Raw genomic sequence first — 115,343 nt, 5'->3', positions numbered from 1 at the left:
TAGAAAAAACCAATAGCATTATCGAAAACAGCGTTTCTCTTAAAGGGCTTGTTTGGCGTTATAAGGCTTGGCGAGCCGGTATACCTTTTGCCCAGTATCTGGTAGCGCAAACCCATCTATTTAAAGTAGAACAAGTGCTTTTGATTCATAACGAAACTGGCATGCTGCTTAATTCGGCCAACATCAAAGGTGAACAGGCGCATCAGGGAGATCTAATCTCGGCCATGCTTACCGCTATAAGTGATTTTGTCTCCGATTCTTTCAGTAATTCAGAACATCAACAGCAGCTTGATGAAATAAAAACCGACCGCTTCACTCTTCATGTTTTCAGAGGGCCGCTTGCAACACTTGCAGTTGCGGTAATCGGAAATATTTCCTCAAAGGCCAGGCGCGACATTCAATCTAGTCTTGAGCAAATACATATACGCTATCAAAACGCGCTGAACGATTTCAGTGGTGATGCCGACACTCTTTCTGCTTCCAAAGCAGAACTTGATGATTGCTTACTCGCTGAGCAAAAACCTGATTACAAAAAGAAAAAACGTCCCATCTTTGCACTCGCTTTAATTATTGCAGTTATTGGACTGCTCGCATATTACGTGTTCTTACGCTGGGAAACACAAAAAGCGTATACTGAAATTGTTGCCATACCTGACACACAAGGGGTCATTCCGGTAAACGTGGAATTGATGGGGATAAGACATTTACAGGTAACTCTTTTACGTTCGCCAGACGCAATAAGCCCAGCACAATGGCTCGCTCAATCGGGGGGTAAACAAAAATTGGGTAGAGATTAGCAGTCATGTTCTAGACAGTTCGGATAATAGCAAGGAAGAGCCAATTGAGCAGATTTCTCAGGTTCCGCAAGAAGTATCCATGCGTGCCTTACAACTTGCCTTTGAACAATTGGCTTCACAAATATCACAGTTTCAAGTGGATTTTGACATTGCATCCTCAGATTTAGTGCCCTCACAGCTCGGAAAAATAGAGCTTATTGCTCAGCGATTCGCTAAAATCAAGCAATTGGCAGAAACTTTGAATGAAAACGCATACTTATTGGTGATTGGGAGTAGCGACAATATCGGCGCAGATAGTGCAAATATAATACTGAGTAACGATCGCGCTGCGTCAGTTGCACAAGCATTAATCGAGCTTGGCGTTGCCTCTGACGATATTTTGCAAACTGGCGTGTTACCCATCGATACCAGAGATACCCAAGCGAATGCAAGAAAAGTAATTGTTACTGTTATTCACTCTGGTAAAACGCCCACAGAAAGCGAGGAATTCTTGCCTTACAATAACAATAATCGCGAAGAGAATTAAAACAGGATGTTGCAGAAAAAAGTTTGTATTTTAGGACCAAGCGGTGTGGGTAAAACCAGCCTCGTCAAACAATTTGTGGAGGGTATTTTTTCTGAAAAATACCTTACGTCGATTGGTGTCAAGATTGACAAAAAAATTGTTAACGAAGGCTTCACCCCCGTACAACTGCTTCTTTGGGACCTAGAGGGCGTCGACAAATATTGCGGGTTCAATCCTCGTTACTTGCGAGGCAGTTCTGCATTTATTTTTGTGGCAGATCGCACAAGAATGTCATCAATTGCAGAAACCATGGAAATATTTTCGCTGGCAAAGCAGCATTTAAACGTACCCGCAGTGCTGGCAATCAACAAACAAGACTTACCTCTTTCGATAAAGTGGGAAGATAATCTATTGGACAAGCATCGTGATTCGTTTGACTCGCTCTTTTTGACCAGCGCAAAAACAGGTCAGTCTGTAGAACAAATGTTTCGGCGCATTGCAGAACTTGTGACGGCTTAGCTTATGCACCTTTCTCTTATTCAATCTTTAGGCATCTTGGATTGCGTCGTATTAAAACGCAGCCATGATGAAGAATTTGCTATTGTGCAGCATAACAGCGCATGGTTCACAGCCATTTTCGGTGCAGAAACAAATGCTCGATTTATTCACTTACATGACCAATCGTTATTTTTGTCTGACTTTTTGCTCGATGCGCAAGATTTTTGGGACATGCACAGCACCGGGCAAATACAAAGCGGAGTATGGACGGAAATTATCAGTGGTGAAGAATATTATTTGGAAGCTATCGCAGCAAGCAGTGAACATGAGCAATATCTTGTCATAAAGAACGTTGAGCAGCAGTTCAAACAACAGCGGCAAACGCTGCAAGTTGCCCGAGAGTTGTTAATATCTAATGATGAAATTGTTGAACGCCACGATTATCTGAACGAGCGTCTGCGATCTATATTAATTAATAATGCGAGCGAAGAGTCTGGGCTTCCACTTTATGAGGCAATACAGTTTGCTGATATCGGCGTCATCATTTTGGATGAAAAAAAAGAAGTCATGGAAACCAATCCTGCTGCCTATCGTCTTTTTGAAATGCGTCCCGGAAAAGACAAAGCAGAAGTGTTTAACATTTTGTATGGCTTGCTGAATCGCCAATACCCTGAAAAACCGAATCTTTTCACAAGTAGCGGTAGCTTTTCAGGCGAGCTATATTGGCATCAGCCACCAATTACTCATAAATGGCTTAAGATTGATATTTTATGTGTTGAGTCGGGTTCTGGTGAACACAATTATTGGGTGCTTACGCTTAGCGACATAACGCGCGTTAAGTATTTAATGCAAACCAATGAAGAACTTGTTTTACACGATTCGCTCACAGGTTTACCCAATCGCCAGTATTTCTGGAAAGAAATCAGTCAACTAGTGGATAAGAATCAGCCTTTTTTCATATTGAATATAGATATCGTTAATTTTAAACATATTAACGAGCTACTAGGCTATATTGAGGGCGATGAGATTCTTAAACAAGCATGCGACCGAATGAATAGTGTCTTGGGAAGAGACTTTTTCATGACACGCATCGGCGCTGATGAATTCATGATCATTCAAACACTGGATAACAACGCTAACGCTGCAAGGCCCGGTAATGCAGAAACAATTGAAAAGGATTTCGAGACAAAAGCTAGCAATTTGGGAACCAAATTAGTTGATCTGATGGCTGCTCCTTTTTATTCAAATGAAGGCAAACAGTGTGAACTGGGCATTAAGGTTGGCATTTCACAATTTCCGAGGGACGCATCAACGGCTGAAGGCTTGCTAAGTTGTGCAGATATCGCCTTAAATGCGGCGAAAAATGACTTTAGTAAATCAATTAAAATTTATTCTGATAAGCTCAAAGTCGAAGCGAATCGCCGCCTTAAGTTGGAAGCGGCATTAAAACGCGCAATTGAAAAGGAAGAGTTTGCGCTTCATTTACAGCCTATTTTCGATTTAGAAAGCGGTAAAATCATGAAAGCAGAAGCGCTTTTACGTTGGCAACTTGATGGTGAGAACATTTCTCCCGACGAATTTATTCCGATTGCAGAGCGAAGTGCATTGATTAATACCATTGGGAGATGGGTAATTCAGCAAGCTTGCACTATACAAGCGCACCTTAATTCCATAAATATCAATATTCCGCTTTCTTTAAATTTTTCGCCCAAGCAGATACACGATATCAAGCTCATAAATTTTATCAGAGAATGTATAGATAAAACGAAAATAGACGCCACATTTTTGGAGCTTGAAATGACAGAAGGCGTGTTAGTGCATAACTACGATAAAGTTCGCTCGTTTTTAAATGATATTAAACAAACCGGACTTGGCGTTTCTGTTGATGACTTTGGAACTGGCTACAGTTCACTTTCATATCTCAAACATCTGCCGATTGATTCACTAAAGATAGACCGCTCGTTTATAGATGAGGTGGCATTAGATGAGGATGATCAAGCAATCGTTGGTGCGATTTTAGCAATGGCATCTGCGTTGAAGCTAAACGTGGTGGCTGAGGGTGTAGAAACTGATGAACAAAAATCCTATCTTCTAGCCAATCGCTGTCTTATGGCACAAGGTTTCATATTCAGTAAAGCCCTTCCCCTGGACGAATTTATTTCATTTTTAAAAAAGCAGAAGGCATAAAAAAGGCTGCGAGTTTAACTCGCAGCCTTTTTAAACAGATTCAAAGTATAAGGTTTATCTTACGCCTGTTTGACTGTTCAGGTAACGGAAGAAGTCACTATCCGGTTCTACAACGATGATATCCTGCTTGCTGTTAAAGCTCGCTCGATAAGCATCCATACTGCGAATAAAGCTAAAAAACTCTGGATCTTTTGAGTATGCCTGCGCATAAATCTGAGCTGCTTGTGCATCACCTTCACCACGCAGCTGACGGGCATTACGCTCTGCGTCTGCCAGCATTACTGTAACTTTCGCATCAACGTTTGCACGAATAATCTCGGCTTGCTCCTGACCCTCTGAACGATATTCTCTTGCTGCAGCAGCACGCTCCGCACGCATACGATCGAAAATTGAATTACTGATTTCCTGAGGAAGGTTAATTTGCTTTACTCGCACATCAACAATTTTGACCCCGAGTTCATCAGAGCTGTCTGATGCCTGAATCATCGCTTCATCCATCAATTCGCTGCGCTCTCCCGATACGATTTGCTGAATAGTTCGCATACCAAACTCCGAACGAAGCCCGTTATTGACCTTTTGCTTAAGAAGCACTTCTGCGTTTTCTTTGATTCCGCTCGTAGATAGCCAGTAACGACCGAAGTCTTCAATTTTCCACTTCACGTAAGAATCTACAATCAGGTCTTCCTTGTCCACTGTGACAAATCGATCTGCTCGTTCATCAAGGGTTTGAATACGTGCATCTAATCGCTCAACACGATCAAAAACCGGTATTTTAAAATGTAAACCGGGTTCATAAACGCGTGTAGTACCGTCACTGTTTTGTGCGACCTTACCGAAAGTAATTACAATTGCACGCGTTCCTTCCGCCACAACAAACACCGAGTTGTATGCAAAAATAGCAAGGATAACGACTAAAATAATCGAGATGTTTTTCATTTAATTTCTCCCTTGTCTACCGTCATTGCTTCGCGGTGAATTATTAAGTACTGGCGAGGCATTAGGACTGTTATTTACGCGGTCGCGGATTTCTTCAAAACTCGTTGAATTCAGACTGTTAGAATTTCTGTTTGAACTAGCGCTTTGGTTCATAATTTTATCCAAAGGAAGATACATCAAATTACCGCTTCCATCTGTGTCCACCATGATTTTGCTGGTATTGCTAAACACATTCTCAAGCGTTTCAAGATAGATCCGTTGACGCGTTACTTCTGGCGCTGCTTCATATTGCGGCAAAAGTTCTTCGAATCTGGCAACTTCACCCTGCGCTTCTAAAATTGAGCGTTCTTTATACGCTTGTGCCTCTTCGTTCATTCGATTTACACGACCACGCGCTTCAGGCTCGATGGCGCGTTGATAGGCCTCGGCTTCGCGAATAAAGCGCTGCTGGTCTTCCTGCGCTGCGATAGCATCGTCAAACGCCGCTCTGACTTGTTCAGGCGGACGGGCGTTAGTAAAGTTAAGGTCGATAATGTCTACGCCCATGTTGTATGGTGCGATAATACCCTGTAGCTCCTCAAGTACACGTTGACGAGCAACTTCACGACCTTCGGTAAGTACTTCATCCATTTTTGAATGACCCACTACGTAACGAATTGCCGAATCAAAGGCTTGTGACAGACTTTGCTCAGGATTAACTACGGCAAATACCCACTGCTGAGCATCAAAGACGCGATACTGCACTTCCATTTCAACGCTGACCATGTTCTCGTCTTCCGTCAGCATTGAGCCTGAGGAGGATTGGTTGCGAATAGACTGGACATTGACAGGGATAACATCATCTATAAATGTAAACTTCCACTGCAAACCGGGTTGAGCAAGCGAGTGAAATTCACCAAAACGCAAGACAACGCCACGCTCGGCTTCTTTAATTGTGTAAAAACCACTTAGCAAGTAAACCACTACAGCAAGAATTACGGCAATTCCAATACCCTTTCCGCCGATGCTGGCACCGCCGCCAGAACCACCGCCTTTTTTACCAAACTTGCCAAAAATGTTTTTCAATACATCATCTAAATCTGGTGGCCCTTGATCTTTGCCACTACGATTTTTCCACGGGTCGTTGTTATTACCATTTCCACCCGGCTCATTCCAAGCCATAAATACACTCCGAAATTACAAACACTAGTTAATATACTGGTTCGGCCATCTTATAGATTTGCCAGCAAGAAAATAACTGGACAAATTACCTTACACACGAAACTTCGCTGAGCAAGCTAACAATGGCGTTTTTAACAGGCGCCCCTGCCGTTTCCTTAATGGATAATAAATTCACTTAATTTATGGTCAACTTTTTTATCAATACGATGCCAATCGGCACTTAGCATTTTGATATCAACCAGCCAATCCCCCTGCTTCGAATAGCTCTGATCCAGTATGCAGTTCAGCTCATATAGCAAACCTCGCAGTTTGCCTTCATTGGGTGGGATACGCAAAGTATAGCTTACCATCGATTTTCTTAAACACTCAGTGAGGGCTTTTTTCAATAAATCAATGCCCAGACCATTCTGTGCCGAGACCCAAACGCGTATCGGCTTTCCTTCCTGGTCCCTGTCAATGCGAGGTTCAATGTCTTCCAGGCGGTCTATTTTATTGCAGATAATAAGCTGTTGGACTTCGTCTGCGCCAATTTCGTTCAACACTTCGTTTACCTGGTCAATGTTTTCTCGATATTGCGCATCGGAATAATCAACAACATGTAACAGTAAATCAGCTTCTTGGGTTTCTTGTAAGGTCGCTTTAAATGCGGCCACAAGGTCATGAGGCAAATGTCGAATAAAACCGACGGTATCGGCAAGAATCGCTGAACCTACTTCAGAGAGTTCTACTTTTCGTAAAGTTGGGTCAAGGGTAGCGAATAATTGATCGGCGGCGTACACACCTGCTTCTGTTATTGTATTAAATAAAGTTGACTTGCCTGCGTTGGTATAGCCCACTAATGAAACCGTTGGTATTTCAGCTCGTTTTCTGGATCGTCTACCTTGTTCACGTTGTCTTTGTACGCGTTCCAGGCGTTTAAGAATGGCCTTAATTCGACCGCGAAGTAATCGTCTGTCTGTTTCAAGTTGTGTTTCACCCGGCCCTCGTAGTCCGATACCGCCTTTTTGTCGTTCCAAATGCGTCCAACCGCGGATCAGGCGGGTTGAGATGTGACGAAGCTGAGCAAGCTCTACTTGCAGCTTACCTTCATGCGTACGCGCGCGCTGAGCAAAGATGTCAAGAATCAGACTCGTTCTGTCAAGCACCCTACATTTCACTAACGCTTCTAAGTTACGTTCTTGCGATGGAGAAAGTGAGTGATTGAAAATGACCACATCGGCACTCAATGCTTTAACCGTTTCGGCAATTTCTTCGGCTTTACCTGAACCTATGAAATATTTAGCTTGTGGGGCGTTACGTGAGGCTGTGACGATGCCCACCTGATTTACACCGGCAGAGGACACCAACATTTGTAATTCTTGTAAGTCTTCTTTGTTCTGTTCGTCTGAAAAATCTATGTGCACCAAGATGGCATTTTCGCCAGCTTCAAACCGGTCAAACAAATATACACTCCAATTTAGTCTTGCGATTCACCGTCGCTGTGATTCGTCGGCATTGTGAAAGCGCGCGAAGGCACAACCGTTGAAATCGCATGTTTATACACCATTTGGCTAACTGTGTTTTTCAGCAACACAACAAACTGATCAAAGGACTCAACCTGACCTTGCAGTTTGATCCCGTTAACCAAGTAAATGGATACAGGAATACGTTCTTTTCTAAGTGCGTTTAAAAATGGGTCCTGTAAAGATTGACCTTTAGCCATTAGACATCCTTAATTATTATTATTTAAATGTTTACCCATGTCTGGTTAACCAGTGTACAACAAACATTATTCAGTTACACATATTTTTTGCAACAACAATTCCAAATTATTCGTAGACTCAATATCCAGTATTTGAGTATTTTCCCAGCCTCTCAGCCATGTAATTTGTCGCTTTGCCAGTTGCCGGGTTGCAATGATGCCTCTTTCAATCATCAATGATTCATCAAATTCGCCAGCCAAGTGTTGAATCACTTGTCTGTAACCTACACTACGCATGCTCGGCAAATCTGGATTGACTTTATACGTCTTAAGTATGTGCTTTACTTCACTTATCAAGCCTTTTTCTACCATTTGCTGAAATCTGAGCGCAATTCGCTGATGCAGATACGCTCGGTTCTCGGTCATCAGCGCAACATTAATGAACTGATAGGGCAAACTTGGTCGCTTTTGATTCTGCCAACTTGTTAGCGATTTACCGGTGCTCAGATACACTTCCATCGCTCGCGTAATTCTTTGAGGATCATTTGGATGGATTCGTGCAGCGCTTTGCGGGTCGACTTGCGCAAGTTTGCTATGAACCTGCTCCAATCCCTCGTTTTCTATCATCTGCTGTACATTTTGCCGAACCTCATAATTGCTGCCGGGAATATCAGAAATACCATGATGCAAAGCATTAAAATACATCATTGTGCCACCCGCCAATATTGGCGTTTTTCCTTTGTTGTGTATCTTTTCTATACACTCCACGGCGTCTTTGTAAAAGTCGGCAACTGAGTATGGCAAATCGGGTGTGAGAATATCAATCAGATGATGCTCAATACCCTGCATTTCATCTGCGTCGGGTTTAGCGGTACCAATATCCATATCTTTATAAATGAGCGCAGAATCAACGCTGATCACCTCGCCATCGATTTGTTTGGCCAGTTCTATGGCTAAAGCAGTTTTACCGCTTGCCGTTGGCCCCATAATACACACAACTTTTGGATGCGCGTGTGTTGCTGATGAAGCGCCTTGATTATGTTGAGAAGAGTGTGGATTCATAGAGCAATATGTTTGTTAGGTGCTTTTGTTTGTTAAGTGATTATATTTCTTAAGTGATTATGCATCTTTAGCGCTGTGCTTTGGCGTGTTTCTGCATTGCTGGATAATCTGTGAAATCGCCGGCGCATCCAGGCATACTGAATGCTGATTCAACACATCTAAAAGTTGATCGTTTGATAAACCATACAAACAGTGCCTAAGCTCACTTTCACTTATCAAATGGTGCTTAAGATAAATATGATAAAGCTCACGTAAGGCACTATGAGTACCTTCCTCACCATGGGAAGTGCTTGCAAACTCAGGAAGAAGCGTCGCCCACGGTAGGGCTCTTAAACAACTTGGTACCTGTTTTAAAATCCATTTATTCGGTGTTTCAGAAAATTCACAACCTAATGCGCTTAGCTTATCTAGTCTTTTTCTAACTGATGAGTTTATTTGCTGGTTCCGATTATCTATATCTTTTGGTACCGAGACCGGCATCAAAAGTGGCTGTTGTACAGCGCTAGTATTTAGTTTACTCAGGCAGGATGCAGCGAGCAAATCAGGCAGCTCTAAAAGACTCAGGGCATTCTCATTTTGGATAAGCAACACATTTTCAACGCGTAAATATGCTGCGATTTGCCAAAGCTCAGTTTGGGGTTCTTTATCTGTGCTTTGGGATTGTTGGCAATTCGCAGCCTCACGGGCTTGCATAAGATTTTGATAGGCAGCCGATGCAACACTTAAATCTGCCTGCAATACCTTTGCTGATGCCTGAGAAAAACTGCCGCGACTCGCTGAAGCAGACGAAGTCTTGGCCCCAGGATATTGGCTAAGGTGTTGCCTGGATTTGTCATTAACTACAGCAGATGGTCTGAGTGACTGAATGTAATCATGGCTTGGCTCACGTGTTTGCAGCGATTGATAATCGGCTTGAAACCCGCCGTTTACTTTAGTATTTGAGGGTGTAGCATCTGAGGATGTAGTATCTGAAAATGTGCCGCCTGACCCTCCATTATTATCTTCGTTGCTTTCTTGATTACTTTCTCTATGGCTTTCTCTATGGCTTTCTCTGTGGCTCTCTCTGTGGCTTTCTCTGTGGCTTTCTGGCGTCGACATCTTATTTTGTGATCTTGTATCAGCGTTTGACAATAAAGCCTGACTAATTGCCTGATAAATTAGATCGTGCACCATTCGGGCGTGGTGAAATCTCACCTCATGCTTTGCTGGATGCACATTAATATCGATATCCTCTGGTGCGACGGTCAAAAAGAGGACAAAACCTGCATGAAGATTGTCAGGTAACATTCCCTCATACGCCTGACGAATGGCATGAAGCACAAGCTTATCTTTTATCATGCGTTGATTAACGAAAATAAACTGCTGGTCGTTGGTCAAAAAACCTTCGCCAATGTTAGAACACCATCCCGCCAAGCTAATATCGTCCAAACTGTATTTAAGCTCAGAACACATACTTAGCATTTTGTGACCACAAACCGCCTCTATCCGACTTTTCTGGTCGCCCGCTTGCCATTTGAAAATTAACTTACCGTTATGTTTAAGCGTAAAACTCAGCGCCGGGTTTGCAAGTGCAATACGTTTGATGATTTGTTCGATATGCTGAAATTCAGTTTTTGGCGCTCTTAAAAATTTGCGTCTGGCAGGTGTATTGAAAAATAAATCCACCACCTCAATACTCGTGCCATCGGGATGTGCAGCAGGCTCTAACTGCACCTTCATATCCAAGCCTGCAGCATGTGCCTGCCAGGCAGCTTTCTGAGCCTTGGGTTTGGATGTGAGCGTTAATCGACTTACAGAACTGATACTGGCGAGTGCTTCTCCACGAAACCCCATGCTTTGAATATGCGATAAATCATCAATGTCGCTTATTTTGCTTGTGGCATGGCGCGAAAGTGCAAGCTCAAGTTGCTCTTTAACTATCCCTACACCCGTATCTCGAATAAGAATGCGTTTGTGACCGCCTTGTTCAATTTCGATATAAATACTGTCAGCTTTCGCATCTATACTATTTTCAACAAGCTCTTTAACGACAGAGGCTGGACGTTCGACCACCTCGCCCGCCGCAATTTGGTTGGCAAGCTGAGGAGGTAAAATTTGAATAGGCCGATCAGGCTTGGCGTTTTCAGGTTTAGCTGAGCTTTTTTTTATAATGGTCATGTCAGGAACTGGGGATAGTGAGTACTTGCCCCACTCTTACCAAATCGGAACGCAGGTTGTTTTCAGATTTTATACTACTGACCGTCACGCCATAGCGCTGTGCTAAAAGCGAGAGCGATTCACCGCTTGCCACTCTGTGTTGCTGCGGCGCGCTTTGCTTCCATTGAGCCCACAAGGTTCCATCAGGCGGTGTTTTTTTGAAGAATGATTTTATCGATTCAAACATGGCATCGGCCAAACGCTCTCTGAACTCTTTCCAATTCAGGTTCTTCTCTTCCTGCGGATTAGAAATAAAGCCCACTTCCACTAATATTGATGGCATTTCAGGTGCGGTGAGCACAGCAAAACTGGCACTTTGCGGCGTGCGTTTATGCATTTTTGTCACCTCTTTCATCTCATCGATAACTTTATTACTTAGCTCATAGCTACTGGAACGAAATAAATCCATCGACATATTAAGGATTGTTTCAGCAAAATATCGTTCGGTATCTCTATCTTCGATAACATCGGCAGCAGGCCCCAGAAGCTCCGAACTACGCTCTGTTTGCTCAAGTAAGCGACCCAATTCACTGTCTGCCCGCCCTTTTGAAAGTACCCATACCGAACCACCTCTTGGTTGAGGCGTCGTAAACGCATCGGCATGTATTGAAATTAACAAATCAGCATTGTTTTTTGCCGCCAACTTGGGGCGATCATTTGGCGAAATATAGTAATCACCGTTGCGTGTTAAAATGGCTTTTAATCCCGGTTCTGCGTTGACCCTGCTTGCCAACATTTTTGCGATCGAGAGTGTAATGTGCTTTTCGTAGGTTCCCGCAGGTCCCACAGAGCCCGGATCAACACCACCATGCCCTGGATCAATGACAATAATGATATCTTTATCCCGGTTGGGTTGCGAACTGTTTACCACCTGAGCGGGCGCTGTATAGTTCGGGTCAATCAGTTCAATCACCAATCGATGAGCAAAGCCGTCTGCTGCATCAAGCGTAAATATGTTGGGTTCCAATTTTTTCCGCGTTTCGATGACTAAACGCGTATCACTTTTTGTTTTAGGCGTAGAGTGGCGCACTTTAGAAATATTACTGGCGGCCCCAGCCGATGGACTGTTTAACTGAAGATTTTTAAATGAGTAACTATTATCCACACCCTGAAGGTCAATCACCAATCGATGCGGATTGGTCAAAGTAAAGTAAGTAAATTGCGGGGGCTTACTCAGTTCTAGAACAAGTCTGCTAGTATCATCGACCTGCGCAAATCGCACTTCCTCAATTCTATCAGCTTGAGCGTTGAAGCTGGCCATAAGGCCTAAAAAAAACAGTACAGAAAATAAGACGTTTGCAGTCAGTCTTAGCGCAATTGTAATGGTCACTGAGGCTATCGCTCTTTGAGTGACATTAAGCTCAACTGGTCTTGCGTTGCAATTCATCTTAATTTACTAACTCCGCGTTGGCGTGTATGTTAAAGCGTAGACCTAGATTGCACTTGGGTTATGTGCAATGTCTCAGGCAAAAACTCAAGCCATTTTTGCGCTACAGTGCTGCATGCATGCAGTGTAAAAACACGACCATTTTCTGCTATTGCTATCTTAATGACTAGGTCAGGGCTTGGCAATAGAACAGAGGCCTTTTCTGGCCACTCTATTAAACACAGGGTTGACGCACTGAAATAATCCCTTATCCCCATAAACTCCAGCTCTTCCGGGTCAGCCAAGCGGTACAAATCGAAATGAAAGATATCAACATCTCCGATTTTGTATGGTTCAACCAAGGTGTAGGTAGGACTTTTAACACTCCCTTGATGACCCATTGCCTGCAAAAACGAGCGGCTGAAGGTTGTTTTACCCGCCCCTAAATCGCCTTCCAGAAAAAAGACAAGCCCACCCAAACCATTTGCTTTTGCTTGCCCGGCAAAATGTTCAGCAAGAATTTGCGTATCTGCTTCGCTGTTGCAAATTACTTTGTTTGTCACAAAAGTTTTATCAGCAGCGGTGTCTGATAGGGACATATTTTCCAATTCACTTGTCATTCGTTTACTAATACTCTGATGGTTTCGAACAGGTCACTAGGTAGCAAACCTCGTTGACCATACTTTTCAGCAATGATATCACCTGCTTTTGCATGAATGGAAACGCCAAATTGACAGGCCATATCGGTCGTTAAACCCTGCGCCAAAAGGGAACTAAGTACACCGGTAAGCACATCTCCCATTCCGGCTGTAGCCATGCCGGGATTGCCGTGTCGACACACCCAGGAATGCTGCTGATTATCGACAATACTACCGGCTCCCTTTAGTACACAAGTTGCGTCATACCGCTCGGCGCACTGACGGGCAAAGTTAAAGCGATTGGACTCTACATCTTCAATAGACACATTTAACAATCGAGCGGCTTCTCCGCTATGTGGCGTTATTATGCAGTCACTCAAGGAAACAAAACGTGTATTCACCGCTTTTAAGTTAAGTGCATCAGCGTCAACCACTATCGGTTTGGGATGATGCTGACAGTAATCCATGACTTTATCAAAGACCCCTTTTGCCCACGCATCTGTTCCCAATCCAGGCCCGATGGCGATGCAACTGGCCCACTCAAGCGCCTCATCTAGACCGTCACTTATGACCATAAGTTCCGGTCTGCCCGCACTAATTTGTACAAGTGAGTTCTGATGAGCAAACACTTTTACCATACCTGCCCCAGTGCGCAGTGCAGACTCGCTTGCAAGACGAATTGCGCCCGACATACCTGCATTCCCGCCAATGCATAGTAAACGGCCATGATTTCCTTTGTGAGTATTAACCGGCCTTGGCGCCAAACCTTTAAAGTGCTTAATATCAAGCGCAGTTGCATCACTTCTCGCAATTTTCGCAAATGCCTTGCCAATACCCAGATCTTCAAACACAAGCTTTCCGCAAAACTGTTTTCCAGCCCCTGTGGTCAAGCCAAGTTTGATGCCTACGAAGGTCACCGTCACGTCAGCCTGGATGCATCTGCCCAGCGACTCGCCAGTATCTCCACAGAGTCCGCTTGGAATATCCACGCTGACAACAGGCAATTTTGAATCGTTTATCGTATCGATGACTTCAGCAAATTCTGCTCGTATGACACCATTGATACCTGTCCCTAAAAGTGCATCGATAACCACTTCAGCTTTATCTAATAATTCGCTGGAAAAATGTTCAACTTTGCCGCCATTTTGCTCGAATGCCTCACGAGCTTTAGCAACATCTCCCTGCACTTCCCTATCAGGCTCAACTGCGCAAAGCACGACGTTTTTTCCAGCTTTTACAGCGTGAAGTGCCGCAACATAACCGTCGCCTGCATTATGTCCAACGCCTACCAGCACCAGATAGTTATCAATATTGGGCAATAGCTGAACCGATTGTTCAAAAACCGCTTTACCGGCGCGTTGCATCAGCGCATATAAATCCAGCCCCATTGCTTCTGCGGCTTGTTTTTCATGCTGACGAACCTGGTCAGCCCGGTAAAGTTTTTGTGTTAAACTCAAGCTGGCGTTTTTTTCTAACATGAAATAATTTTCCTTTTGTGAGCTTAAAGCCAATGCAGTCAATAGATTACGTACAATTAGCAAACAATATCAAGGCTTGGGCTAAATCGCTAGGCTTTCAGGGCATTGGCATCGCTGATATTGACGTGAGTCAACACGAACAAGCCTTGAAAAACTGGCTTGAAAACGACTATCACGGCAGTATGTCTTTTTTTGAACGTAATATGGACAAACGCTTATCGCCCGATTTGCTCCTGCCAGGCACACTTCGGATTATTAGTGTGAGAATGAATTATCTGCCCAAAAAACCTGATTTTGCGAAGGACTTAGGCGACCCTAACACCGCCTACATCTCGCGATATGCCCTTGGTCGAGACTATCATAAAGTGATGCGTAAACGCCTCAAGCAACTTGCTGAGAAAATTAAGTTCTATTGCGAAAATTTAAATTACCGTCCTTTTGTGGATTCAGCCCCTGTATTGGAACATGCTGTGGCTGAAAAAGCCGGAATTGGCTGGACAGGCAAGCATACACTTACCATAGATGATAAGGACGGCTCCTGGTTTTTTTTAGGAGAGCTTTTTGTCAACATTCCCTTGCCTGTTGATTCGCCAATTGAAACAAAAGGCTGTGGTTCGTGCACTGCCTGTATTTCGATATGTCCTACAGATGCTATTGTTGCTCCCTATCAGATTGACGCAAAACGCTGCATCTCTTATCTCACTATCGAGCATGATGGCCCAATTGATGAGCAATTCAGAGAAGCAATGGGGAATCGTATTTACGGCTGCGATGATTGTCAGTTAGTGTGTCCTTACAATCGATACGCCCCCTATACGGAAGAAGATGACTTCACGCCAAGATCGGCGCTTGAAGGCGCCAGTCTGATTGAATTATTTTCATGGACTGAAGCGCAATTTTTAAAAGAAACAGAAGGCAGCCCTATTCGTCGCATTGGCTATAAAAAATGGCTCAGGAATCTTTCCGTTGCATTGGGTAACGCACCTTACAGCGAGAAGATTATTTCACTTCTTCTAAAGCGTTTGGACGAAACGGACGATGCCACATTAACTGAGCACTTTGCCTGGGCTCTTTCCCGCCAGAAAAAAAAGCAGAGCCCGTCAATTCAACCAAATCTGCTTACGCGCCAACAGGCACGCTTGGTAAGAATTATAAAAAAAGCCAATAATGCAAATGCTTAACATTTTCTGCAAAAGTCATTGTTGTTGTGCTTACCCTTCGCTTAACAAGCCATGAAGTAAATTCTGCCTAATACCGGTTTATTGCTCAATATGACAACTTCTGGGCAAGCCCCAACCAGAAGCCGGCATCAGTAGGCTTTTTTCTGCGTCAAAAGCTAAAAAAGGGTCAATCAGATTATTAATCCAAAAAACCATTTGTACACAGGGCGCTTCTTCCATCTCAAATAGCACGACTGCTTCGATACTCCCATCTGCTCCCAAGTCAACGTTTTGTTGAGCTATTCTGTCTGTATCATCATAGGTATAAATAAAGTCGTAGCGCGTAAAAGTCCTGCCTGGTAAAGGAATAATTTCGTGCGCTTCCTGAACCAAAAGTCCCTCTTCATAGCGATATTCGACCATGCCCAGGAATTCACCATCATCCGATGTTGTCTCCTGTTTTGCGATCCTGTTTTCACCCGTCCAGCTTAGTTCAGTAATATCTCCATCACCGTTAAGCATCGAACCTAGCCGTCCATCAGCTAAATAGGTAAAAGAAAGACTATCGAAAACTGTCCCATCGGCATTATCGGTTTGTTCCCATCCATCAAGCCTGCCTGAAGTATAATCAAAACTGGTGCTCAAATTGAGTACGATCGCAGGCGAGATGCCAGTGTTGCTGAAAGAGGTATCCGCACTATCTAAAATAAAATCAGCAGAATAGCTTGCGGCAAAAACAGAAACAGGATTCCCGCCTTCAGATACGATTCGGTATTCTGTTACTCTGTTTTCATCATCAACTTCGTAAAACTCTTCATGTTCAGTTGACTCATCACCAGGAGTGAAAGACGCTAGAGAAAATGATTCAAATTTCGCATCCTCTGTACCATCATCGGTGTAAGTATAAATAGCCCCTGCAATGCGGCCTGAGTCGTCGTATTCCAGAGTAAGTAAGCCTTCAAACACGCCGTTATTGTCAAAATCATATTCTATGTTTTTCAAGCGTGAACTTGTTGGCGCAGGAGAGGGCGGCGGATCGGGTGGAGGCGCAGGTGGGGGAGGACTTGATTCTTCAGGAGGAACTACTTCTGTCTCTGAATCACTTCCGCTACAGCCATACAGACCAGTTGAAATTATTAGCATAGTCCCAACAAGCATTTTATTAGATAACGAGACGCGCGGGTAAAGATTCTTAAAAGTATGCATGAAAAGCTCGATATTCGGTAACGATAGTTAGATGTCGCTCAAGCTTATGATTTTAGTTTCAGAAATACACGGCAATCATTGATTGCACAAATTCAAACTAAAGCTAATTACCGCTAAGTGCCACTAATTGACAATTTGAGGGGGGGGGGGGTTGATAGCGTATTTACGTTGAAGTCGAATTAAGTAAGTGATTGTTGAAAACAATAATTCCGTTGCAAGGACTTCAACACAAGTTGTTATTTGTAAAAATAAAGATAGGATATTTAATATGGAATTAAGATTAATTTTGACTGCAGCGTTTCTTTTTACTTTTTCGTTTGCGTTTGATAGTAGCGCAAGCATTCTTGGTGATGAAAGAGCTGAGGTATGTTCAAGTAAGCTTGGAAATGCTTTTAGCCCTTGCCCGCAAAACTTCAAAAATAAAGCCCTGGCTGCCAGCGCCATCCATAGTGAATATTCAAGCTGCGACCATGGACCCACATGTATTGGTGGAGATTTCGATGTTCAGACAAGGCGTGATTACTTTACCTTTTTTGATGTTGATAACGAGCAAACCATAAAATATGAAATTACAATTTCGCCAAACGTATATAATTCCTTCGGCAGCCTGATTCTTCCAGGAAGTAAATCGGCGAGAGAAATTGAACCCAGTGATGCAGAGCGTGACGTCACTGAAGAGTTTGCCAATGTTGCTCGACTTAGAAACGACGTTCAGAAAATGTATAATTTAAGCATTAGTTCAACCGGAACGATGACCAACGCCCATGGTGAACGCAGCTCAATTGTGCCTCGTTCCGCAAGCACTTGTTTGACCGCGCTTGATTATCGAGAAACAGAAAGAAATTGCGCAGGTGATCTGGTTCGAGACATAAGAGAAGGTGTTCAAGACAATGCTACATTTTTCGGATTGATCTCATCTTTAACTAAACTTGAGTCGGTCATAGATATAGTAGTACCGCTTGACATAGATTTGACAAATTTAAACGAACTAGCTTCGTTCAATGTGGTTATGAATTTTGCTGATGGTTCGGTATTAGCATTAAATGTAGAGGTAGATGAAGGTGCGGTAAGTGTAGTATTAAATGAAGACGCATCAATTACATCTGAAGGCCGTACATTTGCTGACGCAAAACAAACAGGCGTCTCTCAACACGGGAGTTTAATTGAAGCGAAGTTGGTTGCTGGAGGTAGTTTCGTGCCTGTAAGATGTGAACCAGCAAACTTTAAAAATAGTAGTTATGTAGCGGTTGCCGTAATCATTATTCGCCATCCCGATGGCTCGGAAACGGTCAGAACAGTCTATCAAAAACAAGACACCTACGTAACTTACCAGAGTTGCTAAAAAAGAGCGCTTAGTAAGGGCAACAAATTTTATCGCTTTACAACATGTAATACGGCCAGTGCATAGATTACACTGGTCTTTTTATTTAATGTGGCGAACTTATTTATGATAGGGTTTTGAAAGCTTATGAACCGCCTCAACAAAATATCCTGCGTGCTCAGGGGGCACATCAAGGTGAATGCCATGGCCTAAATTAAACACATGCCCTTCACCTTCACCAAAGCCTGCCAGTATATCGGCAACTTCTTGTTCAATACGTTCTTTAGGCGCGTATAGAATGCTGGGATCCATGTTGCCTTGAAGCGCAACCTTATCGCCGACTCGTGCTTTTGCATCGGCAATATCAATGGTCCAATCCAGTCCTACAGCATCACAACCGGTTGCCGCAATCGATTCAAGCCACATTCCCCCGTTTTTTGTAAATAAAGTAACGGGGATGCGCGCTCCTTCATATTCACGCGTCAGGCCAGCAACAATTTTTTCCATATACTGCAACGAAAATAATTTATAGTCACGAGGACAAAGCACACCGCCCCAAGTATCAAAAATCATAACGGACTGCGCGCCAGCAGCGATTTGCGCGTTGAGATAGAGGATGACGGAATCTGCCAGTTTATCAAGCAACAGATGCAGCGTTTTAGGCTCTGCAAAGGCCATTTTTTTGATTTTGGTGAAGGCTTTGCTTGAGCCCCCTTCTACCATGTAGGTGGCCAAGGTCCAGGGACTGCCTGAAAAGCCGATTAGGGGCACTTCGCCCTCAAGGTTTTTACGAATGGTGCGAACTGCATCCATCACATAACCCAAGCCAAGTTCAGGATCGGGAATAGGTAAATTCTCTACATCCCGATGAGAAGCAACAGGGTGTTGAAACTTGGGCCCTTCTCCCGTTTCAAAGTATAGACCTAAGCCCATGGCATCAGGAATAGTAAGAATATCTGAAAACAAAATGGCAGCGTCCAGCTTGAAACGACGTAAAGGTTGGAGTGTTACTTCGCAGGCCAGCTCGGGATTAGTGCAAAGCGCCATAAAATCACCCGCTTGGGCTCTTGTGGCTTTATACTCTGGCAAATATCGCCCGGCTTGTCTCATCATCCAAACAGGGGTGACATCAACTGGTTGTTTTAAAAGGGCGCGTAAATAACGGTCGTTTTTCAATGGCTTCATTTAATACTCGAATATTTTACTTTCTAAAAGTTGGGCATTTGGGAAATTTCGCAAAGGATACGTCAATTTTGATGCATTTTCTCGATTCTTTTGACAGTTTCTTCAATCAGGCGCCCTGCGATGGAAAGTTTTGGCGGCACCTTTGGTAAGGCGTCAATATCGAAATAATCGGCAGCAAGTATTTCTTTTTCTTCAAGCACCAGCTCACCCCCTGCGTATTCTGCTAAAAAGCCAACCATTAGCGAATGTGGAAACGGCCATGCCTGACTGCCAAAGTACTCTAGGTTTTTTACCTCGATACCCACTTCTTCCTTAATTTCGCGATGCACAGCGTGCTCCAATGATTCACCGCTTTCGACAAATCCCGCCAAGGTAGAAAAAAAGCCTGTGCTTTGATGACGAACGCCTTGTGCTAACAGGATTTTATTATCGCGACGTACAGCAACAATTATGCAGGGAGAGACTCTTGGATATACACGGTGATGACACTTATGACAATGCATCGCCATTTCCCATTGAACTTGCTGCATCCGCGCACCGCACTGGCCGCAAAACTGATGATGTCTTAAAAATTGTGCGTACTGCCAGGCTTTTGCAAGATATTTGAAGTTCGCTTCGTCTATTAGGTATAGCGCCTCACGAATAGATGTTTTTACATATTTCGCGCTGTCCACCGGATTATTGTGCAAGTCAACAAAATGATGATGAAAGCCATTGTCTTTTTCAAAGGCAATATGATCGCTGTCGCTTGCGTCGATGTCTGTAAATTCATCAGGTTTTAACGCATTAAAAAGATTTTGAAAATTCAAATTCGCCGGAACGAGCCAGTGATTTTCAGAAAAAACAAACAAAGTTTTTTGCATAACACACTCTTAAACTGCCAGAAAAAAGCCATTTATAAATAGCTGTGCGCACTTTACGCGTTTTGCGTCTTGTTCACAAATGAAGCGATGGTATACTTCAGGGAACTAAATTTGTACTTTAACAGGATGCTTGAGCTTGTCAGTTGCACTCTCTAAAGAAAAACAAGGAATCTTTGAAAAAGCAAAAGATTATTGTGAACAAAAAGGCGTAAGGTTTACTCCTTTGCGGGCGAGAGTTTATGAGATCCTGTTAAAGGAAGATTCTTCAATAGGCGCTTATGATTTGCTCGATAAATTAAAGGCGGTTGAAGATAATGCTAAACCTCCCACAGTTTATCGCGCACTCGACTTCTTTTTGGAACTAGGCTTAGTCCATAAAGTTGAATCGAATAACACGTTTATGGCGTGTCATCACTTTGGTTGCTCACATCCCGTTCAGTTTTTAATCTGCGACGATTGCGGCGACGTACAAGAAATACAGTCTCAAGGTGTTAAAGAGACGCTTGAGGCTCAGGCGGAACAAAATTCCTTTGAAATTATGACCCAAACCATCGAAGCTCACGGTCGCTGCAAACTTTGTCGAGACAAAATCGCCTAAATGAATGTTGCTTTTATTAATCCGTTCATCGTCTCAATGAAGCAAGTGATGGCGATGATGGCGAGTATCGATTTAGATGTGTTGCAGCCAGCACTGAAAAAAGATGCTGTATCGCGTGGCGAAGTATCTGGTATAATTGGAATGGTGGGCCCCCAGGTTAGAGGCTCTATGGCAATAAGTTTAGAAAAGGACCTATCGTTTGCCATGATGAAAAATATGCTGGCAGAAGATGTTCAAGAGCTAAATGACAGCGTCTGCGATATGGTAGGTGAAATCACCAACATGATCTGTGGAAGCGCTAAAGGTCATTTATCTGAACAGGGTTATGAATTTGAAATGGCCACGCCTGTGATTGTTTCAGGAGTAGAACACCTGATTCAACATAAAGTAGAAGGGCCAAAAATAATATTACCGTTTTCCAGCTCGCAGGGAAATGCATACTTAGAAATATGCTTTGATGGCTGATTAAAGTGACAAACGCCTGTGCGCTCATAAAGCTTTTAATTAGTTAAAATTCACAAAAATATAAATCTGCAAAAAAAGGATGTTATTACCATGAAGAAATTAGCGCTAGCTGTTGCACTTGCGACTGCAGGTGTATCCAATCTCTCAATTGCTCAAGAATCTACCGATGGGCCAGCGTATGAAAGCTGGGTTGGTGGTTTTGCGCAATATTATAATGCTGACTCAGAAAAACCTGAACCTGTAGGCGGTCTAGAAGACGGTAGAGGTTTTGGTGCTGAAGTTGGATTTAGATTTGACCCCTCCTGGGCCATTCGTTTCGAGTTGTCACGCGTGTTAATTGATAAAGATGACAACAATCGAAGTGCGCTTGCCGACGACGGCACCATGCTTGGAGCTGACATGATGTACTTCCTTGAAGATGATGTTGCTTACCTGTTTGGTGGTGTGCGTGAGCAGTCTTTGACAGACAGCTATCGTATGGCTAGCTTAGGTGTGGGTAAGCACTGGAACACGAGCGAAAACTGGCGAGTTATCACCGAAGCGGCTACGTATTATGATTTTGGTCAAGGTTACAACGAGTTTAGTTTGAAACTTGGTCTTGCGTACGTTTTTGGTGCTTCAAGTGCACCAAGAAGTCAGCCTGATACAGACGGTGATGGTGTTTATGATGCCGTTGATCGTTGCCCAGACACCGCTCCAGGAGCAACCGTTGATGCCACAGGCTGTAATATTGACCTTGACGGTGATGGCGTTATTAATAGTCTTGATCAATGTCCGCGCACACCAGCTGGTGTTGAAGTTGATGCGCGTGGTTGCGAATTTAAAGACGCTGATGGTGATGGAGTGGTTGATGCAAACGACGAATGCCCTGACACACCAAGTACCGATCAGGTCGATGACAAAGGCTGTACGCTTTACGCTGAAGAAGAAATCTTTGTTGAACTGGACATCTTGTTCGCCAATAACTCAAGCGTAATTGAAGACCATGAAACTGAAATGGTGAAAGAGTTTGTTGAGTTTATGCGTGAATACCCTAACACTAACGCTGTTATTGAAGGTCACACTTCAGCGGTGGGCACAACAGAATACAATCAAATGCTTTCTGAAAAACGTGCTCAGGCAGCGCTTAAAATGCTGGTAGAAGAATACGGTATTGATCCAAGCCGACTAAGTGCGATTGGCTACGGTGAAACACGATTAAAATTCACAGAAAATACCGCTGAAGCACATCGTTTGAACCGTCGTATTGAAGCGAAAGTTGAAGCAACAATACAAGAAAAAGTTACTCGTTAATCGGGTAATTTAATTAACAAAAACCGCCGCTCAATTTCATTGTCCGGCGGTTTTTTATTGCTTTTCATTTACTTTAAGGCAATGGACATTAATTGATCGTGCGCAGTCATGTACAGGTGTTTCTCATCTGCTGACAGAGTGACATTAGCGGTCGCCTTTCCTGTTCTGTATTTAGCCAATAGTTCACCATCTTCCGTGAATAGATATACCCCACCTGGACCAGTCGCAAAGATATGACCGCTTGAGTGAACAACCATCCCATCTGGTAATCCTTGTTCTCCCGGTTTACCAGCCAAGTCAGAAACATCATAAAACACCCGTTTATTAAGCAGGCTTCCATCGTCTGCAACATCGTATTGATACCAACTAGCATTCTCCCTATCGGATGCAGCCACTATCATTCGCTGTTCATCGTTGGTAAGTACAATTCCGTTAGGATAGCGGACTGAATCATCTTCTAATATCACGGTACCGTCAGCTGTTACACGAAAAATTCCGTCAAAATCTAGTTGACGATCTTTTTCTCTGTCTTTTAAGCCATAAGGCGGATCGGTAAAATATAAATCGCCGTTACTATGAAAAATTGCATCATTTGGGCTGTTAAATCGCTTTCCATCAAAAGTGGATGCAAGAGAAATAAACTTATCTGCAGGTGCATCAAGGCCACTATCCATTATTGCTACCCGACGGTCGCCATGCTGCATAATTACCAGTTGCCCCTTATCGTTTATTAAAAGCCCATTAGCACCCTGTGACGAATCGTTTTCATCGATACCTGTCGCGCCAGAAGGTGTTAAATACGGCGTAACCTCCTGACCTGGGCGATATTGATAAATAGTGTTTTCAGGCACATCGGAAAAAAGCAGATAGCCACCGTCTTCGACCCACACAGGTCCTTCTGACCACGAATAGCCGCTACCCAATACCTTAAACTCAGCATTTGCATCCACAATCTTTAAGGCTTTGTCGTCAAGAATTTCAATATAGGGCGGGTCTTTGGCCTGGCTGGCAAACGCAAAGCCTAAAACGAAAAAAAGTGAAAAGGCGGATAGGGTGCGTAATGCTACTGCAAGAGAACTTGAAATATTAACCATAGTCAGAGCTTCCTTTTAAAAGAAGCCTATAAGCTAAACTATGTGCAGCATAAGGTCTACTTCAATTGTAGGAGATCTAACAAAATGCTATAAGTAGTTTTGGCTACTAACATTTATTCCGATTCATTAATATTCGTCGGCAAAATCTGGTCCGGCATAGTTATCAAAGCGTGAAAACTGACCTTGGAAAGTCAAGCGAGATGTACCAATAGGACCATTACGCTGCTTACCAATGATAATTTCTGCAATGCCTTTGTATTCGCTATTCTCATGATATACCTCATCGCGATAGATAAACATGATAAGGTCAGCATCCTGCTCAATAGAGCCAGATTCACGAAGGTCTGAGTTGATCGGACGTTTATCGCTACGCTGCTCAAGACCACGATTTAACTGAGATAAGGCAACAACAGGCACTTCAAGCTCTTTGGCAAGCGCTTTTAATGAGCGCGATATCTCTGCAATCTCCAAGGTCCGGTTATCAGATAAACTCGGCACTCGCATCAATTGAAGATAATCCACCATAATGAGTGATATACCGCCACGCTCCCGAGCAAGTTTTCGCGCCCGCGTCCGAAGCTCCATTGGCGTCAGGCCAGAACTATCGTCGATAAACAAATTATCTTTTTCATGCAGGCTTTGCATGGTTTGCTGTAGCTTTACCCAGTCAGTATCATCAAGTTTTGCAGTACGAATTTTTGTTTGATTTACCCGACTAAGCGAGGCCAGCATCCTCATCATTATTTGTTCAGCCGGCATTTCCAGACTAAACACAAGCACCGGCTTGTCTTGCATCATCATTGCGTTTTCGCAGAGGTTCATTGCAAAGGTTGTGTTGTGCACACAAATATCTTGCGCGATAAAATTGTGCTCTCCCGGTACTGTTAAATCATAAACTTGCTTATAACCAACATATTCAATCTTTTTGATTGTATCCCAATATACATCAGACTCAGCCAAAGCTCTTAAATACTCATCCTTGAATAATTCGGCAAAGAGTTTGACTCGTTCTCGAGATATACGGCGCCTTGTTTTGTCTGAAAAGTGCGGATTGAAGCCTTTTGGAAATGCAATTCCAGCATGAGCGAAAATCGATGACCAGCTTTTTGTACCTTTTAGAGTCAGGATGTAATCCACGACGGAATCTGGCAGGCTATCTACATTCGAGTGATGTTTTTTATTGCTGAGCAATTCTCGACATTCGTTAATTCTTGCCTCTTTACCGTGCATACCAATTTCTTGAATAAATATATGCAAACTGGGGGAATGAAGAATTTCTACCTCATATTGAGCATGAGATACGTAAAGATCACATTCGTTACTTGTCGATAGTACCGTTTGTGAATGCAGAGAAAGCGCCCCGTCTGTATTAGCTTTATCTTCGCGTAGCGTTTTTTTAAATGGCTTTTTTTTACGAAGCTTACTTAATATGCCAAACCGCAAAAGAAGATGCTGCACCTGATAAGCGAGTGTTTCACTTGCTGTCGCATAACTTGCTCTCACTTGACCAGTTTTACTTAAATAAATGCCACCGTCGCATGCGAACATTCGGTTCAGACAAAGCGCAACTAATTCCTTTTTCAGGGTAAAAAGGCAATCAGGTAACACTTTTTGATGTGCGTGTTTACCCCACAAACCCACTTCTTTTAAATAACTGGTAAGGGAGTTGAAACGTTGCGTACTTTGATAAAAGCAGCCACGCGTTCTTTGCTCAAAGTCCGCTCCCAAATGAGCACTGAGTGCCTCATAGCTTTGAGGTAAGGGCAAGGCAACAGAATTTCGCCACTGGCTGATTGTAGATGGCCTTAAGTTCAAATATTTGGCCAGCGCTTTTCCGCTAATTTTTAACTCGTTCAACATCTCATTTAACACGTTCGAGAAATAGTGTTTAACAGAAGCAATATCTCCAGATTTTGCAGATGCTCGATAACTTGGAGCTCGATTATCAGAATTGACTGAGCGAACGCGCACGCCATCAAACATTTCCATAGCTTCAGTGAAATCTTTAACGATCCTTTCATTTGTATTGGTAAATAAAGGGCTTGACTGCGTTGTACCACCATCACTAATAAAATAGGCAATCGCTTTAACTGCATGTTCTGGAGCGTGTGTCTTGCCGAAGATATCGAGTTTTCTCGGTACAGCGATTTGCTCTCCCTCGCGCAACTCTTCAAGCGCTCTCCAACCCGTTCCAGTAAGAAACGGATGAGTCAAAGTAGTCTCAATTTTGCGCCCAAGAGCAGTAGTCACCCGAAAAACCGGCTTTTTACCGTCGTTAACAAAATTCGAAGCGTTATTGCGTTTGATTTTGAAACTGTCATTCAGCGATAACACTTCGCCATTCTGTTTCTCAACCATTTCTTCAATAGTTTTGATCGCGCCAGTGCAAGGATCCACTAACTGTGATTCAGCAGCAATGCATTTTCCCATCGATGGCCTTGCAGCGACAATGATTAAGTCCGATGGCTGCAGGCCACTGGTTTTTTTATCCAGGTCGTGAAAGCCAGTTGATACACCGGTAACGTCAGCGTCTTGTTTAACTAACTCATCAAGGCGGTCTACCGTTTTCTTCAAAACGCTTTTAACATCTACCGGGCCTTCTCCAGCCGCGGTGCGTTTTTCGGCAATTTCGAATACCTTGCTTTCAGCAAGGTCAAGGACCTCTTTACTGTCTCGTCCTTCCGGGTTATAGCCGACTTCTGCAATGTCGTGCGCTACGCCGATGACTTCTCTTACAATGGCTTTTTCGCGAATACTGCTTGCATAGGCGGCAACATTGGCCGCACTTGGGGTATTTTTCGCCAGCTCAATTAAGTACGCAAAACCACCGGCATCTTCCAACTGATTGTGTTTGGCAAGATTATCCTTAACCGTTACCGTGTCAACAGATTCGTTTGCACCAATTAGACGTAAAATAGCAGCAAATATCACTCGGTGCGAACGGTTGTAAAAGTCAGACTCAATCAATAAATCCGCCACTTTGTCCCATGCATCAGGAGAAATCATCAAAGAGCCCAACACAGACTGCTCAGCTTCAATGCTATGCGGCGGGATATTCAGTTTTTCAATATTGTCTTGAGAAGATTTTGCCACGAGGTTGCCAATACAGATTAAATTTCTAAAGTTCAGATTCGTATTATGGAGCAATGAAGCGCGTTTGTCTCGACTCAATTTTTTATATCAGGCTCGCTTTCAAGGACTTTTTTCCTGAAGTTAAAATACAATTCACCCGCACTAAATAGAAACAAGATAAAACCAAATTGTTAACCAATTTAATTAAAAGTATTTCATTTCTTGTCAAAAATTAGCTTAATCAGGTGAGTTTTTGGAGAATAAACACATAAAATAATGAATATTATTGATTATAATTTGAGCGTAGCAGTATAAAGCGCTTAAACCCAAGCTACTGATTTTGAATGGAAATTTAATCAAACAACACATTTACGAATGTGTATAAGACCATATTACCTAACAATATTAAAATTTATTACTTACCAAAAGGTTGACCTTTGACTATTAAATTGTAAGTATATAGTAAATTGATTGTAAACTTTATTGCCAAGATGTATTTCTTTTAACTTTGATTTGACACACACAGGAATCAATTATGGGACACAAACTATCAAAAATCACTTTAGGTATATTAGCCGCATCTATGGCGCATACCTCAATAGTAGTTGCGCAGGAAAGCCAGCAAAACTCAGACGAGGTCGAAGTCGTTGAGGTATCCGGCATCAGAGCATCACTTACAGGAGCGCTTGCCGAGAAACGATCTTCTGATAATCTTATTGAGGTCATACAGGCAGAAGATATTGGAAAATTACCCGATCAAAACCTTGCGGAAGTGCTTGAAAACGTTACAGGTATACAAATCACGCGTGAAGCAGGCGTGGGTACTGGCGTTCAAATCCGGGGCACTAACGCAAACCGAACCGAAATAAACGGCGTCTCAACCGTAGGCTCAGGTGCCGGTCGTGGCGGGATAGATTTTGAAGACGTATCTGCCGCCATTATTTCTGCAGTTGAAGTTATTAAAGCGCCTGAAGCTAAAACCATTGAAGGCTCTGTTGGTGCAACAATAAATCTTCGAACGATTCGCCCTCTGCAGCTTTCAGACACTCTTGCTGCCTTTCGTATACAAGGTTAAGATAGTAGTTTATCAACCGACAGCGTTACTCCACGGATTTCTGGTGCATTTGGCGAAACCTGGGACACGAATAACGGTGAATTTGGCGTAGTATTAAGTGCAAGTTATGCTGAACAGGACGTCACAGCTTTCAGACCACGAGCAGATAGAGACAATATTGTTGCCTCTGATAGCGAACTTCCCAGCGCGCAAGAGTTTGACTTTTTACCTATTCAATTTATTAATCAGGACTATGACAATTTTGAATACGAAACGGTAAATTTTTCAGGTTCATTTGAGTGGGCGCCCAATAGTAATACCAAGTTCTACTTCGACACAATTATCAATGATCAGGAAAGACGGCAGGAGAGCTCGCGCGTTCAAGCTTCAGGGGTAAGCGCCTTAAGCGGCATTTCAGTTCCCGACAGCTTTGAGACTGTCGATTTTGGCTCTCTTGACGGATTGGATTTAGGTAGCATTCAGGCTGCGCTAACGGGTGTTATACCTGTTGATATCGAAACGGATGATGATGATCCCAATTTACGATTTTCAAGTGACACCAACTCCCGTATAACCAAGAGCAAAATATTTCGTTTAGGCGGAGAGTGGCAAGGGGATAAATTGTTTGTCAGTGCTGAAGTATCTCGTTCTGAATCTGACTCCACAACACCCAGTTTCAATACCACGCTTAACTTTATAAATCCAAATACGCCACTTGATGCAGGTGGTGGTAACGATAACGCAGTCCCCTTTGCCTATGACTTAAGTGGTGGCTCGCTTGCATTTGGTATTGCCTCGGGTGAAGCAAATGCGCCGACATCGGCTCAGCTATTAGATCCGGCAAACGTCGTATTACGCGACGTAAATATCGGCAATAACATTGCGGAAAACGGGGAAGATGCCTTTCGAGTAGACTTCATTTATGACTTAAACATGGGGCCCATTACCACCGTCGATTTCGGCTACCGATATAGCAAAACAACGAGTTTGTCTGATCAAATCACTTCAAACGTAGGTTTGCGTACTTTAGACGATAGTCCCCGCGGCAACCTATTTGCAGAAGTTTTAACTGCTGGCCCTGATAATTTTGATGCAGCGGATGGCCGCAGTTTGTTTATCAAGGATTTTTTGTTGATCAATCCAGAACTTGTTGCTTCAGATCCTGATAGAGTATTAAGCATATTAAATGATGCAATAACAGCGCATGGTGGTTCACGCTCTATAAGCGAGCCGTCTTCAACTGTGAGCGGATTTTTTGATATAGAGGAAATAACTGACGCACTCTACGCACAAGCCAACTTTGAACTGGGTATATTCAGAGGTAATGCGGGTCTTCGCTATATTGAAACAGAGGTGAACTCCACCGGTAACTCAATTACAACTGACGCTAATGGCGATGAGTTAGTTGAACAAGTGACGACAGGTGGTGATTATAGCTTCTTATTACCTCGCATAAACGTAGTTGCTGATGTTGCAGAAGATGTGATTGTTCGTGCTGGTTGGTCACAAGACATAAGACGTCCTAACTTTAACGACTTATCAACTTCTGTCACGTTTAGTACGAGCCCTAACCCGCCGGTAGCAATAGGCAATCCGAATCTTGAGCCTGAAGAAGTGACTTCATTTGATTTGTCTGTAGAGTGGTACTTTGCCCCTTCTAGTTTGGTAAGTGCAGGTATTTTCTATAAAAAACGTAAAGATCTCTTTGTTGAACAAGAGTTCAGTCCTTTTGAAGATCCGGTAACTGGCTTTAGAGACACCACAGCACCTTGTGAACAAGGCGGTATTTTTAACCCAATCGCTGATATCAATGTGTTTGGTCCAGATGGCGGAGTAGGTGTGTGTGTACCAACCCAAACCGTTATTAATGATACTGCAGATACCACTCAAAAAGGTTTGGAATTAGCGTTTCAGTACGATCTTTCAGCATTTGAAGACGAACTGGGATGGGCATCGGGCTTCGGTATTCTCACTAACTACACTATACAGGAGTTTTCGGGCGGCGAAGCAGTCAATACGGCTACCAGTCGAGCAAGCTCGGTATTTGCCAGAACAACTGGAATGCCAGATGCTGAATTCACTGCCGTCCAAGGATTGTTAGACCTTTCCGAAAATGCCTATAACTTTACCTTGTATTATGAAAAGTATGGCTTTTCTGCCAGAGCACGCTATACATGGCGAGAAGCTTATCGCTCAGAAGACTTTGGTAGCACAAGCAGTTACCCATGGGGCTTCCCAGTGGTTCAGGACGACAGAGGACAGCTTAATGCCAGCGTAAGTTATGAGGTAAACGACAACTTCAATGTAGGTGTAGAAGTGGTCAACCTAACTGAGTCCAATGTTGAACAATATTGTGTAAATGAAGGAGCCTTACTCTGCTTCCAAGGCTTGACCGACAGACGCATTACGTTTGGTGTTAGCTACAAGTATTAATTGTGTGCCCGGGTGAGGTTTGTGGCTTTTGGACCTCTACCTACAAAAAAAGGAGCCTCGAATGATTCGAGGCTCTTTTTTTTAATCTAATAAAACAATGAATGAACAAAGATAAACACGCACTAGTTAACTAAATGGCTTAATGAATATCGACCACGCGTTTCATCTGATTTTTTACGCACTTCCTCTAAGGCTTTCGCCTCACTCATCTCAAACAAGGCATTAATAAGGCGATTAAAGTGAGCATGCATAGAAGCGCGCGCACGCTGAGAATCATGTTTCTTCAAAGCCTCATATATCGCCTTATGCTCGTCCAGTCTGTCTTTGTTAGATTGACTACACACGTTAGCGTATGCGTTTTTCACATTTGGAAGGGTATCTCTTAATTCCCAAAACTTTTCAACCGCCAGCAAAATTGCATGATTTTTGGTGGCTTTTGAAATGATGAGATGAAACTCTCTGTCTGCTTGTTCAGCACCAATACCTGATTCCATCGCATCAAGTGTTGACTTAAGTGCCGCGAGCTCATCTTCGCTAATAGACATAGCGGCTAAGGCAGCAGCTTCACCTTCTACTAAAGCTCGCGCCTGTGTCAGTTCGAACGCGCTTACTTTATCTAATGTTTCACGCTCTTTATCTTTAGGGCTTTCCAAGACATAAACACCTGAACTGGTTTTGACTTCCACACGCTGCATTACTTCCAAAGCAATTACCGCTTCCCTAATCGTGGGACGGCTTACATTGAAGGTTTCTGCGAGCTCTCGCTCAGGTGGCAAGCGACTTCCAGGCGGATAAAGACCTGAATCGATTAAGTTTTCAATTTTCTCGGCAATCTGCCAAAACATACGACGTGTTTTCATTTTAATACCCTTTGTCGACAAGTCCTACTATCTAGCGTCTACAGTAGGGAACATGCGTGTACAATCGTTAAACTTATCTTGCCTGAACTAAACGCGCTACTTTTCAAAAGTATTATTTTTAACAATACGATTTTTAACGCTATGCGCCTTTTGTTTTATTTTATTTGTAACGACGAGTGATTCAATGCTATTTAATGAAGCAAGATGGCTTATACACCGTCACAAAGCATACACCGTTTGTCGTATATTACCAATACTTAATTAATTGGTAATATTGCGTCCTTACGAGAACACCAAACCGCCGTTTATATCAACATTTGTCCCGGTCATGTAGGACGAGTCCTCACTTGCTAAAAATGCAACAACTTTGGCCACCTCTTCAGCTAAACCTTCTCGTTTCAGTACAGTCGCCTGGGCCACTGAATGCCTGACTTCATCCTTAGTAAAATCATCATGAAACTTTGTTTTTATCATCCCAGGACAGACGCTATTCACACGAATATCGGGACCCAGCTCTTTTGCAAGGGCGCGAGTAAATGTAGTAACTGCACCTTTGGATGTAGCGTAAGCCACCGCCCCAGGCCCACCACCGTCTCTTGCCGCCTGGGATGAAAAAGTGACAATCGTGCCACCTTTACTTAAGTGAGGGATGACGGCGCGACTCATCAAAAACAGTGAAGTAAGATTAACGTCCATCACTTCACGCCAGTGTTCCAACTCAGACTCGACAACCTTTTTTCTGGCAATTAGGCCGCCAGAAACATGCACCAAGACATCTATTTTCTCAAATTCCTTAAGGGTATTCGATAGCGTTAATTCAATGTCCTCTGGCTTTGTAAGATCAGCTTGCAGTGCAATAGCATTCCCACCATTAGACTGAATCTTGTCGACAACGCTTTGCGCGCCATTGGCACTGGAATGATAAGTTATTACAACACTCGCGCCTTGAGCAGCCAACTCAAATGCGCATGCAGCGCCAATATCACGTCCGCCACCAGCCACAATAGCCACCCTATTTTTTAAAGACATATTTTTCTCTCTCATGTTTGGTTCCGCCTAAGGCGCCAGGAGTTCGGGTAAATACGTACTAAATGGTGCATAGACCGATACCATAAGTAATACAATTATCATGCTGACATATAGTGGCAACATGGGCTTGAGCATCTTTTCTATCTTTGTTTTCGATACAGCACAACTGACGAACAATATGGCGCCGACGGGAGGAGTACATAAACCAATACATAAATTCAGAATCATCATAATCCCGAATTGAAGCGGATCAATTCCCAGCGAAACAGCAATTGGCAAAAATATGGGAGTAAAGATAAGCACTGCTGGCGTCATATCCATAAATGCACCAATCAGAAGAAGGATAAGATTGATGATCAATAAAATCATTAAGGGATTTTCACTGATTGCCAAGAGCGTATCAGTTAAGTCTTGAGGAATATTTTCATATGAAAGCACCCAGGAAAGTGCTGATGAAGTGGCAATCAAAAACAAAACGATCGCAGTTGTTTCAACCGTTTTAGTAAGGATTTCTCCAAATTTTTGCATGTCTACTTCGCGATAAAAGCCTGCGGCCAAAACCAGTGCATAAATAACCGCAATCGCGCCTGCTTCCGTTGGTGTAAATACACCGCTTATAATACCGCCCATTACGATAAATATTAATGCAAGGCTTGGAATAGCTTGCCAGACAAACTTTAATACAACTTTTATTGGCAAACGGTCAGCAGTAGCGAATCCTTTTCGTTTGGCGTAAATGACACAAAAAACCATCAAGGCAGCGGCTACCAGAAGGCCGGGAATATAGCCCGCCAAAAATAATGCAGAAATCGAAACCCCGCCGCTAGCAATTGCATAGATAATCAAAATATTACTTGGCGGAATGAGCAATCCGGTTGTAGAAGCAGCAGCTGTAACAGACGCAGAAAACTCGGCGCTATACCCCGCTTTTTTCATTTGCGGCACCATAAAGCTACCAATAGCCGAGGTTGCAGCTACGGCTGACCCAGAAATCGCGCCGAACAGGGTACATGAAAGCACATTGACTAAGGCAAGTCCGCCAGGTAAGGCGCCAAGCAAAGCCATCGCGCAATTTATCAAACGCTTGGCAATACCGCCTTGCGCCATAATTTGTCCAGACAGGATAAAGAATGGAATTGCCATTAAGGCAAAACTATTCACCCCATTTGTCATACGCTGCGCTACAGTAGTCGCAGCAGGCAAAAAGTCCACTGACGTAAATAAAAACAGGAGTGTTGATAAACCGATGGCAAACGAAATAGGTACGTTTAAAAACAACAGCAAAAAGAACAAACACAATAAAAACAAAATAGTCATCGCTTAATCCTTCTTCTTAGTGTTGTTATCTGGAATGTCATCAAAGGTTGTGCCGTGCGCAAAATCATCATGGGAAATGGCGTCATAATGTGGATTTAAAATGGCATGAATTGCATAAATAAAAATAAGGACGCCGCTTAAAGGTACGACAAAGTAAATAATGCTAATGTCGATACCCATTACAGGAGACGACTGGCCTAAGTCTTCTGTCATTTTCATTAACAGAAAGCCACCGATGATCATTACGCTAATCGCAAATAACGCAACACAAGCATGAATGAAATGATACATCACTTTACGCATAGCACCTGATGACTGTGAGTACACCATATCAAGGCCTAAGTGCGAATTGTGGCGATAGGCAAAAACACAGCCTAGAAGGGTTAACCAAATTAATAAAAATCGCGCTAACTCTTCAGTAAAAGAACTTGGCGCATTAAGCACATAGCGAGAGAAAACCTGCCAACTGACCACAACCGTCACTAAAATCAAAATACCCTGTAAAAGACGATTTAACAAATGATCAAGCCAGTCCAATATTTTGTTGAAAAACTTCATTTCAGTGCCTCTATACGATCAAGTATTTCACCCACTTCACTGCCCTCAAAACTTGCTTTAAAGTTTTCTACACTTTTTTGAAACGGTGCCTTATCTGGATATATAATATTGATTCCAGCCGCTTTAAGCGCATCCAGGGCGACCTGCGTATCTGATTTCCAAAGCGCCCGTTGGAAAGTAACCGTGCGCTCCATTGCAACATTTATCCAGTTCTGTTGCTCAGGCGTAAGGGTTTGCCAGACTTTTTCACTAAACATGACAATTCCCGGGATGGTGTTGTGTTCATCAAGGGTAAAGTTTTTACATATTTCGTAGTGTCGCGCTTTATAATAGGTAATTGGACTATTCTCAGCTCCATCAACCACCCCTTGCTGTAGCGCCGTATAAAGTTCGCCGAAGCTTATTGGCGTTGCTGAAGCGCCTAGCGCACGCATCAGCGCAACGGCCGACTGGCTCTTCATGGTGCGGATTTTCATACCTTTAAGATCGCTTGGAGAGGATATGGCTTTAGGGCAGGTATAAAAACTGCGGCTGCCTGCGTCAAAAAATGCCACGCCGCGCAGATCGACTTTAAGAGGCGACAGCAACAACTCTTCACCTAATGGGCTATTCACGACTTTCCAAAAATGCGCTTCATCGTCGAAAACATAAGGAAGAGAAAATACCTGCATTTCGGGTACGAACGACTCTAAAGGACCCACCGATACTTTAGCCATTGCTAAACTGCCAACTTGCAGTAGCTCAATAAGGTCTCGTTCAGCGCCAAGCTGTCCGCTAGCGTATATTTCCAGGTGCAACTGCCCGGCGGAGATCTCTGCCAATTGTTCTTTAAAATAAACCAGTGACTTGTGGACAGCATGTTCAAGGTCAACCACGTGGCCTAACCTCAACACCACCCTATCTTGTGTCTGTACTTTTGAAAAGACAGTTACGCCTGAGATCAGCGTACCTAGGAGTAACAACAAAAGTAGTATTCGATATTTAAGCGACATAAAGTGACCTTTCTAGCCATTGTTAAATAAAACGCTATCCAATAGTTATTTTATTTTATTACCAATAAACATTTTTTGATATTACCAATAAGAATTTAATAAAACAATGCATTTGTAAAATAAATGTAAGGAAGCTGTAGCAAGCAGGGCACGGCCTACTTTCAAGCGATTGCCTCTCTACAGGCTTTGGTCACCGCCTCCCAATTTTTGTCTTCAACCCATGGCTTGGGTGCAACCCAGGTTCCACCTACTGCAAACACATTCGAAAGCGCTAAAAAGTCAGCTTTATTTGCTGCATTAACTCCGCCGGTAGGACAAAATTTCACCGACTGAAAAACACTTGAAATGGCGCTTAAAAACTTTACGCCTCCTGCCAGCGCAGCTGGAAATAGTTTTTGTTCAGTAAAACCGGCTTCCAGAGCCATCAATATTTCACCAGTATTTGACACACCCGGCAGAACAGGCACTTTGCAATCATTAAGCAAAGTTAATAGTTTGGGCGAAACAGCTGGCGTTACGATAAAGTCTGCGCCTGCATCTAAGGCTTTTTTCAGGTCTTGCTCTGAAAGTATGGTTCCTGCACCGACCTTGAGTTGGGGCACTTCCTGTTTAATCGCGCGCAAGGCAGACAGAGATGCTTCGGTACGTAAAACCACTTCAACGAGCGTTAAACCGGCATTTGCCATTGCTCGCGCTATGTTCACGGCTTCCTCAGGTGAGTTCGCCTGAATGATGGGAAGTAAAGTTTGATCCGCTATTAGTTGAGAAAAGCGTTCCATATAAAGTCTCTCTTGTAGATGTTGGAAGTTAGTAGTTAAGCCTTAATTGCCTTCATAAAGTGGTCGTAAGGTACAATGGCGCCAGCAAACTGAATAACCACGCCAGCGGCACACGCGGCTTGTTTCACCGCTTCGTCAACTGATTTGCCTGACAGTCTTGCACCGACGTATACGCCATTAAATGCATCGCCTGCCGACGTAGTATCGATAACCTTTTCAACGGGAATTATTTGATGGTATTGCTGCTGCCCCTGATATGAGCTGAGCACAGAATTTGGGCCATCTTTTACGACAATTTCTTCAATGTCATACAAGCGGCAAAAAGCAACGAGCTCTTCCGGGTTGCCTACGCCAAACAGAGGCTGTAAATCTTCAACGCTGGGAAGAATCATATCGGCGTGAGCTAAAGCTTGTTCATATTGATACTTTGCCTCTTGCACGCAGCTCCAAAGTCTGGGCCGATAATTGGAATCAAAGATAATCTTTAATCCTCGGTCCTTGAGTGTGTCTATTATTTCCCAGAATCGTTCGCGTGTATCTTCATCTATAACCGCAAGCGAAATGCCAGAAAAAAACATAACATCTTCAGGATTAAGTGCATTTACTAGCGTGTCGTCTAAAAAGTTAACCAGTTTTCTAGCCGCCGAATCATTGCGCCAATAGGAAAAACTGCGCTCGCCCGACTCATCGGTTTCAATCATGTATAGACCAAGCGTTTTATCCGGGTGTTTGAAAACAAACTCGGTATTCAAATTTTCCTCATCCAGACGAGCTATCATTCTTTGGCTAAGCTTGTCGTTGCCAACCGCAGTAAACAACGCGGTATCGAACTGTTTAAAGCAGCGCTTCAAATATACAGCGGAGTTGTATACATCACCTGCGAAAGATTGTCTCAAGTCGCCGTTATCCAACACCCGCAATTCCGCCATGCACTCACCAATAAAGAATATTCTATTCACCGACAAAGTCTTCTCTGGCTGGACTAAAAGTATCAATCAAAATGCCGCCTGTAGGACATATTGCGCCATGTTCAACGTTTGGCGGTATAAGACAGCTGTCACCTGCTCTGAGAATTTTAATTTCACCACCAATATTAAAATGGAACTCGCCCGACTCTACGTAGGTAACCTGTGAGTGCCGGTGCTTATGCACATAGCCTTCTGCGCCTTTGTCAAACCAAACCTTCACAGCCATCAGCTCATGATTAAAGCCAAGCATTTGTCGCTTCAAGCCGCCACCGATATCTTCAATAGGACTTTTGTCACCAAACATAAAATGTTCGCTTTGCTGTTGCATGTATTGCTCCTTTAAATCTTTTATCTTACCAATATCTTGCTTTTACTATGCCCTGCTTCCGCGTTCACGCACAAGCCAGGCTAGTTGGATGAATCGATTAGGAAAACGCCAAGATGCCCAATCAAATTAAATGACTTGCCCTTGTAGCTGAAGGATTTTGTTGCATCTGCATCAATCCCTTCCTCAGTGTTTATCGCAATTAAATAGCGCATATTTGCGATATGTATCTCATACAAATTGATTGTTTCAATTTGCTGAGTCTCAATCGATTCAAGGCTGCTTTGAGCGTCCAATGTATATTCTTTGCTTGGGTTGTACTCTCCGTGCGGCTCTAGCACTGATATGTAGCGATGACGCTTAGCATCAGAAACGCGTCGGATAAAGCCGTTCTCATTTCTGAGATTGAAATTTGGATCGTTTGCACCTATCTGCGTAAAGAGAAACTGCTCTTCATCATTGATTAAACTGGTTTGCGAATAAAAGCGTCCATTATCATGAAGCCAGGTAACACGAGCCAAGGCTTGTTCAGGACTTGCACTCGCCTTAAGCCATAGATGTTGATATCCATTATTTTCGCCAAGCGGCGATAGTTGGTCAGTATATGCACTAAGCTCAAAGCTGGTATCTACAATTTGACCGTGATAATGCAAAGGCAAATCGAATTGACGCGCGCTATCACTGCTCACATCAAATATATCGAGTACGATGCTTTGATTCAGTTCTTTTAAGTCAATTAGCGCGATGGTGCGTTGTAATAATATATCTTCATATGCGGTATCAATTTCTGCGCTTGCCACACTTCCATGCTCATTGCTCTGGAAAAAATTAAGCTTTGGCGCATTCTGGTTGGCAATATCTACATCACCATTAAAATGACTGATTTCATCTACAACCACCGTATTATGTGCCACTGTTTGCTTTGCATAGCTTTCATTTTCAGGTAAATATCTTCCGCCAAACTTTGCCTCAACGTTGAGAAAGCGAGCTGCACCATAATCTGAGACTATCTCAGCGCCTTTATCGTAGAACTGCCAGGTAAGCTTATCAAAATGGCCGTGACCCAAGCCCTGTGCAGCAGGTTTAAACAATACGGCTTGTGGCCCCTGAATATCGCTTCGCATGATGACCAATGCACCTTGTTTACCATCGCTCCCATCTCCAAATGCGACCGAGTCAAAGGTGTAGGCTTGTTCAAGCCTCATATCCAGCGCTTGCGCTACTTTTAAACCATCACCAGACAATATGATTTGTGCTTGCTGCCTGGCAATATCCAAATATTCAGGATCCTGCGTGAGACCGTAAGCTACAGTGACCCCGTGCACCAACTCAATGGTATCGATGCCTTTGCTTTTTATGGCATCATTAATAGGGTAGAACAAACCGTTATAGCTCAACTGAATAGTGGTATCGATGGCTTTTAAAAGGATATTGTCGCGGTACGAAAAGATCTCTCGCTCAGGCTCATTATTTTCAATTGCACTGGCAAATGTCACAAAGGGCATTAGTGCATAGCGCTGATAGTAAGGTCCTTCATTGTAGTAACCTTGTGGAGAGAATAACTCATCAAGTTGTCGTAAAAACCCGCCCTTGCCTGATTTATCAAGCCCCAACAATGCTTTTTCTACCCATTCCGGCTCGTCCAGCACGTATCCTGCCATACCGACACCTGCAGTCGCCCAGGTACCATGATTGTGTACCTTGTCAAAAGTAGATGGCTGACCTTCGGACAAAAACAAAGCCACCGGACGCAGAAGGTTTTGCTCTATCGCTTTACGCTCATCTGTCTCAAGTGCGTTGTAGATGAGATCGTAAGCCTGAATGGTATGCACAAGCCAAACTGCTTCGTTAAGACTCTGCCAGAATAACTTGCCGGGATTTTGCGACTTCACTTTGCGGGCAGGATGTACATCAAGTGTTGGATAGAGATGCGCATACTCTATTAAAATATCACGAACAAAGTTTGCATAGACGACATCTCCACTTAACTGATAGATTTTTGCCGCATCCAGCATGAGCTGGTAGTTTTTCTTGTGGCGCTCGTGCGTGTAGCCACCGCCGCCGTCTTTAGGAATGGGCACATCAACAGCACTTTGCATTGCTGCATCCACCTGCGCTTTAATGCTTGTATAGGCGTCCTTAAATCGTCCTTCTGACTCCAATGCTTCTCGCATGAGGGGCACTTGTGCCTTGGTTATTACTAAATTCGGGTGCTCTGCCAGTACCTTAGGGCTCTGTGCCAATATACTTAAAGTAGCAAGGACTAAGCACAATAGGTGCATAACAGATTGATCTAATCTTGAAAAACTTTGAGCTTTAAAAAGTGTGACATGAGCCATTTTTAATACCATTAATTAAGTACCGTGTTGTTGTTAAGTCTGGCAGTGTGCGGGCCGTCAACGCGAAGCTCGACAATGTTCGGACTCTCTGTGGCTTTAAACGTATTATTTTCAATCAGCGTTTGTGGCTCACCAACCGTATGTTCAATTACGATAGGTGCGCTATTTTCAAAGAGATTGTTTGCAATATGCGTTTGCTGAACACCATGCAAATAAACACTGGCGTTTTCTTTGTTTCGCTTACCCTTGCCTGTTGCGCTGACTTGATTGTCGGTAAACAAAAAGTGCGGTCCAAAGGTACTTTCATCGGTGCCGCCGCGATACACTTTTGCTAGTGCGCCTGCTATATCCGAAAACTGATTTTGATGGAAAGTGATGTATTCAGCGTTATAAATGCCCAAATCCTCAATTTCTTTATTAAGCTGTATAATATCGCCAGTGACCGACTTAAACTGATTGTTTTCGATATGAATATGATCAGCAAACGCCCCCTTTCCCGAGACAAAGAAGTGGAAAGAGTGATTGATGTCTAAGTTTTCAACTATAGAGTTGTGAAGCTCGAATCGATAATTTTCAATCATGCCCCATTTTTGTGTTCTTACTACGGCATTATTGGCACTATCTGGACTGTTCGCTCCTGAAAGCACTAGCCCATCAAGCTTTAATGCGCCACCGTCCTGAATTTCAAACAGCGCTGTGCGCTCACACGATAAGCGCGTTTGTTGAGCGTTTTTTGCTTTAATGCTCAGGGTTTTATCGATGGGAATGAGCTTTGGAATGACAAAGTCACCAGCTTCCAGCAAAAGTGTATCGCCAGACTCTGCCTGTTGAATCGCTTCTGATAAACTTTGAGTGGAAAGATTGATATGTCTCGTTTTACCGCTATCAAACTCGACAAGTGGCGACAGTTTTGGATACCAGCTCACCCCAACCTCGTCTTTTGATATTTTTTTCAGCGAACGTGATGCACCAACATCTGTCCCGTTTTTGGTAGAAAACGCTTTAGCAGGAAATAAAAGGTCGTTTTCGTTTCGTTCAAGCGCAATATCTTCAATGGTAAAACCATTTTTAAGTTCACTTGGCACTTGGGTATTACTAATATTCTTAGCGAAGCGGACTTCGCTGACATCGTCAGAAATGGTAAACGGATTTTGCCCATTTTGATTAACGATTAAGTTATTAGTGAACTGACTCGAGATCGGTACTGCACTTCTTTCAGCATCACTTCCGGCAGCTAGCTGCATGTGCTCAACATTTATGAATGTGTTATTCTCAATCACTGCGTTTTCGACTTGATGATAACGATTGATAGGTGAATCTGGTACACCATTCATAACGGTAAATCCGCTACCGAAACGAAATCCAGTTAAGCCTTCCAAATAGTTATTGCGAATAATCTGATCTTTATTGATGACGCGTATACCGCCTGTATGATCAACGCCGTTTCCGATAAGCACATTTTCTTCAATAATGTTTCCGTTTCCGTGTCTGAGCGTAAGCGTTCCTCTGGCTTCAAGAAATAAGTTTCCTTTGAGCGTGTTCTTGCCTGACTTTACCGAAATAATTTCTACTTCGCCGTTGGTATGTTCAAAAACATTGTTTTCAACGAGGGTAAACGAATCGCTTAAAGAGTAGTGGCTGGTGCCAATACGAATTGTCTCTCCGCCGTTTGAGCCAAAGATTGGCCGATAGCCAAAATAATTATGGTCAATTTGGTGGTAATTCTCTTGGCTATTTTCATGGTTGAGTCTGACGGCCAACGTGACACCACGATTTCGCTTGCCAACCAGATGGCTATGATCAAAGCGATTGTGTTTACCATAAAGTGCAACCCAATAATCAGATTCTTGTTTGTCAGGGTTATTATAGTTGTCAATGACGATTTCTGTCACTCTTGAGTGATAAGCGTAGTTATCCTTATCTTTTCGAAACTCAATGACTGAGCTGGTAGGCGTATACCCATCTTTAAATACCAAACCTGAAACCACAAGGTACTTACCAGACAGTCTTAAATTTGACTGCCCGCTAAGTATAACCTCGCCACTTTTTTCGGCTTTAAGCGTAATGGGACTTTGCTCAGTTCCTTCGCCCTCGAGCAATATTTCAAAGTCTTGCCACACACCATTTTTAAGAATGACAGTATCGCCTGCCTGCAAGCCATCTGCGATATCTGCATAAGCCTGCTTTGAATCTATATAGTAGCTTTCAGCAGAAGCTATTGATGGCGCCAAAAGTAAAATAGCGCTCATGAGCAACGTAAGTGATAAATAAGGATAACGCATCGTCCCCCCCTCTTTTATTAAAGCAAATTATGTTTTAAACGCTTACTTTTCTAATTTGCGATAATAATCAAAGATTTCTGGTACGTTGCCACTGCCCATACCGGCATCGAAAGCGGCTTGCAAGTTGGCCGAAGAGCCTTCTGCTATTTTTGACTCGGTGCCTAAATCTTGCACCATTTGCAGAAAATAAGCCAAATCCTTATTGGCATTTGCAATGGAAAAGCCAAGGTCACTTACATTGTCTACTGCATAGTTTTTGCAAAAGTGCATGAACGGAGAGTTAGAAGGTCCTGTAGACATTATGTCGAAAAGTTGCTGACGGTCTACGCCTGCTTTTTCAGCTACTGCGAAAGCTTGTGACATCGCACAAACGGTTGTCATACCCATAAAATTATTGATGAGCTTGGTCGTATGACCCGCACCGAGTTCCCCTAAATAGAAGACGTTTTCACCCTGCTCTTCTAGTACGGGTTTTACTTTATTGAACGTCTCTTTTTCGCCTGCCGCCATAATATTCAGTAAACCATCTTTAGCATGGGCGGGCGTGCGTCCGAGTGGAGCGTCAATCATGCCAACGCCTTTTTTGGCTAAATCAGCGCCGATTTTGCGTGTTGATGCAGGCACAGAAGTTCCAAAATCAATAACAACTGAGCCTTCCTTTATCCCAGCCAAAATGCCGTCTTCAGAATACATTACTTTTTCTACAATGGCCGAGGTGGTCAGACATAGCATCACGATATCAACTGATTCGGCGAGCGCCTTTGCTGATTCTGCTGCTTTTGCTCCTCTCGCTGTGCAAGCTGCTACGGCGTCTTTGTTCAGGTCTAGGACTACAAGCGAGTAGCCCTTTTTCTGGAGGTTTTCGACCATATTACTTCCCATGAGCCCAAGGCCGATAAAACCAATCGTCGGTTTTGACATGTCAATCTCCTAAATCACTGTCACATAATTGTGTGTAGGTTCGCCCAGCAAAAACTAGCAAACGCTTGTTCGAGGTAATAACAACACAGTATTATCAGCTGTCCAATTTGTTAACCAATTATTTATTTTTGGAAAATTAATTGTTAAACAAATATACAGAGTAGTAGTGAAAGCTTAATGCTATGGTAAGTCGACAATAGTACTCTTATCAGCTTGCAAGCACTGGTTTGAAAGCGCTCAGCTAGTAGTAGAGTTGCCGCTTAAGTTGATGTTCTTTCTGATGAACGACTATCGAAATTTTGCTAAAAAAATAGACATTTGGTTTGACCAGATGTCTATTTTAGGTAAGTACGAACGAGTTTTCTATTAACTGTTTGATTAAATTATATCACTGCCGCTTTAATTGAACACTGCCGTTGACGGTATTGATATCCACTGTAGCGTTTGGATTACCAGTAGTAAAAGACAGCCATTTTCGAGGTCCGTATTCTGCCTTTTGAGGCTCATCGGCTGTTAAATCGTTTCGAATACTTCCGCCTGCATGCACTTCGATATCAAACTTTGCTTCAACGTCAGAGGGCAGAGCTAGGCGAATTCTGCCGCCTACTGATTCCGCTTTTACAACCGCTCCAGAGAGTAAATCCATACTGATGAGAATATCACCGTTTACCGTTTCGGCGTCGACAAAACGCACTTGTTTGAGATTAAAGTCAATACTGCCATTTACCGTTTCTACTGATACATCTTTGGCGCTTGACGTTAGCTTCAGGTCACCGTTAACCGCCTCTAGTTGCACTTCTTCATCACCTTCATGCATAACCTCAACATCGCCATTTACCGTCTCAATATCCAGGGTTCCAGATACCTGCTTGGCATCAATATCGCCATTAACGGTTTCCAGCTTTATCGCGCCGCGTAAATTATTAGCATCAATATCCCCATTGACCAACTCGGCTGACACGCTACCGTTTATGTTTTGTATTTGAAGACTGGCGTTTGTCGCATCATATTCAACACGGCTGTTTATGGGCACGTAAATAGTCAGATCATCCCCATCGATATTGCCGTCATTGTTCCAAAACCAGCCATCGTTTCGTTCGACTTCGACATTGAGCTCAATGGATGCTCCTTTTCGTCTGAAAATAAATTCTTTGGTGTCGTCGCCTAACTCACCTTCTACTTTTACCTGATTTTGCTCCCATCCAACAATCTTTGCTTTACCTGACATATGTTCGATTTCGACAATGCCATCAGGCTCTGCGTCGAGGCTCTGATTGACGGTTTGTCCAGCTAATGCTGCCAAACTAAGCGCCAATAGTAGTGTCAGGGTCATAATTTTGGTAAACACATTCATATGAGATCTATTCATCTTTGTACTCCTAAATTTGTTGCCATTGTGGCGCATGAACACGCTCAATGAGGGAAAGTTGTTGTGCATAAACATTCTTTAGCATGCGCAGCAAGGCCGGGTTATTTGGGGATGTCTCCAAAGCCTTAATAATTACTTTTTCTGCTTCTTCTAAATCGCTTAGCTGTTGCCGCCAATTATCTGTAAGTGCGGGAGCCTTTTCATAACTTATCAGTAACGACTGCTTCTGCTGTTCGTGAGACTGGCTCAAATTCGCAACTAACTCTCTACCTTGAACACCTGTGCCCGTTCCAAATTGGCTTACCGCAAAACTTATGTACGCAACAACTGCGACTGTGCAAATCGAAGCAGCTAAAGCAGTCCACGTCTGCCAATGCGTTCGCTTATCTGATGCCTCCTCGGTTTCAGATTTTTCGATTTGCGTGCCAGAAACAATTGCCAGCTCTATCCCGGTCCACAAATCGCGCTGCGGCAATCGTTCTTTAGGTGATTCAGCGATCAGCCTGTCTAGCTTGTCTGATGTATCTTGCTTATTCATTCACCCACTCCTCCAACATGCCCCTTGCACGATGAAACTGCACCTTACTTGTATTTGCTGATATATTTAACATCTTAGCCACCTGCTCATGGCGATATCCTTCCAGAGCATGAAGCACAAAAACATGCCGCATTCGCAATGGCAGCTTCATGATTAATGCCTGTAAATCGTCTGCATCAAAATTGCCAGCATCGCTCTTATCCATCGATGTGCCATTTTGATCATCTACTATCGAGAACATTTTTTGCCACCAGCCTTTTTGCTTTCGGATATACGAAATACATACATTACTTGCCACAGCATGCAACCAGGTAGAAAATTTACTTTTGCCATCAAAGCTGTCGAGTTTTTGCCATAATTGAACAAAGACTTCCTGCGTTGCATCTTCTGCCTGCGATTTATCTGCGCAAAGCCTTAAACACAGTCCATACACTAGTGCGATATGTCGTTCATAAATTTGTTTAAAAGCTTGGACATCACCGGCTTTAGCCTGCTCTATCCAAGAGGCTATTTGCAATGATTCGTCATTACTCGATTGCTTTCTCAATTGTTCTGAGCATGCATTATTTGAAGCCAACCTGAGTGTCCTTGTCATGCTTTGCTTGCTATTGTTGATGCCATTGTACCTTTTGTCGAAGATTTGGGCTTTAAGGTTTACATGAGTGTTCAAAATGGATAAAAAACTTGATTTTCATCAGCTAAGTTTGCTTTTGAGCGCGTTTGTATTTGCTTAATCGATTTGACTTCACTAGCATACAAACGCTTATCACCATAATGAGATTTTGCATGGAAGTCACTGGATTATTTGCAGGAAAACCGCAGCCTTTTGGTCCTCGTAAGGCACCTAGCTCCATTATAAAGCAGGCCTTTGATTCGCTTAGCATAGAAATCGATGGTGCTATAGAAGATGAGCAGGGCAACAAGAAATTACACGGCGGCCCTGAAATGGCAGTTCATCAGTATGCACAAGCAAGCTATTTGTTACTTCAACAAGCCTTTCCTGAAGCGGCTCCACTGATGCAATTTGGTAGTATCGGCGAGAATATCTCTGCGCCTGCAATGAATGAAAGCAATGTCTGCATTGGCGATGTATATCAAATGGGCAGCGTTGTATTACAGGTAAGTTCTCCAAGAGCGCCTTGTGCCAAAATAAATCATCGTTACAAGCTCAATAAAGTTGATCATTTTGTCTTACAAGAGGGGATCACTGGCTGGTATTATCGCGTCTTGGAACCGGGAATTTTAAATATCGGCGATGTCATTAAACTAAAAGAACGAAATGAGCGTCCTGTAAGCGTTCGTGATGTAATGTTCATGACAAAAGCCCCCGACGGCCTAAGGTATTCTCAGGCACAAATTGAGCAGGCAGTTCAGTCCGATGGGCTTGCGCCCGAATGGCAAGAAAAACTAAAGCGCAAATTGCGCTAACTTTTTTGTTTAATGGCCGTTTACGCTGTTTCTAACCACTGAGACTCAATCTGTTGAGCCGCGGCAGGGCGCGCAAAAAAGTAACCCTGCCCATGGTCGATATTTAAGGCCTGACAGAGTTTATAGTGGTCTTCATTTTCGATACCTTCTGCCACCACTGTCATATTTAAACGTTTAAGCATGTTGGCAAGCGCCTCGAATATCGCCAAACGTTTTTCTTCGCTTTCATCCATTTTAAATAGGGATTTGTCGAGTTTAACTATATTGATTGGATAGTTAATTAAATGTGAGATTGACGAGTAACCCACGCCAAAGTCATCTAAGGATATTTGAAATCCATAACTTGATAGGGTTTCGATGGAATGCTTGATTGCTTTTTGCTGCTCAAATAAGGCAGTCTCTGTTATCTCAAGTACAATGCTTTCTGGTTTAACATGATAATATTCTGCACGCTCAATAATGTAGTGAGTAGCGCGCTCACTCTGTAGCTGGATAGGAGAAATATTGATCGCGATAAACTGCTCAATGCCCGTTGTTTTTTGCCACAGTGCGATCTGTTGAATGGCTTTGTCGATAACCCATTCGCCAATAGCATGAATATCGTTATTCTTTTCTGCCACAGGAATAAACTCATCAGGGACAAACGCGTCCTGCATTTCAGGCCAACGGATAAGTGCTTCATAGCCAATTTGCTTACCGTTTGCCAAATTCACCACCGGCTGGAAATGCATGCTAAAACTCGCTTCTTGCAGGTGTTTTTTTAAACCAACCTGAATGTCATATTGGCGACTGAATTCTTTGTGCATCATTTCATCATACACACGAATTTGCCCTTTGCCTGCGCGCTTAGCCGCATACATAGCGACATCGGCAAATTTCACCAATTGATCTTTATTTTTTGCGTGCAGTGGATACATTGCCGCCCCAACACTGGCATTACACGAAAGTTGATTCTCATTTATTTGTATAGGTTGATGCAGCGCCTGATGAATTCGAGCGGCAACCTGAGCCACCTGCTCTGCGCTTTTTATACCGGTTAAAATGATTGCAAATTCGTCTCCGCCCAAGCGAGCAAAGCCTTCGTGTCGTCGTAACAAATGTTTTATGCGTGTAGAAAACTCAATTAACAGTCTGTCCCCTGCATCGTGGCCTAAACTGTCGTTGATAAATTTAAAATTATCCAAATCCAGTAAAATTAGCGCCACATCCACATGGGATTGTGCATCATCCTGAATGAGCATAGACATTAGCTGAGAAAAATGATGACGATTCGACAATCCGGTGAGCGGATCTTTTTCAGCAATATGTTTTACATCCAAATAGTTTTGATGCAGCTTGTGTTCTAATTCAAAACGCTTTTGCGCATGCACAATCGCACGCTGTAAGTTAAGTTTTTGTAGTTCCGATTTTAGAATAAAATCCTGTGCACCGGCCTCCAGGCAAGCCACTGCAAGCTCGTCTGACTCTGAAGCGCTCATCATTACTATAGCGACGCTGCCTAAATCTGAGCGAGCTCGTAAATTACGCACCATCTCGATACCATTTCCGTGCGGCATTCGATAATCGAGTAAAATAACATCGAAGCTTTGCTGACGAAGTCTTTCTAGACCTTCGGCAACAGAAGTCGCTTCCACTACACTTGCATTGTGGGTATTCTCTGCAATCGTGCGACGGATGATTTTTCTGTCTGCATAATCATCATCAACAACAAGCACATCAAGTTGGCGTCTCATTTCCATGCTAGCTACTCTAATCAGATTCATACTGCTACATCTACCACTGTTGAATTTATCGCAAGCTTACAAATTTGTACCGTATAAAATACAAATACCGCGTAATTTATTATTGTTCTTATGCTTTATTCCCGTTCTTGACCTGCGTACTTGCCTTACTTATCTGACAATTGCGCAAGTACATCTCGTGCAACATTGGTATAAGGCCAGTTAACGACAAACTTTGTTCCTCTAGGGCGATTCTCTTCAACCTTTATATACCCACCATAATGCTCTACCAAGCGTTTTACAACACTTAATCCCATTCCTGAGCCCTCTACCTCATCGCGAGGCTTTAAGGTTTCAAATAAATCGAAGACACGTTTACGATCTTCTTCAGCAATGCCGGGGCCATTATCTATCACAGTTATGACATTAGCACGTTGATTGCGCCTGACTTTTATCTCGATTTTTGCGTTGCCTGAATCATGATGTTTTATTGCATTTGAAATTAGATTCAACAACACAACAGAAAATGGCACTTCAGGGACAAGCGCAGTTTGGTCGTCGCAGTTCAATACGAAGCCCATTGGTAAATCGAGCAAAGAAAGCAACTCCAGTACCTTTTCTTTTACATTGATTTCGCATGCCTCCTGATACTCTTTGCCAATTCGCGAGTAGGCAAGCAAGTCTTGCAAAAGCTGCTCCATGCGATTGGCACGGTTCATCACCAACTCCAGGTTCTCCAGACTATCTTGCGGCAATAGGCTTTTGCAATCCTCAATCACCCAAGATATAAGACGCTTGATGACATTTAACGGGGCTTTGAGATCGTGAGAGGCAACGTAGGCAAAATTATCCAGATCTTTATTTGAGCGCTTGAGATCGTTAATTATAATTTCACGATCGGTGACGTCTTTACTTACAACTAAAAAGCAGGTGCGTTCGTCGTTGATTTGAAGCCGCTGAACGAGCGTTTGAAGAATACTGTCTCTGCCATCTTCAACTTTAACGTGATCAACTCTGAGGTGCTCGCCAATTCGCCTGGCTTCTTTTTCAATGCTTGAGATGCTTTGCTGACTATGCGATTCAAAAAGCTCAGTGATTTTATGCTCTACAATGTCGCTGTATTTGTCATCAGGAAATCGGGATAAAACGGCTGCGTTAGCAAAAATGATTTTGCCTGTTTCGTCTTTTACATACATGTAATCTTTGTTTAAGCGCGCAACCTCTTTAAACATAGCTTCGCTTGCAGTGAGTGAGCGCAGGTGCCTGGTTTGCTGAACATGCTTGGACAGCATATGAGCCATATCTTTTAGCAAACTTATTTGTGTAGACTGACGCAAATTGTCAGCATCGTTTTTAGATTTAAATTCAAATCCAATAAATCCGACAATGTCGTCAGCGCTTTGATGCTGTTCATTGAATATAGGTAAAAGTGCAGTGGCAGGATTCATCCAAAAAATGCTGAGGATTTCTATTGATGGCGGACTTAAAGAACCTTTGTCTATATATTCAAGGTATGCAGCAAATAATGCATCAAAGCTTGTTTTTTTATTACTTTGTGGAGACCCATTTTTGTCATTAATTGTGTCGGTAGGTAAATATTGAAGTACCGAATTTGATCGCCAGCATAAAAACACATGAGGCGTGTTTGCAATATGGCTCGCTATACGAAGTACAGGTAAGGCATCTACGCTAAGCATGCACTTTCTTTTTGATTAAACGCTTTGTGGCAGAGCAAGACATATCAGGCTTTTAGACCAGTAAAATAAAGCAAAAGACACTTGATACTATGGTAAAGCGGCCTTTGTCTCAAGCGCCGCTTTACCAAGTGAGTAAAGTTTGAGCGAAAATGACTTAAAACTCGACTTTAGGCTACTTCGAATAAGCCCGCGGCTCCCATACCGCCACCCACACACATGGTAACTACCACATATTTCACTCCGCGACGTTTACCTTCTATCAGTGCGTGACCTGTCGTTCGAGCACCAGTCATCCCGTATGGATGTCCGATACTGATGGCACCTCCGTTCACATTGTAAATATCTGGGTCAATACCTAACTTATCTCTGCAGTAAAGCGCTTGGCAAGCAAAGGCCTCATTTAGCTCCCAGAGGCCAATGTCGTTGATTGACAGGCCATGTGCTTTAAGAAGTTTTGGAATAGCATATATGGGCCCAATACCCATTTCCTCTGGCGCATTACCGGCAACAGCCATGCCTCTATAGATGCCCAGCGCATCCAGGCCTCGCTGTTGCGCGAGTTTTGCATCCATCACAACACACGCTGATGCGCCATCAGACAGTTGAGAAGCGTTACCTGCTGTAATTACCCCACCATCAATCACTGGGTTCAACTTCTGCAAATCCTCTAATGTCGTTGAAGGGCGATTGCCTTCATCCTTATCAAGCGTTACTTCTTCATATGTGATTTCTTTCGTTTCTTTGTTAAATAGCGCTTTTGTAGCAGTAAGCGGCACAATCTCATCGTCAAATTTACCTTCTGTCTGTGCTTTAGCCGTTCGTTGCTGAGAACTTAAGGCATATTCATCCTGAGCTTCACGGCTAATTTTATAGGTTTTAGCAACATGCTCTGCGGTAAATAACATTGGCATGTAGGCGTGTTTCTCATGGGCAATAACATTGTCATCCATACTCTGACTCGCCCATTCGAAATACTTTTGCTGGACCTCTGTGATATTGTCTTGCCCACCAGCGACCACTGTTTGCATACCATCTACAATGACTTGTTTAGCGGCAGTTGCTATTGCCATCAAACCTGACGAGCACTGCCTATCGATGGTTTGTCCGGAAACGGTATTTGGTAAACCTGCTGCAAGTGTTGCCAACCGGGCGATATTACCACCAGCACTACCTGCGTTAAGCACCGAACCTATGATGACATCGTCAATTTCTTCTGGCGATATCCTGGCTCTTTCAACTGCATGCTTAATTGCATGAGCAGTTAGAGTAGGCGACTTAATATTATTAAATGCGCCTTTGTATGCGCGACCTATAGGTGTTCTTGCAGTTGAAACAATGACGGCTTCTTTCATAGCTTTTACTCGTTTTAAAGTACTGTTTTATTCAATCATAGCGATATAAAAAGCATTTGCCATTTAAAAAAATGATAGAGGTTTATGAAGCGAGCTAATTAAAAAAACCGATACTCAATTTGCGCTTTGTAAGGAACTTGAAGTGGACAGAGTTCAGGGATACTTGTTAAGCAAGCCACTATCTCAAACTGATGCCGAGACACTACTTGTGAATGCGGTAAATTCGCAATAAACAAAAAGGCCGCAATGCATAGCAAAGCGGCCTTTTTGTATAGCTGGATGAGCGATTAAGCTTCAGCGATTATCTGAAGTTTAATTGCAGCCATTACGTCAGAGTGTACTTGCAAGTCAATTTCATACTCGCCCGTTTCACGAAGCGTACCAGTAGGAAGCTTCACCTCTGCTTTTGTGACTTCAACACCGGCATTAGTGATTGCATCAGCAATGTCACGAGTACCGATTGATCCAAAAAGTTTACCTTCGTCGCCGGCTGGAGCGGCAATAACGATGGTGTCTAAAGCGTTAAGTTTTTCAGCACGGGCTTCTGCATCGGCCAAATCTTTCGCTATTTTAGCTTCAAGCTCTGCGCGACGTGCTTCAAATTTTTCAACGTTAGCTTTAGTAGCAGGAACTGCCTTTCCTTGTGGGAATAAGAAGTTACGTGCATAACCTGATTTTACAGTGACTTGGTCACCCAAACCGCCTAAGTTGGCGATTTTGTCTAGTAGAATGATATCCATCTTTGCTACCTCTTAAATTGCCAAACTTACTTGTGTGAGTCAGTGTAAGGTAACAAGGCCAAGAAGCGAGCACGCTTAATTGCCGTTGATAGCTGACGCTGATATTTTGCGCTAGTTCCGGTAATACGGCTAGGCACGATTTTACCACTTTCAGTGATGTAGTTTTTAAGCAATGAGATATCTTTATAATCTATCTCAGTAACACCTTCTGCAGAAAAACGGCAGAACTTACGACGTCTGAAATAACGAGCCATTATTCTTCTCCCTCTTCTGATTCTGTGGCAGTTGATTGTGCTGGAGCAGGACGTTCTTTACGCTCTTCTCTTCGCTCTTCTTTTGCCATAGGTGATTGCTCAGTCACAGCAGACTTGGTGCGCATAATTAGATTGCGAAGCACGATGTCGTTGTAACGGAATGCTGTTTCAAGCTCTTCAACGGCTTCGCTAGTCGCTTCAGCGTTGATTAGCACATAATGAGCTTTGTGTAATTTTTCGATTGGGTAAGCCAATTGACGACGGCCCCAGTCTTCTAAACGATGGATTTGACCACCGTCTTGGGTAAGAATACCTTTGTATTTTTCAATCATACTAGGTACTTGTTCACTCTGATCAGGGTGAACCATAAATACGATTTCGTAATGACGCATTACTGCTCCCTACGGTTATAGTCTCGGATAGTGCAGTCGGCTATATGGAGACAAGGAACTTGGATGTTGACTGCAAGGGCGCGCATAATACAGATAAAGTATGTAAAGAGCAAGATTTATTGAGCACATATGTCATTATTGAAAATGCTACTCACAATGATCTGCATCTTAAATGAAGTTTTAAAACTGCCTTTAAAAGTTTTGTTAACGATTTGTAAATGGCTTACCTTTGCAACCTTGCTAAAATAGGCATTTCATGCAATAACTATCTAAAACCATAAAACTTTGAAAATGATGGGAAAATATCTGATTTATGTTTTCGCTTGTTTATACGCCATTTTCGGATGGACGCTAAATTTTCAACTTGGTTTTTTAAGCGAACAAAATATTGCGTCTGATATGGATGCGCGTGATGCAGGCGCAGCGCTTGTTTTGCCCGCCTTAACAGCGTTTTTAATTATGGGTAACCTTGCCATAAATAAAGTAGGAGCGAACGCACTCGCCCAGCTTAGCAGTGTAAATAAGACTTGGGACACAAAAAGGCTTAAAAGCCACTTCACTCACTTTTTAAATCTCAATACCATTCGATGTCTTAAGTTTGTCATAGTATTGGCTGTGGTTGCGGCGAGCACTTACCTTATTGCCAGCGGGGTTCTGTTTTACGAGTCGACCAATGATATGCGCGTTGTTTTGTTGCTGCAGGCAGTACCGCTCTGGACGTCGATTTTATTGATTCTGAATTCAATTTATAACGTGTATCGAGTACTTCGCAAAATTTTGCGATATCGCTTACGCTTGAGCTTATTTGAGGTGGAAAAACTCAGCCCGATAGGCCATTTTCTAATTACCGTATTTTTTATTTTTTGCGGAGCCTTGGCGATATACGCACTTAATATACTCTTCATCCCTTTGTCCACAATTGATATAGCCTTGATCACTGTGTTTTCGCTGATAATGCTTGCCGCTCTGATACTCCCTCTGAACACATTGCAGACAACACTGACTCAACAGAAGCAGGAAGCGCTACAGAATCTGAATTTGCAACTTCTTGAGCACATTGGTCAAAGTAATAAGGCAAAAACCAATAGACGATTAGTCGATGATCACAAGCGATTACAGTATGTGTCTGACCTCCTATTGGTACGAAAAGAACTTTCATCGCAGTCTTCCATGCCGGTATCACAATCAACAGTAATCAAGCTGATGGTGCTATTTTTCTTGCCGCTTTTATCTTGGGTAGGTGCAGGGGTTGTCAGTCAAATGTTAAAGATAATTGAGTAAATCGCAGCTATGGAACAGCAACATTTCTCTATCATCAGAATCAAATATCAAATAATTCTTGCGATTGTATATTATTTAACACTTTTGTCTCTTGCATACGGTTTCGGTGCATTCTCTATCGAAATGAATGAAGCAGGAATAAGAGTGCGCAATGCCGCACTGGCGATGCCACTGATGACAGTATTTGCTGTTGTGAGTGCCAATTTCTTGCGTCAAAAAAGCTTTGTTTCGCTCTCGCAGTTTTTAAACGCCACGAATGCTCAAAAATACACGCATGTTTTGTTGACAAATTTCTACATTAAAGTACGTCGATTAAAATGGATAAGTTTGTTAATTGGTTTCACCATCACCTTTTTCTATCTTTACACAGAAAATTTACTCGCACTTGACTTAGATCCACTCATCATGTTCATGAATATTTCTGCTATTCCATTTTGGGGAGGATGCTTTTACTTTTTGCTCAATCTTTTTTATATCACACGATATGTGGTTGCTAATTATTTAGATAAAGACACGTTGGATCTTTTCAGCATTAAGGATTTAAAGCCTATTTCCGATCTTGTTATATACAATACTGCGATGTGCGCATGTTTTATGGCGTTTACCCCAATGTTCTGGTTCCAAAAATCTGTGCCATTGCTCGACATTTTCCTTGTTGGCCTATTGTTTCTTTGCTTTGCTCTCTATCTTTTTTTACCGGTATTTAAAGTGCATCATGCTATTGCAACACAAAAAAAGCTTGCGTTAACGCGTATCAATGAGGCGATAAGTGAATTAATGACTGACGGTGTTGAGACCAAACACATGGAAATTTTTAAGCAACCCGAAGATATTCGTAACCTCGCATCGCTTATTAGCGCTAAACAGGAAATTTACGCGTCGTCTGAGTGGCCAATTGACCTTCCACAGGGAATAAAGGGCATCATCATAGCGATAAGCGTGCCGCTATCGTGGGCAGCAGGTGCTGTCGTTGAGGGGATTATCTCTAATTTTAATTTATTTTAGTTGCATAACGCTGCTGTTATTACACCAAAAAGCCGTTGTTTTTAAGATTCAGTGTCAGCAAGCCTCTCAAAGTTAGTGTAGCTTATAATTTTTCCATTTAAGGCATGTTGCAAAACCCTGTCAAAGTCATCGTTACTAAAATCTTTGGCAGCGTTAGATACAATTGTTTGGGCCTCGTTCAAGCGACCATTGTTGGCAAGTATTGTGACTAAATCTGCAACTTGTACCATGGAATACTTTTCAATCCCATCGCTTGCTTCTCCACGGGTATCCATCCGCATAGTAATCGACAAATAGTCTTTAAGTGCTCTTTCGTAATCAGGCTCTGGAGCAATGTAAAAGCCAAGTAACTCATATGCGCTTTCCCACATCAGCGCTTTTTTCAACGTTAAAAACGATTTAGTTGCTATGCTCAGCCTAGTTTCATGCAGGAGAATGAATAAATCAAGCGAGCGCTTGTGAAAATGAAGTCGTGAATTCAACTCCTCATAATCATCAATATGAAATCTTGCATAATCAGAAGATGCGAGCGTGTCGGCTTTAAGTTTTATCGCCGCGTAATGCATCAAAACTTTGGCATCAGGATAAACCTCTGCAACATCCTCCCACAGTCCGGTGATATAGGAATGACGAACGGCAGTCAAGTATTTATTCTTTAATAAAGCTTTATGATAAAACCATAGTAGCTTTGACAAAGCGAGTGGAATGTCACCATTTTCAAAGTCGCTTCTTGCGCTGTTTCGAACCGCTCGCTGGTCAAACGGCTCGTCGGGTTCCCACTCTGGCAGGGTGGCAAGAATTTCTTTGGCGCGATTTGCTTCTTCTATCCAGGCGCCTTGATTAAAAATAATTTTGCAAGGCGCTATTTCTTCAAATTCCTGGTTGTAGGACTGACATACTTCAATGGCAAGCTTTTCCGGCGTTGGTGAATCACTTCCTGCGTAGCTGATACCCCACGCGCCAGAGTTTGATTGTGCAAGAGCAAGCACACCACCTTGCTCACCCTTATTTGCCAGAAAGGATTCAAGCGCAACTTGTGTGATGATTTTGTCGGTAGTTTGCGGAGTAACATCAAATAGCTCATCGAGCGATTCGTATTGAATCGCGCCCTTGAGCATAAAGTCTTCATCAAATGGAGGAAATATGAAATGCCTGAACAAAGCATATAAAACGCCATAGGCAAATACACAAAATATACCCCAGCCGATAATTGGTTTCATGAATACCTTCCCTGTTTTCTTAGCTAGCTACCTCAACATGCAAAAGCCCTACTTCCGTATGCTTGACCCTCACTTTCGTACCTCGACTGATTTCACTGTCAGAAGATAAGCGCCAATTGATCCCAGAGTATTGATAACTGGGTAGTTGTGCCTGCGGCTTTGTGGGGTCGATATCATCAGGACAAATAAATACATGTCCGACAATATCGTTATCTGCTTGTTTAGTATCAACATGGTTTTGCAGTTTACGAAGCTTTTTCCAAAGCAGAGCTGCGAAAACTCCGGTAAATACCGCAATGGAACCAAGTGAAGCAAGCCATGTATCAGGCAGTATACCAAAATAAATTAAAGCGGCGGTGACAACGGTAGCAAGGCCAATAAAAAAGACGAAGAAGGTGCTAAAACCCAGCACCAAAATTTCGATAGCAAGTAAAACCAAACCGATAACTAATAGTGTTTCTGCATAATGTTCCGAAAACCACGTCATATGCGTACCTCCTATTTTGTTTTATCTTTTGCTTTATCTGAGCGTTACGCGTTTTTATGCGCTTGTAAAGCTTGAATAATGCTAGTTGCCTGCGCTACCACAGAGCCAGCTTCTGTGCTTGAATCAGGCAATAAAACTACAGAGCTTTCTTTAGCGATAGCTTGCTTCGCTTCAATCGCTTTTGTCGCAAGGTCTAGCTCAATGGCTTTCTGGCCTTCTTCTGTATTGGCTGCTTTACCGACTTTATGCAGGGCTTCTGCTTGCGCTTCAGCCACTGCAACGATTGCAGACGCTTCACCTTGAGCACGCAAAATTTGCTCTTCTTTATCCGCTTCTGCCGCAAGAACCACCGAGGCTTTTTCACCTTCAGCTCGGTTAATAGCGGCTTGGCGATCACCTTCTGATTCCAGAATCTGTGCCCGTTTAACACGTTCGGCTTTCATTTGCGCTTCCATTGCTTCCATCACAGAGCTTGGTGGAATGATGTCTTTGATTTCATAGCGCATAACCTGAATGCCCCATGGGCCAGAGGCAGTATTTATCGCGCTTACAATGTTGGTATTTAGGATGTCACGCTCTTCAAACGTTTTGTCCAACTCCATTTTTCCAAGTTCGGAGCGCATGGTCGTTTGTGCAAGCTGCGTCACCGCAAACACGTAGTCTTCAACACCATATGTAGCTTTGTAAGGGTCGAGTACTCTGAAATACAAAACACCATCGACGGAAAGCGAAATATTATCTTTTGTGATTGCGCTTTGCTCAGGCACATCAACCGCCTGCTCTTTTAATGAACGGTCAGCGGCTACTCTGTCGATAAAAGGTAAAATGAAATTAAGCCCGGCTTCTTTTGTGGACTGAAACTTACCAAAACGCTCAATAATAAAAGCCCGATTCTGCGGAACAAATTTTATAGAGGTTTTAAGCAAAACGATAATAAGTATGATGAGCGCAACTTCGGCGCGAAAGAGAATATCCAGTACAGCTTCCATGTTGATTCCTTATAACGGCTCGCTACATGCACAAATGGCGGCTTGTAGCATAAAAAAGGTTCGCGGTTATTTGACCGCTCAAAGAATATTACTTTGCTTAGTGCGCGAGCGCTAGCCTTTTTGTATGATTGCGGCTTTAGACGTTTCACTATCATTAGTAGGAATAACCTTGAGCGAAAAACGAATTCAACAAATTATCCGGCAGTTTAATATGCAGCCACACCCTGAAGGCGGCTACTTCTCAGAAGAATATCGCTCAGATAGCGAGCTTGTATCCCCCGTCAATCAGTTAGCAAGGGCTGCGGTGACGCATATTTATTTTTTACTTACACAAGGCCAGGTCAGTCGTTGGCACAAAGTATTACACGATGAAATATGGAACGTGTATGAGGGAGACCCGCTGCGCATTTTGACCTTATCAGGAAAAAGCATCACATCTCGCGTAATTGGCGAGCTCAATACCAAGCATCGAAGTGATTTTTTTGAAGTGATCCGCGGTGGCGACTATCAGGCTGCTGAAACTACCGGTCAATATACATTTTTAGGCTGTACTGTCGCTCCAGGTTTTGAGTTTAAAGACTTTTCGTACATTGAAGATAACAAAACCAAAGAACTTGTTATAAATCTCGGGGAAGATTACGCGCGCTTTTTATAATCGATAGTCTGACTGGCGCTCTAACTCGTCTGGTGCTTTTACAAGAAAGCGGACCTGAAAAAAATGGATTGGCAATTGACGACATATCTCTTAAGCTTATGATTTACATCTAACAATAAGCAATATCGCTACACACAAACAAGGAATGACTTATGAGCGACCCCGTTTTAGAACCCACAAGCAACGATACATCAACAGCAAAAATCGTTTATATTTTATATTTGGTCAGCATTGTAATAGGGATCACGAGCATTATTGGTGTGGTGATCGCCTACGTTAAAAAGAGCGAGAGTCCAGCTTGGCTGCAAACGCACTATCAATTTCAAATTCGGACTTTTTGGATAGGATTGCTATTTGGATTTATTGGTGTCCTTACCTCTTTCATTTTGATTGGATTTTTAATTCTCTTTTTTCTGGTGATTTGGCTCATTATCCGCTGTATTAAAGGCTTTCAATATCTCGAAAAGCAACAAGCTCATCCAAACCCAGGCTCCTGGATGTTTTAGTATATAATTGACTCTAAAAAAGAAAGCGGCTATGAATTAAAGCAGAGCCGCTTTTTTTACATGAACATAAGTGCCTAAAACGCGCTTAAACTATCCAGAATATTCATTACTTCTTCACTTGCGGATTCCATAGCATCCAGTGCTTTTAGGCAAGCCTGTTTATTTCCTTCTTTCTTGGCTTTTAGCGCTTCCAAACCCTTTTGATGTACAAGTTGATGGGGGCGTTCAAGATGTCTGAATGACTGACTCTTTGCAATTTCGCTTTGCGATTGCTGCGCATACCATTTACCCAAACGACAATTATGATGGTCGCTTAGCGCACTTTCCTCAACATGCTTAAGCCCACTAAGAGAGGCGTAAACATCTGACTTCCATACAATGTGGTCAAGTTTTACGGTTTGAATAAATGACAGCTTAGAAGACGAGGCAATGGTTGATGTCATTCCGTTGCACGACTTAACAATGTTTTGATAAAGCGAATTAAGCTTATTCACACTTTCCGCTAAACTTTGATTATTTCCGGAAATTTCATCTACCGAGCCAACGGCAGACTTAGTAGAGCTTAAGATGCTGTTCACCAATTCTGCCACTTCGTTAGCCGATTTGTTCGTTTCGGTAGCAAGGGTTCTTACTTCATCTGCTACCACGCTGAAACCTCTACCCGCATCGCCTGCTCGAGCTGCTTCAATGGCCGCGTTTAACGCTAAAAGGTTTGTTTGGTCAGAAATATTAGTGATGGTAGAAACAAAGGTATTAATACTATCAGCCGTTCCAGAAAGTCCGGTGATACTCGTTGCCATGCCACCCATTTTCACGCCCATGCGGTCCATGTCGCTAACAATTTCATTAAGCGCGCTTGAAGAGGTGTAGAATAATGCATTTACCTCTTCCACCGATTGCGTTTCTGCGTCTATTTTTTCGAATGAATGCAAGACAGTCTCGCGAATACCCTCTACCTGCCGCATAGAGCTAAGCGCACATGACAACAAGCCCTCTTCAAACTTCTCTGCCTTTTCACTTTGCAATGCACTAATTTCAGACTGCAATTGCGTTTTTTCAAGGTGCAAGCGCTCAACTTCTCCCTGTACTTTCGCTAGCGCATCCTCAAGCTGCGCTTTTTCAACAGACAGTTTTTTGTATTTTGAGGCAGGTACAAACATAAGTGGCGTTCCTAAATGTTTTATCAGTAAAATTACGTATAACTATTTTCCATCACTATCTATCGGCGCGACTTTAAAAAACTAAATCAGTTGTTTTTTAAAAGATGTTGTTTTAATTTGGGTCGCCATTAGAACTAACAAGAGACTGCCATGCCACTCGTATCTGCTTTTAACTTCGACAATATTTGTAGCCGAATGAGAATTTGGACAGTGCTTGCCCTACTTACACTCAGCACTGCATCAAATGCAAATTTATTCATCAAAGCGGATGCGCTAATAGATGTGGAATCAGGAAAGCGGATATCGCCAGCTTTTGTTGAAATTGAAAAAGATAAAGTCCTTGCCTTGCACGATGAACTACCTGAGCTACAAGATACTGATGAACTCATTGACCTGAGCGGACACACCTTATTGCCAGGGTTTATGGACATGCATGTGCATTTAACATCAGATGCCAAGGTGCATGGCTATAAACGCTTAAATCGCTCCCTTCCTCGCGTCACTTTAAGCGGTGTTGAACATGCTAAAGCAACCCTAATGGCCGGATTTACGACAGTCAGAAATGTGGGCGCTCCAGGTTTTGCCGATGTTGCATTGCGGGATGCGATAAACGATGGCGAATTAGTTGGACCGCGCATGTTCGTGGCGGGCAGGTCAATTGGTGTAACAGGCGGTCATTGCGACAACAATTTATTGCCACCGGAGTTTGAGGCGAAATCAGACGGTGTGGCAGATGGCCCCTGGGCAGTAAGAGCCAAAGTTCGAGAAAATATTAAGTACGGAGCCACGGTAATAAAATTTTGCGCTACTGGCGGCGTTTTGAGCAAAGGCACTAAAGTGGGTGTTCAGCAATACAGTTTTGAAGAGATGAAAGCATTAATTGATGAAGCTCACATGCGCGGATTAACCGTTGCCGCTCATGCCCATGGACTTGACGGTATTATTACTGCAATTAAAGCGGGCGTGGATTCAGTAGAACACGTTAGTTTTTTAAATGACGAAGCGATTAAGCTGGCAAAACAAAATGGTACCTACTTCTCTATGGATATCTATGTCACAGAGTACATATTAGGAGAAGGTGAAAAAGCGGGGATCCTGCAAGAAAGCCTGGACAAAGAGCGCACCGTGGGTAAGCAACAACGCGAAAATTTTCGTAAAGCTGTAGCCGCTGGCGTTAATATGGTGTTTGGCAGTGACGCGGGTGTCTATCCGCATGGTGACAACCCAAAACAATTTTCGCGTATGGTTGAATTTGGTATGAGCCCAGTTCAAGCCATTCAGTCCGCTACCATTACACCGGCTAAATTACTCAAGCAAGAAAGTACGCTTGGCAGTATAGCGCCGAATAAATACGCAGATATCGTTGCGGTTAAAGGTGACCCGCTCGAAGACATTACCCTGCTGGAAAATGTTGACTTTGTGATGAAAGCAGGTGCTGTTTATAAGCACGAAAATGACTAGTCATTTTGCGGATATTGCTCAATGCGCTTGATCAAAAGTAAAAAATCGCCGGGCGATTTATCCGCAAGCATAAAACCGAGTTGCTGGACTTCTGAAAATGCGAGGGCCGGCGCATTACTCACCACTCGTCCTCTGAATTGAGGCGTAAAATCCTGCGCTAAAAAACGATAAGTTTGCTCTTCACCCTTTTTAGTATCAAAGTTGGCGACATAGGCGACACCATCGGCGAATCGATTTGTTCGAAGTCGAAATTGATAAGTCCGTCCGTCGCCTTTTACGGTAATTACAAAAACCGCTTTATCTTGCCATGCAAGGGGTTCGTAAACTCTTCGAATTGATGCAAAACCACCATTGTTTTCAAGCGATAAATCCCCAGAAAAAGCCAAGCTGTTTTTCTCCAGCGCAATTGACGCAGAGGAGCGCCCGCCCATTACAGTGTCGTTAACAATAATCCAGTTATCAAGCTCATTGTTATCAACAAAATTAATTGTAAGTACAGATTCTTTCATTAAATGCATATCCTCAGAACTTGAAAGTTGATGATTTTGTGCAGAAGCATCGATAAAAGTATCGACTAAAGCGAAATTTATATTTTTTTGCCCTTTTGCATCACTGCAATAACTTGTCAAAAAAAGACTAATAAAAAACATCCAAAGTAAGGCTTTGTACATAATCATTCTCAATATCCAATCATGTGGTTTAATATGAGTATTCTGGATTATTGTTCACATTCATGTATTTTGAGTGCAACCTTGCTCGATAAAACCATAAAGTAAAAATAGACAAGCAAATGACATCAGATAAAGAAACACTTAAGGATCACTTGACACCTGCTATTGCATTTAAGGAGCTGCGCTTTTGCTATCCCAATCAAGAACATGACATCATCTCAATTGACCAGTGGGAAGTAGCACGAGGAGAGCAAGTGTTTTTATCAGGGCACTCGGGCTCCGGCAAAAGTACATTATTGAATCTTATTTGCGGTGCGCTGAGCCCAAACTCAGGTGAAATAAACTTACTCGATAAAAGATTTTCATCCCTTCCTTCCAGAGAACGAGACAAGTTCAGAGCAAAGCATATTGGTGTGGTGTTTCAACAGTTTAATTTGATTGAATACTTAAGCGTTGCCGAGAATGTAGAACTTGCTGCCTATTTTGGCAATACTTATGTTGGCGATACTTATTTTGGAAATAATGATACAAATGCAGATGGTGCAAATAATTTCAAAAGCAGGTTGCTCCAGATGTGCGAAGCCGTAAAACTGCCTCGCACTATCTTAAATCAAAGCGCTGGCAAGCTAAGTGTTGGTCAGCAGCAACGCGTCGCCATTATTCGTGCATTAATTAATGAACCAGAGATTATGATTGTTGATGAGCCAACATCAGCGCTTGATTCAAATGCTCGCGATGGCTTTATTAACTTACTTATGTCTTTGGCAGGTGAAATAAGAAGCACATTGTTGTTCGTCAGCCATGATGAAGGCCTTGCTCAGCATTTCTCTAAACATGTGAGTATTGAACAAATTAACAATGTAAAAGTGAAAGTGGAGCCGATGCAATGATTTTACGCTTGGCGCTAAAAAGTTTACAAAGCAGACGTACCTCCGTTTTATTAACCGTACTATCGATTATGGTCAGCGTTAGTCTCTTGATCAGCGTTGAGCATATTCGCACACAGGCAAAAGAAAGTTTTAACCGAACTATTTCTGACGTCGACATTATTGTTGGCGCTCGCACTGGGCAAATCAATTTATTACTGTACTCGGTTTTTCGCATTGGTAACCCAAGTAATAATATTTCCTGGGAAAGTTATGAAGCCATTACTGCTGCGAATAATGTTGCCTGGGCCGTTCCGCTATCACTGGGTGATTCGCATCAGGGATATCGAGTAGTGGGCACTACCGCTGAGTATTTTACTCGTTATAAATACGCAAACAAACAGGCGCTCAAATTTGCAAAGGGCGAAATATTTGCCTCACCGCTTGAGGCGGTGTTAGGAAGTGAAGTAGCTGAAAAGCTGGGATATACACTTGGGGATAATTTGGTTATTTCCCACGGCATTGGACACACCAGTTTTCACCATCATGAAGACTCTCCCTTTACCGTAGCAGGCATTCTTGAACCAACCGGCACGCCCGTCGATCAAACGGTGCATGTAAGTCTGGCCGGAATTGAAGCTATGCATATGAGCGAGGATGAACAAAAGACGATTCAGGCGCAGTTACAGCAAGGTCTGATGCCCGAACTTGAAATAAGCAGTGTGTCGGCGGTATTAGTTGGTTTAGATGCCAAGTTTCAATCGCTTTTTGTGCTTCGGCAAATTAATCAGTACGAAGGCGAACCGCTTACGGCTATTTTACCCGGTATGGCGCTTGCCGAAGTGTGGCAAATTGTTGGTAATGTAGAAAATATATTACGAGTAATATCGATATTAATTTTGATATCTTCATTATTGGGAATGGCCACAATGCTCCTGACCTCTATTCGAGAGCGACAACGAGAACTGGCTATTCTGCGAATTGTAGGTGCAAGTCCTGTAACAATTTTTCTGCTTATTCAGCTAGAGGCGCTCTCCATTTCGATTATTAGCAGTTTTGCCGCTTTATTTCTTGTATTTATCAGTTTGCTCATCGGCGCTTCCTGGCTTGGACAAAACTATGGCCTATTTATCGAGACGAACGTATTCACTACAGATTCGGCAATTTTTATTGCAATTGTGCTTGTTGCTACTGCCTTGATTGCCTGTATTCCTGCTATCAGTGCATATAAAAAAGCGCTGCAACAGGGCGTACAAAGCCGGTGATCTGAATTCCTTTAATGGTATTTTCTCAACCCGTTAAGATGTGTAATTTCATAATTTGCGAATAAATAATGAGTGTTTACAAATAAAACAAGCTTTAACAGACTACACCCAACATTTATTGATAAAGGAGCGAGGCATGCCAAGCGCTTTTGCATCACCTGGCCGAATCGTTGAAAATGCACAATCAAAATGTTTGTTTATAATCGCTGCATTCACTCTCTTGCTTGCGTGTAGCGACAATGCTAAAACGCAATTGCAAAACGAAGCTGATAACTCACCTCAACTTCCCAATATTGTGCTCGTACTGACCGACGATCAAGGCTACGCAGATGCGTCTGCATTTGGACAAGAAGCTTACAGCACTCCTAACATAGATAGCTTGGCAGATAATGGCCTTATGTTGACGCAATTTTACGTTGCACAACCTGTATGTAGCGCTTCCCGTGCTGCCATTTTAACTGGAGCATATCCTAATCGAATAGGTGTAAGCAGCGCATTTATGCCTTCAGATTTAGTCGAAGGGCCTCCGGTGGGCTTGAATCTGGATGAAGAAACCTTACCAGAGCTTTTAAAACTTAAGGGGTATAACACGGCTCTTTTTGGAAAATGGCACTTAGGTGATACTGCGCCTTTTTTGCCCACCTATCATGGTTTTGATGAGTTTTACGGCATCCCCTATTCGAATGATATGTGGAGCGCCAACGTAAACAAAAAGTTTGCCTTTGCTGACTTACCCATTTATCAGCAAGACAAGGTGGTAAAAGTCCTTACTGACGATCAAAGCAATCTCACAACTGAATTGACTGAAAAGAGTGTTGATTTTATAAACCGCAACGCTGACTCGCCCTTTTTCTTAATGCTTTCGCATCCTCAACCTCATGTGCCGCTCTTTGTATCTGACAAGTTTAAAGGCAAGTCTGGTGCAGGGCTGTATGGCGATGTAATGATGGAAATCGACTGGTCAACGGGCGAACTTATTAAAGCACTTAAACAAAACAACATTCTTAAAAACACCCTGTTTATTTACATGTCAGACAACGGCCCATGGCTATCTTTTGGCGAACATGCGGGAAGCGCAGGTATTTTACGAAATGGTAAACTGAGCAGTTTTGAGGGCGGTATTCGTACACCTGCGCTCGTGCAGTGGCCCGGAACACTGCCGCAAAACCAGCGTATAGACACACCTATGATCAGCATGGATTGGTTGCCAACCATCATAAATTTAATAGATGGCAAATTACCTGACAAGAAAATCGATGGACACAATATTTGGCCAATTTTAAGTGGACAAACTCAAGACCCCACGCGAGAAGCCTTTTTCTTTTATTTTCATAAAAACGACCTTACAGCGGTGCGTTTTGGTGACTGGAAGCTTTATTATCCTCATCGATATAACTTAGTGATAGAGCCGGGTGAAAACGGAAAGCGGGGAGAAGAAGAATGGCCTATGTTAAGCGGTATAGAGCTCTATAATCTTAAAGACGACCCTAGCGAAACCAAGAATGTTGTAGAAGATCATCCTGAAGTTGTTGCGCAAATTGAAGCATTGGCAAATGAAAAACGACAGGCATTAGGCGATAATTTGCAGGGGATAGAGGGAAGTGAAAGGCGACCAGTGGGTCGCTTGGGCGAATAATTCACGCTTTGTACTGTACGCTTTGTTCTAGACGCTTTGTACTATTTGTACTAAGTGCACAGCTAATTGGCAAATACGCCGTGGCACTTTACTCTTGTTTGCTCATTTGTTTGCGAATGAGCGAAATCTTTTCGGTCAGAAGTTTATGCTCTTCTGCTGGTTGAAATTGCAAATGCGTTTCCAGAAAGGATTCCTCAAAGTACATATCGACGACGTTTTTATTTACCTCCTGTAAAAATGCCTCACTTTGGGGGTGTGTATTACACATTATGTAAAGAGATACGAGAGTAGGCAGCTCTTTGATACGCAAGCTTTCATATTTTAAATTGCCTCTTGCACCTGAGAAGCGGTTCATCTGAGCAGGAAATGCTACGGTAAAGTCTGCTCTTTGATACGCAAACATGCGAGCATGAATGGCGTTTCGATCGACACCGCGAACCTTTATTACTTGTGAAGCATCCAGGCCCTCTAAAATCTGATCAAGTTCCTCGCCATAGCTAATCCCCTCTGTTAATACTAATTTTGACGAGGGATAAAATTTGAGTAAACCATCAAGCGAAGACACTTCACCATTGCTCACCAAATTAGCAGGAGGCTCTGGCAAATATGCTTGCATATATAAACGATAATTTGACTGAAATGCTAAAGGTAGAGAAAACAGAAACTGTTCCTCGCGCTCATCGTTTTTGATTTTAAACAATGAACACGCCGGTTTATTGTTAGTTTTTAGCTCAAGAGCTATTCGGTCAAAAGGCAAATGCTGGAACGAATGTTCAACGGATATATTCTCAAGTGCTCGTAGCGTTGTAATTGAGCTTAAACCACTACCAACCGATGCTTCCAGGTCTTTTGCAAAAGGTTTATAGTCATAATAAATTTCAACGTTTTCCGCATGTGCAGATGCAACTAACAGCATTTTAAGAACAGCCAAAAGGCATACATTTTTCAAACTGAAGCCTTAACCATGATGATTGAGTCGTTTAGATATAAAGATAGCACATAAGCTAACGCTTATTGCAAAATCTGTGATAGACGATTAAAAGCAAAAGCCAGGATTCTTAATACCATCCGATTCTCTCCCTTTAATTTTTGTATGTGTTTGTTAGGCTATAAATAGGGAGTCTAAAATTCTCACTCAATCAAAGGATTGCTAACAAATCAACAGGAGTTTATATGTTAGACATTATCGACATTAAAATTGACAATGCCGTGGCATTTAAAATGTCGGGTCGAATAACTGAAAACGACATGTCGGTGGTATTAGCAGAATCTCGCTTTAAGTCAGAGCGTTTCAAAAAAATAGTCATTTATGAAGAAATAGAGTCATTTTCAGGCATCGATTTCTCGGCAATCGCAGAAGAGATAAAATACCTTTATAAAGTAGGTATTTCAAACATCGATAAAGTCGCCGTTGTCGCAGATAAAGGCTGGATTGAAAAAATCGTTAAAATCGAAGATAAATTATTTTCAAACATCCATATCAAATATTTTAAAAGCGATGAAAAAGACGAGGCAATTCGTTTTTTAAAAGAGTAGTCCTTAATGCACCGATACGGGAGTGCGAAGCGCTCCTGCGTGTCGGTCAGCACAAACAAAAAACCCCGCTCGTATGAGCAGGGCTTTCGGAATAAATGGTGCCCAGAGGCGGGATCGAACCACCGACACGCGGATTTTCAATCCGCTGCTCTACCGACTGAGCTATCTGGGCAATCGCGACTCACAAAATTTGTGTTTTCGCTGTGGACGCGTATTAAACGGATTTCAGTGCCTCAAGTCAATAGCTTTTATAAAAAAGGCCCATCTTTTTTGTTTAATTAGCTACTTATTAAACGACTTAGTGCATTGAACACAGATTTGCGTTTATTTTTTAAGCAGTCACTTTTCTCTTGCTCGCACTATTTTTCAGGCGGCACATAACCTTCAATGGTCGGCTCTTTTCCTTCAAACAAAAATCCCACCATTTGCTCTTCCAAAAATTTACGATCACTCGCATTCATCATATTGAGCTTGTTCTCGTTAATCAGCATCGTTTGCTTCTTTTGCCATGCTGCAAAGGCTTCTTTTGAAATATTGTCAAAAATTCGCTTTCCCACTTCACCGGGATACAGTTGAAAATCCAGGCCATCTGCTTCTTTTTTCAAATACTCACAATATACCGTTCTAGCCATGTTTTAATTTACCTTAGTGCGTTTGCACATCTAAATATTAATTAATGTTTATTCTACAGACTATCTATAAGCGACTGCATTATTTTTAAAGTGGGTGCGGCAAAACCGATTTTAGTTTCCTTGATTTGGTCTTCGGATTTGCCTATCGCTTCGTCTGCCTCAGCAACCATGTTTTCATCATTACGCTTTTGATTACTAACATTTTTCAAATTGTTTAGATGGTACCAAAGCGACTCATTTTCACTATGTCTGTTTCGGGGCTTGTCATGTAATTGTAGCAGTACTGGTTGAATGTCCAAATGGTAGTGACTAAATGTATGGCGAAACGGCTCAAGGGTTTGTGTAGTCATTTCACTCACGTCAAATGCAGAAGCTTCTGTCTCTATTGTGCGCTGTTCATCAAGCTCTATAAAGCCCCACAGACCTCCCCAAATTCCCGATGCTGGCCGTTTTTGTAAATACACACTGCCTTTATAAAAGGGAATGAGCATTTGCACGACTTTTACAGGCAGTGCTTTTTTCGGCTTTTTATGCGGAAACTCTGTTTGCTTGCCCAAGGCAAATGCAAGGCAATGCGTCGATACGGGGCATTGTTCACATTTAGGCTTAGTTCGAGTACACAGCGTTGCACCCAAATCCATCATCGCTTGTGTATAGTCGCCATGACGCGGCAAACTGTTTCCAGAATTACGCTCAACAGGAGCAAGTGATTCTGCCATTGACCACATCTTATCTTCTACTTTTTTATTTCCTGGCCAGCCTTCTACCGCAAAATATCGAGAAAGCACCCGCTTTACGTTGCCGTCTAAAATGACATAGGGTTTATTTTCAGCAAGCGATAAAATGGCTGCCGCAGTTGAGCGTCCTATGCCCGGTAAAGCCAGCACCAAATCAAAATCATCAGGAAAAATACCACCATGCTTGTCACGAACTTGCTGAGCAGCTTTGTGAAGGTTCCGAGCTCTTGCGTAGTATCCCAATCCCGTCCATAAGTGAAGCACCTCATCCTGTGGCGCATCTGCCAAATCGTTAACATGAGGGAAGCGAGCCATAAATCGCTCATAGTAAGGGATGACTGTTTTTACCTGTGTTTGTTGCAGCATGATTTCAGACACCCAAACTGAATAAGGGCTTTTGTTTTGTTGCCACGGCAGGTCTTTGCGGCCATTTTTATCAAACCAGCGCAACACCTCATCTGAAAAAGAAAATTCACTCATGCTATTTTTATAAAATACTTCTATATCGCAATACTCTATAATGAGCCGCTAGTATACGCATTTCTCTTAATCGAAGACCAGAATCAAAGACTAAAAAGTAATATGAGCCGTTTTAAAAGTGAAGAAGAAGCGCGCGCTGCAGGCGTGTACATCGCTAAAGTAAAAAGTTTTGTTAAACGTGAAGGTCGTTTAACTAATGCACAAGCAAAAGCTATCGAAACATTATGGCCCCAAATGGGCTTAAGCGTCGAACAAGGCATGCTTAATCTCAACGACGTGTTCGCTCGCCAGGCGCCTAGAGTATTGGAAATAGGCTTTGGTATGGGCAAATCACTGGTAGAAATGGCAAGCAAAGCGCCCGACACCGACTTTATCGGAATTGAGGTGCATCGACCTGGGGTTGGCGCATGTCTAGCAGACGCCGCTGACGCTAATCTCACCAACCTGCGCTTATTTGAACATGACGCGGTTGAGGTACTTAAGCGCTGTATAAAAGATGAAAGCCTCGACAGGCTTCAGTTATTTTTCCCAGACCCGTGGCATAAAAAACGACACCACAAACGCCGTATTGTGCAAAGCGACTTTGTAAAAAACATCCGCTCAAAACTTAAAATCGGCGGAGAATTCCATATGGCAACTGATTGGGAGCCCTATGCCGAGCATATGATTGAAGTAATGGAGCAAGCGCCAGGCTTTGAAAATACTGCACAGTCGGGCCTTTACGTTGAACGACCTGATTATCGTCCAATTACAAAATTTGAAGTTCGTGGCCAAAAACTCGGCCATGGTGTGTGGGACATCATTTACAGGCGGGTAAGTTAATGCTTTGCGCACAAAGTCAGTTATTGCTTCGCAACCAGTCGCTTTTTGGAGTGGGAAAATGGGCTCTGGTTAATCCGGGTGATACGCAAATCTTCAGTGAACTTGAAACTGAAGCCTCTTTACCCAATGCGCCCACACTTTTTGGTTTGCATCAGTACTACGATACATATAAAGCGCTTGCAAGTTCATCACCGAACACCCATTTTTTTTCAGCAGCCTTTGACCAATCACAAACCGGCGAGCTGGACGGCATTGTAATTTACATGCCAAAGGCCAAACAGCATCTTGATATGCTCATTGCAAACATGGCGCAATTGCTCAAGCCTGATGGCCTGTTACTGGTAGTGGGTGAAAATAAAGGCGGCATTAAAAGCGTGGCAAAGCAGCTTGAAAGGTTTTGCTTCAATATCAATAAAACGGATAGTGCTAAACACTGTGGATTAATAAGCGGTCAAGTATCAGCAGAAAAAACCAATGGACATAATTTTGATATTGATAAATATGCAGTCACACGTAGCTATGAGATTAATCAACAGTCGATAAAAGTGCTTTCACTGCCAGGCGTATTTGGTCACAAGCAATTAGATCCTGGCACAGCGCTCTTACTACAGCAGTTTGCTGATCATAAGCAAGTGAAGCAGATGCGCGGTCAGTTTTATGATTTTGCTTGTGGTACTGGCGTTATTGCATGTTACTTTTTAAGCTTAAGCGAACGACTAAAAGCAACCTTAAGTGATATCTCGGCGCTTGCGCTCTACTGCGCAGAGCGTTCTTTAGCTTTAAACGGACTTCAGGGAAAAGTGGTAGCCAGCGATGGTATGCAAGAAATTAACGGAAGTTTTGACCATATTTTAAGTAACCCTCCCTTTCATGAAGGGCTCAAAAACGACTATGGCATTACCCTTAATTTTATTAAAACTGCTCATGCTAAAGCGAATCGCGGATGCAAGCTAACGATAGTAGCCAATCGTTTTTTACCTTATCCTGAGCATATTCAAAACACTTTTCATTCATTTTCGGTTTTATGCAAAACCAATAAGTTTAGCGTGTACCAAGGGTCAAAATAATCATGAAGATATTATTTTTAATATCAGAAGTGGAAGACATTATTAAAACAGGTGGCTTAGCTGATGTTGGTAAAGCTCTCCCTATTGAGCTTGCAAAGTTGGGACACGAAGTAGTTGTGATGATGCCCTACTACAAGCAAGTTGCAGAGCAAATGAAACTGGCCAATGCCATGCCAAGCCAAATACTGCATGTAGGCGAGCAAAGTTACCAATTTGATGTAAAAGCTCTGACTTTGCATGGCTTACAGGTTTATTTAATTGATCACTCTTATTTTAGCCAGCAAAGCCAACCCTATTCTGATGATGGCAACAGCAGTGAAAAAAGCGCCACCAATGCTCAGCGCTTTAGCTTTTTTTCCTTAGCTTGCCTGCACGTCAGTCATGAACTTCATTTTAAACCCGATGTGGTGCACACCCACGATTGGCATACTGCAATGGCCGCATACTTTCTAAAAAGCGACTTTTGCCATCGTCATTCAATTTGGCAAGATGAACAATTTTTTGCCAACGCAAGTTGCATCATCACGCTTCATAACGCTGCCTTTCAATGCGTTTGTGAGTTGTCAAAAGTTCCGATACTCGATGCACATTCTCAGCAGCAGGTCTATACCGATAATGCTTATGTGAATTTGCTAAAAACAGGCATTTCGTATGCTGATAAAGTTTGCGCAGTAAGTCCTACCTATGCAAAGGAAATTCGCAGCCATATTGGCAGTCATGGTATTGATGACGTAATTAATCAAGCTCCTGAAAAAGTCCACGGTATTTTAAATGGTTGCGACTATTCTCAGTGGGACCCTGAAAAAGACCCGCTTATTCCTGCTAACTTCAACGCAAAGGACTTATCAGGCAAAGCAGTATGTAAATCGAAGCTTCAGCAGCAGTCTGGGCTTAAGAGAGTAAAAAGTGTTCCACTCATAGGCATGGTGTGTCGGGCAACCAGACAAAAAGGCTTTGATTACTTGATGCCAATTTTGGACGAGCTATTGGCGCACAAGGTTCAACTGGTGATCATGGGAACAGGAGAGCCCTACATTACCAGGCAATTGCATGATGTTGCAGCTAAACATGCGGGTAAGTTTAGTTTTATCGAAGCGTTTTCGTCTGAATGGGCGCACTTAATTGAAGCTGGCAGTGACTTTTTTCTCATGCCATCGGAGTTTGAACCTTGCGGACTCAATCAAATGTACAGTCTGGCTTACGGGACGCTCCCTATCGTGCGTCGAGTAGGAGGGCTTGCCGATACTGTGGTGGATGTTAACGAACCAAACAGCAACGGTTTTGCATTTAATGAGCCTTCTTCGCTGGCACTCATTAACTGCCTGCGTAAAACCTTACTCGTTTACAACGAACAAGCAAAATTGATTGCTGCAATGCGACAACGCGCTTTTGCTTCAAAATTTACTTGGCGTCGGGCAGCTCAGGAATATGTCGAATTATATTGCTCCTAACTCGACTAAAGTCGATAAAGTAAAAAAGATGTAAAGAGAATCTATTTGTTTTTTATTGGGTTTTTATAATTGAAATCGTATGCTTTAACAAAAAAGTTACTTTTCAAGTGCATAGTTTTTTGAAATACTGTAACGTGAGTCTTGAAAGCATGATTAATAAGCTTTCTCATCCAGTAGAACGAGTATTGTAATTACTGGGTAGAATAATCCGACGCGCTGCAATTGGCCTTATCAAGGGTTTTAAGCGCACCGAAACGTCAACTAGAACAGTGTAAGAAGATGCAGACGCCAAATATATTAATTGTAGAAGATGAAGTCGTAACCCGTACCACTTTAAAAAGCCTCTTTGAAGCAGAAGGATACAACGTATTCGAAGCTGAAAATGGTGAAGAGATGCACGGCTTTTTCGAAAATAATGCCATTGACGTTGTGATCATGGATATAAATCTTCCAGGTAAAAACGGTTTAATCCTGGCAAGAGAAGTGCGCGATCGTAAAAATGTTGGCTTGATTTTCTTAACCGGCAGAGATAATGACGTCGATCGTATTTTGGGTTTGGAAATTGGTGCTGACGACTATTTAACCAAGCCTTTTAATCCTCGTGAACTGACTATTCGTACTCGAAATCTTCTTTCACGCACCAGCAATGCCGCTGAAGATGATGATTTGCCAAGCAAAGTAAAATTTAATGGTTGGACGCTTGATGGTGACAGCCGTAGCTTGATTTCTCCTAAAGGAAACGAATTCAGGCTTCCACGAAGCGAATTCCGGGCTCTGCACTTGTTTTTAAGTAATCCTGGCAAAATACTTACCCGTGAGCAGTTGATCATGGAAATGACAGGCCGTGAACTTCGCCCAAATGACCGCACGGTTGATGTTACAATTCGCCGAATTCGCAAGCATTTTGAATCCGAACCAAACGATGAAGAATTGATTGTGACCATTCACGGTGAAGGCTATCGCTTCTGTGGTGAAGTAGATTAATTAAAGTTCGACAGCAAAAAGGCGCTCAGAGAAGCGCCTTTTTTGTGTAATCCGCTTTACTACGTAAAGCGACTAATTCCCAGCTATTTTCATTCCTTCTACTATTACCGAACCGGTTTGAAGCGCGCCTCGGATTTCTCGTTCATTTCCAATAGCTACAATATTTTTGAGCATATCTTTTAAATTGCCAGCAATAGTGATTTCATGGACGGGATACTGGATTTGACCGTTTTCTACCCAAAAACCTGCTGCGCCTCTACTGTAATCACCATTAACAATATTTACACCCTGCCCCATGAGCTCGGTCACAATGAGCCCTTTATCCATCTTTTTAATCAATTCATCGTCAGTTTCTCCGGTATCACTCACTATGCAGTTGTGGATCCCGCCAGCATGGCCATTACTTTTCATACCTAGTTTACGCGCAGAATAGCTACTTAAAAGATAGTGCTTAAGCACACCATCCGAGACAATATCCATGTCTTGTGTCCTTACGCCTTCGTTGTCAAAAGGACTGCCCGCGAGCGAGCGCTTTAAGTGAGGCCGTTCTAGTAAGTTAAACCATGATGGTAAAATTTGTGTGTTTAGCGCATCCAGTAAAAATGACGATTTTCTATAAAGACTGCCGCCGCTGATAGCACTAATAAAATGCCCAAATAAACTCGAAGCAATATCTCTATGAAACATCACGGGTACATTCGCCGTTTTGATTTTACGAGCGCCAAGTCTCGATACAGTTTGCTTTGAGGCCGACTGACCAACATAGTCAGGCGCATCTAATTTGTCTGCCTCTCTGGATACGGTGTAAGCGTAATCGCGTTGCATATCACCGTCTTGTTCACCAATTAATACGCAACTCAAACTATAGCGCGAGCTCGGATAAGCGGCATTAATACCGTGTGTATTTCCGTAGACTCGTACGCCCAAATTTGCGTTATAACTTGCTCCGTCTGAATTGACAATACGCTTGTCTGCTTCAAGTCCTGCTTTCTCCGCCTCAAGCGCTTGTTTTAAAGCATACTCTGCATCTAATGGCTGAGGATGATAAAGATCCAAATCGGGGATGTCGCGTGCAATTAGTTCAGCTTCGGCTAGACCTGCACAAGGGTCTTCACTGGTATACTTTGCAATTTCAATGGCCTTTTCAACGGTGAGCTTTAAGGCGCTCGGGCTGAGATCTGCAGTCGATGCACTGCCTTTTTTATTACCTACGTAAACACAAACGCCTAAACCGCCATCATTGGTGAACTCCACCGTTTCAACTTCTTGCATGCGAGAACTGACAGAAATACCTTGAACTTTTGACATACTCGCCTCGGCGGAGCTTGCACCTAATTTTTTCGCTAATTTTAAGGTGTCATCCACAATGGATTGTATTTCTTGTTGCTGTTGTTTGACGTCCATACTGCGTTTCACTTCTTCTTTGTTAGTTTAACGATGCGAATTTAATCTGATGATAGTCAACGCACATCTTATCTAGAGCATTCACAATTATGTTTTCAAAAGCTGCCCTGTTACAATACGCAGAGTCTAGCATCTTTAACAAAAAATTTAGCAAGAAATCTGCCTTATGAATAATGACCCTTTTGAGTCTGATAACGAACTGTCTTGTGAATACGAATCCACTGAATTCGGCAGTAAAACACAGCTTAAACAAGCTTCCGATGCGCTTAAAAAGCTGGGACTAGAGCTTGTGAACCTGACACAAGGTGAGCGGCAAAAGCTTAAGCTTGATGACGAACTTGAGGATGCCATCGAAATAGCAACCCGCATCAATCGAAAAAAAGATGGATTCAGACGGCAAACTCAGCTTATTGGCAAACTACTTCGCAAACGGGATGTTGCCCCTATTGAGCAGGCTTTAGAAAAGCTTAAAAATGCCCATACAGCAGATGTCAGAGCGTTTCATGAAGTAGAGTTGACGCGTGATAAACTGATAAAACAAGGAGATGAGGGTATTCAGGCGCTTATTGAAGAATATCCATCATTAGAGCGACAAAAACTCAGACAGCTTTTACGCACTATCAAAAAAGAGCAAGATGAGAATAAAGCACCGGCTGCTTACCGCTCGCTATTTAAATATCTACGTGAAAATATTCTGTGAGCCAAAAAAAAGCCCCTTTGCAGGGGCTTTTTAAGCGATTTAAATTTCGCTGCCTTTTTATCAGAAGCTTACGGTAACTGGATCAGAACACGCGGTGGTCTCATCACAAATTACATATGTAAAGCTATTACCGCTTACACTGCGCTCTCTATCACGATATAAGCCTGTATTTTCAACGGTTTCCAAAAGAACGCCGTTTCTATATACATCCACCATTTCAGAAGAAGAACCAGAGTAATTTAAGTCAACGCGTAAATGCCCAAAGCGAGATTGCATTGCACGTTTAACCGTCACTTCAATCACCGCGTCAGACACGCTCACCGTTTGAGTTTCAGTGTCGGATTGGCCTTCAGCGTCTGTCGCCGTTAGCGTAACTTCATAAGCGCCTGTTGCAGGATAAATATGCGAAGGACTTTCTTCAGTAGAAGTCATTCCGTCGCCAAAGTCCCACAAATAACTAACAATATCGTTATTCACATCGGTACTTTCGTTAACAAAATCGACTGCAAGTCCATTATCAGCAAAACTAAATGCAGCATTTGGCGCGGCAGGTCCTACTTCACCAATACCGGTGAAGGTAATGGACCAATTGTTGAGCTGTCCTGTGTCACCTGAGAACACATCTGTTACCGTCAAGGTCCAGTCTCCAGTAGCCACTTCTCCGTTAAATGCAGCACTTTCGAAGGTTTCTACCACATCATCGGCACCATCACCGCCATTCGATGACTTCAGCGTCACTGAGGTTCCAGCAGGTGAAGTCAATACCAATTCGATGTCACCACGATAAGTATGCGAGATGTCTACTGAGGTTGCTGTGCCAAATACTGTGATTTCGTCAGGAACGTTGATAACCGAGTCGAAGCTTTGATTATCAACTATTTCGATAGGCGTATCGGTGCTGTCGTATGGGAAATCAGTCAAACCTACAGGATTAACATAAAGAGAAACTGTTTTCTCACGAGTGAGTTCACCGCTTACGCCCTCAACTGTAAAACTATAGGATCCCCAGTCGGTTTCTTCTGTCGTTGCCACATCAAGCGTAAATGTGTCACCTGGGCTCACTGTGCTCGCAGAAAGTGTCGCTAAACCCGACTCATCAGTGAGATTGAGAGTAACCTCGCCTTCCCAATCAGCAATATTTCCAACTTCAAAGGTGTAACTGATAGACTCGCCCGCCACGATGGTTGCAGCAGTTGGCGTAACAGAGAACGTAAAGCTTGGTGTCGGGTCGCCAGCGAGTAAAGCATTGTAGGCATTTAGACGTTTGCCGCTCACTGTTCTGCCATCAGCCCAGGCATTATCATCGCCACTATCCATTAATAACTGCTTCATTTCAACAGCGCTTAAATCTGGATTTATTGACCAAACCAACGCAGCAGTACCGGCAACATGAGGCGTCGCCATCGACGTACCAGAGAAGGTAGCGTAGTTGTTTCCTGGCACGGTTGAAAGCACTGCGCTACCGGGTGCGGCAATATCTACAGTAGTTAAACCGTAGCTATAGCCTGAATCAGCGTCATTTCTGTTGATACTGGCAACGGCCATTAAGCCTTCGTTATCGTAATTAGAAGGATAATTCGGCACAGTATCGTTATCTGCACCCGCATTACCTGCCGCTACAACAAAAAGAATATCGGCAGCTTCGGCATCAGAAATTGCATCTTTCAAGGTTTGGCTGAAACCACCGCCGCCCCAACTGTTATTCGTTGCTTTTACATTGATACCCGCGTTTTTCAAGCCCGTGAAGTAGTTAACACATTCAATAGCGCCATCGGTAGATCCGGTTCCGCCCGAGCCTAAGAAGGCGCATGCAGCAATTGAGACATTGTGGTTCACGCCCACTACGCCAACGCCGTTATTACCAACCGCACCGATAGTGCCGGCAACGTGTGTACCATGCGACTCATTGTCCATTGGATCTGAATCACCATTTGCGGTATCGATACCGTAAATATCATCAATATAACCATTGCCGTCATTATCGATGCCGTCGTTTGGTATTTCGTTAGGGTTGCGCCACATATTTGCGGCAAGGTCCTCGTGCAGGTAATCGACACCGGTATCAATAACACCTATGACAATATCTGAACTACCTGTTGAAATGTCCCATGCTTCTACCGCGTCGATATCGGCATCGACTGTACCGCCATTCTGACCGGTATTGTTAAGCCCCCACAAACTGCCAAAGCTTGGGTCATCAGGAACAAGAGCCTTTCGATAAATATAGTTTGGCTCTGCGTATTTAATTGCAGGATGTCCCTCGAGTTTTTTAAGAGCGTCTTTAACAGACATATTTCGAAGCGCGTATTTTGCGATACGGCCCTGCATAAGATTGGAGAAGCGGTCATCAACTTCATCACGGTTAGCGTCTGAAATACGGGCGCCAATAGATGAGCGCGCACGCGCTTTATCCAGTCGTGTCGTATTTTCTTTATACACAACCAAAATGGAATCGGCCGCCACTTCAGGTGCAGACGCAGAAGTCTGTCCCGATACCACTAGCGGAAGCATAGCCAAGGTTAGAGCTGAAAGTTTGGTTTTCATGGTTTTATTCCTAAAACGTAAGTTCGGACGTACTGGCTTTATGCCAAGTAAGTCATGAAAACCTTCACTTTTTTAAACTATTTCAACAAACTAGAATTTCACAACACAGGTAGACTAAAACGAAACGTATAAAAAAATCGATAGTGAGCCTTAAAAATACAACTTTACTACTGTGAATTTAAGGGCAACTCCTTAAACCTCTCATACTTATGCATTAAATTCTGATAGAAAGTGGATCAAAAACAATTTAAGCATACTTAAATTTTTGTCTATTTTTGTTTACACAATTTAGCACTTAAGTATTAGTGCAATTTGATAAGCCCCTTTAGAAATTGACGAAACATAGAAAAGGCACGCATTTTAAATACTACTTTTTAGCGATAGCGCTTTGCGTCTTAAAACGATTAGATAGAAGAGTCATTAATTACGGCATGTTTTGAAGGACGATGTATGTCATTTAGGAAGACTCTCTCGCAATTTCGCTGTTTCGCAAGCATCGCTTGCGCGGGGTTGTGCGGTGTGTCCTTGATAATAATGAGTAATCATTGTCTGGCAAATGATGTAAGCACTGTGAATGACGATTTAATTGAATCTTCCCTTTCTTTAAGCCTTTCAACAACGTTTAACATTATCGATGAAGCAACTACGTCAACGGTAGTTGTGAATCAATATGGATTGCACAACACAATCAATATCAATCAAAGCAGCACTGGAACAAATCTCGCAAATGTAATGCAGCAAGGCAACAACAATATTGCAAGCATTACCCAAATTGGTGCTAACAATGTTGTTAACCTTCTACAAGAAGGAAATGACAACCACATCACATTTGAACAAGTGGGAGATAGTAACATTGCTAATGTTCATCAACTTGGCGAACAAGACTTTATTATTCGCCAAATAGGGAATGAAATGGTGGTAAATGTCACTCAATATCAAAATTGACGACGTGCTTCCGCCTTTTGGAGACTATCGTGAAATATAACAAATCAATAATAGCGAGTTCCTTACTACTCGCCTTATCCGCAAGTCACACCGTACTCGCACAAGAAACTGCAGCAAAAGAGAGCGACGTTGTTGTACAAGCAGATTTTATGGCAAATGCGACAGGAAATGTGATCATATTAACCCAATCTGCACCAGAAGGTAATGAAATAGGTAACTCTTCAAGCATCTTTCAAGAGGGTGATTTTAATGGTGCAGACATTGAAGTGATTGGCATAGAAAATACTGTCGATACTGTACAAATTGGTTCTGATAATATCGTTGTTGGCTTGATACAAGGCGATACGAATGAAGTGTCTGTATATCAGGAAGGGCTTTCTAGCGTTACCGACCTATCAATTACTGGTAATGCAAATATAGTCAGTATTGAGCAGTTAGGTGATGGTGGTCCATTCGGTTTCATATTTAATCGCTCCATCAACGTGATTGAAGGTGATGGAAACGAACTCTTTATTTCGTCCGGAGACGGCGGCAATTGGTCAGATAACACTGTATTCGGAAGTGGCAACGCAGTTGATGTTACTCAAACAGAAGATTGGCACGAATCCTACACCACTATTTTTGGCGACGATAACGAAATAAGCGTTGAGCAAGGCGGTTTTTTTACGGTCTCAAATGTGACATTGGAAGGTATGGGTAACGAAGTCAATGTAGACACAGATGGAGATTCAAACCGCGTCACAATCAGCGCCGTTGGTGATACCAATATTTTTGATTTTGAGCAAACCGGAGATGACAACACTGCGGAAACGGGCATATTCACCGGTTCCAGTAACGTTGGCGAAATCACGCAACTTGGAAATGCCAATATTGCGACCATGGATACCATTGATGGCATTGGAAATCAGTTTACAATTTTCCAGGTTGGCGACGGCAATGAAGGCTATACAGGTGCAATCGGATGGCTTAATGTCATGAGCGTTACTCAGGTTGGTAATGGAAATCTTGGATCGACAGTTAATTTCGATGGCTGGTTCAATACTGTAGAAATTGAACAGACAGGAGATAACAATATCGCACTGGCTGAAGCGGGAATTGGGCCAGTGCCTTTCTTAGCTGATGACAATATCATAAGCATGGTGCAAGAGGGTAATGACAATGCAGCAGGTATTACCTTAGCAACTGAATCTGTATCGATAGGTAATCAAATTGATATCGCGCAAAATGGAGATTTGAACCTGCTTGACCTGGTACTTAATGGAAACGATGCAAGCATTAGTATTATGCAAGAAGGCGTTGGCAACTTCATTTCAGCTGAAGATGGCTCTCCAATGCAGCTTGTTGGTGATGCTATCAGCTTCTCAGTGACACAGATAGGTAATGACAATCTGGTAGCTGGCAGTATTACTGGCTCTGGCTCAGTTAGCATTACTCAAATTGGTGACTTTAACGAAGCTATTGTCACCCAAATGTAAGTTGCGTGAGGAAGGAAGCGCGTGCTTCCTTCCTTATTCTTCAGTCAGATGATATCTATGCGAATTCGGTATTCTTTATCTTGTATTAGGGCACTTGTAATTGCTTGCGTATGCTTTGCCTACTCTTCACATGCACAAGAAATTGAATTAAATGGCTTATTGTTGGATAACACAATTAGCCGACAAGGCCACGAATTTGCAAGCAAACTTGCTCATTATTGGAGAGAAGTGCCGAATACCAGTGGTAAAAACTTACTGATTAAAGAGGTAGTCGTGCCTCAAGCGGGTACTTTACTTACCGTAAGTTTTGACAATAAAAGAATCTATCAGACTTATATGGGTCGCAGACAGACATCTTTAGATGAACGCGTTGAACAGGCCATTGTGTTGATACTCGATGCGATAGCGCAAGCAGATTTTAATGAAAACAATCCCGATATGGCAGATGATGAGTGGTAAAAAACATGTCTAAAAAGAAATTGCTAATCGCGCTTACATGTTTTGTAAGTTGCATTGGCTCTGTCAAAGCAACAGAGCTCGTTTATACCCCAATAAATCCCAGCTTTGGTGGAAATCCACTAAATGGCTCCTTTTTATTGAACAAAGCAAATGCACAGAATGATCATGCTCCTCCTTCTCGTGAGCGCACCTATGATGAAAGACTACAAGAATCTCTGGAGCGAGCATATATTAATCGTTTGGTAAGAGAAGTAACCGATATCGCCTTTGGCGAACAATCCTTTGATGAAAATGGCGATCCTATTCCGAGCATTTTTGATCAAGACTCAACTTTCGTGAGCGGCGACTTTCAGGTTGAGTTAATTACATCCAACCCGGATAGCATTATTGTTGAAATAACCAACTTGCTAACCGATGAGATCACCATTGTTGAAATACCGCGTTTTGGTTAAATCATGAAAAATTTTGTTGTTGTAGTATCACTTATTGTTCTATCGGGTTGTTCGGCACTTTCAGATAGCTTACCTCCCTACAAGCAAGACGCAATGGTCATTGAAGACAGTGAAGCATTAAAAGAGCTTAAAGCTTTACCACGGCCCGTCGGTAAAATTCCAGTTTCTGTTTATGCATTCAGAGACCAAACCGGACAATATAAGCCTTCAACCGGCGCGAGTTCTTTTTCTACCGCAGTCACTCAAGGAGCAACGTCAGTTCTCATGCAAACACTAGCTGAAACAGACTGGTTTCTCCCTGTAGAGCGTGAAGGGCTTCAGAATATATTAACAGAGCGAAAAATTGTCAGGGCGGCCATTCAGGGTGAGGAAGCCAGCAACGATTTACCACCGTTAACGACAGCCAAAATTATTATCGAAGGCGGTATTATTTCATATGATACAAACGTTCGAACGGGTGGTTTTGGTGCTGAGTATTTTGGTATAAGTGCATCAGAATTATACCGCGAAGACCAAATCTCTATTTATATGCGAGCTGTTGATGTTCGCACAGGTCAAGTGCTGGTCTCTGTCTCCACAAGTAAAAAAGTACTGAGTAAAGAAATACGGGCAGGATTATTTAGGTATGTTTCGCTCAAGCGTTTGCTGGAAGCAGAAACAGGCTACACAACCAATGAACCTATGTTTGAATGCGTCAAACAAAGCATTGAAAAAGCGGTCGGTGAGCTAATCACAAAAGGTATAGAGAAAAATGTATGGAGAGCCAGCGCCTAGTTATACTGGCTCAGCTCGCTCTTCTTACCTCATTCGCTTTATCATTTAAAAATATGAGCTCGGCAGTTAAGCGGTTTGCAGCTGCCGCATATGCCACTTGATAAGCTCGGCTCGATTTCTTGAATGGGTTTTTCTGAAAATACTGTATACATGTGTTTTCACAGTATTCACACTAATATGCAGTTGATTCGCTATTTCCTGATTTTGTGCACCGTCTGCGATCATACTCGTTATAAGTTTCTCCCTTCTTGTGAGGTTTGCTGAGAAAGACGGTTCTACATCTTGAGAGTTCAAGCGAAGTGAATTGACATATTCTTGCGCCAGATGTTCTACAATCTCGCGCCGATACCATTTCCTGCCTTTATTTAATGCCTGAATCCCTTTTATTTGATTTTCTAATGTATCGTCTAGGCACAATATTCCTTTCAAGCCGTTTTTAAAGGCCTTCAACTCTAATTCTTCATCGTGCTGAGTGTTAAACAAAGCAACTGGAAGTTCGTGTGTATGGCGCATTACCGGCATATCAAATATCATCGAGCTATCGCAAAGATCAACGCCAATAAATACCAGACGATGCGTTTTTAAATATTCCACCGAAGGGAGCTCTGAACCTATTTTCACTTCATAACCACAAGCATCAATCAGGTCCAGTAAGTGCGTTACTTTAGTATGTGAACGTGCAGTAATATTCTTAAGATATTTTGATGCGACAAACACATTTTTGCTAGGCATATCAATTCCCTTTTCAGCACTCTTGGCAAAAAACCTTATCCTGTATCTACGTAAATGGCAAGTAAGGCTTAATGATATTCATCGTCATCATAAACAAGCTCAAACTGAGTCCTTAACTCATCCATAATATCCAAAAGATCGATGGATTTTGAAAGACTTAAAATCGGACTATCGGAATAGTGTTTTTTCAAACAATTGTTAACATGTTCTATCTCGAAACGAAACTTCTCAGTGTCGTTATAAGGGTAGGAATACGTTTTGGGATCTTTACCGTCCAAATGAACTGTAAAACAATTTGCCCCTAAAAAATGCGGGATTTCGATATAGCCCAGTTCACCGTGTACTTTAGCTTCTATTACTGCACTTTGCTTAAATCCAGCGCTTAAAAGCGCACTTGCACCATCGGAGTAGGTCAGCATATAGCTAGAGACTTTATCAACGCCGGTGTGCGACTTTATTGCACTTGCGTTTGCGCGGCTTGGCTTTTCGTCAAATACAATATCTGCGAAAGTAATTGGGTAAATGCCTAAATCTAATAACGCGCCACCGGCCAATTTTGGATTCATAAGTCGGTGCTCGTCAGCTAACTCACGATTTAAACTGAAATTACAATAAACCGATGTTATGTTGCCAATTACCTTGTTGTCGAGCATCTCTTTTAAAGATTGTATTGCAGGCAAAAAGCGCGTCCAGACAGCCTCAACCACAAGCCGCTGTTGCGTTTTAGCAAGCGCTTGTATTTCTCGAGCTTGTTTGGCGTTAATACACAGAGGTTTTTCACACAAAACATGTTTGTTGTGTGCAAGACACAGCTTAATATGCTCAAAATGAAAGTTATGCGTCGTGGCTATATAAACAACATCGATGTCATTGCTTTGCACTAAAGCGTGATAGTCTTCGTAAGTCTTCGCAATTCCATGTTCTTTTGCAAATGCCTGAGCCCTTTGATGTTCACTTGCCGCGCAAGCAACGAGGGTAGCACCTTCTACAGCGTTAAACGAACTTACAAATGTCTTGGCAATATGGCCGCAACCAATAATTCCCCAGCGAATTGTCATATCACTCCTTATGCAGTTTACATAATAAAAAAGACATGTATTTACATATCTTTTAATAAGAATAGCAATGCAGTGGCGTTTGAACAAACCTTAATACAAGGCTTGATGAATATAAGATACTTTAACTAGCATCTGAGTGTCAGCGCCTCAAAAATGCTTGCGTATAGTCACGCCAAATGTTCGTGGTTCCGACGTGTATGAGGATATTTTTCCATCTTGTAATGTGGTATCAAACATTGCTGAGCCATAATAGTCCTTGTTAAAAATATTGCGTCCCCAGAAAAGAATCTCAGTATTAAACTCTTCAAGCTCAAAGCCAACCCGTGCATTGAAAAAGCTATAGCCGGGTTGAATTTTTAAAGGATCATTGTTGGAATCTCGAATAATATCTGAACTAAAAATACCTTCCATCACTGCATACATAAACAAATTGTCAGCAAGTTCAAGATCATACCTTAGCTGGGCATTTAATTTATGCTCTGGCGAGCCAGGTAGTCTATCGCCTGCACGAGAACAAAATGGATCATCCGGATTTTGGCGACCCGGGTCATCAATGCCTGTATGGAAAGTAAAGGCAATATAGCAAGAACCTGCTTCAAATTCTCCGTATTCAGCATCTATATGCGAATAGTTCAAGTTGAGCTGAATATTATCAGTAGGTAGCCATGTCAATTCAACTTCGCCGCCAAAGGTGTCCAACTCTCCAGCATTTTGTAAATTAAAGCCAGCTCCATCGTAGGTATTTGCCTGAAAATCATCAACCTGTGTTGAATGAATTGCTGCGTTGATACGCAAGGCTTGTTCTGGAAAATCCTTTTTGATGCCAACTTCGAATGATTTCGCGGTTTCAGCATCAAAAAGCGGCGTAAACCCGAAAGGGATCCGGTCGGTATTAGTACCGCCCGATTTATAACCTGTGGCATAAGAAATATATAAAAGTGTATCGCTATTGGGGACATAGCTGAGTTTGACTGTTCCTGTCGTTTGGCTGTCAGACAGTTTAGTGTCAATGCTTGGTCGAGGCGCTGTCGCCGCAGCCACTAATGGAAAAGCCCAGCCTGGCGTCTGCAGGGGTGCGAGCGGTGCGAGTTGTTCAGGAGTAGGCAACTGACCAAGGGCAAGCCCTGCGCCAATTTCCCCAAGTGCAGCACCAGCGGCATTGAAATCCGCTGGTATCGTTTGCATACCTTCGTTATTTAACTCACTAAACTCGCTCAGTAAATCTTTGTCTTCATCAGTGTAACGAAGTCCTGCTGTGAGTATAAAGTTGTCTGTGAGATTATAGTCAAATTGGCCAAATAAAGCATAAGAAGTATGTTCCTGAAGGGCAATGTGCGGAAAGCTAAATCCAGCTGCTACGCCGGGGCCTACTGGTGCAATAAGCCCACCGGTGGCTGCGCTGATTTGATTTAAACCATCTAGCAAGGGGCCAAGTGGCGACGCTGCAATGCTTGGCGCGATTGCAGCATTGTAAAAATCGTCAAACTGATCGCCAATTTCTACTTTATAGTCTAAATCCAAATCTTGTGTAAAATAGTAAGCCCCCAAAACAGCATTAAGGTCTTTCGCTGTATAATTGAAGCGAAGCTCTTGAGAATATGACTTTTGTTGCGCTCTGTTTGTCGTAGTCACTAAATCAATATCGGTGAAATCTCCATCAATTGTGTCTCGAGAAGAAAAATCACGCATTGCGGTAATTGAAGTAAGTGACCATGCATCATTAATCGTATAATCAATCTGCGCTGAAATACCTTTGTCTTCATTTTGGGAAATGGGTAAGGAGTTAAGCGCAACCCGGTAGTCAAAAAATTCATCTCCGGTGAAAATGCTTCCACCTAGTTGAGCAAAAATCGCATCTGTACCAAATACGCCCGGCACGTCTCGCGATTGAAAGTTACTTAAAAATGTTGGCGCTGCACAACATATTTCGTCAATTTCCGAATAATCCGCAATTACACGCACACGCAAGTCATCATTCGGCGTCCAGAGCATTTGTGCGCGCAAGCCGTATCTGTCTCTGTTGTGAATGCTGTCTTCGCCAAGACTAATATCGCTTACATATCCATCTCGATTACTGCTAAATCCTGTAAATCGAAAACTGAGCTCATCTTCAAGTACATTAAGGTTCGTCGCCCCTGCAAAATTCATCAAGCCATAATTGCCAAATGTGGCTTCCAGTAAAGCGTCTAGCTCATCGTGGCGCGGTGCTTTTGTGCGGATCACTACCGCACCTGATGGTGTATTTTTACCAAACAAGGTACCTTGCGGGCCTCGCAAAATCTCCACCGCTTCTAAATCGACCAGATTGTTAATAATAGAGTTTTGTCTTGCACGAAAAACATCATCAACATATAAACCGACTGAAGACTCCAAACCAAAGTTTTGTGACGAGGTGCCCACTCCCCTTATGTCTAAATTCACTTGGGTTGCGCTTTGCGTCAAAAATGTTTGTAAACCTGGCACTGCAACTTCTAGATCAAAAATGTCTTTTACCGCAGCAGATTCAAGCGCATCAGTCGAAATAGCTGTTATGGATACCGGCACATCCTGTAAGTTTTGCACTCTACGCTGAGCCGTAACCTCTATTACTTCCAAATCAACCACCGTTTCTGTGCTTCTAGGCGGTTCTTGAGTTTGAGCACTTTGCACCTCGTCCGTTTCTTGTCCATTGGAAATTTCTAACACGCTGTTGGCATATGCCATGTCGGCAGATAAAACGCCAATTACAAAAAGACATATCGAGGAGACACTAAAATGATTTTGACGGGTAGTTATCCTTTGCTTTATTTTGTTACTTCGCTCTTCCATTGCATTTATATTGTAAGTCTTTCTTGTATTTGGCATAGCTGGCTCTCCCCATCTGGCAATTATAAACAAAAGTAAAATGGCATCCGCTAAATTGAGATTTTTAAAATCACAACTTGACATTAACTGATAGTACTATCATATTAATAATCATTAATACAACTTAATTTTTACATTTTGTAAACAATTGCTCGGTAGGCTAGTGCTAGAATGTATAAAAGAAATGGCGAAAAATAAGCATGGAAGGCAATAAAATCAATAGCTTAGCTAAAAGGCTGTCATTTGCAACGCCAGAAGTGAATTTGGCCATTACTTTTGTCACGATTAATTCCTGGTTGCTCTATTACTTTGTCAATATTGTAGAGATGCCAGCTTTGTATGCCGGTATTGCATTTATTATTGGACGCTTGGCTGACGCTGTTTTAGACCCTTTTATAGGAAGACTTTCAGATAGAATTCAGCACAGTCACGGTCGTAAAGTATTTATTAATTGGGGGCTTTTACCGGCGGCTTTATCGTTTGTTGCACTATGGTATTTACCTGACCTTAGTCGCGATCCTTTGATTCAGTTCGCTCTTGCTTCATTGGCATTTGTAATATTTTCATTCTTTTATACCCTGATCAGTATTCCGCGCCACGCGATGCTGCCTTCGTTAGTGCCTGATTACGACCAGCGAACCAGGCAAGTCACCTACAATGTAACTTTTGTTATGCTCGCCGTTCTAATTGGTATTGCATTTACACCCGCATTAGTGCTTCAGTTCGCACAGCAAGGCGACCTAGCCACCACTGAGCCTTACGCATGGTGGATGACCGCAGTGAGCTTTTCTGTTTTAGGGTTGGTCTTTTTCATCCCATTTGTATGGAAGATACCGGATACCCGAGGAGCTAAACAGCCCATATCTGGCGTGCATCTAATTAAGGATTTTTCCAGTGTATTTGCTTTAAATGGGTTTAGGATGGTAATGCTGATTCAAGTATTAACCGTTATTGCTACCATGATTGTGCAGTCCATTCTTCCCTTTTATCTTGAGTCAGTGGTTAAGTTACCTGGGGAACAGCAGCAAAGCATGCTTGGCGCGATATTTGTTTTATCAATCGCTACTTTTCCTGTTTGGGCCTATCTTGGGCACAGATTAGGTAAAGTTAAAGCCTTAGTGCTTGGCATTTTAATCTATATGCTTTTTTTATGCTTAATTCCGTTTATGCCAAGAACTGGTGCAAGCAGCATGCTTATTTTAGCTGCAATACTCTCAGGCGTTGGCATTTCTGCCATTAATTTGTTTCCCTGGGCGATGCTTCCCGATACGGTTGATGAAGACACACTTGCTTTCGGTGCGCGCAGAGAAGGCTTGGTATATTCAAGCTTTGTTTTTATGACCAAGTGTGCAAGCTCGGTTGGCATATTTTCCAACGCAATTATCCTCTCTCTTTTTGAGCACCGCGTCGGACAAATTGAGCAAAGCGATATAACGCTGAATGCGTTTATCTGGATGGCAGGTCCCATTCCTCTGTTGCTCTTTGCAATTACGCTTTACGTATGCAAACGCTACCCGATTACAAAAGCTTCTCATCAAATGACACAACAAAAAATTCATCAAATGGAGTTAAGTAATGCAGCAGCTCGAAAATAAAGTATTTGTGTTAAGCGGTGCAGGTTCAGGCATCGGTAAAGCACTTGCTATTGCCTTGGATAAACAAGGTGCGCTTCTTGCCCTAAACGATGTGGACAACAAAGCCTTGGAAAAAACCGCTGCGTTGTTGTCTAAACCCTGCGTGAAACAGGCATTTTCAGTCGCCGAACGCCATGAGTGGGAGGCATTTCGAGATCAAACTATCAACGCATTTCAGCATGTTGATGGAATTATCAATAACGCAGGCATTGCTCATGAGGCGGTAACAGTTGAGCACATGCGTGAGGAAGACCTCCGCCTTGTAATGGAGATTAATTTTTTCGGTGTAGTGCATGGCACGCAGCTTTTCCTTCCTGAACTCGTGAAGCGCGAAGAAGCAAGTGTTGTCAATATATCGTCTATTTTTGGCGTATCGGCTGTTGGTTTACAAAGCGCGTATTGTGCTTCTAAATTTGCAGTACGTGGTTACACAGAGTCATTGCGTATGGAAGCACTTAACTACTATCCCAAGCTAAGTGTTTCGGTTGTTCACCCTGGAGGTATTCAAACGAATATTGCAGACCGTGCAATCAGTGCAGGTTCTCGTACAAAAGAAGAGCGTGAAAAAGACATGCAAACCTTTAAGCAGTCTTTTATCACCAGCCCGGAAAAGGCGGCCTCCACGATTATAAAAGGTATTCAGAATAAAGACCCTCGCATCCTAATCGGAATGGACGCCAAAATAATAGACTACATCGTTCGTTTTATGCCCAAAAGCTATAGTAAACGTATACTAAGGCAAATGCAGAAGAACGGCCTGATTGATGAGTCGATACTAACCCCGCTTGATGCGCGTGAAGGCACTAAGTAATGACCTTCGTTTACAGACCTGTTGTTGGTGTCACTACCGAACGACTAGAAATTGATCATCAAGGCGACAAGCTAGCACTTTGGCAAAAATATAGCGACCAAACCCCTAAACAAAATGCGGCAACAATAATCATGGCCCATGGCTTTGGAGGAACGATCAATCATGCACTTTTGCGCTACGGCGACCGCTTTGCCGAGGCCGGGCTCAGGGTTATCCTTTTTGACTATCGCTGCTTTGGTCAGTCGAGTGGCTGGCCAAGACAATGGATGTCCATTCAGCGCCGACATGAGGATTATGAACGTGTTATTCAGTGGTGCAAAGAACAACATACATGTGATGAGCATGCAATAGTTTTATGGGGCAGTTCGCTTTCTGGTGGGCACGTTATGGATATTGCCAGTAAAAACACATCTATAGCTGGAGTCATTGCTCAAGCGCCCTTTGCCGATGGAAAAGCGAATACCGGCTCCCTTAAAAGTGCTTTACCTCTACTTTACAGTGCTATCCGCGATAAATGGCGCGAAAAACGCAATAAATACCCGTATTACATTGCCAGTATAGGTTATCCCGGAGAAGTGGCCGCCATGAGTTCTGCTGATGCCATTCCCGATGATTTATGGCAACAGAACATTGAGGCAAACTGGGAAAATCGCATCACTCCACGTGTTTTTCTTGAAATCATCAATTGGCGTCCAGGTCTTAAAACAAAGGACATTCAATGCCCCTTGCTTGTTCAGGTTGCAACAAAAGATGTGGTCACTCCCCCCGAGCCTGCGCAAGCGGCCGCAGCACGCGCACCTTTAGGTAAGTGTATTAATTACGATATAGAACACTTCGAAATTTATCACAAAGAGCCATTTGAACAAGCCATATCCCATCAGCTTGGTTTTATAAATGAATTCATCAAGCTGCCACTGGCTCATCAGCGCGCACACTACCGTGAACAGAAGAGTGCCCATGTCGACAAAGGCCAAATATCAGGATCGTCAAAGGATGGGAGCCAAGCACATGAATAACGACAAGATCCAAGGCAGAGTTGCCTTAATCACCGGGCCTGCACGCAATATAGGAAAAGCAATAGCGCTTGAACTTCATAAACGGGGTGCGAAGCTCATTCTGGCAGGACTTGAATACAACAGACTTGAAAAAATGGCAAAGTCTATGAGTAATACGATTGCCGTAGAGATGGACGTTGGCGAAGAAACGTCTATTCAACAAGCTTTTGATGCCGCGACGGATGCCTGTGGTCGCGTGGATATTGTTGTCTCAAACGCTGGAATAATGGGCTCAGGTGCACTGGAAAATACACCCTCTACCTTTTTGCAGCGAATGCTTGATATCAACCTAGTTGGAGGCTACCGCGTTGCGCAAGTCGCTACGCCGTATTTGGCGCAAACACGGGGCTATTTTTTAGCGGTAGCTTCTACGGCAGCAGTTGGACGCTCTCCATTACAGTCTGCATATTGCGCCTCTAAAGCGGGTTTATACGCCATGCTTGATTGTTATCGGCAAGAAGTAAGGTATAGAGGAATCAAGGCCGGTATTTTATGCCCAAATTTTGTTAAAGGTAAGGGAGACGATAATAGGGACACCGACCCATTGATGCAGTTGCTTTGGGGAAATGTGAATGCGTCGGACACGGATTCTATTTCTGCAGAAGACGTGGCAATCATTGCGGTAGACGGTATCAATAAACGTCAGCGGGAGATTGTTGCGCCTCGTAAAATGTCTTGGTTGCTTAAATTCCCCTGGCTAGTGCAACGCCTGTTTGAAAAACAGTTCAATGACGAGCATATCGAAAAGGCACTTATACGCTCTAGAGAGCTTTGCGAAGAAGGAAAGTTCATTAGCACCGAAATAAAGAAATAAGCATCCAATAATAACTATTATTTATTTTTGTAGACGCATACCGGCAGCTTTTGTGCTGTCCCCAATCTTTGACGTTTGTTCAGCTAAAAAGCGCGCCAGCATTTTACGCGGCATGAAGCCCTTTTTCCATTGCATTATCCCAACTAGTGATTGACTGATCATAATGTGAGAAAGCGCATTAAGCACATTGTCAGACGCATCTTCAAACACTGGAACCAAGGTGTTTACATCTCGCATTTCGCGCAAATGCAGTGTCAAATCGTCTATCAGGCTCGTTTCGAATTCTGCAATGAGTCTGCCTACAAGCGAGTGATCCCCTCTGAAATGCAAAAATACTTCCATAAGCTTCCAGTTTTCGTTTACTCGGTCAAACAGTACTTCATAAAAATCTTCAAGAAGCTCCACGTCCCCTGCGTCAGTCATGCGCAATTGCGCCATCTGTTGAGCCAGTGGCTCTCTGACTTTAGTATCAATCTCATCAACGAGAGCGCGCAAACATTCTTCAATAGTTTTAAAATGCGCATAAAATCCTGATTGAACGATATCGACCTCTTTTGCCAAACGGATCGTAGTGAGCGCTTCAGGCCCCTCTTTCATTAGTAGTTCAATGGCCGCATTAATAATAGCAGGGCGAGTTTGACCTCGCTTTCGGCGCTTTTTAATTGCTTTTTTAGGTGTTTGACCAGACGCTAGCTCAGACATGCAACAGTTCTTTTTGCTCAGTTTACGAGGAATGGATTCAGTGTACTAAAATAAACAGGATATACCAGCAAGTATTCATGCACATAAAAATGGTCATGACACCCTGAGGCTTATGAGTCTTTTAAAAAGTTTAAGGTTTGCGCATGCTCATCTAGTTTCGACATGATATTACTGAAAACGGCTTGCTCGTCTTCGCTTAAACAACGCAATAGTTCTTCTTCATAAGCTAAAGACGCAGGAACAATTTCTGCGTAAACATCGTATCCCGTGCTTGAGAGGCGGATCTCAGAGCGGCGCTTATCTTCCTTAGAAATATAACGCTCTATTAAACTGCGTTTTAATAAGCTATTTACCGCGCGGCTGATAATGGATTTTTCGATTTGCGTTTTGTTCGATATTTCGTCGGCGGAAATGTCACTATACTCTCCAAGCACTGCCATAATTCGCCATTCGGTAATCGATAGTGCGAATTTATTTTTGTACGCTTGTGCGACGAGGGCACTGACTTTATTAGACAATATAGATAGGCGGTAAGGGATATATTGCTCTAAAGTCAGCAGGGACGCTTGTTTATCCTGCATAAGTTATAACGACATTTAATCCTTAAAAATTCTAACGCTTACTTTAAACAATAATTTGCGCAGATGAAAACAAAAAGTGCCGCCCAGTTTGCTCGAGCGGCACTTTATCAGGGTACTATTGCCAGACAATTAATGGTAAAGCCAGGCAGTTTATAATATGTGGCGACTCTTTCTTGCTAAAAGAACGAATAGGCTCAAACCAAAAAGCATCGCAATTCCAGGCGCATTTACGCTAACAGCGCTTGAGTTAATTACAATCTCTCCAGAAAAGACGGTATCAAAATTATCATCTATCGCATCGACGAAACCAATTTGCTCAAACGCATCGTTATACAATTCAAAGGATACGTTACCAAACACACCCGGTAAAAACGCGCTTAAATCAATGTCCATGACAATCTCATAAAACCCGTTATCAAAACCATCGCCAGAAAACGAAAAGGAATAGGCTTTCGCTGAAAAGAAAGCTATCGAGTCGGCAAAATCAGTGAAGTCAAACGAATAGTTTTCTTGTGCACCCGCTACGTTGATACCTGAGAAGTTGATATATTCGAACGCGTCGTCTTCCCATAAATAATCACCATCAATAGATTCCTCTGCAAATTCAGTCAATGCGCCAATCTCTATACTTGCGCTTGTAACAAAATTCGTCGTGAATGGATCAAGCTCATCGTACTGATAAAGCTCAACGTCAAAACGATGTTTAATTAATTCGGCATTTACTGGTGAGACGCTTATCAAAAGCAGCACGAGTAATGAAGTTAAGCTACCGATGTTTGCAAGAGAGAAGATTTTTGAAGAAGACAGTTTGTTCATAAAACACACCTTTAATTTATGAAATTTCGTTTTTAAGGATAGTTAAAATAACTAAAAAATTTATCAGCAATTTACATTCCAAAATTTAATATCTATATAAAACAATGATTTTGACCAATCGCAAAAACTATAAGTAATATATTGTAAAAATAATAGACACATTTTATTAACAATTGGCTTAAGTTATTTAATTTTATAGTTAATTTTTTTGATTTAAAAAATTACAAAAATGATATTTCTAAACTCACCATAGGGTGTGTATCGCGAAACAAATTTGACATTAGTTGCTATTACAACTAATTTAGTTGCACTTACAACTATTAGCATTGTGCTTTTATGTTGAGCTTGGTTTGTGGGCATGATCGTTTAACAGGCCAGAATTCGTATAAGCAAGCTAATGCTATGTTTGCTTATAGAGTGAGCTCATCAACATAAGCACGTCAAAAAGAGGACGCAAGTATGGCTGATTTATTTGAAAACCCAATGGGCCTGGATGGCTTTGAATTTGTAGAATTTACTGCGCCTGAAAAAGGCATTCTTGAGCCCGTGTTTGAAATGATGGGCTTTACGCATGTAGCAAATCATAAGTCAAAAGACGTGGCCTTGTGGCGTCAAGGCGATATTAATTTTATTACTAATTACACGAAAAACAGCCCGGCGTTTTATTACGCACAAGAGCATGGCCCTTCAGCCTGCGGCATGGCATTTCGGGTAAAGAATTCTCAAAAAGCGTATAAAATGGCAATCGAAAAAGGCGCGCAACCTATAGATATGCAAACGGGTGCCATGGAGCTCAAACTTCCCGCAATTAAAGGCATTGGTGGCGCAGCCTTATATTTGATTGACCGCTACAAAGGTGAAAACACCATTTACGACATCGACTTTGAATGGATTGAAGGAGTCGACAGGCATCCGGAAGGCTGCGGATTTCATACCTTGGATCATTTAACGCATAACGTTTACCGTGGCCGCATGGATTACTGGGCAAAATTTTATGAAAATCTCTTTAATTTCAGAGAAATTCGTTACTTTGATATTAAAGGTGAGTATACAGGTTTATTGTCCAAAGCCATGACTGCGCCTGACGGCAAAATCCGCATTCCACTCAACGAAGAAGCAGGCGGCGGTGGCGGAGGCCAAATCGAAGAATTTTTAATGCAGTATAATGGCGAAGGTATTCAACACATCGCTTTTGCCTGTGACGATTTGCCTGCTTGTTGGGATCGCCTGAAAAAACAAGGCATGAAGTTTATGACCGCGCCGCCTGAAACCTATTATAAAATGCTCGAAGAGCGCTTGCCCGGTCACGGTGAGCCCGTTGACGAATTACAAGCTCGAGGCATCTTGCTTGATGGCACGACCGAAGGTGGTGAACCACGTTTATTACTGCAGATATTTTCTGCTACCTTGCTTGGCCCTGTCTTTTTTGAGTTTATACAGCGAAAAGAGGATCAAGGCTTTGGCGAAGGCAACTTTAAAGCCTTATTTGAATCCATTGAGCGCGACCAGCTTGAGCGCGGTGTAATTGCAGGAAAGCAACAGGAGAAAGCCTGATGAGTACTGCAAGTGCGAGCAATCAAGTTAAGCTAAGCCGCATTCATCATGTGGCATATCGGTGTAAAGACGCTAAAGAAACCGTTGAATTCTACCAGAAAATGCTGAATATGGATTTTCAGCTAGCTATTGCTGAAGATAAAGTGCCTTCAACGCAGGCACCCGATCCGTACATGCATGTGTTTTTAGACGCTGGAAATGGCAATGTACTGGCATTTTTTGAGTTACCTAATTCACCTGAAATGGGTCGAGACGGTAACACACCTGAGTGGGTGCAGCATATCGCATTTGAAGTGGAAAGTATGGACGATTTGTTAGCTGCAAAGTCCCGTCTTGAGGCGCACGATATAAACGTGTTAGGTCCAACCGACCACGGTATTTTTAAATCAATCTATTTTTTCGACCCGAATGGGCATCGAATCGAGTTAGCCGCCAACACTCACACTCCAGATATGATGCAAGAGCTTAAACGCGTTGCACCAGCAATGCTTGAAGAGTGGTCGCAAACTAAAAAAGCTCCTCGCCACGCCGACTGGCTTCATAATGGTGAAGGCTTTAAAAAACAGGAGATGAACATCGAATGAAATTAGCTAGCTTAAAACCTACTTCACAAACAGACAGAGATGGACAACTCGTTATCGTCAGTAACGACTTAAGCCGCATGGTATCTGCGCACGACATTGCGCCGACAATGCAGTTTGCCTTAGATAACTGGAGCGACGTGCAATTTAAATTGAAAGAGCGATTTGAGCAGTTGGAAAAAGGTGATTTAGAAGCGCAGGATTTTGATCAGGCTGCCTGCGCCTCGCCACTGCCAAGAGCATATCAGTGGGCCGATGGCAGTGCTTATGTTAATCATGTTGAGCTTGTTAGAAAAGCACGCGGTGCTGAAATGCCAGAATCGTTTTGGACCGATCCGCTGATGTATCAAGGTGGATCTGACAGTTTTTTAGGGCCACGAGAAAACATCCTAATGCCTCAAGATGAGGGCTTTGGAATCGATTTTGAAGCAGAAGTAGCGGTCATCACAGATGATGTTCCGATGGGTGTAAGCGCTGACGATGCGCTTGGCTTTGTACGCTTGGTTATGATCGTGAATGATGTATCACTTAGAGGATTAATTCCAGGTGAACTTGCCAAAGGTTTTGGGTTTTTCCAGTCCAAGCCGTCAAGCGCGTTTAGCCCAGTTGCAGTGACGCCTGATATGCTAGGTGACAAATGGAAAGAAGGTAAACTACACCTGCCGCTTGTTTCACATTTTAACGGTCAAAAGTTTGGAGAACCTCATGCCGGCATTGATATGACCTTTCATTTTGGTCAATTAATTGCGCATGCTGCACGCACACGACCATTGGAAGCGGGCACCATCATTGGCTCAGGCACAGTATCTAATAAGTTGGATGGCGGCCCCGGCAAACCGGTATCAGAAGGTGGTGTAGGATATAGCTGTATTGCTGAAATTCGTATGATTGAAACGATTCAAAACGGTGAAGCATCAACGCCATTTATGAAATTTGGCGATTCGGTTACTATTGAAATGTTTGACGAGGCAGGACAATCCATTTTTGGGCAAATTGCACAAACGGTCAAAAAGGCCTAAAAGCATCTTCTATTTCACTATCATTTTGCAAGTCGCAATTGAAACATTGGAATTGGGATGTAAAAATCTTACCTCGGCATCTTCTGCCGAGGTCTCTTTACCTGATATGGAGTCTTAGTCTTCTCGTTCTGCCCACCTTCGCGAAATCTCGTTTTTCATGAAAACGTTTATTTCCCATTGATTGGAAACTGGCATGCCGGTAAACGGAATACATGGCATATAAGGCAAAGGCCCAAATTCCGGCGTGATAGTAAAGTGCGTATCGCCGCGCGCCTTTGCCATTTTTAAAATACGCATCCACCAATTCATATGCGCGTCGAAAGCCGCCTTGTGCTCTGGCGCGTTTGGGTGGTTTACTTGGGGTGACTGAGCATCGCCGACTCTGGCATGAATATGGTGAATGCTCGGAATTATTAGTTCCAGATTATGCGCCTGATCTTCCAGCAAGGTTTCTGCAACACAGCAAAAGTGGCTAAAATCTGCAGTTTGTTTGATATCTGGCCGAACTTTTACAAATTGCGCGCTGATGTGGGCGGCAAAATTGCAGCGGCTACGGTGAGTTTCATGATAGATTGGGATGCCAAGCTCTGCAGATACGCTAGCAAGCATATCAATCAACTCTAAGTTTTCTTCCAAGCTAAAAAAGTCTCTGCCGGTGTGGCTGTTGATAAATTGTGGCGAAACTTGCGCATATACGCGCATGAGCTCAGCAAGCTTGTGTTTGTGCGAAACAAAGTCAGCGTCATTAGTCTCAACATGTTGAAGCGCAAACTTAAGACCTTCGTTAGTCGCCGCTTTAGCGTAATCCGCTCGCTCGGCAAGCGTGAAAGCCTTGCTCGGCAAATTCATTTCTACACCATCAAAGCCAGCTCGCCTCACTCGTGCACAAAACTCCGAAAATTGCAGGTCTTCATTGCCCCATAGCGGCATGTAAAATTCAAGTTGCAACGGTATTCTCCACCATGTAAAAACATATGCTGTCGGTACTTTAATGAAAAACGCCGCGTACGCGAAGCTATTATTAATTTTTAGAAAGAACCTAAGAAATAAAGCAAGAAAAGCTTTGACGAAAAATTGCACCTTGTTTTACGCATCGTCGTATTACACCAAGTGAGATAAGATAATTATTAAATAAAAGAACACACTCTCATTTAAGCTAAGACGGCAAACTTAAAACAACTGAGAAACAACTGATAAAAACTGAGAAACAACCAGGGCGTATAAAATTCATACAGCAAAGATCAACATGCCCTAAAACCTGACATAAAAAACGCGACACAATTACAAAGAGGATCAGATGGACAAACCCGTGCATTTTGCAAGACATCTACTCAATGCTTGCCGCAGCATTTCAGCATTGATTAAGCGAGCCTGCCTATTTAAAAGCGTATTTAAATACGCCGGGCTTGCGTTATTAATAAGTGCAAGCGGAACAAGTTATGCGCAATCCTCGACTACTCCAATCCAAGTGGATGTCATTTACCCAAAAACGATTGAGACAAGCCCTATGCTCGAACTCAGTGGCTCTATTGAAGCTAAGCATCACGCGCAACTTGCTCCATTAGAAGCCGGGCGCGTCGATGAGTTGCTGGTTGAGGTGGGCGATGTTGTCAGCAAAGGACAAACACTGTTAAGGCTTGATGATGCACTTGCTCGCTTGCAGGTTGAAGGCGCAAAAGCCAGTCTTGAGGCAGCAAAGGTTAACTTCGCCGAAGCACAGCGCCTTTACAAAGAAGTGCTTGCCTTGTCTGAAAAACAACTAGTGGCAGAAACCCTCATTTCTGAACGTGCTGCGTTATTAGCTAATGCCGAAGCGACGCTGGCAAGAGAAGAAGCGAATCTAGCCTTGCAGGAAGAAATCTTAAAGCGACACAGTTTAAAAGCGCCATTTGATGGCGTAATTGCGATGCGAAATGTTGACATGGGCGAATGGATAAGCCAGCAAACATTTGTGTTTGAATTGGTCGATATGAATGACTTACGCTTGGTCCTTTCAATACCGCAGGAATATTACCGTCATTTTTTAAATAGAATGGCCAAATACGTTGAAGTACGCCCAGATGCGACAAATTCTGTTATTCAGGCAACGGTTAATCGGGTCGTTCCTGTTGGCAACAATAACAGCCGTACATTTAGTGCCTTTGTCGATTTACCGCGCGATGCGCAGACCATTGCCGGTATGTCTGCCCGTGCACGCATCCGCCTACCGGGCTTGTCAAGTTCTGCCAGCGGGCAAGCAAACACACAAATCTTATTGCCTCGCTCAGCGGTCAAGCAACATCCTGATGGAGGAAGCAGTATTTTTGTGGTTGAAGACGGAAAAGCAAAACGGATTGTAACCCCATATAAAAATATGCCTAACGGCATGGTGAGTATTGAAAACGGCGAAAGCGATAAAGCCTATATTATTTCGGGGATAGAGCTTCTTAAAGACGGAGCCCCGGTTAAGGTAAATGATGTAAGTGCGAGTATGGGACAATGATCGAATCAAGCGTCAAACGAGGCATTTTAGTTACCGTCATTGTATTAATTGGCTGCATCTTAGGTCTGGTATCGGCGCTAAATATTCCGGTGCAAATGATCCCGGATTTAGAAGTTCGAACCATAACAGTTCAAACCGGCTGGCCAGGCGCAACACCCCAGGATATCGAGAAAGAGATTTTAATTGAACAGGAGCGCTATCTTCGAAGCTTGCCCAATTTAAAGCGCATGATTTCGAGCGCAGAAATGGGCTCTGCAAACATAGAGCTTGAGTTTCCCTTTGGTGTAGATGTAAATGAAGCGCTTATTCGTGTCAGTAATGCTTTGAGCCAGGTTCCTGCCTATCCTGAAAATGTCGACCAACCGCGTTTATTTTCAAGCTCCTTTTCATCGAACGCGTTTATGTTCTTCCGACTCGCCCCCTTACCCGGAAATCCAATGGACTTGGATGTGGATATGCTTCGCGATTTTGCGGATGATTATATTCGCCCTCGTATGGAAACCGTGGAAGGGATATCGCAGGTCGACGTGCGAGGTGGCTCACCTCGTCAAATTCAAATTAAAGTGGATGCAGCAAAATTGGCGCAGCGCGGCATTTCTCTTAACAATGTGCGAGACGCTATTCGTTCTCGTAATCGTGATGCATCCGCTGGCGATTTAGAGTCTGGAGAAAGCCGATTTTTACTGAGAGTCGTTGGCCGATTCGAACAACTGGACGAACTGAGCAATTTGATTGTTGCGCAAAACGGCAATGCCATCACTTATTTAAAAGACATTGCTGAAATTAATCTGGACCATTTTGAATCGCGCGGGCTTTCTTACTCTAACGGTCAGCGCAATTTAACGATGTCGGTTCGACGTGAGTCCGGTTCAAATGTGATCGCGATCAAAGAGCAGTTGCTTCCGGTCGTTGAAGAACTAAACGCTTCATTACTCGAACAAAACGGGCTTAATCTAAAACTGTTTAGCGACGACGTGCAGTATGTGCAAAGCTCGCTTAAAAATGTCTGGATAAATTTGGGGCTTGGCGCCGTTTTGGCCACACTGGTCATGTTTTACTTTTTACGTTCAGCGCGCTCTACAGCAATTGGCGTTATGGGTATCCCCATTTGTACCATCGCCGCTTTTATTGCATTACTTGCCTTTGGCAGAACAATCAATGTTATCTCACTGGCAGGCGTTGCCTTTGCCATCGGCATGACTGTGGATAACACCATCGTTGTGCTTGAATCGATTATGCAGGAGATGAAGCAGGCAAAAAGTAAAGGCCAATCAAGAATAGATGCAGCGGTAAAAGGCGTGAAAGAAGTCTGGCCTGCAGTACTGGCTTCAACAGCAACAACGGTGCTTGTATTCGCGCCAATATTGTTCATAGAACAAGAAGCAGGCCAATTATATTCTGACATTGCAATTGCTATTTCAGGCGCCATTATTGCGTCGATGCTAGTGGCAATATTCGTGGTTCCTGTTGCTATGGCCAATTTAGGACGTGATAATTTTAGTGACAAACAAGATGCAAAAACCATCGACAAATCAGATAAATGGCTCAAAATTGTCGACTTTTTTACTGCCAGTAAACAAAAGGCGAGATTATACAGTGCAGGGTTTATCGCATGCATTCTAGGTGCGGCATATTTACTTATGCCGGCGGCAGAATACTTACCTGAAGGCGAAGAACCAAAAGCCTTTTCAATAATGATCGCCCCGCCCAGCTATAATTTAACTGAAATGGAAAAAATTGGCAGTGAACTGCGTGAATATTTTGACCAGTACGTCAATGCTGAGCCAGACGCTTTCGAATCAGGTGAAAGCACGATGCCACCCCTCGCCTATTACAATATGTCGGTATCTATTGGCCGTATTTGGTTTTTAAGCGCACCTGTTGAACCAGAATATATCAATCAAATGATGGATGCGATAACCGAAAAGTTTAGAAGCTTTGAAGGCATGCGCGCATTTTCATCACGAGGATCGATTATATCCAGTAACGATGGTGGCACCCGGGCCGTCGCAGTGGATATTGCAGGCGCTAATATACAAGACTTATACAGCACTGCAGAAGCCATATATAACGCGGCAAGTGAATATTTTGAGAACCCACAAATCAACTCTGATCCTGGCTCACTGATTCTTGAGCAACCACTCATTGAAATTCGCCCTCGCTGGGAGCGGCTTTCAGAGCTTGGCATAAACAATAACGACTTTGGCTATGCCGTAGCCGCGGTAAGTGACGGTGCCTTTGTAGACGAATTTATTTTAAATGATGATAAAGTCGACATTTTTTTATTTAGTGGTGCTGGCAACCAGCAAAACATCAATGATTTAAGCTCTACTCCAATTGTCACGCCAAGGGGTAGTGTTTTGCCCTTGAGAGCGTTGGCTGATTTGGTAGAAAGCAAAAACAGTGACAGTGTGCGTCGGGTGGATGGAAGCAGAACGGTTACTGTGTACATTATCCCTCCACGGGATGTCGCACTTGAAACTGCCGAGCAAATCGTGCGTACGCAAATGCTTCCTTCTTTGTGGCAACAGGGGAGTATTGCGCAAGGGATCAATATCAGTATCAGTGGCGCGGCAGACCAGCTTGAAGCCACAAAAGAATCGCTTTCAAGCAACTTTGTAATTGCGATTATTCTTTGTTATTTGCTGCTTGTCGCAATTTTTACCCATTGGCGCTATCCATTGTTTATTTTGGCCACAGTGCCACTTGGTATGGCAGGAGGGCTACTGGGGCTAATCGCCGTCAACGGAGCCAACGCTGCGCTAAGTGCGATTGGTATAGGCGGTGCCTATCAGCCCTTTGATATGATTACCATGCTTGGGTTTTTAATTTTACTTGGTACAGTCGTAAATAACCCAATTTTAATCGTTGACCAAACGCGTCGATATGTTGATGAGGGAATTGCGGTAAAAGATGCCGTGCGCCAAGCGGTTGCAAAACGCCTAAAACCAATTTTAATGTCAACCGCCACCACTATTTTTGGTTTAGCGCCTTTAGTGTTAATTCCGGGCGAAGGCACAGAATTGTATCGCGGTGTCGGGGTAATTGTGCTGTGCGGCATTTTTGTATCCACACTGTTAAGTCTGAGCTTTTTACCTGCACTATTGAACGCGCTGCTCAACGAAAAAGAACCTGCCGGTGAAACCCAGGTAAATTTAGCAAAATAAAATATTTTCAGGCGCTAAGGTTTAAGGAGTGTTTATCTTTGCTGTGTGAATTTTCAGCAAAGCCCAACATACCCAATAAATACCGATTTTTTAATCCAGAAAGCCCATTCGATGCCGATAACAGTCTTATCGGCATTTCTATTTCCTATAAACAAATACTATAAACTGTCTATGATTTTAAATAGCATGCGCTCACAGCTTTTGACGCTTTCCGTTTCGGCCATCTTGGTGACAAGCGCTTTGGTTGTTGTGTTTGCAATGCAGGCTTATAAGGATTTGTATCGACAAGGTGCCTCAGATGACTTAAATGGTCTTTCGGAAAACCTGTCCATTGATTTAATGATAATGATGTCGGATGAACCTGACATTTTCAGCATTGCAAATCTGTTGCTCAAGCTCGATCAGTACGAAAACGTGCGCATTGCTGCTGTGTATGATCAGCAGCGTAAGCTCATTCAGCCTTACTATGGAAAAGTTATCAGCAACACCTCTTTAGCAAATAGCGAAGCGGTAATCAGCCAAATAAATTTTGACGATTACAAATCCTTTGATGTAGGGATGCACGCAGACAAAGAGAGTGTGATTGCATTTAAGCGAATTGGTGAAGAAGAGCTTACCCTAGGCTACTTATTGATAATAAACGATTTAAGCATGCCCTTAAAAAAAAGCACCCAAGCTTTAATTTTGAAAGTTTTCCCTTTTGTGTTTTTTACGCTTTTAATCACGGCTGCCATTATTATTCTCCTGCAAAACCGATCCATCAAACCACTTCTTGATTTGTCTGAGTTCATGCGAAAAATTCGCCTAAGCAAGGACTATGGCTTGTTGGCAAAAGTCAGAGGGAAAAATGAGGTCAAAACCCTTACGGAGGGCTTAAACTCATTGATGCAAGATATCAATACAGAAGTAGAGAAAAACAGAAAACAAACTCAACTGCTTCTCGATCAGCAGTCACAAATGCAGCGATTGGCGAATTATGACAGCCTGACCAATCTTCCCAATAGACAGTTCTTTATATCAACGCTTGCAAATGAAATAGAAGATGCACAACAAAAACGAAACGATTTGGCGATCCTGTTTTTCGACCTAAATGGCTTTAAGTGGATAAATGATTCTTTTGGACACGAAGTAGGCGACAAGCTACTTTGCTATGTTGCAGATGAAGTTTCCCAATTAGTTGAAGATAAACGCTTTGCATCCCGTTTGGGCGGCGATGAATTTTTAATCCTTGTAAACAACGTTGTCGATAGCCAGGAATTGCTTGAGTTTGCAAATACAGTTAAAAATGAGCTGTGCCAAGCCATCGTTATCGATGGTTGGAGAATTGAAGTTGGAGTCAGTATTGGTATCGCATTAGCATCTGATGCGCACTATAACGTTTCTGAATTAGTAGCAAATGCAGATGTGGCGATGTACCGCTCAAAAGCGCAAGGGCGTTCCACCTGCACACTGTTTGTCCAGTCGATGATGGAAAATAACAAACGACGCATCGCAATCGCCTCAGCCCTAGGTGATGCCCTCAGAGAAAACGAGTTTAGTTTGTGTTATCAGCCAAAAGTTGATGGCAAAGAAAAAATTCAGGGTTATGAGGCTTTAATTCGATGGAACAGCAGTGAGTTAGGATTTATATCACCAGCTGAATTTATTCCTATTGCCGAGCAAAGCGGCAAAATACAAGCCATTACTCAGTGGGTTGTCAATCAAGTGTGTATTGATATGCCAAGGCTGCTTGCAGTTTCTCCAAATGCCGTAGTTTCGTTAAATATTTCCGCGTTTGATTTAAGGGATAACGAATTATTGACAAAGATTTCAGCGCTGTTTAAAAAGCACAACATCAAGCCATCTGGCATTGAGTTCGAGCTGACCGAATCGGCATATCTAGAAAACTTTGAAGTGGCAAACCAGTTCATCACACAAGCAAGAAACCTTGGCAGTTATATTGCGTTGGATGATTTTGGAACAGGCTATTCTTCTCTTGGGTATTTAACACAGATTTACTTGGATACGCTTAAAATAGATAAGCAGTTTGTAGATGGGATTGGTTTGTCTCAACGAAGCAATACTATCACCAAAACAATCATTGAAATGGCTAAACAGCTTGATTTAAAAGTATGCGCTGAGGGCGTCGAGACGCCCTCCCAAGCGGCTTTTCTAATTGATAACGGATGTCACTTATTGCAAGGCTATCTATTTAGCAAACCTTTACCACTAGAAGCTATAGAACACTTATATAGCAATAGAGCAAGCAATTTCCATTAACATTATTTAATTGATTGAGCTTGCTTTCTCAGCCGCTTCAGCATTGTAAACAATGGTTAAGCTTTCCGGTATTTTTGTATTCACAGGCACGTAGGCAATCGTATCTTTATTGGTTAAAAGATATTCAATTATTTCGTCGACTGATTCAAATTGTTTTGGCGGTTTATTACGGCCGCTAAATCGCATTTGAGCCCAATAAGACTGAATTCTTGATTCCGTCAATCCAATTATTTTGGTGTTAAAAACGAGTCTTGCAGCATTCTCCGGTGTTAGTCCCAAAGGCTGTAAATTAAGCTCTGATACTCCGCCCATGAACAGATTACGTATTTCACGTTTACTCATTTTTAATTCTTCGTTATCTACATTCGCGATAACGATTACTTCGCCGGATTGTGCGTGTATTTGATGGCTAATAATCAGCGTCAATATTAATAGTGTGGTATTGAATACTTGCTTCATTAGAACACCCACTCAAATGCGACTTGGTACAAAGTCGCATCCCTGTCAAAATTTGCTTCATCTTCAATTTCAAAAAAAGCGCGTTCGCCATCTTCACCTTTTAAAAAGGTAACTTCTGTTTTAAGCGCCATACTTGGTCGAAAATCCCACCTTAGACCAAGCGTGAATGAATCGAGAGAATCAAGTTGCAAGTTTGAGATAACGCTATCATAACCAAACGATAAAGCGTCTAACTGTGGATTAACCCCCTTGGGAATTTCATTGGTTAATATATCGTAAGAAGCATCGGAACGGGAAAAGGTGGCGTGGGCCTGAAATGGATAGAAGTTATATCCTGCGGTCACGTAGTAACTATCAATATCTGGAATAATCAGGACGTCTGAAGTAATTCGAACCCACTCTGCAGACGTGAAATATTGTAAATTGTCGTAACCTAAACTAGCCTGATAGCCAACTGCACTGCCATCGAAGCTTAATGAATCTGCGTTTCTTTCAAAACCTGCGACTCTCAGGGTTTGTTCAAACTGCTTAAATTCAGGGAGGTCTACATCAAAATCATCACTGCTTATTACTGACGCACGAGCATGAAAGTTATCAAACGAGGTCTGAACAATATAACCGACTATTTGATCAACATCTACATCAACCTCCTGTCCGGTATAGAAAACTGTTTCATCATATACCCCATAGTAAGCCTCAACATCAACATTCACCCCGGCATGATTGAATCGATACGTTGCCGAAGCACCTTCGTAATTTGAAAACAAGTAGCCGCTGTATACCTGCTGTGGAGCACTAATCCACGGATAAGCAAAGCCCACATCAATGACGTCACTGTACCTGAAAAAAGGGGTACGAAGCTTTCCTGCTTTAAAGCGCCAATTCTTTGTCGGCTCATAATTGAGATAAAACCATTCAAAGCCAGACTGACGTTCCTCTGACGAATGTGCCAATAATTGTGCAGCAATCGTAAGCGTTTCTGTTGCGGCAAACTCGGTTTGAACCGCAATAAGCGACTGCTCACTAACACTTAGCTTATTCTCATACCCTTCATAGCTTGCGGCATCTTCATCCAAATATCCTGCGATGATTCTTCCAAAGCCAGAAAACTCAAAGCGGTCAGAGAATTTACTATTTTCACCTGCCGATGCACTTAGAGGCAATATGAGCAAGATAGATCCTAATAGTTGTTTTTTCAAAACTGTGCGTCTCTTTCTAGAATTAGTCGTGTTGTTGAAAACAAAACAGTGTTTTAAGGTTTTAATTTTTGATTCTCTAATGGTATGAAGCAAGTTGCTTGCCATAAACGAAGAGCAAGGCACTGTTTTTCAGAGGCAAAATTGATGACATTTGTCACCTGTAAATCATGACATTACACAATGACTATTTGATAGGATGTCGTCCAAAATGGCTTCAAATTAATATGGAGCCAAACAATGAGCGAATTAACACTTGAACAGCAACGCGAAGTTTTTAAACAAAACAAATTTTTAGCCATGCCCATTGCCGGCACATTCGTATGGGCCGTCATCGGTATAAGCGCTCCATTTTTGAGTGAAGTCCTGAAGGTATGGATGCTTTATATTGGAACAGGCTGTATTTTTTATTTAGGGGCTGGGCTTTCATACCTGACTGGTGAAAATTTCTTCTCAAAAAAACAAACCCACACAGAATTTGACACCTTATTTTACGTTGGGCTCGTAATGGCACTGCTGGTATTCAGTATTGCATTACCCGTTGCATCCATCGACCACACAACGCTTCCATTAAGCGTTGGTATTCTGGCTGGGCTAATGTGGATGCCATTATCCTGGGCAATTCAACACTGGGTAGGTTACTTCCATGCAATCGTGCGCAGTCTGCTCATAGTTACCGTGTGGCTGCTATTCCCAGACTACAGGTTCGAAGCGGTATCAGCAGTGATAGTGATGGTTTACTTAGTATCGATTGTTGTCTTGAGCAAACGATATAATTCAATCGCTAAAACTACGACTAAGCGCTAAAATGCTGTCGGCCGCTTTTTGTGCAATCGCCATGGTAGGTGCGTTAGTGTTACCGCTTACCAGGGTAGGCATAATTGAGGCATCAACGACTCGCAAGTTTTCTAAACCATGCACTCGCAGATCTTTGTCAACCACCGCCATTTCGTCCACACCCATTTTGCAAGTACCCACCGGATGGTAAACCAAACCTAAACGCTCTTTGGCTTTCGCAAAAACCTCGTCATCGCTTTGCTGGGAAATACCCGGATGCATCTCTTCAACATGGTAATCTTCAAATGCAGGCGCCCCAAGAATTTTTCGAAGTTGCCGCATTCCATCAACAATTACTTGCTTGTCTTTGCCCTCTTTATCTGAAAAGAAGTTGAAGTCAATATTTGGCGCATCTTTAAAATCAGCGGAACGAAGGCTAATTTGCCCGCGACTTTCTGGTCTGAGCACGCAAACATGGCAAGAGTAACCATGCTGACCCATTAGTTTTAAATCTCGTCCATTATCATCATAGAGCAAAGGGAGCATATGCAATTGAATATCAGGAGAGTCAAGGTCATCTCGCGATTTCAGAAACGCACCAGCTTCCAGAATGCTGTTTGCAAGCTTACCGGTTTTATTAAATAAATATTTAAAAGCATGCGGCGTCATTTTCAATAGTCCACTAAGCGATGCGGTAAAGCCGTCACGTTTTTTACTTTTCACCAAGATGCAAGCGTCAACATGTTCTTGTAAATTTTTGCCCACTCCAGGCAAATGCTGTATCGAATCAATGTTATGTTTGACAAGTTCTTTTGCATCGCCAACGCCCGATAGCATTAAGATATGAGGAGATTGAATGGCGCCTGCACTCAGAATAACTTCTTTATTGGCATAAAGGCTATGAATTTGCCCGGCTTGCTCATATTCAACACCAATTGCCACTTTACCTTTGAACAAAATTCGTTTTACCAGAGCGCCTGTTTTAACATTTAAATTCTCTCTGGATAAGGCTGGCTTTAAAAAAGCGCGAGCTGCACCACAGCGTTTTCCATCCTTGATCGTACATTGATAATAACCGACCCCTTCTTGGTCCTCACCGTTAAAATCGTCGTTATATTTAAAACCTACCTGCTTTCCCGCCTCTATAAAGCGTTTGCTGATTTCGTAGTGCACGGGCCGTGTGCTTACGTGCAGTGGGCCTTTATCGCCGTGATACTCATTGGCACCCTTATCATTCGTTTCGCAGCGTTTGAAATGCGGCAGCATATCCTTAAATGACCAGCCTTCGTTACCTAAATTTGCCCATGTATCATAATCTTGTGCCTGGCCACGTACATATAACATGGCATTGGTAGAGGAACTTCCTCCAAGACCTTTTCCACGAGGCACAAACATAGGCGTTCCGTTTCGAATATCACCCACTGCATTAGCCTCAAAGCTCCAGTTATACTTTTTTAAAAACATGAATGCAGCAAAAGCGCCAGGTGTATTAACTAAAAAGCTGTTGTTGTCAGAACCTGCCTCCAAAACGCAGACTGAGTGTTTTGCGCTTTCGCTGAGCCGGTCTGCCAATACGCAACCAGCAGAGCCAGCGCCAATAATTATGTAATCGTAGGTCATGTTTATTTCCTCACCTTTGAGCATATTTCAAATAGAGGCTCACTTATTGGAATGATTGTTAACCAGGTCATTTTTAAATGGATGGCCTTAACGTAATTCACGACGTAAAATTTTACCCACTGTGGATTTGGGCAGTTCGTCCAATACAAAGATGTCTTTTGGCACCTTATAGCCCGTTAGACTTTGTTTGCAGTGTGAAATTAATTCCTCTTTGGATAACTCACCACTTAATGTCACATAGGCGCACACCTTCTCACCGGAGTGATTACATGGTTTTCCAACAACCGCTGCTTCGAGCACTTGTGGGTGCTGCGTTAACACATCTTCAACTTCATTCGGATACACATTAAAGCCGCTTACGCAAATCATATCTTTAAGTCTGTCCACGATTTTAATGTGTCCACTTTTCATGCGGTAACCAATGTCGCCTGTGCGAAAGTAACCATCTGGAGTAAACACCTTGTCGCTTTCTGCCTCTCGCTTCCAGTAACCTTTCATCACCTGAGGCCCTTTGGCAATAAGTTCGCCTTCCTCACCTTCAGTTACATCTTGACCTGATGAATCGATAAATCGTATATCAGTGTCAACCAATGGCTTACCCACGCTGCCAAGAACTTCATTTCCAGGCTCGTTTATGCTCAGTACAGGAGATGTTTCGGATAGTCCATAGCCTTCTGCAATTGAACAGCCCGTTACTTCCATCCACTGACTTGCTGCTGCAGATGTAAGTGTAGTTCCACCTGATATCGTCAGTTTAAGCTTTGAAAAGTCGAGCCTACGAAAAGCTTCTTGGCTGCACAGACCTACAAAAAGCGTATTTAGACCCGCAAAGCCGGTGAATTGGAACGGCTTGATCGCGTCGATAAATGCACTGATATCGCGAGGGTTTGGAATAAGAACACTTAAATGCCCTTCGCTGGCAAACATCACCAGATTCACAGTGAAGGCATAAATATGGTAAAGCGGCAAAGGACAAACCAATATTTCATCTTCAAAATCAAAACCTGTTGTCAAGCGCTCCATGGTTTGCTTTGCATTACTAATTAGATTGCCATGAGTCAGCATTGCGCCTTTTGAAACACCCGTGGTACCACCGGTATATTGCAACACGCAAACATCATCCTTTGATTGGCTTTCGCGCATTTGCAATGAATTGGATTTGCCTTGCTCTAAAGCCTGCTTGAAGTCGACTTGTAGTAGAGATTCTGAATGTTGTTCCTGTACACCAGTTTGACTTTTACTTTTATTTTCAATGTCAAGCATGTCTGTGGCATGCGTGGTAATAAGCGTTTGAATTTCAGTTTCACGCTTAATTTCGTCAAATTTCGCCTTTAAATCCTTAAGCACGATCAATGCTTTTGCACCCGAGTCATTAAACTGATGTTTCATCTCACGCGTGGTATAAAGCGGGTTAGTATTTACTATCACCATGCCAGCACGCAAAACAGCATATGCTGCAATAGGATATTGAATGAGATTGGGCAGTTGAATGGCCACTCTGTCACCTTGTTTAAGGCCTGATTCGTGCTGTAGCCACGCCGCCAGATTACGAGAATGCTCGTCGATTTGTGCAAAGGTAAGAGTTTGCCCCAAACAGTGAAACGCTGGCTTTCTTCCATACTTGAGCATGGCGTCTTCCAAAAGATCTGCAATATTATTTACGTTTTTCATCATGACATCCTCAAATCGGGTTAACGAATAAAATATTTATAAACAAGGCGATGCGTGAGTTTTCCATAGGGTGGAAAGAGCAGAGAAGCAAAAGACAATCTGCCACGTGAAAAAATGGACTTAGTATGGGAAAAACGGATAAAACCCTCTTTTCCATGATAATTTCCCATTCCAGAAGCACCTACTCCACCAAAAGGCAGGTCTTCATTCGCAACGTGAAAGGATGCATCGTTGATACACACGCCGCCAGCAATGGTCTCTCGCATAATAAGTTGCTGGGTTTGCTCATCAAAACTATAAACATAGAGCGAAAGCGGACGAGGTCTGGCATTGATATAGGTGATTGCTTCGCTTATTTCCTTATAAGGCATCACAATTAGCAGCGGCCCAAAAATTTCTTCGTGGGCGATTTTCATTTCATCGTTTACATTGGTGACAATTCTCAATGCTACCCGGCGTTCGGTATCGTCTGCTTCATTGTTTTGTGCAAGTGATAGCACCTTTGCACCCTTAGATTCCGCATCTGTCAAAAGACCTTTAAGTCGCTCATAATGCCCTTGATTCACAATACAGGTGTAATCGCTATTGCCGCTGACTTTTGGAAACATCTTATTAAATAGAGTTTTGGTTTGATTGATTAACTCATCTACTTTATCTTCGGGGCAAAAAACATAGTCAGGCGCGACGCAAGTTTGGCCAGCATTTAAGGTCTTTCCGAATAAAAAGCGTTCTACCGCCGTTTTGATTGGCATGTCTTTGCCTATAATGGCGGGTGACTTACCACCAAGTTCCAGTGTCACTGGCACCATGTTTTTCGAAGCTGCATTTAGCACATGTTTTCCTACAGCAGTAGAGCCTGTGAAAAATAGATGGTCAAATTCAAGGTTTGAGAACGCTGCGGCCATGTCAGCTTCACCACCCACAAAAGTCACTTTGTTTTTATCAAAGCGCTGAGCCATTAGCTCGGCCAAAAGCGCATTTGTACGGGGCGTATATTCAGACATTTTTATCATTGCCCGATTACCGGCTGCCAGCGCAGTGGCCAAAGGCCCGATTGATAAAAATAAAGGATAGTTCCACGGTACAATGATGCCAATAACGCCAAGGGGTTGATACATGACCCTACCCGAAGCAGGCTGAAAAAGTATCCCGATGTGCTTGCGCACGGGTTTCATCCATTTTTTAAGATGTTTCATATGGTAGTTGATACCAGCGACGGTGGTAAGAATATCCCCGATTAGAGAATCATCTTTACTCCTGTGTCCAAAATCTTTTGCAAGACTCTCCACAAAAGCATTCTGGTTATCAATCAAAACATCTTTTAACTTTTGCAAATCCAACAGGCGCTGCTGGTATTCAGGATAACGTTCGAGATCAAAGGCCCGTTTTTGCTTGGCGAGCGTTGGGCTCAGTGCATCAATTTTTGTAATCAAATCCGACATCTTGTTCTCCTTTTTGCGTGAGCCTAAACACTCTTTTCAGAGCTGCTTGCTATTGAGTCATTTGCTTTACCAATTCGCAGTAACCAAGCGATGGCGGGAATAAGCGTCAGGGCGCCCAACATATTCCAAATAAACATGAAGGTGAGTAACAAGCCCATATCAGATTGGAATTTAATGGGTGAAAACACCCATGTCGCTACACCAATGGCAAGCGTAACTCCTGTGAACGCAACCGCTTTGCCGGTTTGGTCAAGGGCATACAAATAGCATGCATAAAGTGGCTTATGCTGACGCAAGGCTTCCTGGACTTTTGAAAAGATGTAAATACCGTAATCAACGCCAATGCCAACCCCCAGAGCAATCACAGGTAAGGTGGCGACTTTTACGCCAATACCTAGCATGACCATTAAAGCCTGACTGAGCAGTGAAGTGAGCATTAAGGGCAAAATAATGGCAATAACAGTACGTACAGAGCGGAAGGTAATTAAACAAAGAGCGATAACGACTGAATAAACCCATATCAGCATTTCAAACTGCGCATCTTCAATCACGATATTGGTGGCTGCCTCAATGCCTGAGTTGCCTGCTGCCAATAAAAATTTCACCGGTGCATTTGCGTGCGTTTGCTTGAAGGCTTGTACACTACTCACAACACGCTCTAAGGTATCTGCTTTATGGTCATCTAGATAAACTAAAATCGGTACCATACTGCAGTCTTGATTGATAAGCCCCGGGGGCGCTTTTGATATTGAAGCGTTGGTAAGAAATTGATTCCTGTTTAAACCAAACCATTTGAGGCTACCCTCGTTCATGCCAAAAATGCCAAACTTTGATACATCCGCAACAGATTTCACATCCTGAACACCTTGCAGATTCCGAAGTTGCCACTGCAATTTGTCAATCCACACCAGATTTTCATAGTTAATGCAGGTATCGGGAGCAGTCGTTCCCATGACGACAAATACATCGGTACTGGTACTGTAGTTTTCTACCACATATGCATTATCGAGGTTATAGCGAGAGCCGGCTCTAAGTTCTGGCGCACCTGCATCTAAATCACCAATCTTCAGGAATTGCGACAGGTAGAGTCCGCCTGTGGTTAGCAAGGCAGCAATAATCAGCGCAACCATAGCGCGCGGTGCCCTTGCGAATTCTGCAAATTGTTTTAAAACAGGGTGCGCTTCATTGCGATGTTGTCTGATGCGCTCACTGCTTGATTGCTGCACACCCACATAGCTCATAACGATAGGGAGCACCACCAGATTAGTTACTATGATGACCGCCACCCCAACACTTGCGGCAATTGCCAGCTCTCTGATTACACCAATATCAATCACCATCAAAGTTGTGAAGCCTATGGCATCACTGACTAGTGCAGTCATTCCTGCTACATAAAGTGACCTAAACGCCAGTTTAGACGCCTCTAACTTTTTACAACCGCTGGCGACATGATGAATAATAGAGTTGATGATCTGTACGCCATGACTGACGCCAATAGCGAAGACCAAAAAGGGTACCAACATCGAATAGGGGTTGATACCGTAGCCAAGCAAATTTAAAAGTCCCAACTGGCAAATAACGGCGCATATAGAGAACGCCAGCACGGCAATTGTACTTTTGATACAACGCGAATACAGATAGAGTAAAACGAAAGTGATCAGTACCGCCAATAAGAAAAAGCCAACGATTTGCTTTGCGCCTTCGATTAAGTCCCCAATGACTTTTGCAAATCCAACAATGCGAATGGATATATCTTCGCTTGAAAACTTATCGCGAACATTTTCTTCAAGCGCATCAGACAGCGCCTTATAATCTAAGGGCAAACCTGTTTCAGGGTGTGCTTCCTGAAGAGGTGCCAGAACGATTGCCGAGCGATAATCATTTCCAACCAGAATACCGACTTGGCCGGATTTAAACACATTGGCTTTTAGGCGCTCAATCATCGCGTCAGAACCGTCATAACCATCGGGTACCACGGTGCCACCTACAAAGCCTTCTTCAGTGACCTCTTGCCAACGAACATTTGGCGTCCACAGGCTTTTAAGTCCATCTCGATTTACGCCGGGAATATAAAAAACTTCGTCTGTCACTTGCTTAAGCGTATTTTGAAATTCGGCATCGAAGATATCGCCTTTCTTGGCTTCTACTACAATGCGCACGACATTGCCTAAATCTGCAAGTTCTTTTTCATAATCGAGGTAATTTTGGATAAAGGGATGATTACTCGGCACCATTTTGCTAAAACTGGCTTCCGGTTTCACCTGGGTAGCCTGAAATGCCAGATAGGCAAAAATTAGCATACACAAGGCCAATATGCTGCGGCGGTGGCTAAAGATAAAGCGCTCAATTACGCGTTCAGAATTGGGAATAGACTGCGACATAATAGTTCCTTTTCTCCTAATCCGCTTGCGCGTTTGTTGAACGAATGTGGATACGATCAATACCATACTGACCAACCACAATTAGCTGCGTATCACCTTGTTCACTAGCGCGATTGTCTGTGTTGGTATTTCTGCTGTAAGAAGCTGCGGCTAGGCTTGCGCCAGAAGGGTGCCTTTTTACCGTTATCTGCTCTGGCGTGTTAAGTGAAAAGTGAAGGAGCACTCCTGCGTGACCGACCAGATAAGCAGTTTGTTGACCGTCAATAAAGCCGCCAAGTATAGAAATTTGCGTTGGACTTTTAAGCGAACGCCACGTTTGGCCGTGATCTTGGCTTAGAGCAATATTACCTTTTAAGCCATAAGCAAGCAGATATTTCGAATCAGAAGCCTTTGCAATGCCAAAGTAAGAGCCTGAGTAAGGCATCTGCATTGTTTCAAAGCTAATACCGTTATTGTCAGACACAAATCCAAGTCCGTTTTCTCCGACGATAAACACGTGACCATCTTCGGTAGTGACTACATCATTAAGATGAAATTTATCTGGATTGTCTAGCAACTGACTTTCAAATGACCATGTCTCACCATTGTCCTGACTCACAAGCAATATACCATATGCACCCACCGCAAAAACTTTGTCTTGCGTTGCAGCAACGCCCAACAGAGGTTTGTTTGGCCCTTGTGCTTTTTCAAGCTCTGCGTCTTCAATGGCAAAATGCAGGTCTTCTATAAAGTATTCTAAATCGTAGATATCAACTTCGTCTGAAGTATTTTTGTCTGATAATTTGTTATCTAACAAATCATCCAGTCGAGCTTGAGCAAGGGTGAGTTGACGTTCAAGGCTTTGAATAAGCAGTTCATTAAGTGCATAGCCATCAAACACTTTCCGCCAGCTTGAAGTCAAGCTTATGCCATCTATATCGTTGGGATTGACGGTTTGAACTGAAGGCTCTCTTTTGATTATCGCTCCATCGTGCCCTACGGCGATAAAGCTTTGATCTGGCAGTTGAGTGATATCAGTTAAGGTTACAGCGACAGGTGAAATTTCCTGAAGCCAGTTTTCTTGGTCCTGCCAATTGACGATATGCCCTCGCTCCCCTACCGCAATAATGCTGTCCTTGCCTTGCTGAAGCGCCAGGAGCACTCCATCAGTAGCGAGTTCGCTTTCAACAGAGGGTGTATTGAGCAAATCAAGCTTTGACGGCGTTTGTGTACCATCAATATTTGAGGGCTCGACACTGTCTGCATTGGCAGAATATGTTGTTATGCATCCGATAACGATACACAGAATTAGGAGTAGCGCGCGCTGTTCTGTGCGTGCGCCGAGCGCCCGTTTAACTGGAGCCTGATTTAAAACGTTTCTGCGCTGTTTGATTGCCGTCATACTCATTGCATTTATTATGATGTATGAGGGCATTATTTATCAGAAATGTTAAAAAGCTTTTATTCGAACATGCCAAAAGCTTATCTTTGTAATCATTTTGTTAAAATGATGTTTATTTATTAAGCAGCTAGATTACTGATCCGAAAGGGCAAACCCGCTTTAATTTGGGCTTAATTCAGTTTGTCTGTATTCACCGGGCGTAAGATTTGTCCATCGTTTAAAAGCTCTGTTAAAATTGCCCACGCTTGAAAAGCCTACCAAATAACCAATCTCGCTAAATGAGAGATGATGCTGTTGCATATATTCGATCGCCAGTTTTTTGCGGGTGGTTTCCAAAAGCTCCTTATAGCTGGTTCCGCGTTCGCCTAATTTACGCTGCAGATTTCGCAAGCTCATGCCTAAATCCTGGGCAACCTGATTTTGCGACGGTGCCCCCATGGGCAAAGCGTCATAAATTTTCTTCTTAACCAAGTAAATGAGGTCTGAGCGATCTATTCGACTCAATAGATCATCGAGCATTTTTTCATGCACTT

100 protein-coding genes, 1 tRNA gene and 1 pseudogene (2 of these 102 running past the window's edge) are annotated in these 115,343 nt (G+C 42.9%); 41 read left to right on the top strand and 61 right to left on the bottom strand.

What is annotated here, in order from left to right; all coding sequences use genetic code 11:
* From D6V41_RS08650 to D6V41_RS08635, 4 genes are all read left to right on the top strand, one after another.
* Positions 1-797 carry the 3' portion of a hypothetical protein gene (locus D6V41_RS08650; protein ID WP_136251063.1) on the top strand. The gene continues 349 nt to the left of window position 1, outside the view, so 797 of the gene's 1,146 nt are visible here — the last part of the coding sequence; its start codon lies beyond the left edge, outside the window; its stop codon occupies positions 795-797.
* 79 nt (positions 798-876) lie between these two features.
* Complete coding sequence (locus D6V41_RS08645) at positions 877-1,323, top strand: OmpA family protein (RefSeq protein WP_136251062.1); 447 nt, start codon at positions 877-879, stop codon at positions 1,321-1,323.
* 6 nt (positions 1,324-1,329) lie between these two features.
* Positions 1,330-1,821 (top strand): Rab family GTPase, encoded by a 492-nt coding sequence (locus D6V41_RS08640; RefSeq protein ID WP_136251061.1) that lies wholly within the window; start codon positions 1,330-1,332, stop codon positions 1,819-1,821.
* A gap of 3 nt (positions 1,822-1,824) precedes the next feature.
* Positions 1,825-3,987, top strand: coding sequence for a putative bifunctional diguanylate cyclase/phosphodiesterase (locus D6V41_RS08635; RefSeq protein WP_136251060.1), 2,163 nt, complete (start codon positions 1,825-1,827; stop codon positions 3,985-3,987).
* 54 nt (positions 3,988-4,041) lie between these two features.
* On the opposite strand, the gene hflC is transcribed toward D6V41_RS08635, so the two are convergent.
* The 9 genes from hflC to D6V41_RS08590 form a co-directional block, all read right to left on the bottom strand.
* Positions 4,042-4,923, bottom strand: a complete 882-nt coding sequence (gene hflC, locus D6V41_RS08630) for a protease modulator HflC (protein WP_136251059.1) — start codon at positions 4,921-4,923, stop codon at positions 4,042-4,044.
* A complete protein-coding gene (gene hflK / locus D6V41_RS08625) occupies positions 4,924-6,084 on the bottom strand; it encodes an FtsH protease activity modulator HflK (RefSeq protein ID WP_136251058.1) in 1,161 nt (386 codons plus the stop codon).
* Between the two features lie 155 nt (positions 6,085-6,239).
* Positions 6,240-7,526, bottom strand: coding sequence for a ribosome rescue GTPase HflX (hflX, locus tag D6V41_RS08620; protein ID WP_136251057.1), 1,287 nt, complete (start codon positions 7,524-7,526; stop codon positions 6,240-6,242).
* 14 nt (positions 7,527-7,540) lie between these two features.
* The gene (gene hfq / locus D6V41_RS08615; protein ID WP_136251056.1) at positions 7,541-7,786 is read right to left on the bottom strand and encodes an RNA chaperone Hfq; all 246 of its coding nucleotides are present in this window, start codon (positions 7,784-7,786) and stop codon (positions 7,541-7,543) included.
* A gap of 66 nt (positions 7,787-7,852) precedes the next feature.
* Positions 7,853-8,827 (bottom strand): tRNA (adenosine(37)-N6)-dimethylallyltransferase MiaA, encoded by a 975-nt coding sequence (miaA, locus tag D6V41_RS08610; protein ID WP_136251055.1) that lies wholly within the window; start codon positions 8,825-8,827, stop codon positions 7,853-7,855.
* Positions 8,828-8,884: 57 nt separating this feature from the next.
* A complete protein-coding gene (gene mutL / locus D6V41_RS18160; RefSeq protein ID WP_168710991.1) occupies positions 8,885-10,984 on the bottom strand; it encodes a DNA mismatch repair endonuclease MutL in 2,100 nt (699 codons plus the stop codon).
* Between the two features lies 1 nt (position 10,985).
* Positions 10,986-12,284, bottom strand: coding sequence for an N-acetylmuramoyl-L-alanine amidase (locus D6V41_RS08600; RefSeq protein WP_421907777.1), 1,299 nt, complete (start codon positions 12,282-12,284; stop codon positions 10,986-10,988).
* 158 nt (positions 12,285-12,442) lie between these two features.
* Entirely contained in the window at positions 12,443-12,988 is a 546-nt protein-coding gene (gene tsaE / locus D6V41_RS08595) for a tRNA (adenosine(37)-N6)-threonylcarbamoyltransferase complex ATPase subunit type 1 TsaE (protein WP_136251195.1), read from the bottom strand.
* 17 nt (positions 12,989-13,005) lie between these two features.
* Positions 13,006-14,505, bottom strand: a complete 1,500-nt coding sequence (locus tag D6V41_RS08590; RefSeq protein ID WP_136251053.1) for an NAD(P)H-hydrate dehydratase — start codon at positions 14,503-14,505, stop codon at positions 13,006-13,008.
* Between the two features lie 32 nt (positions 14,506-14,537).
* Between D6V41_RS08590 and queG the strand changes: the two genes are divergently transcribed.
* Positions 14,538-15,686, top strand: coding sequence for a tRNA epoxyqueuosine(34) reductase QueG (gene queG, locus D6V41_RS08585; protein WP_136251052.1), 1,149 nt, complete (start codon positions 14,538-14,540; stop codon positions 15,684-15,686).
* Between the two features lie 78 nt (positions 15,687-15,764).
* Here the strand turns inward: queG and D6V41_RS08580 are convergent, their stop codons facing one another.
* Positions 15,765-16,808: a hypothetical protein gene (locus D6V41_RS08580; RefSeq protein ID WP_168710990.1), complete on the bottom strand. Its 1,044-nt coding sequence runs from the start codon at positions 16,806-16,808 to the stop codon at positions 15,765-15,767.
* A 250-nt stretch (positions 16,809-17,058) separates the two neighbouring features.
* Here D6V41_RS08580 and D6V41_RS08575 point away from each other — a divergent pair, with 250 nt between their 5' ends.
* The gene (locus tag D6V41_RS08575; RefSeq protein WP_136251050.1) at positions 17,059-18,213 is read left to right on the top strand and encodes a hypothetical protein; all 1,155 of its coding nucleotides are present in this window, start codon (positions 17,059-17,061) and stop codon (positions 18,211-18,213) included.
* Positions 18,214-18,312: 99 nt separating this feature from the next.
* Here D6V41_RS08575 and hemE read toward each other — a convergent pair whose 3' ends face one another.
* The gene (gene hemE / locus D6V41_RS08570) at positions 18,313-19,377 is read right to left on the bottom strand and encodes a uroporphyrinogen decarboxylase (RefSeq protein WP_136251049.1); all 1,065 of its coding nucleotides are present in this window, start codon (positions 19,375-19,377) and stop codon (positions 18,313-18,315) included.
* Positions 19,378-19,439: 62 nt separating this feature from the next.
* Positions 19,440-20,240 carry an NAD(+) diphosphatase gene (gene nudC, locus D6V41_RS08565; RefSeq protein WP_136251048.1) on the bottom strand — a complete coding sequence of 267 codons (801 nt, stop codon included), beginning with the start codon at positions 20,238-20,240 and terminating at the stop codon, positions 19,440-19,442.
* 136 nt (positions 20,241-20,376) lie between these two features.
* On the opposite strand from nudC, the gene D6V41_RS08560 reads away from it, so the two are divergent.
* From D6V41_RS08560 to D6V41_RS08550, 3 genes are all read left to right on the top strand, one after another.
* On the top strand, positions 20,377-20,838 hold the full coding sequence (locus D6V41_RS08560; protein ID WP_136251047.1) for a transcriptional repressor: 462 nt from the start codon (positions 20,377-20,379) through the stop codon (positions 20,836-20,838).
* Complete coding sequence (locus D6V41_RS08555) at positions 20,839-21,303, top strand: chemotaxis protein CheX (protein WP_136251046.1); 465 nt, start codon at positions 20,839-20,841, stop codon at positions 21,301-21,303.
* 90 nt (positions 21,304-21,393) lie between these two features.
* The gene (locus tag D6V41_RS08550; RefSeq protein WP_136251045.1) at positions 21,394-22,596 is read left to right on the top strand and encodes an OmpA family protein; all 1,203 of its coding nucleotides are present in this window, start codon (positions 21,394-21,396) and stop codon (positions 22,594-22,596) included.
* Between the two features lie 68 nt (positions 22,597-22,664).
* Here the strand turns inward: D6V41_RS08550 and D6V41_RS08545 are convergent, their stop codons facing one another.
* On the bottom strand, positions 22,665-23,690 hold the full coding sequence (locus tag D6V41_RS08545) for an SMP-30/gluconolactonase/LRE family protein (RefSeq protein ID WP_136251044.1): 1,026 nt from the start codon (positions 23,688-23,690) through the stop codon (positions 22,665-22,667).
* 126 nt (positions 23,691-23,816) lie between these two features.
* Positions 23,817-26,783: a replicative DNA helicase gene (gene dnaB / locus D6V41_RS08540; RefSeq protein WP_136251043.1), complete on the bottom strand. Its 2,967-nt coding sequence runs from the start codon at positions 26,781-26,783 to the stop codon at positions 23,817-23,819.
* A 514-nt stretch (positions 26,784-27,297) separates the two neighbouring features.
* Here dnaB and D6V41_RS08535 point away from each other — a divergent pair.
* Positions 27,298-30,249 (top strand): annotated as a pseudogene (locus D6V41_RS08535) (TonB-dependent receptor).
* Between the two features lie 122 nt (positions 30,250-30,371).
* Here the strand turns inward: D6V41_RS08535 and D6V41_RS08530 are convergent.
* From D6V41_RS08530 to D6V41_RS08465, 14 genes are all read right to left on the bottom strand, one after another.
* Complete coding sequence (locus D6V41_RS08530; protein WP_136251042.1) at positions 30,372-31,109, bottom strand: FadR/GntR family transcriptional regulator; 738 nt, start codon at positions 31,107-31,109, stop codon at positions 30,372-30,374.
* A 282-nt stretch (positions 31,110-31,391) separates the two neighbouring features.
* Positions 31,392-32,138 (bottom strand): SDR family NAD(P)-dependent oxidoreductase, encoded by a 747-nt coding sequence (locus D6V41_RS08525; RefSeq protein ID WP_136251041.1) that lies wholly within the window; start codon positions 32,136-32,138, stop codon positions 31,392-31,394.
* 27 nt (positions 32,139-32,165) lie between these two features.
* Positions 32,166-33,455 (bottom strand): TRAP transporter large permease, encoded by a 1,290-nt coding sequence (locus D6V41_RS08520; RefSeq protein ID WP_136251040.1) that lies wholly within the window; start codon positions 33,453-33,455, stop codon positions 32,166-32,168.
* Positions 33,456-33,458: 3 nt separating this feature from the next.
* A complete protein-coding gene (locus D6V41_RS08515; RefSeq protein ID WP_136251039.1) occupies positions 33,459-34,013 on the bottom strand; it encodes a TRAP transporter small permease in 555 nt (184 codons plus the stop codon).
* Positions 34,010-35,005, bottom strand: a complete 996-nt coding sequence (locus D6V41_RS08510; RefSeq protein WP_136251038.1) for a TRAP transporter substrate-binding protein — start codon at positions 35,003-35,005, stop codon at positions 34,010-34,012. The genes D6V41_RS08515 and D6V41_RS08510 overlap by 4 nt, the downstream gene beginning before the upstream one ends.
* A 161-nt stretch (positions 35,006-35,166) precedes the next feature.
* The gene (gene eda / locus D6V41_RS08505; protein WP_136251037.1) at positions 35,167-35,784 is read right to left on the bottom strand and encodes a bifunctional 4-hydroxy-2-oxoglutarate aldolase/2-dehydro-3-deoxy-phosphogluconate aldolase; all 618 of its coding nucleotides are present in this window, start codon (positions 35,782-35,784) and stop codon (positions 35,167-35,169) included.
* 35 nt (positions 35,785-35,819) lie between these two features.
* Positions 35,820-36,743 carry a sugar kinase gene (locus tag D6V41_RS08500; RefSeq protein ID WP_136251036.1) on the bottom strand — a complete coding sequence of 308 codons (924 nt, stop codon included), beginning with the start codon at positions 36,741-36,743 and terminating at the stop codon, positions 35,820-35,822.
* On the bottom strand, positions 36,736-37,080 hold the full coding sequence (locus D6V41_RS08495; RefSeq protein WP_136251035.1) for a cupin domain-containing protein: 345 nt from the start codon (positions 37,078-37,080) through the stop codon (positions 36,736-36,738). Before D6V41_RS08495 ends, D6V41_RS08500 begins: the two co-directional genes overlap by 8 nt.
* Positions 37,081-37,160: 80 nt before the next feature.
* Positions 37,161-39,359, bottom strand: coding sequence for a heparinase II/III domain-containing protein (locus D6V41_RS08490; RefSeq protein ID WP_136251194.1), 2,199 nt, complete (start codon positions 39,357-39,359; stop codon positions 37,161-37,163).
* Between the two features lie 68 nt (positions 39,360-39,427).
* Positions 39,428-41,698, bottom strand: coding sequence for a polysaccharide lyase 6 family protein (locus D6V41_RS08485; protein ID WP_136251034.1), 2,271 nt, complete (start codon positions 41,696-41,698; stop codon positions 39,428-39,430).
* Between the two features lie 42 nt (positions 41,699-41,740).
* Positions 41,741-42,619 carry an NAD(P)-dependent oxidoreductase gene (locus D6V41_RS08480; RefSeq protein WP_136251033.1) on the bottom strand — a complete coding sequence of 293 codons (879 nt, stop codon included), beginning with the start codon at positions 42,617-42,619 and terminating at the stop codon, positions 41,741-41,743.
* A gap of 388 nt (positions 42,620-43,007) precedes the next feature.
* Complete coding sequence (locus D6V41_RS08475) at positions 43,008-43,988, bottom strand: DUF4097 family beta strand repeat-containing protein (RefSeq protein ID WP_241664481.1); 981 nt, start codon at positions 43,986-43,988, stop codon at positions 43,008-43,010.
* 10 nt (positions 43,989-43,998) lie between these two features.
* Positions 43,999-44,526, bottom strand: coding sequence for a hypothetical protein (locus D6V41_RS08470; protein ID WP_136251032.1), 528 nt, complete (start codon positions 44,524-44,526; stop codon positions 43,999-44,001).
* Positions 44,519-45,103 (bottom strand): RNA polymerase sigma factor, encoded by a 585-nt coding sequence (locus D6V41_RS08465; RefSeq protein WP_241664480.1) that lies wholly within the window; start codon positions 45,101-45,103, stop codon positions 44,519-44,521. The genes D6V41_RS08470 and D6V41_RS08465 overlap by 8 nt, the downstream gene beginning before the upstream one ends.
* Before the next feature lie 209 nt (positions 45,104-45,312).
* On the opposite strand from D6V41_RS08465, the gene D6V41_RS08460 reads away from it, so the two are divergent.
* Positions 45,313-45,954: an MOSC domain-containing protein gene (locus tag D6V41_RS08460; RefSeq protein WP_136251030.1), complete on the top strand. Its 642-nt coding sequence runs from the start codon at positions 45,313-45,315 to the stop codon at positions 45,952-45,954.
* Positions 45,955-45,974: 20 nt separating this feature from the next.
* On the opposite strand, the gene D6V41_RS08455 is transcribed toward D6V41_RS08460, so the two are convergent.
* From D6V41_RS08455 to rpsF, 6 genes are all read right to left on the bottom strand, one after another.
* On the bottom strand, positions 45,975-47,693 hold the full coding sequence (locus tag D6V41_RS08455) for a putative bifunctional diguanylate cyclase/phosphodiesterase (protein ID WP_168710989.1): 1,719 nt from the start codon (positions 47,691-47,693) through the stop codon (positions 45,975-45,977).
* A gap of 149 nt (positions 47,694-47,842) precedes the next feature.
* Complete coding sequence (locus D6V41_RS08450) at positions 47,843-49,372, bottom strand: sensor histidine kinase (protein WP_136251028.1); 1,530 nt, start codon at positions 49,370-49,372, stop codon at positions 47,843-47,845.
* Positions 49,373-49,539: 167 nt separating this feature from the next.
* Positions 49,540-50,724, bottom strand: a complete 1,185-nt coding sequence (locus tag D6V41_RS08445; RefSeq protein WP_136251027.1) for an acetyl-CoA C-acyltransferase — start codon at positions 50,722-50,724, stop codon at positions 49,540-49,542.
* Positions 50,725-51,011: 287 nt separating this feature from the next.
* Positions 51,012-51,464, bottom strand: coding sequence for a 50S ribosomal protein L9 (gene rplI / locus D6V41_RS08440; RefSeq protein WP_136251026.1), 453 nt, complete (start codon positions 51,462-51,464; stop codon positions 51,012-51,014).
* Between the two features lie 26 nt (positions 51,465-51,490).
* A complete protein-coding gene (gene rpsR, locus D6V41_RS08435) occupies positions 51,491-51,718 on the bottom strand; it encodes a 30S ribosomal protein S18 (protein ID WP_136251025.1) in 228 nt (75 codons plus the stop codon).
* Positions 51,718-52,110: a 30S ribosomal protein S6 gene (gene rpsF, locus D6V41_RS08430; protein ID WP_136251024.1), complete on the bottom strand. Its 393-nt coding sequence runs from the start codon at positions 52,108-52,110 to the stop codon at positions 51,718-51,720. The genes rpsR and rpsF overlap by 1 nt, the downstream gene beginning before the upstream one ends.
* 291 nt (positions 52,111-52,401) lie before the next feature.
* On the opposite strand from rpsF, the gene D6V41_RS08425 reads away from it, so the two are divergent.
* Positions 52,402-53,391: a hypothetical protein gene (locus D6V41_RS08425; protein ID WP_206663247.1), complete on the top strand. Its 990-nt coding sequence runs from the start codon at positions 52,402-52,404 to the stop codon at positions 53,389-53,391.
* Positions 53,392-53,400: 9 nt separating this feature from the next.
* Positions 53,401-54,396, top strand: a complete 996-nt coding sequence (locus D6V41_RS08420; RefSeq protein ID WP_136251022.1) for a hypothetical protein — start codon at positions 53,401-53,403, stop codon at positions 54,394-54,396.
* Positions 54,397-54,437: 41 nt separating this feature from the next.
* Here the strand turns inward: D6V41_RS08420 and D6V41_RS08415 are convergent, their stop codons facing one another.
* The 3 genes from D6V41_RS08415 to D6V41_RS08405 are packed head-to-tail and all read right to left on the bottom strand — an operon-like array spanning position 54,438 to position 57,092.
* On the bottom strand, positions 54,438-55,616 hold the full coding sequence (locus D6V41_RS08415) for a hypothetical protein (RefSeq protein WP_136251021.1): 1,179 nt from the start codon (positions 55,614-55,616) through the stop codon (positions 54,438-54,440).
* 19 nt (positions 55,617-55,635) lie between these two features.
* Positions 55,636-56,103 (bottom strand): NfeD family protein, encoded by a 468-nt coding sequence (locus D6V41_RS08410; protein WP_136251020.1) that lies wholly within the window; start codon positions 56,101-56,103, stop codon positions 55,636-55,638.
* A gap of 44 nt (positions 56,104-56,147) precedes the next feature.
* The gene (locus D6V41_RS08405) at positions 56,148-57,092 is read right to left on the bottom strand and encodes an SPFH domain-containing protein (RefSeq protein ID WP_136251019.1); all 945 of its coding nucleotides are present in this window, start codon (positions 57,090-57,092) and stop codon (positions 56,148-56,150) included.
* Between the two features lie 169 nt (positions 57,093-57,261).
* On the opposite strand from D6V41_RS08405, the gene D6V41_RS08400 reads away from it, so the two are divergent.
* Together D6V41_RS08400 and D6V41_RS08395 are read left to right on the top strand one after the other, a co-directional pair.
* Entirely contained in the window at positions 57,262-57,747 is a 486-nt protein-coding gene (locus D6V41_RS08400; protein ID WP_241664479.1) for a cupin domain-containing protein, read from the top strand.
* A gap of 152 nt (positions 57,748-57,899) precedes the next feature.
* On the top strand, positions 57,900-58,253 hold the full coding sequence (locus D6V41_RS08395) for a DUF4870 family protein (protein ID WP_136251017.1): 354 nt from the start codon (positions 57,900-57,902) through the stop codon (positions 58,251-58,253).
* Between the two features lie 74 nt (positions 58,254-58,327).
* Here D6V41_RS08395 and D6V41_RS18450 read toward each other — a convergent pair whose 3' ends face one another.
* Positions 58,328-59,413 (bottom strand): methyl-accepting chemotaxis protein, encoded by a 1,086-nt coding sequence (locus tag D6V41_RS18450; protein ID WP_136251016.1) that lies wholly within the window; start codon positions 59,411-59,413, stop codon positions 58,328-58,330.
* 150 nt (positions 59,414-59,563) lie between these two features.
* On the opposite strand from D6V41_RS18450, the gene D6V41_RS08385 reads away from it, so the two are divergent.
* Positions 59,564-60,874 (top strand): Xaa-Pro dipeptidase, encoded by a 1,311-nt coding sequence (locus D6V41_RS08385; protein ID WP_421907744.1) that lies wholly within the window; start codon positions 59,564-59,566, stop codon positions 60,872-60,874.
* Here D6V41_RS08385 and D6V41_RS08380 read toward each other — a convergent pair.
* Complete coding sequence (locus D6V41_RS08380; RefSeq protein WP_241664478.1) at positions 60,871-61,551, bottom strand: CIA30 family protein; 681 nt, start codon at positions 61,549-61,551, stop codon at positions 60,871-60,873. The two genes, D6V41_RS08385 and D6V41_RS08380, sit on opposite strands and share 4 nt — an antisense overlap.
* A 113-nt stretch (positions 61,552-61,664) precedes the next feature.
* Here D6V41_RS08380 and D6V41_RS08375 point away from each other — a divergent pair, with 113 nt between their 5' ends.
* The 3 genes from D6V41_RS08375 (at position 61,665) to D6V41_RS08365 (ending at position 65,312) form a co-directional block, all read left to right on the top strand.
* Positions 61,665-62,435 (top strand): ABC transporter ATP-binding protein, encoded by a 771-nt coding sequence (locus tag D6V41_RS08375; protein ID WP_136251015.1) that lies wholly within the window; start codon positions 61,665-61,667, stop codon positions 62,433-62,435.
* The gene (locus D6V41_RS08370) at positions 62,432-63,676 is read left to right on the top strand and encodes an ABC transporter permease (RefSeq protein ID WP_136251014.1); all 1,245 of its coding nucleotides are present in this window, start codon (positions 62,432-62,434) and stop codon (positions 63,674-63,676) included. The genes D6V41_RS08375 and D6V41_RS08370 overlap by 4 nt, the downstream gene beginning before the upstream one ends.
* A gap of 136 nt (positions 63,677-63,812) precedes the next feature.
* Positions 63,813-65,312: a sulfatase family protein gene (locus tag D6V41_RS08365; RefSeq protein WP_136251013.1), complete on the top strand. Its 1,500-nt coding sequence runs from the start codon at positions 63,813-63,815 to the stop codon at positions 65,310-65,312.
* Positions 65,313-65,400: 88 nt separating this feature from the next.
* Here D6V41_RS08365 and D6V41_RS08360 read toward each other — a convergent pair whose 3' ends face one another.
* Positions 65,401-66,261, bottom strand: coding sequence for a hypothetical protein (locus D6V41_RS08360; protein WP_136251012.1), 861 nt, complete (start codon positions 66,259-66,261; stop codon positions 65,401-65,403).
* A gap of 224 nt (positions 66,262-66,485) precedes the next feature.
* Between D6V41_RS08360 and D6V41_RS08355 the strand changes: the two genes are divergently transcribed.
* Entirely contained in the window at positions 66,486-66,848 is a 363-nt protein-coding gene (locus tag D6V41_RS08355) for a SpoIIAA family protein (RefSeq protein WP_136251011.1), read from the top strand.
* A gap of 96 nt (positions 66,849-66,944) precedes the next feature.
* Here the strand turns inward: D6V41_RS08355 and D6V41_RS08350 are convergent.
* From D6V41_RS08350 to mutY, 3 genes are all read right to left on the bottom strand, one after another.
* Positions 66,945-67,020 (bottom strand) — tRNA-Phe (locus D6V41_RS08350).
* A gap of 187 nt (positions 67,021-67,207) precedes the next feature.
* Positions 67,208-67,480: an oxidative damage protection protein gene (locus D6V41_RS08345; RefSeq protein WP_136251010.1), complete on the bottom strand. Its 273-nt coding sequence runs from the start codon at positions 67,478-67,480 to the stop codon at positions 67,208-67,210.
* Between the two features lie 53 nt (positions 67,481-67,533).
* Entirely contained in the window at positions 67,534-68,697 is a 1,164-nt protein-coding gene (mutY, locus tag D6V41_RS08340; RefSeq protein ID WP_136251009.1) for an A/G-specific adenine glycosylase, read from the bottom strand.
* A 102-nt stretch (positions 68,698-68,799) separates the two neighbouring features.
* Between mutY and trmB the strand changes: the two genes are divergently transcribed.
* The 4 genes from trmB to arcA all read left to right on the top strand — a co-directional run bounded on the left by trmB (position 68,800) and on the right by arcA (position 73,021).
* Positions 68,800-69,519 carry a tRNA (guanosine(46)-N7)-methyltransferase TrmB gene (trmB, locus tag D6V41_RS08335; RefSeq protein ID WP_136251008.1) on the top strand — a complete coding sequence of 240 codons (720 nt, stop codon included), beginning with the start codon at positions 68,800-68,802 and terminating at the stop codon, positions 69,517-69,519.
* On the top strand, positions 69,489-70,586 hold the full coding sequence (locus tag D6V41_RS08330) for a methyltransferase (RefSeq protein WP_241664477.1): 1,098 nt from the start codon (positions 69,489-69,491) through the stop codon (positions 70,584-70,586). Before trmB ends, D6V41_RS08330 begins: the two co-directional genes overlap by 31 nt.
* Positions 70,587-70,588: 2 nt before the next feature.
* A complete protein-coding gene (locus D6V41_RS08325; protein ID WP_136251007.1) occupies positions 70,589-72,037 on the top strand; it encodes a glycogen synthase in 1,449 nt (482 codons plus the stop codon).
* Positions 72,038-72,316: 279 nt separating this feature from the next.
* Positions 72,317-73,021, top strand: a complete 705-nt coding sequence (gene arcA, locus D6V41_RS08320; protein ID WP_136251006.1) for a two-component system response regulator ArcA — start codon at positions 72,317-72,319, stop codon at positions 73,019-73,021.
* 72 nt (positions 73,022-73,093) lie between these two features.
* Here the strand turns inward: arcA and pmbA are convergent, their stop codons facing one another.
* Complete coding sequence (pmbA, locus tag D6V41_RS08315) at positions 73,094-74,425, bottom strand: metalloprotease PmbA (protein ID WP_136251005.1); 1,332 nt, start codon at positions 74,423-74,425, stop codon at positions 73,094-73,096.
* Positions 74,426-74,591: 166 nt separating this feature from the next.
* Here pmbA and yjgA point away from each other — a divergent pair, with 166 nt between their 5' ends.
* Complete coding sequence (yjgA, locus tag D6V41_RS08310; RefSeq protein WP_136251004.1) at positions 74,592-75,125, top strand: ribosome biogenesis factor YjgA; 534 nt, start codon at positions 74,592-74,594, stop codon at positions 75,123-75,125.
* Positions 75,126-75,185: 60 nt separating this feature from the next.
* On the opposite strand, the gene D6V41_RS08305 is transcribed toward yjgA, so the two are convergent.
* Positions 75,186-77,669: a S8 family serine peptidase gene (locus D6V41_RS08305; protein WP_136251003.1), complete on the bottom strand. Its 2,484-nt coding sequence runs from the start codon at positions 77,667-77,669 to the stop codon at positions 75,186-75,188.
* A 534-nt stretch (positions 77,670-78,203) separates the two neighbouring features.
* On the opposite strand from D6V41_RS08305, the gene D6V41_RS08300 reads away from it, so the two are divergent.
* Genes D6V41_RS08300 through D6V41_RS08280 form a run of 5 tightly spaced genes read left to right on the top strand, consistent with a single transcriptional unit; the run spans position 78,204 to position 81,774 of the window.
* A complete protein-coding gene (locus D6V41_RS08300; protein WP_168710988.1) occupies positions 78,204-78,614 on the top strand; it encodes a curlin subunit CsgB in 411 nt (136 codons plus the stop codon).
* 29 nt (positions 78,615-78,643) lie between these two features.
* On the top strand, positions 78,644-80,089 hold the full coding sequence (locus tag D6V41_RS08295) for a curlin (protein WP_136251001.1): 1,446 nt from the start codon (positions 78,644-78,646) through the stop codon (positions 80,087-80,089).
* A 21-nt stretch (positions 80,090-80,110) separates the two neighbouring features.
* The gene (locus D6V41_RS08290; protein WP_241664476.1) at positions 80,111-80,548 is read left to right on the top strand and encodes a curli production assembly/transport protein CsgE; all 438 of its coding nucleotides are present in this window, start codon (positions 80,111-80,113) and stop codon (positions 80,546-80,548) included.
* 5 nt (positions 80,549-80,553) lie between these two features.
* Entirely contained in the window at positions 80,554-81,000 is a 447-nt protein-coding gene (locus D6V41_RS08285; RefSeq protein ID WP_136251000.1) for a curli assembly protein CsgF, read from the top strand.
* Positions 81,001-81,003: 3 nt separating this feature from the next.
* Positions 81,004-81,774 carry a CsgG/HfaB family protein gene (locus D6V41_RS08280; protein ID WP_136250999.1) on the top strand — a complete coding sequence of 257 codons (771 nt, stop codon included), beginning with the start codon at positions 81,004-81,006 and terminating at the stop codon, positions 81,772-81,774.
* A 66-nt stretch (positions 81,775-81,840) separates the two neighbouring features.
* Here the strand turns inward: D6V41_RS08280 and D6V41_RS08275 are convergent, their stop codons facing one another.
* The 3 genes from D6V41_RS08275 to D6V41_RS08265 form a co-directional block, all read right to left on the bottom strand.
* Complete coding sequence (locus D6V41_RS08275; protein WP_136250998.1) at positions 81,841-82,506, bottom strand: helix-turn-helix transcriptional regulator; 666 nt, start codon at positions 82,504-82,506, stop codon at positions 81,841-81,843.
* Between the two features lie 68 nt (positions 82,507-82,574).
* Positions 82,575-83,564: a Gfo/Idh/MocA family protein gene (locus D6V41_RS08270; RefSeq protein ID WP_136250997.1), complete on the bottom strand. Its 990-nt coding sequence runs from the start codon at positions 83,562-83,564 to the stop codon at positions 82,575-82,577.
* 147 nt (positions 83,565-83,711) lie between these two features.
* The gene (locus D6V41_RS08265; protein WP_168710987.1) at positions 83,712-86,408 is read right to left on the bottom strand and encodes a TonB-dependent receptor; all 2,697 of its coding nucleotides are present in this window, start codon (positions 86,406-86,408) and stop codon (positions 83,712-83,714) included.
* A gap of 200 nt (positions 86,409-86,608) precedes the next feature.
* Between D6V41_RS08265 and D6V41_RS08260 the strand changes: the two genes are divergently transcribed.
* From D6V41_RS08260 to D6V41_RS08245, 4 genes are read left to right on the top strand one after another with little or no spacing between them, the layout of a single operon-like run.
* Positions 86,609-88,003 carry an MFS transporter gene (locus tag D6V41_RS08260; RefSeq protein WP_136250995.1) on the top strand — a complete coding sequence of 465 codons (1,395 nt, stop codon included), beginning with the start codon at positions 86,609-86,611 and terminating at the stop codon, positions 88,001-88,003.
* Positions 87,984-88,853, top strand: a complete 870-nt coding sequence (locus D6V41_RS08255) for an SDR family NAD(P)-dependent oxidoreductase (protein ID WP_136250994.1) — start codon at positions 87,984-87,986, stop codon at positions 88,851-88,853. Before D6V41_RS08260 ends, D6V41_RS08255 begins: the two co-directional genes overlap by 20 nt.
* The gene (locus D6V41_RS08250; protein ID WP_136250993.1) at positions 88,853-89,869 is read left to right on the top strand and encodes an alpha/beta hydrolase; all 1,017 of its coding nucleotides are present in this window, start codon (positions 88,853-88,855) and stop codon (positions 89,867-89,869) included. Before D6V41_RS08255 ends, D6V41_RS08250 begins: the two co-directional genes overlap by 1 nt.
* Positions 89,862-90,722 carry an SDR family NAD(P)-dependent oxidoreductase gene (locus D6V41_RS08245; RefSeq protein WP_168710986.1) on the top strand — a complete coding sequence of 287 codons (861 nt, stop codon included), beginning with the start codon at positions 89,862-89,864 and terminating at the stop codon, positions 90,720-90,722. Before D6V41_RS08250 ends, D6V41_RS08245 begins: the two co-directional genes overlap by 8 nt.
* A gap of 21 nt (positions 90,723-90,743) precedes the next feature.
* Here the strand turns inward: D6V41_RS08245 and D6V41_RS08240 are convergent, their stop codons facing one another.
* From D6V41_RS08240 to D6V41_RS08230, 3 genes are all read right to left on the bottom strand, one after another.
* Positions 90,744-91,424 carry a TetR/AcrR family transcriptional regulator gene (locus tag D6V41_RS08240; protein WP_136250991.1) on the bottom strand — a complete coding sequence of 227 codons (681 nt, stop codon included), beginning with the start codon at positions 91,422-91,424 and terminating at the stop codon, positions 90,744-90,746.
* A gap of 110 nt (positions 91,425-91,534) precedes the next feature.
* Positions 91,535-92,005 (bottom strand): MarR family winged helix-turn-helix transcriptional regulator, encoded by a 471-nt coding sequence (locus D6V41_RS08235; protein ID WP_136250990.1) that lies wholly within the window; start codon positions 92,003-92,005, stop codon positions 91,535-91,537.
* Positions 92,006-92,155: 150 nt separating this feature from the next.
* Positions 92,156-92,821, bottom strand: coding sequence for a hypothetical protein (locus tag D6V41_RS08230; protein ID WP_136250989.1), 666 nt, complete (start codon positions 92,819-92,821; stop codon positions 92,156-92,158).
* A 459-nt stretch (positions 92,822-93,280) separates the two neighbouring features.
* Between D6V41_RS08230 and hppD the strand changes: the two genes are divergently transcribed.
* Genes hppD through D6V41_RS08215 form a run of 3 tightly spaced genes read left to right on the top strand, consistent with a single transcriptional unit; the run spans position 93,281 to position 95,975 of the window.
* On the top strand, positions 93,281-94,375 hold the full coding sequence (hppD, locus tag D6V41_RS08225; protein WP_136250988.1) for a 4-hydroxyphenylpyruvate dioxygenase: 1,095 nt from the start codon (positions 93,281-93,283) through the stop codon (positions 94,373-94,375).
* Complete coding sequence (locus D6V41_RS08220) at positions 94,375-94,959, top strand: VOC family protein (RefSeq protein WP_136250987.1); 585 nt, start codon at positions 94,375-94,377, stop codon at positions 94,957-94,959. The genes hppD and D6V41_RS08220 overlap by 1 nt, the downstream gene beginning before the upstream one ends.
* Complete coding sequence (locus tag D6V41_RS08215; protein ID WP_136250986.1) at positions 94,956-95,975, top strand: fumarylacetoacetate hydrolase family protein; 1,020 nt, start codon at positions 94,956-94,958, stop codon at positions 95,973-95,975. The genes D6V41_RS08220 and D6V41_RS08215 overlap by 4 nt, the downstream gene beginning before the upstream one ends.
* Positions 95,976-96,089: 114 nt before the next feature.
* Here the strand turns inward: D6V41_RS08215 and D6V41_RS08210 are convergent, their stop codons facing one another.
* Complete coding sequence (locus tag D6V41_RS08210; RefSeq protein WP_136250985.1) at positions 96,090-96,923, bottom strand: sugar phosphate isomerase/epimerase; 834 nt, start codon at positions 96,921-96,923, stop codon at positions 96,090-96,092.
* A 349-nt stretch (positions 96,924-97,272) separates the two neighbouring features.
* Between D6V41_RS08210 and D6V41_RS08205 the strand changes: the two genes are divergently transcribed.
* Together D6V41_RS08205 and D6V41_RS08200 are read left to right on the top strand one after the other, a co-directional pair.
* Positions 97,273-98,457, top strand: a complete 1,185-nt coding sequence (locus tag D6V41_RS08205; protein ID WP_136250984.1) for an efflux RND transporter periplasmic adaptor subunit — start codon at positions 97,273-97,275, stop codon at positions 98,455-98,457.
* Positions 98,454-101,624, top strand: a complete 3,171-nt coding sequence (locus D6V41_RS08200; RefSeq protein WP_136250983.1) for an efflux RND transporter permease subunit — start codon at positions 98,454-98,456, stop codon at positions 101,622-101,624. The genes D6V41_RS08205 and D6V41_RS08200 overlap by 4 nt, the downstream gene beginning before the upstream one ends.
* Positions 101,625-101,631: 7 nt before the next feature.
* Here the strand turns inward: D6V41_RS08200 and D6V41_RS18445 are convergent, their stop codons facing one another.
* A complete protein-coding gene (locus tag D6V41_RS18445; RefSeq protein ID WP_277750968.1) occupies positions 101,632-101,760 on the bottom strand; it encodes a hypothetical protein in 129 nt (42 codons plus the stop codon).
* A 50-nt stretch (positions 101,761-101,810) separates the two neighbouring features.
* On the opposite strand from D6V41_RS18445, the gene D6V41_RS08195 reads away from it, so the two are divergent.
* Entirely contained in the window at positions 101,811-103,883 is a 2,073-nt protein-coding gene (locus D6V41_RS08195; RefSeq protein WP_241664475.1) for an EAL domain-containing protein, read from the top strand.
* A 6-nt stretch (positions 103,884-103,889) separates the two neighbouring features.
* Here D6V41_RS08195 and D6V41_RS08190 read toward each other — a convergent pair whose 3' ends face one another.
* Both D6V41_RS08190 and D6V41_RS08185 read right to left on the bottom strand, forming a co-directional pair.
* Positions 103,890-104,342: a hypothetical protein gene (locus D6V41_RS08190; RefSeq protein WP_136250982.1), complete on the bottom strand. Its 453-nt coding sequence runs from the start codon at positions 104,340-104,342 to the stop codon at positions 103,890-103,892.
* The gene (locus D6V41_RS08185; protein WP_136250981.1) at positions 104,342-105,541 is read right to left on the bottom strand and encodes a hypothetical protein; all 1,200 of its coding nucleotides are present in this window, start codon (positions 105,539-105,541) and stop codon (positions 104,342-104,344) included. The genes D6V41_RS08190 and D6V41_RS08185 overlap by 1 nt, the downstream gene beginning before the upstream one ends.
* Positions 105,542-105,778: 237 nt before the next feature.
* On the opposite strand from D6V41_RS08185, the gene D6V41_RS08180 reads away from it, so the two are divergent.
* Positions 105,779-106,345, top strand: coding sequence for a DUF7010 family protein (locus D6V41_RS08180; protein WP_136250980.1), 567 nt, complete (start codon positions 105,779-105,781; stop codon positions 106,343-106,345).
* Here D6V41_RS08180 and D6V41_RS08175 read toward each other — a convergent pair.
* The 6 genes from D6V41_RS08175 to D6V41_RS08150 form a co-directional block, all read right to left on the bottom strand.
* Entirely contained in the window at positions 106,316-107,935 is a 1,620-nt protein-coding gene (locus tag D6V41_RS08175; RefSeq protein WP_136250979.1) for a GMC family oxidoreductase, read from the bottom strand. The genes D6V41_RS08180 and D6V41_RS08175 overlap by 30 nt on opposite strands.
* 87 nt (positions 107,936-108,022) lie before the next feature.
* Positions 108,023-109,606 carry an AMP-binding protein gene (locus tag D6V41_RS08170; protein WP_136251187.1) on the bottom strand — a complete coding sequence of 528 codons (1,584 nt, stop codon included), beginning with the start codon at positions 109,604-109,606 and terminating at the stop codon, positions 108,023-108,025.
* A 20-nt stretch (positions 109,607-109,626) separates the two neighbouring features.
* Positions 109,627-111,048 (bottom strand): coniferyl aldehyde dehydrogenase, encoded by a 1,422-nt coding sequence (locus tag D6V41_RS08165; protein WP_136250978.1) that lies wholly within the window; start codon positions 111,046-111,048, stop codon positions 109,627-109,629.
* A gap of 23 nt (positions 111,049-111,071) precedes the next feature.
* The gene (locus D6V41_RS08160) at positions 111,072-113,429 is read right to left on the bottom strand and encodes an efflux RND transporter permease subunit (RefSeq protein WP_136250977.1); all 2,358 of its coding nucleotides are present in this window, start codon (positions 113,427-113,429) and stop codon (positions 111,072-111,074) included.
* Positions 113,430-113,445: 16 nt separating this feature from the next.
* Positions 113,446-114,810 carry a WD40/YVTN/BNR-like repeat-containing protein gene (locus D6V41_RS08155; protein WP_136250976.1) on the bottom strand — a complete coding sequence of 455 codons (1,365 nt, stop codon included), beginning with the start codon at positions 114,808-114,810 and terminating at the stop codon, positions 113,446-113,448.
* Positions 114,811-114,969: 159 nt separating this feature from the next.
* Positions 114,970-115,343: the final stretch of an AraC family transcriptional regulator gene (locus D6V41_RS08150; RefSeq protein ID WP_241664498.1), read on the bottom strand. It continues 670 nt past the right edge of the window; 374 of the gene's 1,044 nt are visible here — the last part of the coding sequence; the start codon falls outside the window, past its right edge — the gene reads right to left on this strand; the stop codon is at positions 114,970-114,972.

The organism is Ningiella ruwaisensis (assembly GCF_004798935.1).
Classification (GTDB): Bacteria; Pseudomonadota; Gammaproteobacteria; order Enterobacterales; family Alteromonadaceae; genus Glaciecola; species Glaciecola ruwaisensis.
Note: the sequence above shows the minus strand (reverse complement) of the source record. Positions and strands in the feature narration are given on the sequence as shown.

Excerpts from the sequence above, each read along its gene's own strand:
- hppD (WP_136250988.1), top strand. The coding sequence starts at position 93,281 with ATGGCTGATTTATTTGAAAACCCAATGGGCCTGGATGGCTTTGAATTT.
- D6V41_RS08580 (WP_168710990.1), bottom strand. The coding sequence starts at position 16,808 with ATGCTAATAATTTCAACTGGTCTGTATGGCTGTAGCGGAAGTGATTCA.
- D6V41_RS08195 (WP_241664475.1), top strand. The coding sequence starts at position 101,811 with ATGCGCTCACAGCTTTTGACGCTTTCCGTTTCGGCCATCTTGGTGACA.
- D6V41_RS08235 (WP_136250990.1), bottom strand. The coding sequence starts at position 92,005 with ATGCAGGATAAACAAGCGTCCCTGCTGACTTTAGAGCAATATATCCCT.
- arcA (WP_136251006.1), top strand. The coding sequence starts at position 72,317 with ATGCAGACGCCAAATATATTAATTGTAGAAGATGAAGTCGTAACCCGT.
- D6V41_RS18445 (WP_277750968.1), bottom strand. The coding sequence starts at position 101,760 with ATGCCGATAAGACTGTTATCGGCATCGAATGGGCTTTCTGGATTAAAA.
- yjgA (WP_136251004.1), top strand. The coding sequence starts at position 74,592 with ATGAATAATGACCCTTTTGAGTCTGATAACGAACTGTCTTGTGAATAC.
- rplI (WP_136251026.1), bottom strand. The coding sequence starts at position 51,464 with ATGGATATCATTCTACTAGACAAAATCGCCAACTTAGGCGGTTTGGGT.
- D6V41_RS08265 (WP_168710987.1), bottom strand. The coding sequence starts at position 86,408 with ATGCCAAATACAAGAAAGACTTACAATATAAATGCAATGGAAGAGCGA.
- D6V41_RS08410 (WP_136251020.1), bottom strand. The coding sequence starts at position 56,103 with ATGACGTGGTTTTCGGAACATTATGCAGAAACACTATTAGTTATCGGT.
- D6V41_RS08305 (WP_136251003.1), bottom strand. The coding sequence starts at position 77,669 with ATGAAAACCAAACTTTCAGCTCTAACCTTGGCTATGCTTCCGCTAGTG.
- D6V41_RS08420 (WP_136251022.1), top strand. The coding sequence starts at position 53,401 with ATGGAACAGCAACATTTCTCTATCATCAGAATCAAATATCAAATAATT.
- D6V41_RS08270 (WP_136250997.1), bottom strand. The coding sequence starts at position 83,564 with ATGACAATTCGCTGGGGAATTATTGGTTGCGGCCATATTGCCAAGACA.
- queG (WP_136251052.1), top strand. The coding sequence starts at position 14,538 with ATGCAGTCAATAGATTACGTACAATTAGCAAACAATATCAAGGCTTGG.
- D6V41_RS08380 (WP_241664478.1), bottom strand. The coding sequence starts at position 61,551 with ATGATTATGTACAAAGCCTTACTTTGGATGTTTTTTATTAGTCTTTTT.
- hemE (WP_136251049.1), bottom strand. The coding sequence starts at position 19,377 with ATGAAGCCATTGAAAAACGACCGTTATTTACGCGCCCTTTTAAAACAA.
- D6V41_RS08165 (WP_136250978.1), bottom strand. The coding sequence starts at position 111,048 with ATGTCGGATTTGATTACAAAAATTGATGCACTGAGCCCAACGCTCGCC.
- D6V41_RS08525 (WP_136251041.1), bottom strand. The coding sequence starts at position 32,138 with ATGTCTTTAAAAAATAGGGTGGCTATTGTGGCTGGTGGCGGACGTGAT.
- D6V41_RS08425 (WP_206663247.1), top strand. The coding sequence starts at position 52,402 with ATGATGGGAAAATATCTGATTTATGTTTTCGCTTGTTTATACGCCATT.
- D6V41_RS08645 (WP_136251062.1), top strand. The coding sequence starts at position 877 with ATGCGTGCCTTACAACTTGCCTTTGAACAATTGGCTTCACAAATATCA.
- D6V41_RS08345 (WP_136251010.1), bottom strand. The coding sequence starts at position 67,480 with ATGGCTAGAACGGTATATTGTGAGTATTTGAAAAAAGAAGCAGATGGC.
- D6V41_RS08240 (WP_136250991.1), bottom strand. The coding sequence starts at position 91,424 with ATGTCTGAGCTAGCGTCTGGTCAAACACCTAAAAAAGCAATTAAAAAG.
- D6V41_RS08455 (WP_168710989.1), bottom strand. The coding sequence starts at position 47,693 with ATGGAAATGAGACGCCAACTTGATGTGCTTGTTGTTGATGATGATTAT.
- mutL (WP_168710991.1), bottom strand. The coding sequence starts at position 10,984 with ATGACCATTATAAAAAAAAGCTCAGCTAAACCTGAAAACGCCAAGCCT.
- mutY (WP_136251009.1), bottom strand. The coding sequence starts at position 68,697 with ATGAGTGAATTTTCTTTTTCAGATGAGGTGTTGCGCTGGTTTGATAAA.
- D6V41_RS08480 (WP_136251033.1), bottom strand. The coding sequence starts at position 42,619 with ATGTCAAAACCGACGATTGGTTTTATCGGCCTTGGGCTCATGGGAAGT.
- D6V41_RS08220 (WP_136250987.1), top strand. The coding sequence starts at position 94,375 with ATGAGTACTGCAAGTGCGAGCAATCAAGTTAAGCTAAGCCGCATTCAT.
- D6V41_RS08635 (WP_136251060.1), top strand. The coding sequence starts at position 1,825 with ATGCACCTTTCTCTTATTCAATCTTTAGGCATCTTGGATTGCGTCGTA.
- D6V41_RS08375 (WP_136251015.1), top strand. The coding sequence starts at position 61,665 with ATGACATCAGATAAAGAAACACTTAAGGATCACTTGACACCTGCTATT.
- hflC (WP_136251059.1), bottom strand. The coding sequence starts at position 4,923 with ATGAAAAACATCTCGATTATTTTAGTCGTTATCCTTGCTATTTTTGCA.
- D6V41_RS08215 (WP_136250986.1), top strand. The coding sequence starts at position 94,956 with ATGAAATTAGCTAGCTTAAAACCTACTTCACAAACAGACAGAGATGGA.
- D6V41_RS08405 (WP_136251019.1), bottom strand. The coding sequence starts at position 57,092 with ATGGAAGCTGTACTGGATATTCTCTTTCGCGCCGAAGTTGCGCTCATC.
- D6V41_RS08510 (WP_136251038.1), bottom strand. The coding sequence starts at position 35,005 with ATGTCGCTTAAATATCGAATACTACTTTTGTTGTTACTCCTAGGTACG.
- D6V41_RS08450 (WP_136251028.1), bottom strand. The coding sequence starts at position 49,372 with ATGCTTAGCGTAGATGCCTTACCTGTACTTCGTATAGCGAGCCATATT.
- D6V41_RS08555 (WP_136251046.1), top strand. The coding sequence starts at position 20,839 with ATGAATGTTGCTTTTATTAATCCGTTCATCGTCTCAATGAAGCAAGTG.
- D6V41_RS08200 (WP_136250983.1), top strand. The coding sequence starts at position 98,454 with ATGATCGAATCAAGCGTCAAACGAGGCATTTTAGTTACCGTCATTGTA.
- D6V41_RS08365 (WP_136251013.1), top strand. The coding sequence starts at position 63,813 with ATGCCAAGCGCTTTTGCATCACCTGGCCGAATCGTTGAAAATGCACAA.
- D6V41_RS18450 (WP_136251016.1), bottom strand. The coding sequence starts at position 59,413 with ATGTTTGTACCTGCCTCAAAATACAAAAAACTGTCTGTTGAAAAAGCG.
- D6V41_RS08175 (WP_136250979.1), bottom strand. The coding sequence starts at position 107,935 with ATGACCTACGATTACATAATTATTGGCGCTGGCTCTGCTGGTTGCGTA.
- D6V41_RS08640 (WP_136251061.1), top strand. The coding sequence starts at position 1,330 with ATGTTGCAGAAAAAAGTTTGTATTTTAGGACCAAGCGGTGTGGGTAAA.
- D6V41_RS08475 (WP_241664481.1), bottom strand. The coding sequence starts at position 43,988 with ATGAATAGATCTCATATGAATGTGTTTACCAAAATTATGACCCTGACA.
- D6V41_RS08230 (WP_136250989.1), bottom strand. The coding sequence starts at position 92,821 with ATGAACAAACTGTCTTCTTCAAAAATCTTCTCTCTTGCAAACATCGGT.
- D6V41_RS08280 (WP_136250999.1), top strand. The coding sequence starts at position 81,004 with ATGAAAAATTTTGTTGTTGTAGTATCACTTATTGTTCTATCGGGTTGT.
- D6V41_RS08275 (WP_136250998.1), bottom strand. The coding sequence starts at position 82,506 with ATGCCTAGCAAAAATGTGTTTGTCGCATCAAAATATCTTAAGAATATT.
- D6V41_RS08470 (WP_136251032.1), bottom strand. The coding sequence starts at position 44,526 with ATGAATAAGCAAGATACATCAGACAAGCTAGACAGGCTGATCGCTGAA.
- D6V41_RS08260 (WP_136250995.1), top strand. The coding sequence starts at position 86,609 with ATGGAAGGCAATAAAATCAATAGCTTAGCTAAAAGGCTGTCATTTGCA.
- D6V41_RS08590 (WP_136251053.1), bottom strand. The coding sequence starts at position 14,505 with ATGTTAGAAAAAAACGCCAGCTTGAGTTTAACACAAAAACTTTACCGG.
- D6V41_RS08160 (WP_136250977.1), bottom strand. The coding sequence starts at position 113,429 with ATGTCGCAGTCTATTCCCAATTCTGAACGCGTAATTGAGCGCTTTATC.
- hfq (WP_136251056.1), bottom strand. The coding sequence starts at position 7,786 with ATGGCTAAAGGTCAATCTTTACAGGACCCATTTTTAAACGCACTTAGA.
- D6V41_RS08550 (WP_136251045.1), top strand. The coding sequence starts at position 21,394 with ATGAAGAAATTAGCGCTAGCTGTTGCACTTGCGACTGCAGGTGTATCC.
- D6V41_RS08445 (WP_136251027.1), bottom strand. The coding sequence starts at position 50,724 with ATGAAAGAAGCCGTCATTGTTTCAACTGCAAGAACACCTATAGGTCGC.
- D6V41_RS08495 (WP_136251035.1), bottom strand. The coding sequence starts at position 37,080 with ATGCAACAGCAAAGCGAACATTTTATGTTTGGTGACAAAAGTCCTATT.
- D6V41_RS08415 (WP_136251021.1), bottom strand. The coding sequence starts at position 55,616 with ATGAAACCAATTATCGGCTGGGGTATATTTTGTGTATTTGCCTATGGC.
- D6V41_RS08385 (WP_421907744.1), top strand. The coding sequence starts at position 59,564 with ATGCCACTCGTATCTGCTTTTAACTTCGACAATATTTGTAGCCGAATG.
- D6V41_RS08530 (WP_136251042.1), bottom strand. The coding sequence starts at position 31,109 with ATGAAAACACGTCGTATGTTTTGGCAGATTGCCGAGAAAATTGAAAAC.
- D6V41_RS08460 (WP_136251030.1), top strand. The coding sequence starts at position 45,313 with ATGGAAGTCACTGGATTATTTGCAGGAAAACCGCAGCCTTTTGGTCCT.
- nudC (WP_136251048.1), bottom strand. The coding sequence starts at position 20,240 with ATGCAAAAAACTTTGTTTGTTTTTTCTGAAAATCACTGGCTCGTTCCG.
- miaA (WP_136251055.1), bottom strand. The coding sequence starts at position 8,827 with ATGAATCCACACTCTTCTCAACATAATCAAGGCGCTTCATCAGCAACA.
- D6V41_RS08190 (WP_136250982.1), bottom strand. The coding sequence starts at position 104,342 with ATGAAGCAAGTATTCAATACCACACTATTAATATTGACGCTGATTATT.
- D6V41_RS08245 (WP_168710986.1), top strand. The coding sequence starts at position 89,862 with ATGAATAACGACAAGATCCAAGGCAGAGTTGCCTTAATCACCGGGCCT.
- rpsR (WP_136251025.1), bottom strand. The coding sequence starts at position 51,718 with ATGGCTCGTTATTTCAGACGTCGTAAGTTCTGCCGTTTTTCTGCAGAA.
- D6V41_RS08250 (WP_136250993.1), top strand. The coding sequence starts at position 88,853 with ATGACCTTCGTTTACAGACCTGTTGTTGGTGTCACTACCGAACGACTA.
- D6V41_RS08325 (WP_136251007.1), top strand. The coding sequence starts at position 70,589 with ATGAAGATATTATTTTTAATATCAGAAGTGGAAGACATTATTAAAACA.
- eda (WP_136251037.1), bottom strand. The coding sequence starts at position 35,784 with ATGGAACGCTTTTCTCAACTAATAGCGGATCAAACTTTACTTCCCATC.
- D6V41_RS08180 (WP_136250980.1), top strand. The coding sequence starts at position 105,779 with ATGAGCGAATTAACACTTGAACAGCAACGCGAAGTTTTTAAACAAAAC.
- D6V41_RS08545 (WP_136251044.1), bottom strand. The coding sequence starts at position 23,690 with ATGGTTAATATTTCAAGTTCTCTTGCAGTAGCATTACGCACCCTATCC.
- D6V41_RS08600 (WP_421907777.1), bottom strand. The coding sequence starts at position 12,284 with ATGGCCAGCTTCAACGCTCAAGCTGATAGAATTGAGGAAGTGCGATTT.
- rpsF (WP_136251024.1), bottom strand. The coding sequence starts at position 52,110 with ATGCGTCATTACGAAATCGTATTTATGGTTCACCCTGATCAGAGTGAA.
- D6V41_RS08255 (WP_136250994.1), top strand. The coding sequence starts at position 87,984 with ATGCAGCAGCTCGAAAATAAAGTATTTGTGTTAAGCGGTGCAGGTTCA.
- hflK (WP_136251058.1), bottom strand. The coding sequence starts at position 6,084 with ATGGCTTGGAATGAGCCGGGTGGAAATGGTAATAACAACGACCCGTGG.
- D6V41_RS08515 (WP_136251039.1), bottom strand. The coding sequence starts at position 34,013 with ATGAAGTTTTTCAACAAAATATTGGACTGGCTTGATCATTTGTTAAAT.
- D6V41_RS08155 (WP_136250976.1), bottom strand. The coding sequence starts at position 114,810 with ATGACGGCAATCAAACAGCGCAGAAACGTTTTAAATCAGGCTCCAGTT.
- tsaE (WP_136251195.1), bottom strand. The coding sequence starts at position 12,988 with ATGTCCCTATCAGACACCGCTGCTGATAAAACTTTTGTGACAAACAAA.
- trmB (WP_136251008.1), top strand. The coding sequence starts at position 68,800 with ATGAGCCGTTTTAAAAGTGAAGAAGAAGCGCGCGCTGCAGGCGTGTAC.
- D6V41_RS08490 (WP_136251194.1), bottom strand. The coding sequence starts at position 39,359 with ATGCACCTATTGTGCTTAGTCCTTGCTACTTTAAGTATATTGGCACAG.
- pmbA (WP_136251005.1), bottom strand. The coding sequence starts at position 74,425 with ATGGACGTCAAACAACAGCAACAAGAAATACAATCCATTGTGGATGAC.
- D6V41_RS08485 (WP_136251034.1), bottom strand. The coding sequence starts at position 41,698 with ATGCGTTATCCTTATTTATCACTTACGTTGCTCATGAGCGCTATTTTA.
- D6V41_RS08355 (WP_136251011.1), top strand. The coding sequence starts at position 66,486 with ATGTTAGACATTATCGACATTAAAATTGACAATGCCGTGGCATTTAAA.
- D6V41_RS08285 (WP_136251000.1), top strand. The coding sequence starts at position 80,554 with ATGTCTAAAAAGAAATTGCTAATCGCGCTTACATGTTTTGTAAGTTGC.
- D6V41_RS08170 (WP_136251187.1), bottom strand. The coding sequence starts at position 109,606 with ATGAAAAACGTAAATAATATTGCAGATCTTTTGGAAGACGCCATGCTC.
- D6V41_RS08520 (WP_136251040.1), bottom strand. The coding sequence starts at position 33,455 with ATGACTATTTTGTTTTTATTGTGTTTGTTCTTTTTGCTGTTGTTTTTA.
- D6V41_RS08300 (WP_168710988.1), top strand. The coding sequence starts at position 78,204 with ATGAGTAATCATTGTCTGGCAAATGATGTAAGCACTGTGAATGACGAT.
- D6V41_RS08395 (WP_136251017.1), top strand. The coding sequence starts at position 57,900 with ATGAGCGACCCCGTTTTAGAACCCACAAGCAACGATACATCAACAGCA.
- D6V41_RS08370 (WP_136251014.1), top strand. The coding sequence starts at position 62,432 with ATGATTTTACGCTTGGCGCTAAAAAGTTTACAAAGCAGACGTACCTCC.
- D6V41_RS08205 (WP_136250984.1), top strand. The coding sequence starts at position 97,273 with ATGGACAAACCCGTGCATTTTGCAAGACATCTACTCAATGCTTGCCGC.